Raw genomic sequence first — 111,633 nt, 5'->3', positions numbered from 1 at the left:
CGTAGTCCGGGAACGGGTAGCTGAGCAGCATCTGCAGCGAGTTCGGGATGTCGTCACCGGCCTTGGCCAGCTCCCGCAGGGTGGGGCGCAGCGCGCGCAGGTCGGCGAGCAGGTCGTCGCGGCCGCGGTTCACCGTGCTCACCGCCACCCCGGAGAGGCGGTCGAGGGCCTTGAGCATCGACACCAGGTCGGTGCGCTGCTCTTCGAGGACCTTCAGGCCGGGGCCGAGCTGGTCGAGGGCGACGGTGATGTGGTCGGTCTGGCCGGCCAGCGAGGTGGACAGCCGGCCGAGGGCGTCGATGGCGCGCACGATGGTGGCGCGCTGGGCGTCGAGGCGGCCGGTGAGCTCGGCGAGGCGGCCCAGCAGCGAGCGCAGCTGGGGTTCGTTGCCGCCGGTCGCGGCGTTCACCTCGCGGATGACGTCCCGGAGCTGGGCCAGGCCGCCGCCGTTGAGCAGCAGCGACAGCGCGCCGAGCACCTCCTCCACCTCGGGGTGGCGGCGGGTCTCGGCCAGCGGGATGCGGTCGCCCTCGCGGAGGGATCCCACCGGTGCGGCGCCGGGCGGGACGCCGAGCGCGACGAACTTCTCCCCGAGCAGGCTGGCGGTGCGCAGCTCGGCGCGGGCGTTGCCGGGGATGCGGGCGTCGCCGTTGATCACCAGGTCGACCAGCGCGACCGAGCCGTCCGGGGACAGCGTGATCCCCTCCACCCGTCCGACCGGCACGTCGTTCAGCCGGACGCTGGACTGCGGCACCAGGTCGAGCACGTCGGCGAACTCGGCGGTGACCCGGATCGGGCGCCCGCCGATGTCCGCGCCACCGGGCAGCGGCGCGCCGTAGAGCCCGGACCCGCCGCACCCGGACACGCCGAGCACCACCACCAGCAGTAGAACGATCAATCTAGTCATCGGTTGCCGCCCGGGAGCGGTACCTTGCCCTGCTGGACGTCGCCGAGCACCTGGGCGGGAGACGGCAGCGGCGCCACCTTGTCCAGCTGCTGGGCCACGGACACGCAGGCGTTGCCCAGGTCGGGCGGCAGGCCGGTGGGCGTCTCGCGCTGCAGGATCGTGCACAGCAGCACCACCGGTGACAGCGCCAGCTCGGTGAACACCCCCCGGACCTGCACGGTCCCGGACGCGGCGTCGTAGGCGTTGAGGTAGTTCGAGGTGCCCAGCGGGGCCACGTCGATCACCTCGGCCAGCGCCTCCTTCTCCTTGACCAGCGCGTCGGTGATGCCCACCAGCTTGTGCACGTTGGACGACACCAGCTCCCGGTTCTCGCCCAGGAACGAGTCGACCTCCTCCAGCGCGTCGGCCAGCGAGGAGAGCGTCCTGCCGATCTGCTCGCGCTCCCCGCCCAGGTGCCCCGTCACGTCGGCGATCTTGCTCTGGAAGTCCCTGACCTCGGCGTCGCTCTGGGCCAGCATCGCGGTGAACTGGTTCAGGTTGTCCACCGTGGAGAACAGGTCGCCGCGCGAGTCGGACAGCGTGCGGGCCAGCTCGCCGAGCTTGGTCATGGTGGTGTTCAGGTCCTGGCCGTTGCCGCGCAGGTTGGCCGCCGCGGTGTCCAGCGCGGCGGACAGCGCGCCCGTCTTGTTCGCCCCGTCCGGCCCCAGCGACGTGCTGAGCTTGTCGATTCCGCGCAGCAGCTCGTCGATCTCCACCGGCGTCGCGGTCCGCTCCCGCGGGATCACCGCGCCGGAGGCCATCGCGGGGCCGTCCACGTACGCCGGAGTGAGCTGCACGTACCTGTCGCTGACCAGGCTGGGCGCGACCACCACCGCCGACGCGTTCGGCGGCACCGGGAACTCGTGCTCCACCGTGAGGTCCACCCGCACCACCGGACCCTCGGGCGTGACCCCGTCCACCCGACCCACCTTGACGCCCAGCACCCGCACGTCCGAGCCCTGGTAGAGGCCCACGGCCTTGTCGAAGAACGCGGTGATCCTGGTGTCCTCCGGCGCCCGGAACACCCACCACAGCGCCGCGACCACCCCGACCACGAGCACGCACCCGGCCGCGATGACCCCGGTCCTGACCCGGGGGCTCACCTGTCGCCCCCGAACAGCAGCGGGATGTCCCCGCCGGGCTTCTTGGCGGGCTCCGGCGGCCCGCAGCTGCCCGGGTTGATCCGCAGCGCCCCCGCCGTGATCGTCGGGGTGACCAGCCCGCACAGGTAGCCGTCGAACCAGCGGCCGTTGCCGACCACGTTGGTGAACGTCCTGATGTACGGCGCCATCGCGGCCACCCCCTTGGCCAGCGCCTCCTGGTTGCGGTGCAGCAGCGCGGTCACCTCGTCCAGCTCCTTCAACGCGGGATGCATCTGGTCCCTGTTGTCCCGGACCAGCCCGCGCAGCTGGTCGGCCAGGTACTCCGTCCCCCGCAGCAGCGCGGTGATCGCGTCGCGGCGCCGCTGCAGCTCGTCGAGCAGCGCCGAGCCGTCGTTGATCAGCTTGCGCACCTGCTCGTTGCGGGTGGCCAGCACGCCGCTGACGTTGCTCGCGCCGGACAGCAGCGAGCGCAGCGCCTGGTCCCGGGAGGCGATCGTCTGCGACAGCCGAGACAGGCCGTCCAGCGTCTTGCCGAACTGTCCTGGCGTGTTGGCGAAGGTCCCGGACAGCACCCGGAAGCTCTGCGCGAGCTGGGCGGTGTCGACCTGCTCCACGGTGTGGGTGAGGTCGCCCAGCGCGTCCGGGATCTGGTACGGGGTGGTGGTGCGGGCGACGGGTATCGGCACGTCGGGGTCCTGCTCGCGGGCTCCGGCCGGCTGCACCGCCAGGAACTTCTCGCCGAGCAGCGTCTTGATCTCGATGGAGGCGCGGCTCTGGTCGCCGACGCGGACGCCGGCCACCCGGAAGTCGACCACCACCTGGCCGCGCTCCAGGCCCACGTCGGTGACCTCGCCGACCTTGACCCCGGCCACCCGCACCTCGTTGCCGGCGCTCAGGCCGGCGGACTCGGCGAACCGGGCGGTGTACCCGGTGCCCCCGCCGATCAGCGGCAGGTCCTCGGCGTGGAACGCGGCGGTGGCCACCAGCGCGATCACCAGCAGGGCCACCGCGCCGACGGCCGCCCGGTTGCGTTCCTTGAGTGGCTTCACGGCCCGCACCTCGGTGGCATCGTGGTGCCCGGCGGCGGCAGCACCGGCAGCTTGACCCCGAGCGAGTCCACCGACACCGTGCCGTTGACCTGGCAGAGGTAGAAGTTGAACCAGCTTCCGTAGCTGACCGTCCGGGTCAGGGCGTCCAGCTTGGGCGCCAGGCCCTGGATGACCCGCTCGATCTCCGGGGAGTTGTGGTTGAGGTTGCCGGACAGCCGGCCCAGCTCGGCGATGTCCGACTTCAGCGGCGGCCGGGCCGAGTCGAGCAGGCTCCCGGTGGTCTGGGTCAGCGTTCCTATCGATTTGATCGCTCGACCGATCGGCTCCCGCTGCTCGGACAGGCCGCTGACCAGCCGCTGCAGGGTGTCGATCAGTTCGGACAGCTGAGGCGAGCGGTCGGCGACCGTACCGATCACCGTGTTCAGGTTGTCGATCACCTGGCCGACCACCTGGTCGCGGTCGGCCAGGGTGTTGGTCAGCGACGCGGTGGAGCCGAGCAGCTCCTCGATGGTGGTGCCCTCGCCCTGGAACACCTGGATGATCTCGTAGGAGAGCTTGTTCACGTCCGCCGGGGACAGCGCCTGGAACAGCGGCTGGAAGCCGTTGAACAGCTCGGTGAGGTTCAGCGCGGGGTGGGTGCGCTCCACCGGGATGACTCCGTCCGGACGCAGCGTCCCCGGCGGCCCCCCGGGCGGCGCGTCCAGCGACAGGTAGCGCTGGCCGATCAGGTTGCGGTACTTGATGGTGGCGGTCACCCCGGCGGGCAGCGTGCGGGTCTTGTCCACGTCGAAGCTCACCGCCGCGTACCTGTCGTCGCGCACCCGCAGCTCGTCGACCTGACCGATCTTGACCCCGCGCATCCGCACGTCGTCGCCGGGCTGCAGGCCCGAGCCGTCGGTGAAGATCGCTGTGTAGCCGGTCGTCGAGCCCAGGTTGGCGTTCGCGATGGTCGCCGCCAGCACGCCGGTGAGCAGCACCGTCACCACGGTGAAGACCGCCAGCTTGACCGAGGGTGCGAGCACGTTCCTCATCGCGGCCCCGGTGGTGTCGGGTTCGGGTCGGGCGTCGGCTCGCCCATCAACGGCAGCGGGATGGGGCCGTTGGGTGGGGTGCCGCCCTCGGTCCAGCGGGTCGAGCCGCCGCTGGTCGACGGGACGGGGTCGATCAGGCCGAGCAGGCCCGGGTCGGGCATGTCGGTCGGCGGCGGGGGGTGGCGGGTGCCGTCCTTGAGCGGCCCGCCCGGCGGGTACTGCGGGAACGGCACGACCTGCTTGTAGCAGCGCGGGCCCCGGGTGTCCTGGAAGCGCGGGGTGTCCACGCCGGGCACGTACTTGCCCCGGCTGGCCGAGATCTCGATGGTGATGCGCTGCTGTTCAGGGTGCGCCGAGCCCTTGCCGAAGGTCCGGTCCCCGCGCGGGATGCCCTCCACGACCTGGCGGAACAGGCAGGGGAACTCCGGGGCGTACTTGGCGAGCACCTGCAGCGCGGGGCGCGAGCTGGCGGCCAGGTCGACCAGGTTCTCCTGGTTGTGCGCCAGGAAGTCGGTCAGGTCGTTCGACGCGTCGGTCACCCCGAGGAACAGCTTCTCCAGCCGGTCGCGCTCGTCGACCAGGGTGCGGCTGGTGGTGGTCAGGTCGTCCAGGCCGCCGAACAGGTGCGGGGCGGCCTCGGCGTAGGTGTCGGCGACCGGGGTGAGCCGGTCCAGGTCGGTGACCAGGTCCGGGACGGCCGGGTTGAACCGTTTCAGGTAGGCGTCCAGTGCGACCAGGGTGTGGCCGAGCGGCTGGCCCTGGCCGCGCAGCGCCTGGGACATCGCGTTGAGCGTGGTGGCCAGTTGCGCGGGCTGCACCGCCTGCAGGGTCGGCAGCAGGTTGTCCAGCACCTGGTCGACCTCGATCGCGGACCGGGTTCGCTCCTGGCCGATGACGTCGCCGGCGGCGATCGCGCGGGTCGGGGTGTCGGGGATGGTCAGGTCCACGAACCGCTCGCCGAACAGGGTCTTGGGCAGCAGTTGCGCGGACACGTTGGCGGGCACCTCGGCGACCGCGTCCGGGTCGAGCGCCAGGTCGAGGGTGGCGCCGGTGGCGGACGGGGCGATCGCGCGCACCTCGCCGACCCGCACCCCGCGCACCTTGACGTCCGCGCCCTCGCGCAGCTGGGTGCCGACCCGGTCGGTCTGCAGCGTGACGTCCACGGTGGACGTGAACGCCTTGCGGTAGATCGCCACGGTGAACCCCACGAACAGCACGGCGACCAGCACGAACGCCAGGCCGAGCAGCATGTAGCGCGGGCGGTCCGAACGCGGGTACCCGATCATCCGGAGATCCGTACGGTCGTGGTGGAGCCCCAGATGGCCAGGCTGAGGAAGAAGTCGGTGAACGACACCAGCACGATCGATGTGCGCACCGCGCGGCCCACCGCCACCCCGACCCCGGCCGGCCCGCCGGTCGCGGTGTAGCCGTAGTAGCAGTGCGCCAGGATCACCACCAGCGCGAACACGATCACCTTGAGGAACGACCAGAGCACGTCGCCGGGGGGCAGGAACAGGTGGAAGTAGTGGTCGTAGGTGCCGCCGGACTGGCCGTAGAACCACACGGTGACCTGCCGGGACGCCAGGTAGGCCGCGAGCAGCCCGACCACGTACAGCGGGATCACCGCGACGAACCCGGCGATCACCCGGGTGGTCACCAGGTAGGGCAGGCTGCGCACCGCCATCACCTCGAGCGCGTCCACCTCCTCGGAGATCCGCATCGCGCCGAGCTGGGCGGTGAACCCGCAGCCCACGGTGGCCGACAGGGCCAGGCCGGCGGACAGCGGGGCGACCTCGCGGGTGTTGAAGTACGCCGAGATGAACCCGGTCAGCGCCGCCGTACCCAGCTGTTCGAGCGCGGAGTAGCCCTGCAGGCCGACCACCGCGCCGGTGAACATGGTCATGCCGATCATCACGCCGAGGGTGCCGCCGATGACCGCCAGGCCCCCGGTGCCGAAGCACACCTCGGAGAGCAGCCGCAGCGTCTCGCGCGGGTAGCGGCGGATGGCCAGCGGGCTCCAGGCCAGCGCGCGGCCGTAGAAGGCGAGCTGCCAGCCCACGTCGGCCAGTCCGTTGGCCCGGCGGTCCACGGCGCGGGCGGCGATGGCGCTCAGCGACGTCCGCGAGGGTGGGACGATCGGTGGTGGGGGTGGCGTCGGGTGCGTCGTCATTTACAACGCTTTCGGGGGGACGACCTGCAGGTAGATGCCGGTCAGGATGAGGTTGATCAGGAACAGCAGCAGGAAGGTGATGACCACGGCCTGGTTCACCGCGTCGCCGACCCCTTTCGGGCCTGCTGACGGGTTCAGGCCCCGGTAGGCGGCGACCACGCCGGCCACGAAGCCGTAGAGCAGCGCCTTGAACTCGCTGATCCACAGGTCCGGGAGCTGGGCGAGCGCGTTGAAGCTGGCCAGGTAGGCGCCCGGGGTGCCGCCCTGCATGACCACGTTGAAGAAGTAGCCGCCGAGCACCCCGACCACGCTGACCAGCCCGTTGAGCAGCACCGAGACGAACATCGCGGCCAGCACCCTGGGCACGATCAGCCGCTGCACCGGGTCGACGCCGAGCACCTCCATGGCGGCGATCTCCTCGCGGATGGTGCGCGCGCCGATGTCCGCGCACATCGCCGACCCGCCGGCGCCGGCCACCAGCAGCGCGGTGATCAGCGGGCTGGCCTGCTGCACGATGGCCAGCGCGCTGGCCGCGCCGGTGAACGACTGGGCGCCGATCTGCTCGGTCAGCGAGCCGAGCTGCAGCGCGATGACCGCGCCGAACGGGATGGCCACCAGCGCGGTGGGCAGGATCGTCACGCTGGCGAAGAACCAGGCCTGCTGCAGCGCCTCCCGGACCTGGAACGGGCGGCGCGGGATTGCCCTGGCCACCAGCCAGGCCAGCAGGGTGAGGTTGCCGACCTGGCGCAGTGCCCGGGTGCCGGGGAATGTGGCGGTACCTGTGCTCATGGCAACCTCCACACCCACAAGGCGATATATCTTCGCAACGACGTGTCCCCCGCCTAGGTGACGTTCAGCGCGTGGGTCGCGGTGGCGCCGCCGTCGGCCACGAACTCCGCGCCGGTGCAGTACGAGCTTTCGTCGCTGGCCAGGAAGACGACCAGGTCGGCGATCTCGTCGGCCCGGCCTGCGCGGCGCAGCGCGACCCGCCGCGCGATGCGGTTCAGGTCCAGCTCGACGCCGCCGGCGGCCTCCTTGATCATGTCGGTGTCGATCATGCCGGGGTGCACCGAGTTGACCCGGATGCCGTACTGGCCCAGCTCGACGGCGGCCACCTTGGTCATGCCGCGGATGGCGAACTTGCTGGCGGTGTAGGCGGTGAGCAGGGGGGCGGCGGCCAGGCCCTCCACGGACGAGAGGTTCACGATCGAGCCGCCGCCGGCGGTGCGCATCAACGGCACCGCGGCGCGCATGCCCAGGAAGGTGCCGACCTGGTTGATGTTGATCACGCGCTGGTAGTCGGCCAGTTTCGTGTCCGCGAGCGGGCTGAAGTGCAGCACGCCGGCGTTGTTGACCAGGACGTCCAGCCTGTCCATCCCGGCGACGGCCGCCGCCCAGTCGTCTTCGGAGCTGACGTCCAGGTGTTGGTAGCGGGCGGCGTCACCGAGCTCGGCGGCGAGCGCCTTGCCCTCCTCGTCGAGCACGTCGGCGAGCACCACCCGGGCGCCCTCCGCCACGAACCGCCGGGCGGCCGCCGCGCCCTGGCCCCGGGCAGCGCCGGTGACCAGCGCCGTCTTGTGTTCCAGGCGCGCGGTCACATCAGCTCCTCGGTCACCGGCATGAGCACGCTCTTCAGCTCGGTGTACGACTCGAACGCGGCCTGCCCGCCCTCGCGGCCGAGCCCGGACTGGCCGAACCCGCCGAACGGCAGGTGCGGCTCGACCTGGAAGCCGTTGATGCCGACCGTGCCCGCCCGCAGCCGCCGGGCCAGCCGGAACGCCCGGCGCGCGTCCGTGGTGTAGAGCCCGGCGCCGAGCCCGTACTCGGTGTCGTTCGCCAGCGCGACGGCCTCGTCCTCGTCGTCGAACGGGATCACCGCGAGCACCGGCCCGAAGATCTCCTCGCGGGCGATCGTCATCCGGTTGTCGACGTCCGCGAAGATCGTCGGGGTCACGAAGTTCCCGCTGGCCAGCTCGCCGTCGCGGCGCTCGCCGCCGGTGACCAGCCGGGCGCCCTCCTTCTCCCCGGACGCGATGTAGCCGAGCACGCGGTCCAGCTGCCGCTCGGTGATCAGCGGGCTGGCCAGCACGGACGGGTCGAACGGGTCACCGTAGGTGATCATGTTGGCCATCAGCTGGGCGGCGTCCAGGAACTGGTCGTAGACGTCCCGGTGCACCAGCGCGCGGGTGTGCGCGACGCAGGCCTGGCCGGACAGGCCCATGGTGACCATGCCCATCGCGGTCATCCCGGCCATGCCCACGTCCGGGGCGTCCGGGAAGACCAGGGCGGGGCTCTTGCCGCCCAGTTCGAGGGAGACCCGCTTCATGGTCCCGGCGGAGGCCTCCACCACGCGGCGCCCGACGGCCCGGCTGCCGGTGAAGCTCACCTTGTCCACCAGCGGGTGGGTGATCAGCGCCTCGCCGGTCGGGTCGCCGGGGCCGAGCACGAGCTGCAGCACACCGGGCGGCAGGCCGGCCTCCAGGAGCAGGCGGACCATCCGGATCACGGTGAAGGTGGCGTGCTCGGAGGGTTTGACGACGACCGTGCAGCCGGCCGCGAGCGCGGGGGCCACCTTCTGGGCGAACAGCAGGAACGGGGCGTTCCACGGCAGGATCGCGGCGACCACGCCGACCGGCTCGCGGAACGTCATGGCCAGGTGGTCGCCGCCCTGGTACGGCGGCAGCGTCTGGCCGCCGAGCTTGTCCACCCAGCCGGCGTGGTGGTCGAACGCGTCGGCCGCCACGTCCACCGAGGTGGCGTACACCGAGGCGAACGACAGCGGCACCCCGTTGTCCAGCGCCTGCAGCGCGCGCAGCTCGTCGGCGTGCGCGCGCAGCGTGTCCGCGCAGCGGCGCAGGATCCGGATCCGCTCGCCGGCGCGGATGCGCGGCCAGGTGCCGTCGTCGAACACCCGGCGCGCGGCCCGGACCGCGGCGTCCACGTCGTCCGGGCCGGCGATCGCGAACGCGCCGACCTCCTCGCCGGTGGCCGGGTGGCGGTGCCGCCATTGCGCGCCGTCCTGGCCTTCGCGCCACTGGCCGTCGACCAGCAGCAGGCCCTCGGGCAGCTCGATCGTGTCCAAGTGCGGCTTGATCGTGGTCGTCACAGGTCCAGTACCTCCGCGCTCGCGAACATCCGCTCCGGGTCCCGGCCGGCGAAGTAGCCGCCCAGGCTGGCGTCCAGGTCGGCCGCCGTCCACTCGCCGCCGGGGGCGTCGAACCGTTGCTCCACCGTCGGCGGGGCGAGCAGCGCGACCTTGCCGCCGTGCACCACGAACACCTGGCCGTTGATCGCGGCGGCGGCCGGGGACGCGAGGTAGGCGACGACAGGAGCGACGTGGCCGGTGCTCAACGGGTCCGGGCCGTCCTGCGGGGCCTCGCCGAACACCCCAGCTGTCATCGCGGTGCGCGCCCTCGGGCAGATCGCGTTCGCGGTGACGCCATAACGCTTGAGAGCGCGCGCCGCCGAGACGGTCAGCGCGACGATGCCCGCCTTGGCCGCGGCGTAGTTCGGCTGGCCGGGCGGGCCGAGCAGGAACGCCTCCGACGACGTGTTCACGATCCGCCCGTACACCGGGCCGCCCTCTTGTTTGGACTGCTCGCGCCAGTGCGCGGCGGCGTTGCGGCTGAGCAGGAAATGCCCGCGCAGGTGGACCCTGACCACCTGGTCCCACTCCTGGTCGGACATGCCGAAGAGCATCCGGTCGCGGACCAGGCCGGCGTTGTTGACCACCACGTGCAGCCCGCCGAACCGCTCCAGCGCGGTGCCGACCAGCGCGTCGGCGGTGTCGCGCTCGGCGATGTCGCCGGCCACCAGCACGGCCTTCCCGCCGCCGGCCTCGATTTCCTCCACGACCGCACCCGCGTCCGGGGTCAGGTCGTTGACCACTACGTCCGCGCCCTCGGCGGCCAGCGCGAGGGCCTCCGCCCGACCCAGCCCGGCGCCGGCGCCGGTCACCACCGCCACCCGGCCGCTCAGGCCCCCGCTGCCGCCCGTCGCCGCGTCCGCCATCCGCCCGAGCCCCTTCGCTCCGCCGTCCGGGTCACCGCCCGATGCCGTGCGGATGCTAGAACGGGTTCTCATTTGAGTCAATCCGGAACGCCCGCACACCGGGCTGGACCCGGGATTATGGACACCCTAGACTCGGTGGAACGCGTTACAGTTCGAGCGACCGAACGGAGAGCCGCGTGCACCTCGCGTTCACCCCCGAGCAGGACGCCCTGCGCAAGGAGCTGCGCTCCTACTTCGCCGAGCTCATGACCCCCGAGCGGCGCGCCGACCTCACCTCGGAAGACGGGGAGTACGGGGGCGGCGAAGCGTACCGCGAGGTCGTCGGGCAGATGGGCGCGGACGGCTGGCTCACCCTCGGCTGGCCGGTCGAGCACGGCGGCCAGGGCCGGTCCATGATCGACCAGATGATCTTCGCGGACGAGGCGGCGGCGGCCGGCGCGCCGGTGCCGTTCCTGACCATCAACACGGTCGGCCCGACGATCATGCGGTTCGGCACGCCGGAGCAGCGGGAGTTCTTCCTGCCCCGGATCGCGCGCGGCGAGCTGCACTTCTCCATCGGCTACTCCGAGCCCGAGGCGGGCACCGACCTCGCGGCCCTGCGCACCCGCGCTGTCCGGGACGGCGACGAGTTCGTCATCAACGGCCAGAAGATGTGGACCAGCCTGATCCGCCACGCCGACTACGTCTGGCTGGCCGCGCGCACCGACCCGTCCGCGCCACCGCACCGGGGCATCTCCATCCTGGTCGTGCCGACGTCGTCGGACGGGTTCTCGTTCACGCCGGTGCGCACCGTGGCCGGGGTGACGACCAGCGCGACCTACTACTCCGACGTGCGGGTGCCGGCGTCCGCGCTGGTCGGCGAGGAGAACCGGGGCTGGTCGCTGATCACCAACCAGCTCAACCACGAGCGGGTGGCGCTGACCTCGGCGGCGCCGCTGTTCACCGCGCTGCGCGAGGTGTGGGACTGGGCGGCGGCGACCGGGGCACTGGAGCGGGAGTGGGTGCGGGTGCACCTGGCGCGGGTGCACGCCAAGGCGGAGTTCCTCAAGCTGATGAACTGGCGGATCGCGGCGTCCGAGGGCCAGTCGCCCCGGCCGGCGGACGCCTCGGCAACCAAGGTCTACGGCACCGAGCTGGCCACCGAGGCGTACCGGCTGCTCATGGAGGTGCTCGGGCCGTCGGCGTGCGTCCGGGGCGGCTCGCCAGGCGACGTGCTGCGCGGGCGGATCGAACGGATGCACCGCGCGGCGCTGATCCTGACCTTCGGCGGCGGCACCAACGAGGTGCAGCGCGACATCATCGCGGCCGCCGCGCTCGGACTGCCCGTTTCTCGACGTTAAGGGGCTCTTTCGTGGACTTCTCCCCCACCGAGGCGCAGGCCGACCTCGCCGCGCTCACCCGCCAGATCCTCACCGACCGGGTCACGCCGGAGCGGCTGCGGGAGCTGGAGGACGGGCCTGACCGGTTCGACCGCGAGCTGTGGGCGGCGCTCGCGGAGGCGGGCGTGCTGTCCGCGGCGCTGCCGGCGTGCGCGGGCGGCAGCGACTTCGGGCTGTTGGAGCAGTGCGCGGTGCTGGTCGAGGTCGGACGGGCGGTGGCGCCGGTGCCGTACCTGGCGTCGATCGTGCTCGGGGCGTCCACGGTCGCCCGGTTCGGCTCGCCTTCTGTGGTGGAACGCTGGGCGGCGCCGGCGGCGGCCGGGCGGCTGGTGCTCACCGCGGCGCTGGACGCGTCGGTTGATGCGGCGCCGGGAGCGGACGGCGGGTGGACGCTGGACGGGACTGCCACGGCGGTGCCGGCCGGGCCGGTCGCGGACCTGGTGCTGGTGCCGGCGTCCACGCCGGACGGGCCGGCCGTGTTCCTGCTCGACGGCGGGTACGCCATGCAACGCCAGCGGATGGTCGACTCGGACGGCGCGGGGCTGCTGTCGCTGTCCTCCGTCGCGCTCGACGGGGACCGGCTGCTCGGCGGCGCCGAAGTGGTCGACTGGCTGCGGGCGCGCGGCACCGTCGGGGTGTGCGCCGCTCAACTGGGCGTCGCCGAGCGCGCGCTCGAACTGACCGCCGCCTACGCCCGCTCGCGGGAGCAGTTCGGCCGCCCGATCGGCGCGTTCCAGGCCGTCGCCCAACGCCTCGCCGACGCCTACGTCGACGTAGAGGCCATCCGCCTCACCCTCTGGCAGGCGGCCTGGCGGCTGTCCACCGGCCAGCCCGCCGACGCCGAGGTGGCCACCGCCAAGTTCTGGGCCGCCGACGCCGGACACCGCGTCGCGCACACCGCCGTCCACATCCACGGCGGCGTCGGCATCGACCTCGACCACCCGCTGCACCGCTACTTCGTGGCCGCCAAGCGCAACGAGTTCGCCCTGGGCGCCGCCACCGAACAACTCCTCACCCTCGCCACCGCCGTTTCCGCTGCTCAGAACCCGTGAGTGGTTAGCGGTGCCATAGCACCGCTAACCACTCACGGGTGGTGACCTGGGCTTTCCCGGAAACCGCAACGAACGTTGCCAACTCCGTCCAGGCTGCGGATGCTCGACGGCGGAGGTGATCTCGCATGGACGAGTTCGACGTGGTGGTCGTGGGTGGTGGCGCGGCGGGGCTGAACGCGGCGCTGGTGCTGGCCAGGGCGAGGCGGCGGGTGGCGGTGGTGGACGGCGGCGAGCCGCGCAACGCGCCGGCCGAGCGGATGCACGGCTTCGTGTCCCGGGACGGGATGGACCCGGCGAGGCTGCTGGAGGTCGGGCGGGCCGAGGTGGTGGGGTACGGCGGCGAGCTGATCGACGGGCGGGTCACGCGGATCGACACGGGATTTACCGTGCACCTGGCCGGCGGGCGCGCGCTCGGGGCGCGGAGGATCCTGGTCGCGACCGGGCTGCGGGACGAGCTGCCGGACATCCCCGGCCTGCGCGAGCGGTGGGGGCGCGACGTGCTGCACTGCCCGTACTGCCACGGCCACGAGGTCCGCGACCGGCCGATCGGGGTCATCGGCGGGCTCGCCGCGGACGTGGCGCTGCACCTGGCGTTGATCTTGCCGCAGTGGTCGCCGGACGTGGTGTTCTTCCCCAACGGCATCGAGCTGACGGCGGACGAGCGGGAGCGGCTGACCGCGCGCGGGGTGCGCATCGCGGCCGGGCGGGTGTCGCGGCTGGTCGTGCACGACGACGCGCTGCGCGGGGTGGAGCTGGCCGACGGCGTGGTGGTGCCGCGCGCGGCGGTGTTCGTCGGGCCGCTGTTCGTGCCGCACGACGAGCTGCTGACCGGCCTGGGCGCCGAGGTCGACGACAACGGCTGGGTCCGCACCGACGGCACCGGCCGCACCACGGTGCCGGGCGTGTGGGCGGCGGGCAACGTGGCGAACCCGCGCGCGCAGGTGGTCACGGCGGCCGGTGAGGGGTCGGCCGCCGCGATCGCGCTGAACACCGACCTGACGAACGACGAGGTCGAGCGGGCGGTGCGCGACCAGCGCGCGGCCGGCGGCCCGTTCGCCGCCTCGGTGCACGGCTGAGCGCCGCCCCCGCTACCCCAGCGGCGGCGTCCTCGGTGGCGAGGTGCGGCGGTTCCCGGTGGCCTCGAAGGCGGCGGCCAGCGTGAGCAGCGCCGTGTCGTCGTACGCCCGGCCGGCGAAGGTGACGCCCACCGGCATCCCGATGTCGGCCATCGTCCCCATCGACACCGTGACGGTCGGGATGCCGAGGTGGCGGGGCACCAGGTTCCCGTTCGCGACCCACACGCCGTTGCGCCAGCCGAGGTCCGCCGACGCCGGGTTGACGTCCATGTCGGCGGGACCGACGTCGGCGACGGCGGGGAACACGACGGCGTCCAGGCCGAGGCGGTCCATCCACTCCTCCAGGTCGACGCGGCGGGTCTCCTCCAGCCCGCGCAGCCCCTCGGCCAGGTGCGGGATGTCGGTGAAACGCTCGACGCCGTGCGCACGGACGTGCGCCGGATACCCGGCGATGTCGTAACCGAAGCCGTCGTAGCGGTCGGGCAGCGCACCGGGCGGCGGCGGGAAGATCCGCGAACCGTCGACGTCGGCAAGCCGACCCAAGAAAGGGTCCGCGTTCGCGCGCAGGAAGTCGTCCCACGCCCACGCCGACAGGTCGAGGGTCTCGCGGCGCAGGTACTCCGGGCTCACCAGCCCCCGGGTCGCGACCGTCGGCGCCCCCGGCCGGTCGCCCTCGTAGTTCGTCACCGCCGGGAAGTCGACGGGCACGACCTCGGCCCCGGCCGCCGACAGGCCGCGCCGCGCCGCCTCCCACAGGTCCATCACCGACCCCCGCGTCCGGATCCGCCGCCCGGTGGACCCGCCGACGCCGGGCCGCGCGGCGGTGCCGGCGTCCGGGTCGGCGTTGACGTACATCCTCGGCACACCGAACCGCCTGCCGGCCAGCACGGCGCGAGGGTCCCCGGAAGCGAGCGCCGGGTAGGACGGCGGTCGCACCTCGCCCGCGCCGGGCACGGCCACCCACGGCTGGGAACGCCAGAAGTCGCCACGGGTCTCCGGGTCGTCGGCGACCACGACGTCGAGCACCTCGAGCAGGTCGGCCATGGTCCGCGCGTGCGGAACCACCACGTCCATGGTCGGCACCAGCGGCCAGTTGCCGCGCACCGAGATCACCCCTCGGGAGGGCGTGTACGCGCACAGCGCGTTGTTCGACGCCGGCGCCCGGCCGCTCGACCAGGTCTCCTCGCCAAGCCCGAACGCCGCGAAGCTCGCCGCCGTCGCGGTGCCCGAGCCGTTCGACGAGCCCGACGCGAACGCCGCCGTCAGGAAGTCGGCGCGGTACGGGCTCTCCGCGCGCCCGTAGACGCCGCGCTGCATGCCGCCGCACGCCATCGGCGGCATGTTCGTCAACCCCAGGCAGACGGCCCCGCCCGCGCGCAGCCGCCCCACCGCGAACGCGTCGTCCCGCGCGCGCAGGTGTTCGAACGCCGGCGACCCGGCCGCCGCGGTGAGCCCGCGCACCAGGTAGCTGTCCTTGGCGGTGTACGGGATGCCCTCCAGCGGGCCGAGCGGCTCGCCCCGGGCGCGGCGCGCGTCCGACGCCGCCGCCTCGGCCAGCGCATCCGGGTTGCGCACCACCACCGAGTTGAGCCGGATGCCACCCGCGTCGTAGGCGTCCAGGCGCGCCAGGTACGCCCCGACCAGCCCGACCGAGGTCACCGCGCCGGACTCCAGCGCCGCGCGCAGCCCCGCGATGGACGCCTCGACGACGTCGAACGCCGCCGTCATGCCCGCCCACCCACGGACACCGGCCGAAGGTCCGCGAACAGCCGGTCCACCCGTTCCCGCTCCCCCTTCGGCGCCGGCCGCACCAGCGTGACCACCAGGTACGCGATGACGTTCACGATCAACCCGCCGACGCCCGAGGTCAGCCCGCCCAGCCACGGGATCGACGTCGGATAGCCGACCTCCAGCACCGCCGCGACCAGGATGCCCAGCACCATCCCGGTGGTCGCCGCGGCGGCCGTCCCCCGTCGCCAGAAGATGCCGAGCAGCAGCGTCGGCGCGAGCTGACACACCGCCTGGTACGACACCAACGCGAGGGTGATCAGCCCGGACGTCCGGTTCGCCGTCCCGACCGCCCCCACCGCGGACACCACGGTCACCGCGGCAACGGCCACCTTCGCGCCCCTGGCGGACTCGATGCGCGGCCGCCCAGCGCCGATCACGTCGTTGACCACCTGCGTCCCCACCGCCTGCAGGTTCGCGCCGACGTTGCCCATCGTCGCGGCCACCACGCAGACGCCCGCGAGCGCGACCAGCCCGACCCCGCCGAGCCCGGTCATGACGAACCAGACAGTGTCCGGCGCGGCCCCCACCCCCGGCACACCGGACGCCAGCAGCGCCATCGTGGCCAGCGCGGCGGAGAACAGGAACATGATCGGCGCCGCCTGCAGGGCGGAGCGCTGCACCGCCCTCGGACTGCGCACGCTGAACAGCCGCACGAAGATGTCCGGCCAGCACCAGCCGCCCATCACGCCGGTCAGCACCAGCGCGAACACGTACAGCGGCCCGAGCGCGCTGCCCGGCCCCGGCAGCGTCAACAGCGCCGGCGCGACCTGTCCGAGCCCGTGCCCGTTCCGGACCAGCCAGATGATCAGGCCGACCAGGATCAGGAACCCGACGCCGTAGGCGTAGACCCCCTGCACCATGTCGCTGACCACCAGCCCCCGGGTGCCCAGCCGCACCGTCCAGACCTGCCGCGCGGCGATGAACAGCACCCCGATGACCAGGGCGACATAGGGGTCGACCAGCCCGAACGAGAGCGTCGAGAACACCAGCGCGAGCGACTGCATGCCCAGCACGATCCACGGGATGGACGCGGCGGCCCCGATGACCGCGGCGACCACCCGCACCGCCCGCGAGTCGTAGCGCAGCCCGAGCAGGTCGGCCTGGGTGCGCAGGTCGTGGGCGCGACCCCACCGGCTCACCGGGTTGGCCAGGAAGAACATCAGCACGATCGCGAGCATCGAGTACGACAGCGAGTAGAAGCCGATCACGCCGGCGCTGGCGGACAGGCCGGCGAACGCGACGAACACGGTGCCCGCGATCCAGGTGTTCAGCAGCGACATGGTGCCGAACCACGGGCTGAACGAGCGCCCGCCGGTGGCGTAGTCGCTGAGGCTCGCGTCCGCGCGCCCCGCCCTGGTCATCACGACCACCACCGCGGCGGTGAACAGCAGGATCGCGCCGTAACCGACGACCATGCCCGTCATGCCCGTCATGCCTGCTCCTCGCCGCCGTCACGGTCACGCAGCGCCCACAGGACGAACAGCGAGAGCGTGACCAGCAGGTTCGCGATCACGAAGTACCAGAACGCGCCCGCCCCGCTGACGATCCAGTGCACCGGGGGCGCGAGGAGCAACAGGGCGTCGACGGCGAGCACGAGCCGGCGCGCGGTCGTTGATGAGGACATGGGCGAAAGCCACCTTCGGACGTCGTCGGCCGGTGATGCGGGCGTGCCTTAACGTTTAGGCACGGCTAGTGTCGCTGTCAAGAGGTCGAGGACGTGGGGCATGGCGGGATCGCGGGTCACGATCGTGGACATCGCCCGGGAGGTCGGGCTGTCCGCGGTCACCGTGTCGTGCGCGCTGAACGGCACCGGGCGGGTCTCGGCCGGCACCGCCGCCCGGATCAAGCAGGCCGCCGAGCGGCTCGGGTACGTCACCAACCGCGCCGCCCGCAGCCTGCGCGGCAGCCGCATCGGCGCGTTCGGGCTCTACATCCCGCCGGCCGTGCGCAACATCGCCTTCTACATGGACTTCGCGTTCGGGGTCTCCGACGGCGCCGCGCTGGCCGGCAACGACCTCACGCTGTTCGCCCGCACCTCCACCGGCGCCCGGTCGTTCCAGGTCGACGGCGCCATCGCCATCGACCCTCGGCCCGACGACCCCGTGGTCGGCGCGCTGCTCGCCTCGGGCACGCCGACCATCAGCGTCGGACGCTACGAAGGCCGGAACGCCGAGGCCATCCGGGGCACGCTGGTCGCCCGCCACGCCGAGCTCCAGACCGAGATCCTCGACCACCTGTACCGGCGCGGCCGCCGCCGCCCGGCGCTGATCGCGGTGGACGACGCGACCTCCTCGTGGGCCACCGACTCCCGACAGACCTTCACCCGCTGGTGCACCGCGCACGGCATCGAACCGTTCGTGCGCGCCGTCGACCTGGACGCCGCCCCCCGCCAGGTCGTCGCCGCCGTCACCGCCGCCCTCGACACCGGTGGCACCGACGCGCTGGTCTGCGCCGCGCAGGGCCTGGCCGCGCAGGGCCAGATCATCGTCGAGGGGCGCGGGCTCACCATCGGCAGGGACCTCGACCTGGCCTCCTTCGCCGGCGCCGTGGGCGTCGAGATCGACAACCCGCTGGTCAGCGCGATCGACCTGGCGCCGCTGGCCTACGGGTTCGCCGCCGCCGAACTGCTCGACGACGTGCTCGCCTCCCCCGCCCGCGCCCACGAACACCGCTGGTTCGACGGCACCCGGGTCCACCTCGCGACCTGAACGGGCGACGTCACACGCGAATCGGCTCGCCGGCCCGCCCGGTCCGTGCAACTCTGGACCCGACCAGAGGCGAACGATCGCGGGAGGCACCATGGCGGAAACACCTGAGGCCAAAGAGCCGCGCGACGACACCGACGCCGCTCAACCCGCCGACACCCCGGACGCCGCCGCCCCCGACGCCGACACCACCGACGACCTGCGCAGCCGGTTCCGCGAGGCGCTCGAACGCAAGCGCGGCGAGGCCAAGGCCCGCTCCGCCCGAGGCCACGGCGCCGGCAACCCCAAGGTCGGCGAGACCCACCGCCGCGCCGGCGGCAAACGCACCTTCCGCCGCAAGAGCGGCTGACCAACCCGTGAGTGGTTAGCGGTGTCATAGCACCGCTAACCACTCACGGGTTCTGATCAGCGCAAACGGTCGAGCCGGGTGAGCGTGTCGTCCAGCTCGGTGAGGAGTGCGGACATCAGCTCGGCCACCGGCCGGACCTGGTTCATCCGGCCCACGATCTGGCCGACGGGCATGGCCACGGCGGCCGGGTCGTCGGCGCGGGCCATCCGCTGGTGCGCCTCGCTGACCAGGATGTTCTGCAGCGGCATCGGCAGCGGGTCCGGGGCGCCCGGCGCGGCCCAGGCCTGCGTCCAGCGGGTCTTGAGCAGCCGCGCGGGCTTGCCGGTGTAGATGCGGGAGCGGACGGTGTCCGAGGAGGTGGCGGCCAGCAGCGCGCGCTGGGTGGCGCTGTCCGGCATGCCCAGGGAGTACTCCGAGGCGGTCAGCCAGGCCGAGCCCATCCACACCCCGGTCGCGCCCAGGGCCAGCGCGGCGGCGACCTGCCGGCCGGTGCCGATCCCGCCGGCGGCGAGCACCGGCGCCCGGTCGCCGACCGCGTCCACGACCTCGGGCAGCAGCACCATCGTCGCGATCTCGCCGGTGTGCCCGCCGGCCTCGTAGCCCTGCGCGACCACCACGTCCACCCCGGCGTCCACGTGCCGGCGGGCGTGCTCGGCGGTGCCGGCCAGCGCGGCCACCGGGACGCCGGCGTCGTGGGCACGGGCGAGAACGTCCGGCGGCGGCGACCCCAGCGCGTTGGCGATCAGCGCGATCGGGTGCTTGAGCGCGATGTCCACGTGCGAGCGGGCCACCGAGTGCAGCCAGCCGAGCACGCCGTTCCCGGCGCGCTCTTCCGAGGGCAGCGGTGGCACGCCCAGCTCGGTCAGGGTGCGCTCGACGAACTCCCGGTGCTCGGGCGGGACCATCGCGGCCAGGTCCACCGACGTGCCCTCGGTCGGGATCTTGGCCGGCATCACCACGTCGACGCCGTACGGGCGGCCGCCGGTGTTCTCGTCCATCCAGTGCAGCGCGCGGTCCAGCTCGGCCGGGTCGTTGAACCGCACGCAGCCCAGCACGCCCAGCCCGCCGGCGCGGCTGATCGCGGCGGCCACGTGCTCGGACGGGGTGAACCCGACGATCGGGTGCTCGATCCCGAACTTCTCGCACAGCGCGGTGCGCATCAGGCGTCCCGCTCCAGCGGAGAGTTCGACGCGGCGTGGTCGCGCGCCCACTGGTAGTCCGGCTTGCCGTTGGGCGAGCGGCCGACCTCGTCCACCAGCCACACGCTGCGCGGCACCTTGTACCCGGCCAGCTGGGTGCGCGCGTGCGCGTCCAGCGCGGCGGCGTCGGGCGTCGCGCCGGGCCTTGGCTGCACCAGTGCGCCGACCCGCTGCCCCAGCCGTTCGTCCGGCACCCCGATCACCAGGGCGTCGAACACGTCCGGGTGCGACTTGAGCGCGCCCTCGACCTCCTCGGGGAAGACCTTCTCCCCGCCGGTGTTCACGCACAGGTTGCCCCGGCCGAGCAGCGTGATCGACCCGTCCGGCTCCATCCGCGCGAAGTCGCCGGGCACCACGTACCGCTTGCCGTCGACCTCGCGGAACAGCGCCGCCGTCTTCTCCTCGTCCTTGTAGTACCCGTACGGGATGTACCCGCTGCGCCCGAGCAGCCCGACCCCGCCGGAGCGCGGCGGCACCGCGTGGCCGTCGTCGTCGATCACGATCACGTCCGGCCCCGGGTTGATCCTCGGGCCACCGGAGTGCTCGGCGTCCTTGGCGACCAGCTGGATGCCGGTGAAGCCCGACTCGGAGGAGCCGACCGCATCGGTGAGCACCGTGTTCGGCAGCGCGGCCAGGAACCGCTCCCGCACCGCCGGGGAGAACAGCGCGCCGTGGCTGGAGATCGCCACCACCGAGGAGGCGTCGTAGCCGCCGTCGTCGAACGCCTCGATCAGCGGCCGCGCCATCGCGTCGCCGACCAGCGTGATCACGTTGACCCGGTTGCGCTCCACCGCGCGCCACGCCGTGACCGGGTCGAAGCCCGGCATCAGCACCGCCGTGCCACAGCCGAACAGCGCCGGCAGCACCGACCACTGCGCCGCGCCGTGGATCAGCGGCGACAGGCACATCCGGACCAGCCCGAAGCCCTTGCCGGCCTGCGACTGCGCAAACTCGTCGGCCAGCGGCTCGCCGCTCATGAAGTCCACACCGCCGCCCAGCGCGCGCCACACGTCCTCGTGGCGCCACAGCACGCCCTTGGGCATGCCGGTGGTGCCGCCGGTGTAGAGCACGTACGTGTCGTCACCGCTGCGCGCCTCGAAGTCCCGCTCCGGGGAGCCGCCGGCCACCGCCGCGTCGTAGCCCACCCCGTGCCCCTCGGGCACCGCCACATCGCTGCCGTCCTCCACCACCAGCACGTGCCGCAGCCCCGGCACCTCCGGCAGCACCGGCGCCACCCGGTCGGTGTAGCGACGGTCGTGCACCAGCGCGACCAGGTCGGCGTTGTCGAACAAATACCGCAACTCGTTCTCGACGTAGCGGTAGTTCACGTTGATGGCCACCGCGCGCAGCTTGTACGCCGCGATCATGGCCTGGACCGCCTCGATCGAGTTCTGGCACTGGACGCCGATGTGGTCGCCCGGCCCGACGCCGTGTTCGGCCAGGTGATGGGCCAGCCGGTTGGTCTGTTCCTCCAGTTGCGCGTAGGTCACCGAACGCTCGCCGCAGACCAGCGCGGTGCGATCAGGGACGAGGTCGACGGCGTGCTCGATCAGATCCGCGATGTTCCGGGCCATGGGCACCAAACTAGAACATGTTATCGTTCCGGACAACAGGTCGGCCGGCGGCGGGAGCGTGACTCATGGATGTGGACGACGAGGCCCCGCACTGCCTGGTCGAGCAGCGCGGCGCCGTGCTGGTCGTGACGATGAACCGGCCTCGCGCACGCAATGCCCTGTCCGGCCCGATGATGGCGATCATGAAGGAGGCCTGGGACCGGGTGGACGCCGACCCGGAGATCCGGGCCTGCGTGCTCACCGGGGCAGGCGGGGCGTTCTGCGCGGGCGCCGACCTCAAGGCGATGACCGCCCTGCACCCCGGCGACGCCTTCGCCGGCGGCGGCTGGGACCTGTCGGTGATCGAGCCGCTGCTCAAGGGCCGGCGGCTGACCAAGCCGCTGATCGCCGCCGTGGAGGGCCCGGCCATCGCCGGCGGCACCGAGATCCTGCAGGCCACCGACATCCGGGTGGCCGGGCGCGGGGCGCGGTTCGGGGTGTCCGAGGCGCGGTGGGGGCTGTTCCCGTTGGGCGGCTCGGCGGTGCGGCTGCCGCGCCAGATCCCGTACACCCAGGCCGCCGACCTGCTGCTCACCGGCCGGCACCTGTCCGCCGAGGAGGCGCTGTCCGTTGGCCTGATCGGGCACGTGGTGCCGGACGGCCAGGCGCTGGCCAAGGCCCTGGAACTGGCCGAACAGGTCGCGGCGAACGGACCGCTCGCGGTCCAGGCCATCCTGCGGACCATCCGCGAGACCGAGGGCATGGCGGAGAACGACGCCTTCGTCGAGGAGGCCAAGCTCGGCATGGCGGTGTTCGCCAGCGCGGACGCCAAGGAGGGTCCGCGCGCGTTCGCCGAGAAGCGAACCCCGCAGTTCCACGGCCGCTGACACCCCGTGAGTGGCTAGGGCCGCTATGACGACCCTAGCCACTCACGGGTACGGCGGCGGCCGCCTCACGGCTGACGAAATCCGCGACTCACCCTGACAAAATCCCCGACTCGCGGGCTGGTACGGGCTCGCGCTAGTACGTGCTGGTGGGGAGCTTGCGGTGGTCCCAGGTGACGGTCTTGGTGGGGTGGACGAGGATGGCGACGCGTTTGGCTCCGGAGCGGCGTAGGCCTTCTCTCGCGGTGTCGTCGAGGGGGCCGGCGAAGCGTTCGGCCACGGCGGCGCCGATGTGGAGGGTCTGGTCGGGGTCTTCGACGATCTCGGCGGTGCCTTCGATGCTCACGCCGCGCAGTTCGGGGTAGGTCTCGCCGGCTTCGACGAGGCAGGACAGGCGGGGGTCACGGCGGAGGTTGAGGACCTTCTGCGAGGTGCGGTAGGTCCAGAACGCGGGCTTGCCGTCCAGCATGGCGAACCACATGGGGACGACGTGGGGGTGGCCGCCGGCGCCGTGGCTGGCCACGATCAGGGTTCGCTCCTCGGCGAGGAACGCGGCGATCTCCTCGTCGGACATCCTGATCTGGTCCCTGCGGTTCATTCCTGGCTCCGTTCGCCGTCACGACGGGGAGTTTCTCGCGGCGTAACGGTCCAGGGCGCTGTCGATGGCGTTTTCCACGATGCCGGCCATGCTGGTGAGATACGTCGCGCTGAGATGGTTGTCATCCTTGTAGACGAGGATATTACCGATGACCGCCGGGCACATCTCCGGGTCGCAGTAGTAGTCGCTGAAATCGAGGAACAATACGTTCGGCGGCACGTCGGAGAGTTCCCGATAGGGCGCCGTCGGGGCCAGCAGGTCGGCCCGGGGCGTGCCGCATTCGGCGACGTCCACCCGGCCGGCCTCGACACAGCCGGCCGGCGAGCGGGCGTAGCGGGGATTGTCGCGGACGGCCAGTACCGGGATCGACTCGGTTTCGAGCTTCTGCCATTGCGCGACGAAGCCGGCGGGCGTGTGCTCGGTCAGGCCGGCGCGGACGTCGCGGGTGGCCATGGTGAACACGAAGTCGGGCGGGTCGGCCAGGATCTCCTCGGTCGCGGCGGCGTTCCAGTCCAGGCACTGCCGGTCGTCGGGGAGGATCTCGGAGTCGGCCGAGTACGGGCAGCCGGGCCGGGACATCATGATGATCTCCCAGTGGCGCCGCTGCGCGATCGGGCGCAGGGCCGCGAGGAACTGGGTCGGGTGCGAGTCGCCGACCAGCACGACCTTGCGGGTGGGCGGGCCGGGGCTGGCCAGCCGGCAGATCTCCAGGTCACCGCCGCGCGGGGAGTCCTCGCAGCGCAGGCCCTCGACGCTGGCCCAGTCGTCGGGCAGCGACACGAACGGCGGGGCCAGCGGCGGGTCCTGCGCGCCCCAGTACTCGAAGTCCGCCCTCATGGCGAGCGCCCCCGGGTGGTCGGGGTCGTCGAACGTCAGCGCGTACGACTGCGCCTTGCGCGCGCTGACGCCCTGCCACACCCCGCACGCCATCAGCACCGGCAGCAGCGCGGCGACCGCGAGCCTGGGGGTGCGGCGTTCGGCGCCACCGGAGGTGCGGGCGGCCCCTGCCACTGCCACGACCGGGCGTTCGACCAGGTGGTGCGTGCCGGCGGCGAGCAGCAGCGACAGCGCGATCACGGCGGCCCCGCCGAGCGGCCCCGGCTCCTCGCGCTCCTGGCTGACCAGGAACAACACCAGGATCGGCCAGTGCCACAGGTACAGCCCGAAGCTCAGGTCACCGAGCCGGCGCAGCGGCCGCGACGCCAGGATCCGGTCCACCCCGATCCGGCTGTCGCTCGCCCCGGCGGCCAGCACGGCGACCGCGGACAGCGTCGGCCACAGCGCCACGTACCCGGGGAACTGGGTGCCGACGGTGAGCACCAGCCCGCAGCTCACCAGCCCGGCCACCCCGGCCCAGCCCAGCCCGATCCGGACCGCGCGCGGCAGCGGCACCGCGTCGATGACCAGCGCCAACAGCCCGCCGAGCGCGAACTCCCATGCCCTTGCGAGGGTGTCGAAGTAGGCCAGCGGCTGGTTCACCGAGGTCAGCCAGACCGAGTACGCCAGCGAACCGACCAGCACGACCGCGCTCACCGCGCCGAACCCGGCGCGCGGCGACACCCGCAGCCGCCGCCCCAGCCACACCACCGCGACCCCGACCAGCGGCCAGAGCAGGAAGAACTGGCCCTGCACGGACAGCGACCAGAAGTGCTGCACCACGCTGGCCGCGCCGTGCTGGGCGAAGTAGTCGGCCGAGTCCGCCGCGAGCTGCCAGTTCTCCACGAACAGCACCGAGGCGATGACCTCGCGGATGGTGCCGAACCAGCGGTTCTCCGGCAGCAGCACCACGCCCACCGCGATGATCGCGAGCAGCACGGTGACCGAGGCCGGCAGCAGCCGCCCGACCATCCGCGCGTACACCGCGCGCAGCGCGACCGCGCCCCGCTCCCCGGCCCTGACCAGCTGGCCGGTGAGCAGGAACCCGGAGATCACGAAGAACACGTCGACGCCGCCGGACACCCGGCCCAGCCAGACGTGGTAGACGACCACCAGCAGCGCCGCCAGCGCGCGCAGGCCTTGCAGCTCGGGTCGATACGCTCGGGCCACCGCCCCTCCTCTGTAGATCGAACCCGGGCTCTAGGCGCTGGTGAGCACCCCGTAGGCGGATCCGGCCATTCCGGCGGCGCTCAGGGCGATCAGCCCGAACACGCCGAGCAGCGGTTCGTCGCGCACGCTCATCGCGACGAGCAGGCCGATACCGAGGGCGGCAATCAACAGGACGAGAACAGCAAGAATGAACAAGGCATGCCCCTTGGTCGAAATGCGCGCGCCGAAAACGCCGAACGCGCGAACGAGTTACCTCAGCTTTGTGTCAGAGGGCATATGCCGACGCGCCCGGAATCGTTGTCGATCCGGGATGCGAGAACCGTCGGCTCAGGCCGGCTGGGGCGGGGCTCGACCAAGGCGCGGATGGGACAGGTCGACCGGGCGCACGGCGATGTCCGGCGTGCGGTCCGACCGGGCGCGCAACAGCGGTTCGTACGACAGGTCCGCGACCACGCCGTCGGCCGGCGCCGGTTCGAGGTCCGGGTGGCCGGTCGTCAGGTCCTGGAGACGGACCTTGCCGGGCGCGGCGGGCGTGGACGGCGCGGCGATCGTGGACGCCAGCGGGTCGCTCGCCGACCAGTCGGTGGACGCGAAGTCGATGCCGGACTGGGTGTCCGCGCGCAGCGCCCCGCCGGCCAGCAACAGCGACAACAGCAGCAGCGGCACCTGCCACCACAACCGCTGCCGCACCGCTCGCTCCCGTCCCTCGCCGGTGGCCGTACCTTACGCAGCCGCCCGACTACACGGTGCGCTCGGCCCAGTAAGGCTCGCGCAGCCGCCGCTTGTACAGCTTGCCGTTCGGGTCGCGCGGCAGCTCGGCCACATAGTCCACGGTACGTGGCAGCTTGAACCTGGCCAGCCGGGTGCCGGCGAAGGCCAGTAGCTCCTCGGTCAGCGCGTCGTCCGGCGTCACGCCGTCGGCGGGCTGCACCACCGCCTTGATCTCCTCTCCCCAGTCCGGGTGCGGGATGCCGAACACGGCCACGTCGGCGACCTTGGGATGACCGGCCAGCTCGCCCTCGATCTCGGCCGGGTAGACGTTCACCCCGCCGGTGATGATCATGTCGCTCTTGCGGTCGTGCAGGAACAGGTAGCCGTCCTCGTCCAGGTGCCCGACGTCGCCCAGGGTGAACAGGTCGCCGACCCGCGCCGCCTTCGTCTTCTCCCGGTCGCGGTGGTACTCGAAGGAGGACGTCCCCATCCGTAAATAGACCAGCCCAGGCTCGCCGGGCGGCAGCTCGCGCCCGTCCTCGTCGAGCACCGCGACCACCGACCCCGGCCAGGCCCGCCCCACCGACCCCGGCTTGCGCAGCCACTCCTCGGCGGTGATCGTGGTACCGCCGCCCTCGGTGGCCGCGTAGTACTCCGTGACCACCGGCCCCCACCAGTCCAGCATCCGCCGCTTGACCTCCATCGGGCACGGCGCCGCCCCGTGGATCATCACCCGCAGCGAGGACAGGTCATGGCGCGTGCGCTCCGCCTCCGGCAGCGCCAGCAGCCGGGAGAACTGGGTGGGCACCATGTGGCTGTGGGTCACCCGGTACCGCTCGATCAGCCGCAGCATCTCCGCCGGCGTCCAGCGGTCCATCAGCACGGCCGGGTGCCCGAGCTGGATGGAGATCGTGACGAAGTTCAGCACGGCGGTGTGGTAGAGCGGCGAGCCGCACAGGTGCACGTGCCCGTCGTGCGGCTCCAGCCCGAAGATGCCGAAGAACCACAGCGCGGTGCCCGGCACGTCGTCCGGGTCCGCGCCGGTGAGCGGGCGCCGCACGCCCTTGGGCCGGCCGGTGGTGCCCGAGGTGTAGAGCATCGGGCCGCCCATGGTCCGCTCCTCCGGCCGCCCCGGCGGTTCGTCGGCACCCAGCTCGGCCAGCGGCCGGAACCCGGGCACCTCGCCGACCGCGAACCGGGCCTCGGGCGGCAGGCCGGCCTCCTCGGCGGCGGCCGCCGCGACCGGGGCGAACCGCTCGTGCGCCACGAACGCCTTGGCGCCGCTGTCGGAGAGGATGTAGGCCACCTCCGGCCCGACCAGGTGCCAGTTCACCGCGACGATGTACAGGCCGGTCTGCAGCGCGGCGAAGTGCGCGGCGAGCATGTCCGCGCCGTTGGGCAGCAGCAGCACGATGGCGTCGCCCGCCCGCAGCCCGAGCGCGCGCAGCCCGCGCCCGTACCGGTCCGCGTCGGCGGCCAGTTGGCGGTAGGTCACCTCCCGGCCGTCCGGCGCGACCACCGCCAGCCGGTGCGGTTCGGACGCGGCGATGTTCCACAGGCCCAGGGCTGTCACGGGTGCCAAACTAGAACTTGTTTCACACGCTGGCAAGGGTGTCGGCGAGGGCTCGCGCCTGGCCGGTGTCGCGGCAGGACACGATCAACATGTCCACCCCTGCCTCGGCCCAGCGGGCCACCTCGGCGCGCACGGTGGCCGGCGGGCCGATGATCGCGGTGTCGGCAACCAGCTCGTCGGGCACGGCGGCGACGGCGTCGTCACGGCGCCCTGCGCGGAACAGCTCACCGATCTCGGCCACCTCGGCGGCGTAGCCCATCCGGCGGAACACGTCGGCGTGGAAGTTCATCCCCGGCGCTCCCATCCCGCCCAGGTAGAGCGCCATGGAACGTTTCAACGCGGCGATCTCGGCGGCCGGGTCCTCGGTGACCACCACCTGGCAGCTCGCGGCCACCGTGAAGTCCCCGCGTCGACGGCGGGCACCGGACCGGGCGAAGCCCTCGTCGAGCCACTCCCGGTAGGTGGGCGCGAGCTTGGGCGAGTAGTAGATGGCCAGCCAGCCGTCGGCGATCTCGGCGGCCAGCGCAACGTTGCGCGGACCCTCGGCGCCCAGCCAGATCGGCAGGTCAGCGCGCAGTGGATGGGTGATCGGGCGCAGCGGCTTGCCCAGCCCGAGCGCCCCGTCGCCGGCGTAGGGCAGCGGGTAGTGCGGCCCGTCGTTGCGCACCGGGGCCTCCCGCGCGAGCACCTGGCGCACGATCGAGACGTACTCCCTGGTGCGGGCCAGTGGCTTGCCGAACGGCGCGCCGTACCAGCCCTCCACGACCTGCGGCCCGGACACCCCGAGCCCGAGCACCGCCCGCCCGCCGGACAGGTGGTCCAGGGTCAGCGCGTGCATCGCGCACGACGTGGGGCTGCGCGCGGACAACTGGGCCACCGATGTCCCCAGCAGCACCCGCTCCGTCCGCGACCCCCACCAGGCCAGCGGGGTGAACGCGTCCGAGCCCCACGACTCGGCGGCGAACACCGCGTCGAACCCGGCCCGCTCGGCCGCCAGCACCAGATCCTCGGCACCGTCCGGCGGACCGGCGCCCCAGTACCCCAGCTGCAGTCCCAGTCGCATCCCCGTACTCCCTCCGACGCCGTCGCCGATGGGCTCATCTTGCCAGCCGAATCGAGAACCTGTTCTACTTAGCGCCATGGTCACCCGTGAGGAGCCGCTGATCGCCCCGCTGGAGGTGGGGTTCGACTACACGCGCTCGGTCGGCCCGGTCCTCGGCCGGTTCCTGACCGCCCTGCGCGAGCGACGCCTCGAAGGCGTCCGGGGCAGCGACGGCCGGGTGCACGTCCCGCCCGTCGAATACGACCCAACGGACGGCAAGCCCCTGACCGACCCCGTCGAAGTGACCGCCGAAGGCACCGTCCAGTCCTGGTCCTGGATGCCCACGCCGCTCGAAGGCCAGCCCCTGGACCACCCGTTCGCCTGGGCCTTGATCAAACTCGACGGCGCCGACACCGCGCTCCTGCACGCCGTAGACACCGGCACCCCGTCCGCGATCCACACCGGCCTCCGAGTCCGCCCCCGCTGGCGCGACAACCCCGTAGGCGCGGTCACCGATATCGCCTGCTTCGAACCCGTGAGTGGTAAGCGTTGCTATGACAACGCTTACCACTCACGGGTGGTGACCTCGGACAACGACGTTTCAATGGTCGTAACTCCGGTCCATTTGCATTACGAGCATTCGGCGTCGTTGGAGGAGAGCCGGTACCTGCGCGGGCTGGCGGAGGGGCGGCTGTTGGGGCAGCGGTGCCCGGTGTGCCGGAAGGTGTACATCCCGCCGCGCGGGGCGTGCCCGGTGGACGGGGTGCCGACCGAGGAGGACGTCGAGCTGGCGGACACCGGGACGGTGACCACGTTCTGCATCGTCAACGTGCCGTTCCTGGGGCAGCGGATCACGCCGCCGTATGTGGCCGCGTACGTGCTGTTGGACGGCGCGGACATCCCGCTGCAGCACCTGGTGCTGGGGTGCGCCGCCGAGGAGGTGCGGATGGGGATGCGGGTGCGCGCGGAGTGGAAGCCGCGAGCGGAGTGGGGCACGAGCCTGCGCAACATCGACCACTTCCGTCCGAGCGGTGAGCCGGACGCGGAGTTCGAGACGTACGCGGAGCACCTGTGATGAGCGACGTCGCGGTGGTCGGGTTCGCGCAGTCGCCGCAGGTGGGACGGACCACCGGCACCACCAACGGGGTGGAGATGCTGGTCCCGGTGTTCCAGGAGCTGTACGCGGCCACCGGGCTGGACCGGCACGAGATCGGGTTCTGGTGCTCGGGCTCGTCGGACTACCTGGCCGGGCGGGCGTTCTCGTTCGTCTCCGCCGTGGACGCCATCGGGGCGGTGCCGCCGATCGCGGAGTCGCACGTGGAGGCGGACGCGGCGTGGGCGCTGTACGAGGCCTGGGTGAAGATCCGCACCGGCGAGGTGGACACCGCGCTGGTGTACGGCTTCGGCAAGTCCTCGGCCGGCGAGCTGCGCCGGGTGCTCGCGCTGCAGCTCGACCCGTACCTGGTGGCGCCGCTGTGGCCGGACGCGGTGAGCCTGGCCGCGCTGCAGGCCAGGGTCGGGCTGGACGCAGGGCTGTGGAGCGAGAAGGAGATGGCCGAGGTGGCCGCCCGCAGCCGCGCCGACGCCGCGAAGAACCCGAACGCCCAGCTCCGCGAACCGCTGGACGTCAACGGGCTGCTGGACGAGCCGTACCTGGCGGACCCGCTGCGCGCGCACGACTGCGCCCCGATCACCGACGGGGCGGCGGCCGTCGTGCTCGCCTCGTCAGACCGGGCCGGCGAGCTGTGCGAGCGGCCGGCCTGGATCACGGGCATCGAGCACCGCGTGGACTCCCCCGCGTTCGGCGCCCGCGACCTGAGCAGGGCGCCGTCGGCGGGCGCCTCGGCGGCGGCCGCCGGCATCGACGGCGTCCAGGTCGCGGAACTGCACGCCCCGTTCACCTCGCAGGAGCTGCTGCTGCGCCGCGAGCTGGGGCTGGCCGAGAGCGTGCGGATCAACCCGTCCGGCGGCCCGCTGTGCGGCAACCCGATGTTCGCCACCGGCCTGGTCAGGATCGGCGAGGCGGCCGCCCGGGTGATGGACGGCTCGGCGGGCCGGGTGCTCGCGCACGCCACCAACGGCCCGCTGCTGCAACAGAACATGGTCTGCGTCATGGAGGGCCGCTGATGTCCGGGCCGAACCTGGCCGCCGTGCTCGGCACCGGCCAGACCAAGCACACCTCGAAGCGCACCGACGTCTCCATGGCCGGCCTGTGCCGCGAGGCGGTGGACGCCGCCCTGGCCGACGCGGGCCTGGACCGGGGCGAGGTCGACGCGGTGGTGCTGGGCAAGGCGCCGGACCTGTTCGAGGGCGTGATGATGCCCGAGCTGGTGCTGGCCGACGCGATCGGCGCCACCGGGAAGCCACTGCTGCGAGTGCACACCGCGGGCTCGGTCGGGGGGTCCACGGCGGTGGTCGCGGCGAGCCTGGTGCAGGCCGGCATACACCGGCGGGTGCTGGCGGTGGCGTTCGAGAAGCAGTCGGAGTCGAACGCGATGTGGGCGCTGTCCATCATGCCGCCGTTCTCCATGCCGGTGGGCGCGGGCGCCGGCGGCTACTTCGCCCCGCACGTGCGCTCCTACATCCGCCGCTCCGGCGCGCCCGAGCACATCGGGGCGATGGTCGCGGTCAAGGACCGCCGCAACGGCGCCCGCAACCCGCACGCGCACCTGCACCAGCCGGACATCACGCTGGACTCCGTCCGCGCCTCGAAGATGCTGTGGGACCCGATCCGCTACGACGAGACCTGCCCGTCCTCGGACGGGGCGTGCGCGGTGGTCATCGGCGACGAGTCCTCGGCGGCCGCCGTCAACACCCCCGCCTGGATCCACGCCACCGTGATGCGCACCGAGCCGACCATGTTCGCCGGCCGCGACCAGGTCAACCCGCACGCCGGCCGGGACGCCGCCGTCGCGCTGTGGGACCGGGCCGGGATCACCGACCCGCTGGCCCAGGTCGACGTGGCCGAGATCTACGTGCCGTTCTCCTGGTTCGAGCCGATGTGGCTGGAGAACCTCGGCTTCGCCGCCGAGGGCGAAGGCTGGCGGCTCACCGAGGCCGGCGAGACAGCGATGGACGGCCGGCTGCCGGTCAACCCGTCCGGCGGCGTGCTGTCCTCGAACCCGATCGGCGCGTCCGGGCTGCTGCGGTTCACCGAGGCCGCCCGGCAGGTGATGGGCCGCGCCGGTGACCACCAGGTGCACGGCGCCCGCACCGCGCTCGGCCACGCCTACGGCGGCGGGTCGCAGTTCTTCGCCATGTGGGTGGTCGGATCCGACAAACCGGGAGCACGCTCATGAAGTTCTCCATCTCGATCGCGATGAGCCCGCTGGACCAGATCGTCGGGCTGGCCCGCACCGCCGAGGAGTGCGGCTTCCACTCCGTCGCGCTGCCGGACTCGATCTTCTACTCGGAGAAGGTGTCCGCCCGCTACCCCTACACCCCGGACGGCTCGCGGATGTGGAACGCCGACACCCCGTGGGTGGACCCGATCGCGGCCAGCGCGGCGATGGGCGCGGCCACCGAGCGGATCCGGTTCTGCACCCAGGTGCTCAAGCTCGGCTCGCGCTACCCGCTGCCGCTGGCCCGCCAGGTCGGGTCGGTGGCCGTGCTGACCGGCAACCGGTTCACCCTCGGCGTGGGGCTGGGCTGGACGCCCGAGGAGTTCGAGTGGTGCGGCGTGCCGTTCGAGCACCGGGGCCGGCGCGCCGACGAGGCCATCGAGGTGCTGCGGCGGGTGCTCGGCGGCGGGATGGTCGAGCACCACGGCGAGTTCTACGACTTCGAGCCGCTCCAGATGAGCCCGGCGCCCACCGAGCGGGTGCCGATCTTCGTCGGCGGGCACACCGAGGCCGGGCTGCGCCGCGCGGCCCGCCACGACGGCTGGACCTCGGCGATGATGCGCTTCGACGAGCTGCGCGAAGTGATCGGGAAGCTGGCCGCGCTGCGCGCCGAGAACGGCAGCGCGGGCGAGCCGTTCGAGATCCAGGCGGTGTGCGTGGACAGGTTCGGGCTGGACGGCTACCGGCAGCAGGCCGAGATCGGGGTCACCGACGCGATAGTCGTGCCCTGGGTGTTCGACGGCATCGGCTTCGACGGCGAGCTGAGCGCCAAGCAGGACAGCATGAAACGGTTCGCGGACGAGATCATGGGCAGGATGTAATGGGCGTGGAATGGTCGGCCCCGGACGGAGATCACCCCGCGCGGGCGGCGTCGCGGCGGTCGATGGACGCGGTGTCCCGGGGCGCGAAGGACGAATGGCTGGCCCTGTTCGCGCCGGACGCGGTGGTGGAGGACCCGGTCGGCCCGTCGATCTTCGACCCGGACGGCAAGGGACACCACGGCCACCACGGGATCTCCGCGTTCTGGGACACCACCATCGCCAACGCGCGGCGGATCACGTTCAGCGTGCGCGACTCGTTCGCCGCCGGTGACGAGGTGGCCAACGTCGGGACGATCACCTCGTTCCTGCCGGACGGTTCGCGGGTGGACACCGAGGGCGTGTTCGTCTACCGGGTCGGGCCGGACGGGCTGATCCGCTCGATGCGGGCGTTCTGGGAGTTCGACCGGGCGATGGCCACCCTGCGGCCGTCCTGACCAGCCCGGCCTGAACCGTTCGGCCGCCACGCCCGTGTGGATGGCATGGCAACACACTTCGGGGGTGCCCGCTCTCCGGAACCCGCCACGGCCGGCGGCCTCGGCCTTCGCCGACGGCGTGCGCCGATCGTCTGGCGGGCGCTGAGCGCGCTCGCCCTGCTCGGGATGGCCTGGATCCACCTCCACTACGTCGTCTTCGTCGGGGCGGGCGGCCTGCTGGAAATCCTGTTCCTGCTCAACGCGGCCGGTGGGCTGGTGCTGGCGATCGCGATGCTCGCCACCCGGCGGGGGTTGCTGCGCCTGTCGACGGTGCTAAGCCTGTTGATGATGGTGGGGACCTTGCTCGCGCTGGTTCTTGCGCTGAACGACATGCTGTTCGGGATCCAGGAGCAGCTCAGTGGCGACCTGGTGGTGACGGCGCTGGTCGAGGAGTCGATCGGCACCGTCGTGCTGCTGGTGACTACCGCGCAGGTGTTCCGGAAGCCGCGCCTGGCCTGACGACGCGCGGCACGGCGGCGGCGGGGTCGAAGCCGGAGAACGCGAGCCCGATGACGAACCCGGCGACCTCTTCGAGCTGGCGGGCGCGGTCGAGCCCGCCGAGCACGGCCGGCACCGCGCCGACGTCGCGCACCAGCCGGCTCACCGCGTCCAGCGCGGCCGGTTCGTCGCCGCACAACGCGACTGTCACCTCGCGGTCCGCCTGCTCGGTCCAGTGGTCGGGCGTGAGCAGGTGGAAGGCCTTCACCACGTGCGCGCCGGGGGCGAGTGCGGCGATCCGGCCCGCCGCCGACTCGCCCGGGCCGATCAGCAGGGTGCCGACGGCGTGCTGGACGGCGTTGGTGGGGTCGATCAGCGTCGTGCCGGCGAGGGCGCCGTCCGGGCCTCCGACCTCGCGCAGCACGTCCTCGACGGCCGCCCAGGGAACCGCGAGCAGCACCGCGTCCCGATCCCGGACGGCCTCGCCCGGCGCGAGCGCGGCACCGCCGATCCGCCCTGCCAGGGCTCGGGCCTTCGCCGGTGAGCGTCCCGCGACGACCACCTCGTGCCCCGCCGCCACCCAGCGCGCGCCCAGCGCCGCCGCCACCGCCCCGGTGCCCAGGATCCCGATCCGCATGTCCGTCCTCCCGTCGCTTCTGTTCGGGACCGACGGTAGTCGCGCCGTTACGCACCGATCGGTGCATGACGGGGCGGGGACAATGGTCGGCATGGAGGATCACGGGCTGCTGGCGGACTGCCGGGTACGGATGGCGACCGACCTGTTCGCCCACACCTGGGATCCGGTGGTGCTGTTCGCCCTGCGCCCCGGCCGGCTGCGCCGCCGCGAGCTGCGGGCCGCGATCGGAGGCGTCAGCGACAAGCCGTTGACCGAGGCGCTGCGCCGGCTGCTCGCGCACGGCCTGATCGAGCGGCGCTCCTACCCGGCCGCCCCGCCCCGGGTCGAGTACGAGCTGACCGAGCTCGGCCGCAGCCTCGTCGACGGGCCGCTGGCCGCGCTGGGCCGCTGGACCGTCGAACACGGCAACAAGCTCCGCTGTTGATCACCAGAAGACGCGCTCGGCGTTGCCCGCGCGGATCATGTCCAGCTCGCCGGCGGTGAACCCGGCGCCGGCCAGCCGGTCCAGGCTCTCCTCCGGGTCGAAGTACGGGAAGTCGCTGCCGAACAGCACCCGCTCCACCCCGAACGCCCGCACCGTCGCCACCAGCCGGTCCGCCGGCAACAGCCCCGCGCCGAGCACGAACGACAGGTCCGTGCACAGCCCCGGACGGCGCTCGCCGAGCGTGAGCAGGTCGTCGTAGAACGGCTGGCACAGGTGGGCGAGCACGAGCGTCAGCCCGGGGAAACGGTCGAGCACGGGCACGAAGTGGGACGGCGCGCAGTACTCGGTCGCCGACTCGTAGAACGACCCCGCGCTCGACCCGCCGTGCGAGATCACCGGCACGCCCGCGTCCCGCGCCACCCGGTACACCTCCAGGTATCCCGGGTGATCGGGCATCACGTGGCTCAGCGCCGGGTGGATCTTGACCGCGCGCACCTCGGGCCGTCCCACCAGGTCGGCGAGGTCGGCGGCCATGGCCGCGTTGTCGACCGTCGGGTCGGCGGTCACCACCGCCCCGATCCCCGGCTCCGACACCTCGCGGATCCAGGCGTTCTGCGCCCTGACCTGGCCGAGCAGCCTGTCCTCCAGCTCCCCCGCCCGCCGTCGCCGCTCGTCGCCAGCCAGCTCGGCGGGCCACCGCCCCATCTCCGCCCGCCGGGCCAGCTCGGCGAACGCCGTCGTGATCGCCAGCACCCGCCCGATCCGGCCCCGCTCGCGAAGAGCCCGCACCTCCCCGACCACCCCCGCGTGCCCGGACAGCCGCTCGCCGCCCTGCGCGCGCAGCCCGGCGGCCTCGTCCGGGAACAGGTGCAGGTGGGCGTCGGTCGCACCGTCCGTCACGACGCGTGCACCTCGACCTTGCGGCCGTCCGGGTCGGTGCGCACGTGGCGCCCGGGGGCGAGCGGCGGGCGCACCGTCGCGCCGTCCACCGCGAAGCCCAGCCGCAGCGCCCCGGTCAGGCGCTCACCGCGCGCGGGATACAGCTCGACCACCATGCCGTCTGGCAGCACGGCCGCGTAGTGCTCGGGGCCGGAGGCGTGCCGCTCGCGAGCGAAGGACAGCCCGAGGTTCGCGTAGAACTCCCGGCATTCCTCCAGGGACTCGGTGTAAATCACCACAAGGGTGGTGCGCATCGGAGGTGACGATATGCGACCGCCGGGGAATCCGCGAGCGAGCCCGGACGTTGCCGGGGCGGGACACGACACGGGAGGTTCACCGATGGCGATGGGTACGGCGGAGCGCGAGGAGTTCCTGGCGGCGCTGCACGTGGGGGTGATCAGCATCGCGCGGGCGGACGGGCCGCCGCTGGCGGTGCCGGTCTGGTACAGCTACCAGCCGGGCGGGGACGTGCTCGTCCAGACCGGGCCGGGCTCGCTCAAGTACCGCCTGCTGGAGCGCGCGCGGGAGTTCAGCCTGGTCGTGCAGGACGAGACGCCGCCGTACAAGTACGTCAGCGTGGAGGGCCCGGTGGTCGACATCGCGCTCGACACGTCACAGGCCGAACGGGAGGCGATGGCGTACCGCTACTTCGAGCGCGCCGACGCGGACGCCTACCTCGCGCAGATCAAGGACGAGCCGGTCGCGCAGCTGCGGATGCGTCCCGCGCGCTGGTACTCGGTGGACTTCACCGGGGTGCCCGGCGGCTCCTGATCACGCATCGAACGCGGATCATGGCACCAACTCGACATGATGTGACGTCGGCGCGCATTGCCGCCACCTCAGGCGCCCGGTTTGCTCGGGCGCATGTCGAGAATCAGCTACCGCGGTCGCGACGGCTGCCCCCTGCATGCCGCCGTTGTCGGCGACGGCGACGGCCCACCACTCGTCCTGATGCATGCCGGCGGACCCGACCACGAGAGCCTGCTGCCTCTCGCCGCCCACCTCGCCGACCGGCACACCGTCGTGCTCCCGGACCTGCGCGGCTACGGCCGATCCGTCTGCCCCGATCCGACCCTCCACACCTGGGCCCGGTACACCGATGACGTCGTGCGGTTGCTGGGCCATCTCGGCGTGCCGGGCGCCGCGATCGGCGGCACCGGTCTCGGCGCGACGATCACCCTTCGGGTGGCGGCGGCACACCCCGGCCTCGTGCGCGCCGCCGTCCTGATCGCGCTCGAGGACATCGAGGACGACACGGCGAAGGAAGCCGAGATCCGTTTCATGGACGACTTCGCCGCCCGCGTGGCCGCCGAGGGCATCAACGCGGGCTGGGAGCCCATCCTGGCGGACTTCCCGCCCGTCGTCGGCGCGATGGTGCGCGACGCCATACCCCGCTCCGACCCGGCCAGCATCGTCGCCGCCGCGGCTATCGGCCGTGACCGATCCTTCCGCGAGGTTGCCGAACTGGCCGCGATCACGGCGCCGACACTGGTGTTCCCCGGCGACGACGCGCGTCACCCCACCGCGCTGGCCGAACAGGTCGCCCGGACGCTGCCCCACGGCCGCTTGGCGCCGACGACGACATGGGCCGACCTACACACCGCCGACGACCTCGCGCGCGTCGTCGCCCCGGCGATCCGGGAGTTCCTCGACAAGATCACCTAAACTCCCCCACCGGCATCCGGCCGACGGTCAACATCACGGCCGCGCGAGGTACTCCGGGAACGCGCCCGCGTAGTAGTCCAGCGCCGCCAGCACCTCGTCGGCGCCGCCGCCAGGGAGCGCGGCCACCGCCTCGGTGACGCCCAGCGACCGCAGGTACTCCAGCTTGCCCGGGGTGGGCTGGATGCCGAACGGCACCGCCTGGGCGCTCGCCGGGTCGCGGCCCGCGTCGGCGAACGCCTCCCGCAGCGCCGGCAGCGCCTCCTTGAACCCGGACGCCCCGATCGGCATCCAGCCGTCGGCGATCTCCGCGATGTGGCCGAACAGCTTCGGCCCCGCCGGCCCGCCGATCAGGGCGCGCGGCCGGGGCTGCTGCACCGGCTTGGGCCACGACCAGGACGGCGGGATCTCCACGTGCTTGCCGTGGAACTCGCCGACCTCGTTGCTCCACAGCTCGGTCATGGCCAGCATCACCTCGCGCAACCGCCCGCGCCGCCGCGCCGGGTCGACCCCGTGGTCGGCGATCTCGTCGCGGTTCCAGCCGTACCCGACGCCGAGCACCAGCCGCCCGTCCGAGAGCAGGTCGAGCGTGGCCAGCTCCTTGGCCAGAATGATCGGGTCGTGCTGCGCGACCACCCCGACGCCGGTACCCAGGAGTATCCGGTCCGTCACCGACGCGCACGCCGCCAGCGCGATGTACGGATCCAGCGTGCGCCGGTACGACGGGTCGAAGTCACGCCCCTGCACCGGGTGCGGCGTGTGCCGGGCCACCGGGATGTGCGTGTGCTCCGGGAAGTACACGGAGTGAAACCCGCGCGCCTCCGCCTCCCTGGCCAGCCGCACCGGGTTGATCACCTCGTCGGTGAGGAAGATCGTCACCCCGAGCTTCATGACGACTCGTGCAGGATGACGCCGCGGATGTTGCGGCCGGCGTGCATGTCGGCGTAGGCCTGGTTGACCTCGTCCAGCCGGTACGTCGTGGTGATCAGCTCGTCGAGCTTGAGCCGGCCGGAGCGGTAGAGGCCGGCCAGCCGGGTGATCTCGTACGGCGGCGTGCCCATGCCGAAGATGACGCCCTGGATGCGCTTCTGCATCATCGACAGCAGCCACAGGTTGATCGGCAGGCCCTCCGCCTTGACGTCGCCGATGCCGGTCACCACCACTGTGCCGAACTTGCCGATCGCGTTCACGGCGGCGGCCACGTGCTCGCCTGTCGTGACGCCCACCGTGACGATCGCCGAGTGCGCGCCCTGGCCACCGGTGACCGAGCGGGCGAAGTCGGCGGCCTCGTCGATGCCGGCGAACGCGTGCGTGGCCCCGAACTTCAGGGCCGACGAACGCTTGAACTCCACCGGGTCGACGGCGATCACGTGCGCGGCGCCGCGCGCGGACGCGGACTGCACGGCGTTCATGCCCACGCCCCCGGTGCCCATCACGATCACCGTGTCGCCGGCCTTGACCTCGGCGGCGTACTCGGCCGAGCCCCACCCGGTGGGCACCCCGCAGCTCAGCAGCGCGGCCACCGGGAACGGGATGTCCTTGTCGATCGCGGTCAGCGAGTACTCCGAGACCACGGCGTGCTGGGCGAACGTGCCGACCATGGTCATCTGGCCGGCGTCCGCGCCGTTGTGGTGCGCGCGGTACGTGCCGTCCGCCATCGAGCCGGCCAGCGCGTACATGCCCAGGTCGCACAGGTTCCCGCGACCGGACGCGCACGGCCCGCACCGCCCGCAGGACGGCACGAACTGGGCCACCACGTGGTCGCCGACGGCCAGCGTCCGCACCCCCGGCCCGACCGCCTCGACCACCCCGGCGCCCTCGTGCCCGCCGATCAGCGGCAGCTTGCCCACCGGCATGTCGCCGGTCGCGGCGTGGTCGTCGGAGTGGCACAGCCCGGCGGCGTGGAACCGCACCCGCACCTCGTGCTCCGCCGGCTCGTCCAGCTCGACGTCGATGACCTGCCACTTGCCGGGCTGCTCCAGCAGCGCCGCCGCTCGCGTCCGCATCAACGCACCCCCGCCTGGTAAGTCACCGGAAACTCCTTGATCCCGTTCAGCCAGCCCGAACGCAGCCTCCGGGCCTCGCCGGCGCGCTTGATGTCCGGCATGTGCTCGGCGATCGCGTTGAAGATCAGGTCGATCTCCAGCCGGGCCAGGTTCGCGCCCAGGCAGAAGTGCGCGCCGCTGCCGCCGAAGCCCAGGTGCGGGTTCGGGTCGCGGGTGACGTCGAACCGCTCCGGCGCGTCGAACACCGTCTCGTCGAAGTTCGCCGACGCGTAGAACAGCCCGACCCGCTGGCCGGCCTTGATCTGCTGGCCGCCCAGCTCGGCGTCCACCTTGGCGGTGCGCTGGAACGCGGTCACCGGGGTGGCCCAGCGGACGATCTCGTCGGCGGCGGTGGCCGGGCGCTCCGCCTTGTACAGCTCCCACTGCTCCGGGTTGTCCAGCAGCGCCATCATGCCGTGGGTGATCGCGTTGCGGGTGGTCTCGTTGCCGGCCACGGCGAGCAGCAGCACGAAGAAGCCGAACTCGTCGGCGGACAGCCCCCGGCCGTCCACGTCGGCCTGCACGAGCTTGGTCACGATGTCGTCCATCGGGCAGCCCTTGCGCTCCTCGGCCATGCCCATCGAGTAGCCGAGCAGCTCCGCGGCGGCCGCCTCCGGCTCGATCTCGTACTCCGGGTCGTCGTAGGCGATCATCTGGTTCGACCAGTCGAAGATCTTGCGGCGGTCGTCCTGCGGGATGCCGAGCAGCTCGGCGATGGCCTGCAGCGGCAGCTCGCAGGCCACGTCGGTGACGAAGTCGCCGCTGCCCTCGGCGAGCGCGCCGTGCACGATCCGCTGGGCGCGCTCGGCCAGCGCGTCGCGCAGCCCGGAGATCGCCTTCGGGGTGAACCCCCTGGACACGATCCGGCGCAGCGTGGAGTGCTGCGGCGGGTCCATGTTGATCAGGATGAAGCGCTGCAGCTCGATCTTGTCCCGGGTGATGTCCTCGTTGAACCGGATGATCGCGGTGTTCTCCCACGTCGAGTAGGTGTCGCTGTCCCGCGACACCTCCTTGACCTCGGCGTGGCGGCTCACCACCCAGTAGCCCTCGTCGTCGAACCCCGAGGAGCCCTTGCGCTGCGGGTTCCACCAGACCGGTGCGGTGCGCCGCAACTCGGCGAACTCGGCCAGCGGCACCCGCCGCGCGTACAGGTCGGGATCGGTGAAGTCGAAGCCCTCAGGGATCTTGCCGACCACCACGGCCACCTCCGTCCACACGCCAACGTGTAACACGTTCTACCCGCAGTCAAGCACACTCGGCTGGCAAGGTGAAGGGTCTGCTTGTCGTCAAATAAGAACGTGTTCTAGTCTCGATCCAGGTTCTGCGACGAGGAGGAAACCATGGGCGAGCCGGTCATCGTCGGCGCCGTGCGGACACCGATCGGGCGACGGCGCGGGGCGCTGTCCGGCCTGCATCCCGCCGAGCTCCTCGGCGCCGCCCTGCGCGGCGTGACCGAGCGCGCCGGTGTCGATCCCGCGCTGGTCGAGCAGGTGATCGGCGGCTGCGTGACGCAGGCCGGCGAGCAGTCCAACAACGTCACCCGGACCGCCTGGCTGCACGCCGGGCTGCCGTACGAGGTGGGCGCGACCACCGTGGACTCGCAGTGCGGGTCCGCCCAGCAGGCCACCCACCTGGTCGCCGGACTGATCAGCGCGGGCGCGATCGACGTCGGCATCGCGTGCGGGGTGGAGGCGATGAGCCGGGTGCCGCTGCGCGCGAACGTGGGCGAGCACGCCGGGATGCCCAGGCCGGACTCCTGGGACATCGACCTGCCCAACCAGTTCGTCGCGGCCGAGCGGATCGCGACCCGGCGTGGGTTCACCCGCGAGGACCTGGACGGTTTCGGGCTGCGCTCGCAGGCCAGGGCGGCGCAGGCCTGGGCGCAGGGGCACTTCGACCGCGAGGTGGTGCCGGTCGGAACCCCCAACGGCGCCGTGTCCCGCGACGAGGGGCTGCGGGCGACCAGCCTGGACGCGCTGGCCGGGCTCAAGCCCGTGCTGGAGGCCGGCCTGCACACGGCGGGCACCTCCTCGCAGATCTCCGACGGGGCGGCCGCCGTGCTGCTCATGGACGCCGACCGGGCCCGCGAGCTGGGCCTGCGGCCACGGGCGCGCATCGTCGCACAGTGCCTGGTCGGGGCCGAGCCGTACTACCACCTGGACGGCCCGGTGCAGTCGACCTCACGGGTGCTGGAGCGCGCCGGGATGAAGGTCGGCGACATCGACCTGTTCGAGGTCAACGAGGCGTTCGCCAGCGTCGTGCTGTCCTGGGCGTCCGTCCACCAGCCCGACCCGGACAAGGTGAACGTCAACGGCGGCGCGATAGCCCTCGGCCACCCCGTCGGCTGCACGGGCGCCCGGCTGGTCACCACCGCGCTGCACGAGCTGGAACGCCGCGACGCCGGGACCGCCCTGGTCAGCATGTGCGCCGGCGGCGCGCTGTCCACCGGGACGATCCTGGAACGGCTCTGACTTACGGGCTGTAGATGTAGACGGTGAGCCCGTTCGGCTCCGTGACGCAGAAGCTGAGGTGGCCCCAGCTCTGCCGGGAGAGCTCTTTCTGGATCGGGAGTCCGTTGTCGACCGCCCGGCGGTACTCGCGCTCGACGTCGGCCACCTCGACCACCATGAACGCCCCCTGCGGCGGGCGCGGGTCGAACAGGGGTTCCGCGTCCTCGCGCGAGGGCCGAGGGAGGACCTCGATGAGCCCGGACGCGGCGGCGAACAGCGTTCCCCGATCGTGACCACCTCGGTCCCACGATCCCGCGATCGGCAGCGCCAGGCCGTCGCGGTAGAAGGCGACGGTCGCGTCGTAGTCGGTCGTGAAGTAGCTGAAGCGGAACTTCCGGTCTTCCATGGCCGTCCAGTGGACAACCTCAATGCGACTCGAGGTCAAGGACGCCCGACACACAGCAGCACCAGCGTGGTCGAACCACGCTGGTGCTGCTGTCCGACTCGGAACGCGGCCGCTACTTCCCGGGCTTGAGGATGTCGGTGACGGCCGAGGTGCTCAGATTGTTGGTCGGGAGACCGGGGAGCATGCCCCCCGCGTGAGCGGCGCCAACGCTGAACAACATGCTGGTGCCGACGACGAGCGCGCCACCGAGGACGGCCGCGAGCGTGCGGCGCAGGACAGACATGGCGGAGTACCTCCAGGTTGTAATACGAGTCTGCGCCGTATCTGTTATAGGTGATTCGTGTGTGACGCAATCAGCGTCGGCGTGTCGCCACCCAACCGGGAGGCAATGTCACCCGATGCGTTATAACACAGGGCTACTCGGGCTTCCGGGCGCCCACGCTGAAGTCGTGGCCCCAGAGGCTGACCGCCGTGCTCTCCCTGGCGATCCAGCTGTGGTCGTCCACCTGCCGTCCCTCGGTGCCGAACTCGACGTCGAACCCGCCCGGCGTCTTCATGTAGAAGGACAGCATCAGGTCGTTGACGTGCCGGCCCAGGGTCGCCGACATCGGCACCTTGCGGCGTATCGCCCGGTCCAGGCACAGGCCCACGTCGTCGGTGTTCTCCACCTCGACCATGAGGTGGACGATCCCGCTGGGCGTGGGCATGGGCAGGAACGCCAGGCTGTGGTGGCGGGGGTTGCAGCCGAAGAACCGCAGCCACGCCGGCGGGCCGTCGGCCGGGCGCCCGACCAGCTGGGGCGGCAGCCGCATCGAGTCCCGCAGCCGGAAGCCGAGCACGTCCCGGTAGAACCGCAGCGCCGCCTCGTCGTCCTGGCAGGACAGCACCACGTGCCCGAGTCCCTGCTCGCCGGTGACGAACCGGTGCCCGTACGGGCTGACCACCCGCCGGTGCTCCAGCGCGGCGCCGTGGAAGACCTCCAGCGTGTTGCCGGACGGATCGTCGAAGCTGATCATCCCGTCCACCCGCCGGTCGGCCAGCTCGGCGGGGCTCCCCTCCTTGAACGCCACCCCGGCCCGCTCCAGCGCCTGGCGCACCTCGTCCAGCTCCGCCGCGTTCGCAGTCTCCCAGCCGGACGCCGACAATGCGTCCCGCTCCCCCGGCACGATCACCAACCGCGCCGGGAAGTCGTCCATCCGCAGGTACAGCGCGCCCTCGACGGCGCCGCGCCCCTCCACCATGCCGAGCACCTTGAGCCCGTACTCCCGCCAGGCCGCGACGTCGGTGGCCTCGATCCGCAGGTAACCGAGCGAACGGATCATGTGTCCTCCCCCAAAAAGTCCAGCACCAGCCGGTTGAACTCGTCGAAACGTTCCAACTGCGCCCAGTGCCCGCAGCCGCCGAACACGTGCAGCTGGGCGCGGCGGATCAGCTTGAGCGCGGCCAGCGCGCCGTCCAGCGGGTTGACCCGGTCCTCGCGGCCCCACACCAGCAGCACCCGCTGGCGCAGCCGGTGCGCCTCCCGCCAGAGCATCCCGTCCTCGGGCGCGGTGGCGAACGCGCGACCCATCGCGGCCATCGCCTTCAGCGCGCGCGGGTCGGCGGCGGCGGCGAACCGCTCCTCCACCAGCGCGTCGGTGACCAGCGCCGGGTCGTGCACCAGGGTGCGCAGGAAGCCGGCCAGCTTCTCCCTGCTCGGGCCGGGCGGCGCGGCGAACTCGTAGAGCCGCTTGATGCCCTCGGTCGGGTCCGGCGAGAACACGTTCAGGCTCAGCCCGCCCGGCGCCATCAGCACCAGCCGGCCGGCGCGGTCGGGATGGCGCAGCGCGAACCGCACGGCCGTGCCGCCGCCCAGCGAGTTGCCGACCAGGTGCACCCGCTCCAGCCCGAGCACGTCGAGCAGCCCGGCCAGCGCGTCGGCGCTCTGGGTGAAGTAGTGCTCGCCCTCGACCGGCCCGCCCGAGCCGCCGAAGCCCGGCTGGTCCACCGCAAGGGTGTGGAACGAGCCGGCGAACACCGGCAGGTTGCGCCCGAAGTTGCTCCACGCGGAGGCGCCGGGGCCGCCGCCGTGCAGCAGCACCACCGCCGTGTCGTGTTCTTCCCCGGCCTGGTGAAGGTGCAGCTGGCGGTCGGATGCGAGCCTGACCAGCCGCCCGTCGGCGATCGTCGACGTCATCGTCACACCATCGCGTCCTGGACCGGGTGCCCGAGCTCGGCGGCGCCGAACATGGACAACGCCCGCTCCGGGTCGTTGATCGCGTGCACCCGCCCGGCGTGCGCGTCGCGCCAGAACCGCTGGATCGGGGTGCCGGTGCGCAGCGCGCGGCCGCCGGAGTTCTCGAACAGGCTGTCCACCGCGGCGATCGCCCGGCCGGTGCCCCGGACCTGGTCGCGGCGGATCCCCAGCCGCAGCGGCATCGGGATCGGTTCGCCGGCGGTGGCCAGGCGCATCAGCTCGGACATGTTGTGCTCCAACTGCCGCCAGGCCGCGTCGATCTCGGCGGCCGCGTCCGCGATGCGGACCTGGGCGAACGGGTCCTCGGCGGCCTTCGAGCCGTAGGACACCCGTACCCGTTTGCGCATGTACTCCAGGTGCGCCTGGTACGCCCCGGTGGCCATGCCGATCACCGGCGTGGTGATCGTGTAGGAGAAGATCGACGCGAACGGGATCCGGTACAGCGGCGCGGGGTTGACCTCCTGGCCTGGGCAGCGGCAGCGCGCGGTGTCGGCGAAGCTCAGCGAGCGGTACGCCGGCACGAACACGTCGTCGACCACGATGTCGTTGCTGCCGGTGCCGCGCAGGCCGACGGTGTCCCACACGTCGTCGATGGTGTAGTCGCTGATCGGCAGCAGGAACGTCTTGAAGTCGACCCGGTTGCCCTCGTCGTCGGTCACCACGCCGCCGAGCAGCACCCAGCTCGCGTGGTCGCAGCCGGAGGAGAAGCTCCACCGCCCGGTCAGCCGGTAGCCGCCGTCCACCCGGACCGCCCTGCCGGTCGGGGCGTACGAGGAGGACATCCGGGTGTGCGGGTCCGAGCCCCACACGTCGTCCTGGGCCTGGGCCGGGAACAGCGCGAGCTGCCACGGGTGCACCCCGATCACCGACGCCACCCAGCCGGTGGAGCCGCACGCGGAGGCGATCATCCGGATGGCCGTGTAGAACTCCACCGGGTCGGCCTGGATGCCGCCGAACCGGGCCGGCTGCAGCATCCGGAACAGCCCGGCGTCCTGCAGCGCCTTGATCGACTCTTCGGGCAGCCGGCGGGCGTCCTCCGCCTTCTGCGCCCGGTCCCGGAACGCCGGCAGCAGCTCCCGCACCGCCTCGATGACCTTCTCGCCCATGGCCGCTCCCGTCTGTGCTGTCGCCTCACTCGCCGGCGAGGCTGAACAGCGCTCGGCACCGGGTCCTTCATCTCGGCGCCGGTCGCGCTGTGTTACCGGCGGACCGAGACTAGAACACGTTCTCGTTTGTGTCGAGCCGGGCGGAGGCGAGGCCGGCGCGGCGGCCGGCGAAGACGCAGTCGGCCAGGGACAGGCCGCTCACGTAGGAGCGCGAGCAGAGGCCTACGGCGGTGCGGCCGGCGGCGTGGAGCCCGGGGATCGGGCCGCCACCGTCGGCGCGCAGCACGGCGCCGGTGTCCTCGGCGACGGCCAGGCCGCCGAGGGTGAGCATCGGGCACGGGTACCAGGTGCTCGGCCGGATCGAGATGTCCAGCAGGGAGAAGGGCGGTTCTTCCAGCGGCCTGACGAACTCGGAAGGCTTGCCCGCCGGGTCGGGGCGGCCGTCGCGGGCGGCGGCGTTGTGCGCCTCGACGGTGGCGCGCAGGCCTTCGGGGTCCACGCCGGCGCGGGCGGCGACCTCGTCCAGGGTGTTCGCGCTGGTCCGCCGCGACGAGCCGAGCAGGTAGCGCGCCTGCGCCCACTGGAACCACACGGTCTGCGCGCGCAGCTGGCGGCGCGCGTCGCGGACCAGCGCGGCGTCCGCCAGCAGCCAGCCGCGTCCGCCGCACTCGGTCACCAGGGCGTGGCCCAGCGCGGCGCCGTACCGGGACTCGTCGCACACCCGCCGCCCTTGGGTGTCTACGAGCAACGCGCCCAGGAACGCGCTCGGCGGGGTGATGAACCGCCACGCCGAGACCGTCCCCAGCTCGGCGGTGGCCGCGCCGGCCTGGACGCCGAGCGCGATGCCGGCGCCGTCGTCGCCCGGCGTGCCGAGCGTCAGCCCGCCCCGGTAGGCGGGCGCGTGCTCGTGCACCATCTCCCGGTTCGCGATGAAACCGCCCGCCGCCAGCACCACCCCGCGCCGGGCCCGCACCCTGACCGGCCGCCCGTACCTCCGCTCCAGCGCCTCGGCGCGGGCATGCAGCGCGCGACGCAGCGGCGGCAGGTAGAGCCCGGGCTTGGCCGCGAACCGGGACAGCACCCGGTGGGCGAACGCCGGCGCACCGGTCAGCCGCCGGCAGTCCACCCCGACCACCCGGCCGCCGTCGTCCGTGACCAGCCCGACCGCGTGCGCCTGGGTGAGCACCCGAACGCCGCGCTCACGCACCGCCCGCGCCAGATACCGGAACAGCACGCCGCCGGAGGTCCCCCGCCCGCGCACCCGGTGCCCGCGCGCGGCCGGCGGCGCGGCGTCGCGGAACCCGCCGGCCGCCTCGCTGCCGGAGTAGTACAGGTAGTGCCGGTTGCTCGGGTACGAGGTCTTGTACGGGCACAGGCTGGCCTCGAACGGCACCCCGAGCCCGCCCAGCCAGCGCACCATGTCCGCACTGGTGTCACAGAACCGGCGCAGCGTCTCCGCCGAGACCACGTCGCCGACCTCGCGCCGCAGGTACTCATACATGCCCTCCGGCGAGTCGCTGACGCCCGCCTCCCGCTGCACGTCGGTGCCGCCCCCGGCGTAGACGACGCCGCCGGACAGCGCCGTCGACCCGCCGCCGCCGAACCTGTCCAGCACAATGACCTGGGCGCCCGCGCCGGCCGCCTCGATCGCCGCGCAGGCGCCCGCCGCGCCGAACCCGACCACCACCACGTCGGCCTCCACCACAGAACCTCCCAGAAACTGGAACGTGTTCTAGTATGTGTCTTGTGGAGCCACTCCGTGCACCGTAGCGTGGCCCTCGGCATTTCTATAACATGTTCCAGTCTGAGCGTGAGCCGGAGGCGGGATGACCGGGTTCGACGTCGTGGTGGTCGGCAGCGGCGCGGCGGGGATGACCGCGGCGTTGACGGCGGCGCACCGAGGGCTCGCCGTCCTGGTGGTGGAGAAGGCCGCCAGGTTCGGCGGCTCGACGGCGCGCTCGGGCGGCGGCATCTGGGTGCCGAACAACGAGGTGCTGCGCGCCGCCGGGGTGCCCGACACGCCCGAGCGGGCCGCCGACTACCTCGCCCACCTGCTCGGTGACGAGGTGCCCGAGGCTCGGCGGCGGGCATTGCTGGAGCACGGGCCGGCGATGCTGGAGCTGGTACGGGCGGTCACGCCGCTTCGGTTCGCCTGGGTGCCCGGATACGCGGACTACTACCCGGAGGCGCCGGGCGGAATGCCGCGGGGGCGCAGCATCGAGCCGAAGCCGCTGGATGCCGGGGTGCTCGGCGCCGAGCTGGCCCGGCTGAACCCGCCGTACCTGGCCAGCCCGGGCCGCCTCGCCATCACCGCGGCGGACTACAAGTGGCTGAACCTGATCGCCCGCCACCCGCGCGGACCGCTGCGCGCCGGTCGGGTGTTCGGGCGGAGCCTGCTCGACGCGCTGCGCCGCCGGCGGACGCTGACCATGGGCCAGGCCCTGGCGGCCGGGCTGCGCGCCGGGCTGGCGGCGGCCGGCGTGCCGGTGTGGCTGGACACCCCGCTGGTCGAGCTGGAGCGCGACGGCGAGCGGGTCACCGGCGTGCGGGTGCGGCGTTCCGGCGGCCAGGAGGAGGTCGTTGAAGCCCGGCTCGGGGTGGTCGTCGCCTCCGGCGGGTTCGAGCACAACGCGGCCATGCGCACGAAGTACCAGCGCGCGCCGATCGGCACCGAGTGGACCACCGGGGCGGCGGAGAACACCGGCGACGGCATCGAGGCCGGCCAGCGAGCGGGCGCGGACCTGGACCTGATGGACGACGCCTGGTGGGGGCCGTCCATCCCGCTCGGCCGGGGTCCGTACTTCTGCCTTGCCGAGCGCGCGCTGCCCGGCTCGATCCTGGTCAACGCGGCCGGCGAGCGGTTCGTCAACGAGGCGGTGCCGTACGTCGACGCGGTGCACGCGATGTACGACGGGCACGCGAGCGGCGTCGACCACATCCCGGCCTGGCTGATCGTGGACCAGCGCTACCGCAACCGCTACCCGTTCGCCGGCCTGCGCCCGCGCCAGCCGTTCCCGAAGCGCTGGTACCGGGCGGGGGCCGTGTTCTCCGCTGGTTCGCTGGACGAGCTGGCCGCCGCGATCGGCCTGCCGCCCGACGGCCTGGGCGCCACGGTCACCGAGTTCAACGGCTACGCCCGCACGGGCACCGACGAGCGGTTCGCCCGAGGCGCCAGCGCCTACGACAGGTACTACGGCGACCCGCGCCAACGCCCGAACCCCTGCCTCGCCCCGCTGGACCTCGCACCGTTCCACGCCGTCCGCATAGTCCCCGGCGACCTAGGCACCAAGGGCGGCCTGCGCGTCGACGAGCGCTCCCGGGTCCTCCGCGCCGACGGCTCACCGATCCCCGGCCTCTACGCCGCCGGCAACGCCAGCGCCTCGGTCATGGCCCGCACCTACGCCGGCGCCGGCGCCACCATCGGCCCGGCCATGACCGGCGGCTACCTGGCCGCCCTGGACCTCGCCGAGGCGGCCGCCGCCCAACAAACGCCCAGCTCAGAAGCCGTGAGTGGACAGGGTCGCTATAGCGACCCTAGCCACTCACGGGTGGTGACCAGGGGAAACGAACTATGAGCATCGACGATGTACGGACTATTGATGTGGGTGCGCCGCCTACGCGGTTCGCCAGGGGGTGGCACTGCCTCGGGCTGGCGGAGGCGTTCCGGGACGGGAAGCCGCACGCGGTCGAGGCGTTCGGGACGAAGTTGGTGGTGTTCGCGGACAGCGCGGGCGAGTTGCACGTGCTGGACGGGTACTGCCGGCACATGGGCGGCGACCTGACCCAGGGCAGCGTCAAGGGCGACGCGGTGGCCTGCCCGTTCCACGACTGGCGGTGGGGCGGGAACGGGCGGTGCGTGGGGATTCCGTACGCGCGGCGGGTGCCGCCGAGGGCGCGGACCCGGTCCTGGCTGACCCACGAGGAGAACAAGCAGCTGTTCGTCTGGCACGACCCGCAGAACCGCCCGCCGCCGCCGGAGATCACCATCCCGCGCGTCGAGGGCGCGTTCTCCGACGAGTGGAGCGACTGGACCTGGGACTCGGTCCGCATCGAAGGCTCGAACTGCCGGGAGATCATCGACAATGTCGTCGACATGGCGCACTTTTTCTATGTGCACTTCGCGTTCCCTACCTACTTCAAGAACGTCTTCGAGGGGCACATCGCCACCCAGTACCTCAACACCCGGGGGCGCCCCGACGTCGGGTCAGGCTCGGCTTATTCGGAGAGCGACAACGCGCTGCGGTCGGAGGCGTCCTATTACGGACCCTCCTACATGATCGACTACCTGTGGCACGACTTCCGCGGGTTCAAGATCGAGACGGTGCTGATCAACACGCACTATCCGGTCACCGCGAACTCGTTCGTGCTGCAGTGGGGCGTGATCGTGCGCAAGCCGCCGGGGCTGTCGCACGAGCAGGGCAACCAGCTCGCGGAGAAGTTCGCCAAGGGCACCGGCGTCGGCTTCCTGCAGGACGTGGAGATCTGGAAGAACAAGACCCGGATCGACAACCCGCTGCTGTGCGAGGAGGACGGGCCGGTCTACCAGCTGCGGCGCTGGTACGAGCAGTTCTACGTGGACGTCGAGGACGTCACCGAGGACATGACGCAGCGCTTCGAGTTCGAGGTGGACACCACCCGCGCGGTGCAGGCGTGGGAGCGGGAGGTCCAGGAGAACCTGGCGCGCCGCGCGGACGCCACGCAGGCCGCCGAGCACGAGCCCAGCGGCAGCGTGCCATGACCGGGCCGGCGCTGGGTCCGGACGAGCTGGCCGCCGCCACCGCCGCCGACCGCCGCGCCCAGCTCGAGGGCGGCCTGTCCGATGTGGACTGCCGTGGTTGCGGCGGCCGGGTGGGGGTGAAGAAGAACAGCCTCGCGCACACCAGCATCCAGTGGACCGCCGACGCCGCGCGCCGATGCCCGCTCTACACCGCGCGGGACGGCTGCCCCGAGCTGCGGCGCAGCATCGAGCTGGCGGTGGCCGAGGACAGGCTGGCGGTGGCCTCCGCCGAGCCCGCGCCCAGGCTGGTGCCCGGTGGCTGACTTCCACCGGCTCGCCGTCGCGGAGGTGGTGCAGGAGACGGCGGACGCGGTGTCGCTGGTGCTCCGGGTCCCGTCCGAGCTGGCCGAACGCTACGCCTACCGGCCGGGTCAGTTCCTGACCGTGCGGGTGCCCGGGCCGGACGGCACGTCGCTGGCCCGCTGCTACTCCCTGTCCAGCTCGCCGCACGACGGCGGGGACCTGATGGTGACGGTCAAGCGGGTCGCCGAGGGCCGGGGCTCGAACTGGATCTGCGACCACCTCTCCCCCGGCATGGAGCTGGACGCGCTGCCCCCCGAAGGGACGTTCACGCCGCGCACGCTGGACGCGGACCTGCTGCTGGTCGCCGCCGGCAGCGGCATCACCCCGGTCATGTCGATCATCCGCGCGGTGCTGGCGCGCGGCCGGGGGCACCTGGTGCTGCTCTACGCCAACCGGGACGAGCGGTCGGTGATCTTCGCGGAGGAGCTGCGCGGGCTGGCCGAGGCGCACCCGGACCGGCTGGTGGTCGCGCACTGGCTGGAGAGCGTGCAGGGGCTGCCCACCCGCGCCCACCTCGCCGGCCTGGCCGGGCCGTTCACCGGACCAGACGGGCGGGAGGTGTTCCTGTGCGGCCCCACGCCGTTCATGGACGCCGCCACGCACGCGCTGCGCGACCTGGGCGTGCCGCGCAAGCGGCTGCACATCGAGCGGTTCGTGTCCCTGACCGAGGACCCGTTCGAGTCGGCCGGCCCGCAACCCGACACGGCGGGGCCGGACAGCACCGTCGAGGTCGAGCTGGACGGGCAGCGGCACCGGTTCCGCTGGCCGGCCGGCACCAAGCTGCTCGACCTGCTGCGCGAGCGGGGCCTGGACGCGCCGTTCTCCTGCCGGGAGGGGGCGTGCAGCGCGTGCGCCTGCCGGGTCGTCGGCGGCGAGGTGAAGATGCTGCGCAACGAGGTACTCGACCAGACCGACCTGGACGAGGGCTACGTCCTTGCCTGCCAGTCGCTGCCGGTGACCGAGGAGGTCACGGTCAGCTACGACGAGTAGCGGGCAGGAAGAACGCCAGCGGCACCCCGATCAGGCTGGCGATGCCGGCGATCAGGAAGACGTCGCCGTACGCCTCGGAGAGCACCTCGACCTTCAGCTTCTCCAGCAGCGGGGCGAGCGCGGACGGTCCCTTCCGCGCCATCGCCACCACCCGAGGGTCCGACGAGGTCATCAGCGCGGATCGGTCCGCCATGAGCTGCGCCTGGTAGGCGGTCGCGATGGCGGTCAGCACCGCCAGCCCCAGGGCGGCGCTGCCGCGCTGCACGAGCTGGTTGAACGCGCTCCCGGCGCCGGCCAGCCGGGCGGGCAGCGCCGACACCCCGGCCGTGGTGATCGGCATCATGGCCAGCCCCGGGCCGACCGCGCGCAGCATCAGCGCCTGGATGAACTCCCAGCGCGGCATGTCCGGGTTGATCCGGACCAGCATGAGCACGCCCACCCCGGCCAGGCCCATGCCCGCCGCCCCGATCCACCGCGCGCCGAGCCTGTCGTACACCCGCCCGGCGATCGGCATCAGCACGATCATCACCAACGCCTGCGGCAGCAGCGTGAAGCCGGTGTTCAGGGCGGTCAGCCCCTGCGCCTCCTGCAGGAACACCGGCACGTAGAACGACACCGCGAACAGCCCGATGGCCTGCAGCGCGATCAGGACCAGCGAGTTCACGAACGGCCAGTTGGCGAACACCCGCACATCCAGCAGCGGGTCGTCCACCTCCAGCTCGACCACCACGAACAGCGCCAGCAGGATCACGCCGGCGGTGAGCAGCATCAGCACCCGGTAGCCGGTCCAGCCCCAGTCCTGGCCCTCGGAGGCGGCCAGCAGCAGCGCGAACAGCCCGCCCGCGACGCACCCGAAGCCGATCACGTCGAACCGCCGCCCCGGCGCGCCCGGGATGCGCGGCAGGACGACCGAGGCGGCGAGCACGCCGAGCAGCCCGACCGGGACGTTGAGGTAGAAGATCAGCCGCCAGTCGACGTTCTGCACCAGGTAGCCGCCCAGCGTGGGCCCGATCGCCGGGGCCACCACCATGCCCAGGCCGTACATGCCCATCGCGCTGCCGATCTTCGCGCGCGGCACTATCCGGTAGAGGAACGTCATGCAGGTCACCGGGAGCATCCCGCCGGGGATGGCCTGCAGCACCCGGAAGACGATCATCGTGCCCAGGTTGTCGGCCAGTCCGCAGAGCACGGACGCCGCGACGAACCCGATCAGCGAGACGATGTAGAGCCGTTTCAGGCCGAGCCGGTCGCCCAGCCACGCGCTGGCCGGCACGACCACGCCGAGGCACAGGTTGTACGCGGTGACGACCCACTCGATGTCGCTGGTGGCGGCCCCGAGGTCGTTGGCCATGTTCGGCAGCGCGACGTTCACGCTGGTGGTGTTCAGCACCGACATGAACATGCCGATCACGACGACCGCCAGCGGCAGGCCCCACCTCGCGTCCGGGGCGGGCGTGGCGACCGCCGGGAGCGCGCGGGCGGGACGTCGCGTCGTCGCGCGCGTCATCGCTGTCACCTAACGTTTGTTTGCCGAGTTAGCATACAAATGTTCGGCAATGTGCGCAGCGGCCCGGACGGAGAGTTCTTGCGTCGGGGAGAATGACGTCATGGCCGGTCCCGTCACCCGCACCCGCAACCGCTGGGGTGAGGGCGAACGGCTTCGCCTGGAGATCCTGGAGGCCGCCAGCGGGCTGCTGTCCGAGCTAGGGGACGAGGAGGGGCTGACCATCCGGGGCGTGGCCAGGGCCACCGGCATCGCCCCGGCCAGCATCTACCCGCACTTCTCCGACCGCGACGCGCTGATGGCCGGTTTGTTGGAGCACGAGCGCGACCGGCTGTCCGCGCTGCTGGCCGGGGCCGCGACCACGGCCGATCAGGACGACCCGCTGGGGCAGGTCCGCGCCCAGCTGCGCGCCTACTGCGACTTCGCGGTGGCCCACCCTGGCCACTACCGGATCCTGTTCCGCCGGCGGCCGGACGGGGCTTCGGACGACTCGGCGGCCAACCCGCTGGAGGACATCCTGGCCAGGTTCGTGGAGACCTTCGAGCGCTGCGAGCGCGCGGGCTACAAGCTCCGGCTGCCCGCCCGGCGCGCCGGCGTGATGGTGTTCGTGGCCGCGCACGGACGGGTTGCGCTGTTCCACGGCAACCCGACCGAGCGCAGCGCCAGCCTGCTACCCGGGTTCATCGACGAGCTGGTCTCGCTGGTGTTCGAGTGACGGCACGGCTCACGGCCAGCCGGCGCCGGGCACCTCGACGGGCACGGCGAGCACCTGGCCGCTGCCCGGTGACACCGGCGACGGCCCCATGCCGAGGAACTCGGCCGCCACGATGAACAGCGTCCTGGCGTCCGGCCCGCCGAGCGCGCACGCGAACCCGCCCCGGTCCAGCTCGACGGTCCGCAGCACGGCGCCGCCCTCGGCCACCCGCACGCACCGGCGGTTGGGCACGTCGGCGTACCAGACGGCACCCTCGGCGTCGAGGCAGATGCCGTCCGGGGTGCCCTCGCCCAGCTCGGCCCAGACCCGGCGGCCGGACAGCCCACCGTCCGCACCGATGTCGAACGCCACCAGGCGATGCCGGTAGGAGTCCGCGACGATCAGCGTGGAGTTGTCGCCGGTCACCGCCATGCCGTTGGGGAAAAGGATGTCGTCCGCCACCTCGCGCACCGAACCGTCCGGCGTGACCAGCGCGACGAACCCGGGCTTGGGGTCCTCGCCGGTCGCCAGGTCGAACCCGATCCGGTTGACGTAGACGTTCCCCCGTCCGTCGGCGACGACGTCGTTCCACCCCTGCCGACCGAGGTCCGCATGGGTGACCAACGACCCGTCCGGCTCCCGCCGCAGCAGCCGCCCCTCCGACGACGAGACGAGCACCATCCGCCCGTCCGGGAGCCACGCCGTGCACAGCGGCAGCGACGCCACCCGCGCGACCACCTCGGCGCCCCCGGCCAGGTCGACGGCGACGACCTCGCCGGCGGACCAGTCGGAGAAGTACAACCGGTCACCGTGCCACCTCGGCGACTCCACCAGACCCCGCCCGGACAGCAACGCCCGTACCTCGCTCATCGCACACTCCCTCACGCCGACGCCAGCCTGTCACCCTCCATACGAACGGCACCGGCCGGATCGACACGGGCTACATCGACAAGCTACGAGGAGAGGATCAGGCCGCTGGTGGGGACGCCGGTGCCGGCGGTCACGATCACGTGCTCGACGCCGGTGAGCTGGTTGACGGACGTGCCGCGCAGTTGGCGGACGGCCTCGGCGATGCCGTTCATGCCGTGGATGTACGCCTCGCCGAGCTGGCCGCCGTGCGGGTTCACCGGCAACGTGCCGTCCAGCTCGATGCCGCCGTCGGCCACCAGGTGCCGGGCCTCGCCGCGCGGGCAGAACCCGAGTTCCTCGAGCTGGACCAGCACGAACGGGGTGAAGTGGTCGTAGAGGACGGCCAGGCGCACGTCGGCGGGGCGCAGGCCGGCCTGGCGCCAGAGCTGGTCGGCCACCAGGCCCATCTCGGGCAGGGCGGCGAGGTCGTCGCGGTAGTAGCTGGTCATGGTGAACTGGTCGCGGGCGCTGCCCTGGGCGGCGGCCGCGATCACGGCCGGTCGGTTCGGCAGGTCCTTGGCGCGGTCGGCGGTGGTCACCACGAGCGCGACCGCGCCGTCGCTCTCCTGGCAGCAGTCCAGCAGGTGCAGCGGCTCGACGATCCAGCGCGAGGCCTGGTGCTGCTCCAGGGTGATCGGGCGGCCGTGGAACCAGGCGTTCGGGTTCGTCGCGGCGTGCCGGCGCATGGCCACCGCGACCCGGCCGAAGTCCTCGCTGCTCGCGCCGTACTCGTGCATGTAGCGGCGGGCGAACATGGCCACCATCGCGGCCGGCGTGCTCAGCCCCACCGGCAGCGTCCAGGCGTTGTCGATCGCGCTCGATGTGGTGCCGCCGCCGGTGAACGCCTGCGCCTGGCCGAACCGCGAGCCGGAGCGCTCGTTGAACGCCCGGTAGCAGACGACCACGTCCGCGACCCCGGTGGCCACCGCCATGGCGGCGTGCTGGACGGTGGCGCAGGCCGCGCCGCCGCCGTACGGGATGCGGCCGAAGTAGCGCAGCTCGGGCACGCCCAGTTCGCGCGCCACCGCGACCTCCGCGTTCGCGTCCATCGAGAACGTGACCATGCCGTCCACGTCCGCGGGACTCAGGCCGGCGTCGGCGAGCGCGGCGCGGGCCGCCTCGGCGGCCAGTTGCAGCTCGCTGCGGCCGGAGTCCTTGGAGAACTCGGTGGCGCCGATGCCCGCGATCGCGGCCGCCCCGGACAGTGTGCTCACGGCAGCACCACCCGCACCCGGCCGGTCACGTGATCGCCCAGCCCGCACCTGCCGACCACGTCCACCACCACCTCGCCGTCGTCGACCGAGGCCACCCGGCCGCCGAGCACCAGCGTGTCGCCGGCGTAGCACGGCACGCCCAGCCGCACCTTCACCGCCTTGACCAGGGCGTGCGGCCCCGCCCAGTCGGTGACGCAGCGCTGCACCAGCCCGGTGGTGGTGAGGATGTTCAGGAAGATGTCCTTCGAGCCCCTGGCCACGGCGGCGTCGCGGTCGTGGTGCACGTCCTGGAAGTCGCGGGTGGCCAGCGCGGTGGAGATCACGAACGTGGGCGTGACGTCCAGCCGCAGCTCGGGGAGCTCGTCGCCGACGGCCGGGTTCATCGCGGCCGCCATGCCGGCAGGGTCAGTTCGTCGTCCACCCGGTCGAACGCCACCTCGACGGGCAGGCCGACGCGCACCCCTGACGGGTCGACGTCGCGCAGCTCGCCCAGCATCCGTACCCCTTCCTCCAGTTCCACCAGCGCCACCACGAACGGCGGGGTCCGGCCGGGCACCGGCGGGTGGTGGTGCACGACGTAGCTGTAGACCTCGCCTCGGCCGGTGGCTACCACGTGCTCCGGGCGGGTGGCGCCGCAGGCCGGGCACATCGGTCCGGGCGGGTGGCGCAGCGCGCCGCACTCGCCGCAGCGCTGGATGCGCAGCTCGCCGGCGGCGGTGCCGGCCCAGAAGTACTCGGTGTCCCGGCTCACCGCCGGGCGGGGGACGTCCCGTTTCGGCTGTATCGGGGCCGGCTCGGGGGGCCGGAACTTGAGCACCCGGAACAGCATCTCGGCCACCGGCTCGTCGCCCTCGTCTCCGGAGTACCAGGTGCTGTGCGTGGTGACGAACCAGCCCTCGCCCAGCGCGGTGCGCTTCGGGCCGACCACGTCGCCGAGCCGGCTGCGCACCGCCAGCCGCTCCCCCGGGCGCAGGTAGCGCTGGTAGGTCTGCTCGCAGTCGGTGGCCACGATCGAGGTGTAGCCGGCGTCGTCCAGCACGGTGATCATGGCGCCGAGCGGGTCGTCGGCCGCGCGCACGCCCTGCAGCCCGTACATCGTCCAGGCCTGCACCATCGCCGGCGGCGCCACCTCCGGGTAGCGCGGGTTGGAGTCGCCGAGCGCCTCCGTCCAGTTGTTGATCATGGGGACGTTGACCGGGTCGCGCGCCACCCGGGGCTCGCCCTCGCCGCGGTCCCGGATCCGCTGTGCCTCGGATCGGATCGCCTCGGCGGTCATGTCGACGCTCGCCTCGGCGGTCATCGCGGCACCCTCGGCAGGCCCAGCCCGGCGGAGGCGATGAACTCGCGCTGGATCTCGTTGACCCCGCCGCCGAAGGTGAGCACCAGGTTGCGTTTGGCCTGCACGTCCAGCCAGCGTGCCAGTTCGGCGGTGGCCGGGTCGGACCGGTCGCCGTGCCGGCCGACGATCTCCTCCAGCTCCCGCCCGATCCACTGCACGGCCTCGGAGCCGAACACCTTGGTCGCGGAGGCGTCCGCCACGTCCACCGCACCGGTCGCCGAGGCCACCTGCCAGTTGAGCAGCTCGTTGATCCGTTCCGCCGCGCCACTGCGGGCCAGCGCGCGCCGGACGTCGGGGAGTTCGAGCAGCGGCGTCCCGTCCGGCGTGGCTCGGTCCGCCGCCCAGTGGCGCAGCCGGTCGCGGAGTACGGCGACCCGGCCGGACGGGCCGAGCATGACCCGCTCGTGGTTGAGCTGGGTGGTGATCAGCCGCCAGCCCCGGTTCTCCTCGCCGACCAGCATGGACGCCGGCACCCGCACGTCGGAGTAGTAGGTGGCGTTGACGTGGTGCGCGCCGTCGCAGGTGATGATCGGCGTCCAGGAGTAGCCGGGGTCGGAGGTGTCCACGATCAGGATCGAGATGCCCCGGTGCGGCGGCGCCGCGGCGTCGGTGCGGACGGCCAGCCAGATGAAGTCGGCGTCGTGCGCGCCGGTCGTGAAGATCTTCTGGCCGTTGACGACATAGCCCCCACCCGCCTCCCCTTCCCCCTTCATGCGTTGCGCCCGGGTGCGCAGGGCGGCGAGGTCGGTGCCGGCCTCGGGCTCGGTGTAGCCGATGGCGAAGTGCACCTCGCCGGCCAGGATGGCGGGCAGGAACCGCTCGCGCTGCTCGGGCGTGCCGTACTCCTGCAGCGTGGGGCCGACGGTCTGCAGCGTGACCGAGGGCAGCGGCACGTCCGCCCGCGCCGCCTCGTTGACGAAGATCAGCTGCTCGACCTCGCCGAACCCGCGCCCGCCGTGCTCCACGGGCCAGCCCACGCCGAGCCAGCCGTCCCGGCCCATCCGCCTGATCACCTCGCGGTAGACCGGGCCGTGGCGCTCGGTGAGCATCACCGCGCGCTCCTCGTCGGACAGCAGCCCGGCGAAGTAGCCGCGCAGCTCGTCGCGCAGTGCGCGCTGCTCGGCGGTCAGTTCGAGGTGCACGCCATCGCCTCCAGCCGGTGCTCGACGCCGCCGACGAACCGGGCCAGGTCCTTGGTCCAGGAGTAGTGCCTGTGCAGCGGGTAGTCCTGGTCCACGCCGATCCCGCCGTGCAGGTGGTGGCAGGTGTGCAGGGCGGGCGGGGCGTGCTCGGCCAGCCAGTACGCGGCGATCCGGACATCGGCGGGGTCCAGCCGCCAGCAGGCCGCCAGGGTGGCCAGGTGGACGGTGCGCGAGGCCAGGTAGACGTCCGCGACCTGCTGCGCGACGGCCTGGAAGGTGGCCAGCGGGCGGCCGAACTGCTCGCGGGTGCGCAGGTGCTCGGCGGTCAGTTCGAGCGCGCCGGCCAGCACGCCGTCGCCCACCGCGCACGCCCCGGCCAGGGCCAGCCGGTGCAGGTCGTGGAGTACCCGACCGGTCGTGTCGTCGCCGAGCAGCTCGCCCGGTGCTCCGTCCAGCCGCAGCGTGTACTCCGGCCGGCCCGCGCCCGCCGAGCCCGGCGTCGGGGTGAGCGACACCCCGGCCGCCGCCGGGTCGACCAGCAGCACGCCGGTGCCCCCGTCCGCCAGCGAGGCCGGCACCAGGACGCGGTGCGCCTGCCCCGCCTCGCGGACGCCGGTGAGCGTGCCGGACAGTGCCCAGCCGGTGCCGTCGGGGCGGGCGGTGGTGCGGGGTGCGGACGGGAGGGGCGCGGACGGTTCGTGCAGCGCGGCGGTCAGCACCGCGCCGTCACCGACCGGGCCGAGCAGCTCGCGGCGCTGTGCCTCGGTGCCGTTGCGGGCGACCGGCAGCACGCCGAACGCCACCGTCTCCAGCGCCGGCACGTCTTTCACGCACCGCCCGACCTCGGTGAGCACCAGCGCGCACTCCAGCACCCCGAGGCCGGCGCCGCCCAGGTCCCCGGGCACCGCGAGGGTGAGCAGCCCGGCCCTGGCCAGCGCCTTCCAGGTGGTGTCCGGGTCGTGCTCGCGGCGCAGCACCTCACGGGCGAGGTCGACGACCTCCCGCTGCGCCTCGTCGAGGTTGAAGTCCACTCCCGCTCCTCGCCCGCTGAACCCACTGAACCCGTCGCCGAACTGAAACGTGTTCTAGTATGTGGCGGAGCCGGAGAGCCCGCAAGCCGACCCCCCGTCAGCCGTCAGCGGTCCGGCAGCGGCTCGCCGGGGCAGCCCTGGAGGATCCGGGCGATGGCGTCGCGTTCGGGCGGGGTGACCCACAGGCGGTATCTGGCCTTGACGCCGACCTGTCGCGCGACGTACTTGCAGCGGTAGCCCTTGTTCGGCGGCAGCCAACTGGCGGCGTCGGAGTCGCGTTTCTGGTTGTTCGAGGGTCCGTCGACGGCGAGCAGGTTGAACGGATCATTGGCCAGCCGGGTCCGTTCTTCACGGGTGAGCTGTTGCGCCCCGGTTTGCCAACTGTCGCCCAGGGCCACGACGTGATCGATCTGAATGTCGTCGCTCGTCTCCTGCCCGCGCTTGAACGTGATGTTACGTCCGGTGTAAGGGTCGGCCAATTGTCCGGAGATCACCACGCAATTGTGGGTGCCCGCCTTGAACGTCTCACCCGTCAGGTCCCTGGCGAGCACGTCGTTGCGCGTGTCGCAGCCGTTGTGGTCGATGTCGGCCCAGGCGGGTCCGTACTGCTCACGGCTGTAGCCGGTCATCGGGGCGCGCCCCTTGACCGGCAGCGCCGCCAGCGCGGCGGCGGCATCGCCGGGGTTCGCGGCGGCCGTTGCGGTGCACGCCGAGACAAAACTGATCGATATAACGGTAACTGTGAGTATGCGGACAAAAAGGCGCACGGCGGCTCATCTCCCGGCTGGTCGGCCGAGCGAGAATGTCGATCAGGAATGTGCGGACGGTGCCTTGAGATTACGGTCCCGAATGAGCCGTCGCAATTCGGAGGACCCGGAATTCCGTGCCTCACCGGGGCAGGCCGAGCACGCGCTCGCCGGCGAGGGTGCGCAGGACCTGGGTGGTGCCGCCGGCGATGGACAGGCAGCGGGTGAGCAGGAACTCGTGCACCAGCGCCTCGGCGTCGCCGTCGAGCGCCGCGCCGTCCGGGCCGGCGAGGTCCAGCGCGGCCTCCGCCACGTCCTGGCGGTGCCGTACGCCGAGCAGCTTGCGTACGGACGACTCGGGCCCGGGGTCCTGGCCGTCCAGCCGGCGCAGGGTCGCGCGCAGGTCCAGCAGCGACATCGCCAGGCCGTCCGCGACCAGTTCGCCGAGGCGCTCGTCGGGGGCGTCGGCGTTGGGCGCGTTGGCGGCGGACTCGACCAGCCGCTCCACCGCGTCGCCGAGGGATGACCCGCCGCTCATCGCCACCCGCTCGTTGGCCAGCGTGGTCCGGGCCAACGCCCAGCCGCCGCCGACCGGGCCGACCACCTGCTCGTCCGGCACCCGCACGCCGTCCAGGAAGACCTCGTTGAACACCGCGTCCCCGGTGATCTCCCGCAGCGGCCGCACCTCGATGCCGGGGCCGCGCATGTCCACCAGGAAGTACGTGATGCCGTGTCGTTTCGGGGCGTCCGGATCGGTGCGGGCCAGGCAGATCGCCCAGTCCGCCTCGCCGGCCAGCGAGGTCCACACCTTCTGCCCGGTCAGGCTCCACCCCCCGTCCACGCGGTCCGCCCGGGTCCGCAGGGCCGCCAGGTCGGAGCCCGCCTCGGGCTCACTGAAGAGCTGGCACCAGGTGATCTCCCCGCGCAGCGTCGGGCCGGCGAACCGCTCGACCTGCTCCGCGGTGCCGTGCGCGAGCAGGGTCGGCACCGCCCAGCCGCCGATCACCAGGTCGGGGCGGCGCACCCCGGCCCGGCGCAGCTCCTCGTCGATCAACAGCTGACGGGCCGGTGAGGCGTCGAGGCCGTGGGGCGCCGGCCAGTGCGGTGCGAGCAGGCCGGTGTCGGCCAGCCGGGCGCGGCGCCGTTCGGGCGGTGCCGAGGCCACCTGGTCGACCAGGGCGCGCACGGCGGGGCGCTCGGACTCCGCCTCGGGGCCGAGCGGGACGGTGAGCGTGCGCCGCGCCCCGTCCGCCGCCAGCCCCGCGACCCGCCCGCGCCAGCCCGCGACCGGCCCCAGCAGCTGGCGCAGCGCGAGCGCCCGCCGCAGGTAGAGGTGCGCGTCGTGGTCCCAGGTGAAGCCGATCCCGCCGAGCACCTGCACGGCGTCCTTGGCGGTGTCCACGGCGGCGTCCAGTGCGATCGCGGCGGCCACCGACGCGGCCAGCGGCAGCTCCGCCGGCGCCTCGCCGACCGCGCGCGCCGCGTCCCAGGCCACCACGCCGGCCCGTTCGACGCGGCACAGCATCTCCACGCAGAGGTGCTTGACGGCCTGGAACGAGCCGATCGGGCGGCCGAACTGCTCGCGGACCTTGGCGTACTCGGTGGCGATGGCCAGGCACCTGTCCGCGACGCCGGCGGCCTCGGCGGCGGCCAGCGCGGCCGCGAGGTCCCCGACGGCTACCGACGGTGCCAGCGTCCGGCCGGCCGGAACCCGCACGTCGCGCAGGGTGACCCTGGCCAGCGAACGGGACAGGTCCACCGAGGGACGCGCGTCGATCGTCACGCCGGGGTGGTCGGCGTCGAGCACGAACCAGAGCTGGCCCGCGCCGTTGTCCGCGCCGTAGTTCGCGCCGCCGAGCAGCAGCAGCGGCGCGCCGCCCGGACCGGCGCCGAGCACGGCGGGCACCTCGCCGTCCACCCGGAGCCCGAGCCCGCCGGGCCCGTCGCCGATCGCCAGCGGTGCCGGCGCCAGCGCGGCGGCCACCGGGGTCGACCCGTCGGCGATCCCGGGCAGCAGCTCCTTCGCCACCGCCGCGTCCGGCCGGCCGGACAGCGCCAGGCCGGCGAGCACGGTGGTCAGCACCGGTCCGGGCACCAGCTCGGCGGCACACCGCCGCACAGCGACCGCCGCGTCCCCCGCCGTCCCGCCCGCACCCCCGACGTCCACCGGCAGCGCCGCCCCGAACACCCCGACGCCCGCCACCGCCGCCCAGCAGTCCCGGGCCCCGTCTCCGTTCTGGTCACCCTCGGCGCCCCGCACCGCCGCGATCGGCCGCGCCCCGGCGACCGCCGCACCCACCGCCGCGCACAACGCCCGCTGTTCGTCCGTCATCGGGATAGCCACGCCGGCAACTATAGAACGTGTTCCAGTTACTTCTCGGTAGCCTTCCGCTCCCCCGAACCCGACCGACCCAAACGCCGTAGTCGATCACCGCCGCACCACCTCACCACGAGGTTCACCCAACTCCCCCACAACCCCGATGACCAACTTCACAGCGTGCCCCCCGCGAGCAAAGTGAAACGAGTTCCTATCCTTGACGGTGCTAGCTTGAGCGCAACTCGAGGCGAGACATCAACAAGGGGCACGGCGAGATGACGGCAGAGCCACGACCGACAACGCTCGGCACCGGCGGACTGAGTGCGTTGACCGAGGCCGAGCTCGGTTCGCCCGCGCAGCGGGACCGGCGCAAGCGCATCCTCGACGCGACCCTCGCGCTGGCCTCCAAGGGCGGCTTCGAGGCCGTGCAGATGCGCGCCGTCGCCGAGCGTGCCGACGTCGCGCTGGGCACCCTCTACCGGTACTTCCCCTCCAAGATCCACCTCCTGGTCTCCGGCCTGATCAGGGAGTTCGGCCGCGCGCTCGAACGCCTGGAGCGGGGGCCGATCCCCGGCAACACCCCGGCCGAGCGGGTGCTCTACGTGCTGGGCCGCAACACCCGCTCGCTGCAGCGCGAGCCCCGCCTCACCGAGGCCATGACCAGGGCGTTCATGTTCGCCGACACCTCGGTGGCCTCCGAGGTCGTGGAGGTCGGCAGGCTGACCGAGCGGATGCTCACCAAGGCGATGGGCGTCGACGAGCCGACCGACGAGGACAAGGCGATCGCGCGCGTCGTCGGCGACGTGTGGCTGTCCAACCTCGTCGCCTGGGTGACCCGCCGCGCCTCCGCCGAGGACGTGACCAACCGCCTCGAACTGACCGTCCGCCTCCTCCTCGGCCACCGCGAGCACAACCCGTGAGTGGATAGGGCCGCTATGGCAGCCCTATCCACTCACGGGTGCCTGCCTGCGCGGACTTGTCGCGGATCTCCGGAGGGGTCCCGGCGCGGGCAGGCACCCAGCGCGGGCCGTCCGGGCCGAAGGCGTAGCGCGGTTCGGGCACGAGGTACAGGCAGGCCAGGTAGCTCATGGCGGCGACGAGCAGGCTCACCGGCAGGCTGATGTCGATGCCGCCGGCCACCTCGTGCAGCGGCCCGACCACCAGCGGCGGGTAGTTCGCGAACTGCAGGCCGACCACGGCGGAGAGGATCCACGCGGCCATGGCCCGGTAGTTCACCCCGTTCCGGAACCAGTAGCGCCCGCCCACCCGGCCCTGGTTGAACACCTGCACGTCGTCGGGGAAGTACACACCGCGCCGCACCAGGTAGCCGATGCTCATGATCACCATCCACGGCGTGGTGCAGATGACGATCGCGCCGATGAACGCGTTCACGCTCGCGGTCAGGTCCAGCACCAGCCGGCCGGCCAGGATGAACGCGAACGCGAGGACCCCGATCAGCAGCGACGCCGCGACCCGACTGAGCCGGGGGAACACCGAGGAGAAGTCCAGCCCGGTGCCGTACAGCGAGGTGACCCCGGTGGACAGCCCGCCGAGGAACGCCACGACCATGAGCAGCGGCGCGTACCAGGCCGGCGCGATCTGGATCAGCGCGAACATGTAGTCGCCCTTGCCCACCGTCAGCGTCGCGGTCAGCACGCCGAACAGGAACGGCACCAGCGTGGCCAGCTGGGCCAGCCAGGTCGCGGCCAGCAGCCGGAACCTGCTGGTCGAGGCCGGGATGTAGCGCGACCAGTCGCCCAGGAACGCCCCGAACGAGATCGGGTTGCCCATCACGATCAGCGCGGAGAGCACGAACGTCGGCCAGAACGAGCCCAGTGCGTAGGCGGTGTCGCTCGGGCCGGGGCTCATCCCGGCGAAGGCGGCGACCGCGAGCAGGATCAGCGCCGTGTTGGCGATGACCACCACCTTGTTGACCACCAGCATGAACTGGTAGCCGTAGATCACCACCACGATCACCAGCGCGCCCAGCACCGCGTACACCGCCGCCCGCAGCGGGCTGGAGTCCGCCGCCCCGAACTGCCGCACCAGCCCGCCGACCAGCGCGTCCCCGCTGACCCACACCGAGATCGAGTAGAACGCGATCGCCGTCAGCAGCGACAGGAACGAGCCCACGATCCGGCCCCTGACCCCCAGGTGCGCGCCGGACGACACCGCGTTGTTGGTGCCGGTGCGCGGCGCGAACAGCCCCATCGGCGCCAGGATCAGCGCGCCGACCAGCACGCCGAGCACCGTGGCCGCGATCGCCTCGGGCAGCGAGAGGCCGAGCATGATCGGGGTGGTCCCGAGGATCACTGTGGCGAACGTGTTGGCCCCGCCGAACTGGATGCGGAACAGGTCGATCGGGCGCGAGGTCCGGTCGGCGTCCGGGATGGTGTTGATCCCGTGCCGCTCGACCCGGGTGATACGGGCGGTCACGGCTGGCGTCCCGGTACGGCTGTCTCGAAGTAGGCCGCCCGCACCTTCGCCGGCACGCACATGCACCAGGCGTCCACCACCAGCTCGTGCATCTCCGGGGCGTCCAGCTCGTGCAGCCAGGCGTCCACCCAGTTGTAGCGCTGGTCGGAAACGCGCGGCAGGCGGAACCTGTCGGGTTCGGCGGCGACGAGCGTGGCGCGCCGCTCCTTCGGGTAGGCGAACCCCATGGTCCGCTCGTCCCGGGAGAACGCCACGTAGATCAGCCTTCCGACACCGAACTTGACCCGGTCGCGGACCAGCCGCTCGGTCGTCCGGGGCAGGGTCAGCGCCAGCGCGCGCACCTCGTCGACGGTCACTCCCCTCGGCATGCCGAGTGATTACCACAGCCGGCACCGCGTGTCGACGGGACGGTTGTCAGGGTGCGCTAACCTCCTTACCTACGAAGTAGTTACGTAGTTCAACGCTCATCTACTTGCGTCCGCACGTACCTGGAGGTAGTTCGTCATGACCCGTCCGCTTCCCGCCTCGACCGGTGACGTCGCCGTGCTCGTCGCCCGCATCGTGCTGGGCCTGGTCCTGATCGCGCACGGCCTGCAGAAGCTGGTGTCCTACGGGTTCGCCGGCACCAGCGCCAGCTTCGAGAAGATGGGGGTGCCGCTGGCTCCGGTGTCCGCCGCGTACGCGACGCTGGCCGAGCTGGGCGGCGGCATCCTGCTGGTGCTCGGCGCGGCGACCACGCTGGCCTCGGCGCTGATCGTGCTCGACATGCTGGGCGCGTTCGTGCTTGTGCATGCCAGCAAGGGGGTGTTCGTCGACAAGGGCGGTTTCGAGCTGGTCGCCGTGATCGCGGCCGGTGCCCTGCTGCTCGCCGCGTTCGGCCCCGGGCGGTTCAGCGTCGACCACGCGCTGGCCGGTCGCAAGGCCAAGGCGTCGGCCTGAGCCGCCGTCAGGTGATCTTGTCGGCGATCGCCCGACGCCAGGAGCGAAGGAAGTTCGGGTAGTCGTCGGCGAACCGGCGCAGCTCGTCCCTGGCCGCCTCGGTCAGGGCGGTGAGGTCGTAGGCGACGGTCACCTCGGCGTGGTCGTCGCCGGCCGGCTCCAGGGTGACGGTGACGGTGCCGGCGTGCACGCCGTGGGCAACGCGGGCGTAGGACATCCGCCGGCCGGGTTGGCGGTCGAGGACGACCCAGGTGACGGCCCGGCCGTCGGAGGCCGTCTCGAACACGGTGCCGGGCTCGGTGTCGGCGTCGGTGTCGGAGTCCGGGAACCGCGGGTCCCATCCGTCCACCCAGTCCCGCTCGCCGGCCGGGGTGAACAGCCGGAACGCCCGCTCGGGCGGAAGCGCGACCTGGAACGAGCCGACCAGCCGGTACCGCGCGGGAGCCGCCACGGACGGTTACGTTAACAGCCCCGCGGCCGCCCGCAGTCGTTCGGCCAGCGCGGCGCAGCGCTCGGCCAGCTCGGGCGGCTCCAGCGGGGTGAACGGCAGGTCCAGCAGCGCGGTGTGCAGGACGATTGCGTCCAGCGAGTCCGCGCCGGTGACCAGCACGCAGCGCCGGTCGTCGAGCGCCTCGACCGCGGCGGCGGTGGGCGGCACCAGCCCGGCGACGACCTCGGCGGGCGCCTCGATCAGCAGCCGCGCGTGCCAGCGGTACGGGCGCAGCGACAGCGCGTCGGTGACGAACCGCGCGGCGTCGGGCGGGTCTTCGGGGTGGCCTCGGGCGCCGGTCGGCGTCGGCTCGCGCATGCGGTCGACCCGGAAGCTGCGCCAGCCGTCGCGGTCCACGTCGCGCGCGACCAGGTACCAGCGCCGGCCGGTGTGCACCACGCGGTGCGGCTCCACGTGGCGGCGGGTCTGCGCACCGGTCCGGTCGACGTAGCCGAACCGCAGCCGCTCCCCGTCCCGGCAGGCCAGCGCGAGCACCGCCAGCACCGCCGGCGCCACCGTGGGACCGTCGGCGGCCAGCGGCACGATCGCCGAGCGCAGCGCCGTGACCCGCCGTTGCAGGTGGGTGGGCATGACCTGCTCGATGGCCGCGAGCGCGCGCAGCGCCGACTCCTCCATCCCGGCCACCGCGCCCGTGGCGGCCGCCCGTACCCCCAGCGCCACGGCCACCGCGCTGTCGTCGTCGAGCTGCAGCGGCGGCAGCCTCGCGCCGGCGCCGAGCGCGTAGCCGCCGGTCGGGCCGGGCACGGCGTGCACGGGGTAGCCCAGCTCGCGCAGCCGCTCGACGTCCCTGCGCACCGTGCGGTCCGTGACGCCCAGCCGCTCGGCCAGCTCCTCGCCGCGCCAGGAACGGCGCGTCGTCAGCAACGACAGCAGCCGCAGCACCCGCGAGGCGGTATCCATCTGGGCATTGTGACTGATTCAGGAACGATCCTGTCCGCGTCTGCCGATACGGTCGCGGCCATGCTCGATTGGAACGAACAGCTCGTCGAACAGCTGGACTGGCACTGGCGCTCCCAGCTGCGCCCCCGGATGGACACACTGACCGACCGGGAGTACCTCTGGGAGCCCGCCCCCGGCGCCTGGAGCGTCCGCCCGCGCGGCACCACGGTGTTCTCGCCTCACACGCCGGCGGGGCTGGATGAGCGCTCTGCTGATGGTTGCTTCCCGAGCGGTGCGGGTCGCGCTGCGCCGATGGTCGGCGGCAGCGGCGAGTTCACCATCGACTTCGCCTTCCCCGAGCCGGACCCACCGCCGGTGACCACCATCGCCTGGCGCATGTGCCACCTGATCGTCGGGGTGTTCGGCATGCGTGTCGCCGGCCACTTCGGCGGCCCGGCGATGGACTACGACACCTACGACTACCCCGGCGACGCGGCCGGCGCGCTGTCCCAGCTCGACCAGGCGTACGCCGCGTGGGCGGCCGGCGTGCGCGGCCTCGGCGCCGACGGCCTGAGCCGGCCGTGCGGTCCCGCCGAGGGCCCGTGGGCCGACCATCCGATGGCCACCCTGGTCCTGCACATCAACCGCGAGGTGATCCACCACGGCGCCGAGATCGCCCTGCTCCGAGACCTGTACCGGCACCACAACCCGTAAAGGAACGCCATGACCGTGCACAAGATCCAGGTCGTCATCGACTGCGCGAACCCGGCCAAGCTGGCCGAGTTCTGGGCCGAGGCGCTCGGCTACATCGTCCAGCCGCCCCCGGAGGGGTTCGCCTCGTGGGAGGCGTTCGCCGAGCGCATCGGCATCCCCGAGGACCAGTGGGACCGGCTCTCCGCGGTGGTCGACCCGAACGGCGTGGAACCCCGCATCCTGTTCCAGAAGGTGCCCGAGCCCAAGACCGTGAAGAACCGCGTGCACGTCGACATCGACGTCGTGGCCGGATCCCCGCCCGGCAGCCCCGAACGCCGGGCGCAAGCGCACCGCCGCGCCGAGGAGCTCGCCGCCCGGGGCGCCCGCCAGCTGCGCGAGGTGGACGAGCCGACCGGGTGGTGCCTGGTCATGGCGGACCCGGAGGGCAACGAGTTCTGCCTGCACTGACGGCGGACCGACGAGGTTGAGGGGGCCGAAACTTCACCCAGTGTTCGCGAACGAGGAACAAAACCCGTCGGCGTTGGGCATACCGTCACCGACATGATCGAATACAGGCCCGAACGCCTGATCGACCTGGAGCTTCTGACCTCGCCGTTCGTCTACGCGGTACACGCCGTGCGCCCCGAGGACATCTGGTCGACCGAGGTCGTGTGGACCATGACCTGCGACGCCGAGGAGTACGCCGGGAAGCTGAGCAACGATCCCGGCGTGCTCGCCGGCGCGGTCACCCGGTTCACGCTGGACAGGCCCGGCGAACGGCACCCGGTCGCGCTGTACGTGTCCGGTGCCCGGCAGGAGCTGGCCCACGTCAGCGACGACCGGCGGATCTACGCCAACGGGTGGGCGAAGCATCCCAGCCTGCGGCGGCGCCTGCGCAGGTCGTGACTCAGCGCCGCGACATCGTCGTCTCCTCCCAGACCGGTTCGTCGGCCTCGGCGACCGTGCCGTCCGCCCCCAGGATCAGGAACCTGTCGAACCCCCTGGTGAACCAGCGGTCGTGGGTGACGGCGACGACGGTGCCCTCGAACCGGTCGAGCGCGGCCTCCAACGCCTCGGCGGACTCCAGGTCCAGGTTGTCGGTGGGCTCGTCGAGCAGCAGCAGGGTGGCGCCGGACAGCTCCAGCAGCAGGATGTGGAACCGGGCGCGCTGGCCTCCGGAGAGGAGGTCGGCGTTGCGCTCGGCCGCGCGCGCCAGCCCGTAGCGGCTCAGCGCGCGGGTGGCCTCGTCGCGCGGCAGGCCACGGCGGCGGCCGTCGCCCCGGTGCAGGATCTCCAGAAGGGTGCCGCTCTCGAGGTGCCCGGGTATGGAGAACGACGACTGCCGGAACCAGCCCGGCCGGACCCTGGCGCCCAGGCGGGCCGTTCCGGTGTGCGCCACCGGCTCCGGCCGCTCGTCGCCGACCGGTGCCTGGTCCGGCTCCGGGTCGGTTCCGCCGGCGGCCAGCAGCCGGATCAGGTGTGACTTGCCGGATCCGTTGGAGCCCAGCACCGCCACCCGGTCGCCCAGCCAGATCTCCGTGGAGAACGGCTCCACCAGCCCGGTCAGGCCCAGGTCGGTGCACACCACGGCGCGCTTGCCGGTGCGGCCGCCGGCCAGCCGGACCGACAGCCGCTGCGGCCGGGGCGGCAGCTCCGGCGGCCCGGCCTCCTCGTACTTGCGCAGCCGGGTCTGGGCGGCGTGGTAGCGCGAGGCCATGCCGTCGTTGTTGGTGGCCTTGACCTTGAGCGCGGCGACCAGGTCGGTCAGCTGCTGGCGCTTCTCGTCCCAGCGGCGGCGCAGCTCCTCCAGCCGCTCGATGCGCTCCTCGCGGGCCCGCGGGTAGCTTGCGAACCCGCCGCCGTGCACCCACAGCCCGGCCCCGTCCGGCCCGGACTCCAGGGTGGCGATGCGGGTGGCGGTGTTCGCGATCAGCTCGCGGTCGTGGCTGACCATCAGCACGGTCTTGCCGGACTCGGTGAGCCTGGTCTCCAGCCAGCGCTTGGCCGGCACGTCCAGCGCGTTGTCCGGCTCGTCGAGCAGCAGCACCCGCGCCGGCCCGCGCAGCAGCGCCTCCAGCAGGATCCGCTTGCGCTCGCCGCCGGACAGCGTGTGGACCCCGCGCCAGCGGGCGCGGTCCCAGCCGATGCCGAGCGCGGCCTGGCAGCAGGTGTCGAACAGCACCTCGGCGTCGTAGCCGCCGGCGTCGCCGTAGTCGGCCAGCGCCTGCGCGTAGCGCATCTGCACGTCCGGGGTGTCGCGCTCCATCAGTTCCAGCTCGGCCGCGTCCACGGCGGCGGCCGCGCGGCGCACCGCCGGTGCGGCCACGGCCAGCAGCAGCTCCCGCACGTCCGTGGCGCCCGCGCCGACGTCCTGCGCCATCACGCCCAGCCCGCCGGACCTGGTGATCGTCCCGCCGTGCGGTGTGAGCTCACCGGTCACGATCCGTAGCAGGGTGGTCTTGCCGACGCCATTCGGGCCGATCAGCGCGGTCCGGGTGCCTTCGCCGACCCGTAGCGACACCTCGTGCAGGAGCGGCGTCCCGTCGGGCAGCGCGTAGCTGACACCGGAGAGATCGACGTGGCCCATGTGACCGGAGTATGGGTGGGCGCCTCGGCGGCGGACAATCGGGTTTAGCGCGAGGGCGAGGTCGGCGGTGGTCAGGTGTGCCGCGGACCACCTACAGTCACCACATGGTGACGCGAGGCCGGGGCTCACCGAACGCGCTCCAGGTCCTGCTCGACGGCACCCCCGCCCGCGTCCTGTCCCCCGGCGCCGCGCCCTGCCTGTTCGGCCGGGGCAGCGAGTGCGACCTGCGGATCGGCCACCGCGGGCCCGGCGGCGCGGACCGCAACCTGTCCCGCACCGCCGGCTCGATCCGCTGGGACGGTGGCTGGACGGTGCGCAACGAGAGCGGTTCGCGCCCGTTCGACATCATCGTCCGGGGTGTGGTGGTGCCGCTGCCGCCCCGGGTCACCGCCGAGCCGTCCGTGTGGGCGGTCAGCCCGCCGGGTCTGGACGTGCACATCGTGACGCCGACCAGTGAGCACATGATCGGGTTGGTGTTGCCCGATCCCCGGGGTGTTGTGGAGCCGCCCGGGGCGAGTGATCCCGACGGGCCGAGCACGTATCCGCTGTCCGAGCCGAACGAGCACGAGCGGTTGTTGCTGACAGCGAAGTTTCTGAGCCGCGCGCGTCCTGGGGATGCGATCGGTAACGGTGAGGCCGCCGAGTTGGTGAATCGGGTGCGGGCGAACCGGCAGGTGACGGACAGGGCCGTGGAGGATGTGGTCCGGCGGTGGCGTGACCGTCTGGAGGGGTTGGGCGTAACCGGGATCAACGGCCGGGAGAACGTCAACCACCTGGGGCGGCAGTTGCTGGCGTACGGGTTCATCCGGCAGGAGGATCGGTCGCTGTTGAGTTCGTACTGATGCTCTAGCTCGACCAGGGCGCGGGACGCAGGGTGATCACCGTCCAGACGCCGAGGCGGATTCGGTCGCCGGGGGCGAGCGGGATCAGCTGGTTGCGGGGTATCCGTTCCGGGTCGTCGTTGAGGTATGTGCCGTTCGCCGAGCCGGAGTCGACGAGTACCCACGAGCCGTCGGGTTGGCCGAGCAGCCGGGCGTGCTCGCGGGAGACGCCGGGGTCGGCGGGCGGGGCGGACAGGTCGATGTCCGGGTCGGTGCGGTGGCGGCGGCTGCGGCGGCCGATCCTGATCACCTCGCCTGTGAGCTCGATGCGGCGCTCGGCGGTGACGGGCAGCTCGAAGCCTCGCTCCGCGCCCCGGGTGGACTCGAAGAACTCGCGGTCGGTGGTGATCACGGCCAGCCAGGTCGAGGGCTGGGGCGGGGCGGTGGCGGCGGGCGGCGGGGCGGCTGCGGGTTCGTACGGGTAGCCGCAGGCCTCGCAGAACCGGCCGCCTTGGGACGGTTCGCCGCATCGGCCGCATTCGCCGGGCGGATCGGGCGGATCCTGGGGATCGGGCGGGGCGGGGCCGATGGCGAGGCCGCAGCCGGCGCAGTAGCCGGGTTGGTCGACATCGTGCGGGAGGGCGCACTCGGTCACGGCAGGCTCCGCTCGCTGTCCGGTTGGCCGCGCACGGTGTCGGGGCCGTCGTCGGGCCAGTCGTCGGCGCGGTGTTGCGGGAGCTGGCGGTCGGTCTCCATCTCGATCTCGAGCTCGCGTTCGGGGGTCATGCGGTCCAGGCGGAAGGTGCCGGTCTCGGGGTCGAGGAGCTCGTCGATGTGCTCGGCCATGGTGGCGTCGCCGACCTCGGCGGCCCAGCGGCGGGCGTCGGCGAGGAAGTGTGAGGCCTGGTCGCTGTCGCCTTCGCGGTAGGCCTCCATGGCCTTGCGGACGGCTCCTTCGACGGCGCCTCGGCCGGTGGCATGGGCCACCTGGGGGTTGAGCAGGGTGCTCTTGGCGATGTCGTCGGTCCAGATCGCGCTGACCATGGCCTCGGGGTGGGTCTGGCGGGAGCCGTCGGGGCGGGTGCGCAGGAACTGCTGCGGTAGTGGTCGGGGGTCGCCGTCGGGCGGTAGGGCCACGAAGCTGAGGCGGCCGGCCAGGCGTTCCTGGCCCAGTTCGCCGGGTGGGACCTCGATGCTGATGTGGAAGTCGCGCTGCTCGGTGCCCCAGGAGCCGGTTGGGTAGTGGCCCACCTGGTCGGTGACCTCGGCGCGGCGTTCGGTCAGGTCGACGGGGTTGGGGGCGGTCTGTTTGACCAGGCGGACCCGCGCTCCGGTCGGGGTCCACAGGCGCAGTGCGACCTCGGCGACGCGCTTGTCCATCGACGCGGACATCATCGCCCGGAAGTCGTCGGCCAAGCCGTCGGGGCTGGCCACCACGTCGACCGAGCCGAGCAGCGCCTTGGCGATCCGGCGCAGCTCGACCGCCGACCAGTCCGCGCCGACGCCACGGCAGTCGCAGGTGAAACCGTTCTCGCAGGCCGCGATCGCCTCGTCGAGCAGCTCGGCGGTCTCGTGCTCGTTGTGGCCGTCGGTGAGCAGGATCGCGTGCCGGATCGCGCTCGGGCGCTGGCCGAGCAGCCGGTTGGCCAGGCGCAGCCACTGCCCGATCCGGGTGCCGCCGCCGACGGTCATCGCACGCAGCGCCCGCTTGGCCTCGGAACGGGTGTCCGGGTCGGCCCGGGCCAGCACCGGCTCGTCCGGCCACAGCATCCGGGCCTCCTCCGAGCCGGCGACCACCGCGAACCAGACCCCGTCGCGCAGCTCGTCGATCGCCACCCCGGCCGCCTCCGTCGCCTTGATCGCCTTCTCGGCGGGGTGCCGCATGGAGCCGGACCTGTCGATCATGATCACTTCGGCGGCGTCGGCGGGCAGCGCGGCGGCCGCCTCGCCGGCCGCGTCCACGGTGATCAGCGCCTGCACCTCGCGCTCGCCACCGGCCAGGTACAGGTTCTGGTGCACCACGCCGCGAATCTCCGGGCCGTCGGTCATCGGGTACCTCCTCGTGGTGGGTCGTGAGTGGCAATGGGCGCCATAGCACCCCTAGCCACTCACGGGTAGGAGTACGGCGGTCACGTTGTCGCGGCCGCCGGCGATGAGGGCGGCCCGCACCAGGGTGCGGGCGGCGGCCAGGGGGTCGGTCTGGGCGGACGGGGCGAGGGCGGCGGCCAGTCGCTCGGGGTCGGGCAGGTAGTTCCAGAGGCCGTCGGTGCAGACGAGGACCAGGCCCGGGCCGTTGGGGCGGATGGCGGTGAGGCGGGGTGTGCCCGGGGCGTCGGCGCCCAGCCAGGCGGTCAGGGCGTGCGCCCTGCGGTCGGCGGCGGCGGCGTCCGGGCTCATGCTGCCGTGGGCGAGCGTGACCGCCAGCCACGAGTCGTCCTCGGTGAGCCGCGCGCCCGGCCGCCCGGAGATGATCGGCAGCCAGTACGCCCTGCTGTCGCCGATCCAGCCGACGGTCACCTCCCCGGGGGTGTGCACGGCGGAGACGAAGGTGCAGGCCGGCGCGCCGGGCATGCCGGGGCGGGCGGCGAGCTCGGCCACCGCCGCGCCGGCCGCCGCGACCGCCTCCCTGGTCGCCGCCGAAGGGGTCGAGCGGCGGCGCAGGGCCGCCGAGAGCGCGGTCATGCCGGCCCGCGCCGCCTCGGCGGAGGCAAGGTCGGGACGCGGGCCGCTGGACACGCCGTCGCAGACCACGGCGAGCACCGCGTCCACGCCGTCCCGCGCCGCGGTGAGCCGGGCCAGCTCGAAGGCGTCCTCGTTGTGCTGGTGGCGCAGGCCCCGGTTGCTCACGGCGGCGGCCGCCCCGGGCAGGGCCAGCTCCAGGTGGTCCCTCACGTCGGGGCGCCGCGAGCCGCAGGCCTCGCAGAACCTGTCGGCCGGCGCGAGCTGCTCGCCACAGCACTCACAGGCCGCCGCGGCGCGGCTCATCGGCGCGCCGTCGCTTCCAGGAACCGGCGCATGGTGGCCACCGCGGTCTCCGGCGGGATCTTGCCGGTGTAGCCGGCGAACACCTGCTGCTTGAGCTCCTCGCTGATCGTCGCCCAGTCCGGGGTCGCGGGGCGGGGCCGTCCGATCGGCAGCAGCCGGGTGGCGAGCAGGGACATCAGCGGGTCCGAGGCCAGGTCGTCGTGCGCGGCCCGCAGCGCCGGCACCAGCGAGTAGCGCCCGGCCAGGCCGCGCTGCACGTCCCGGTCCATGGTGGCGAAGCGGACGAACTCGCGGGCGGCGTCGGCGTGCGCGGAGTACCTGTTGATCGCCAGGTTGTGCCCGCCCAGCCCGGCCACCGAGCCGGTGCCGTCGAAGGTCGGGAGCGGGGCGATGCCCACCTTGCCGGCGACCTGGCTGGTCGGGTCGTTGTTCATCGGGCGGTAGGCGTACGGCCAGGACCGCATGAACACCGCCTGGCCGGACTGGAAGGTCTGCCTGGCGTCCTCCAGCTTGGTGGAGTCGAAGCCGGGCGCGTAGAAGCCGGTGCGGTAGCCGTCCCGCATGAAGGTGAGGGCCTTGACCGCCGGCCCCTGGTCGAAGCGGATGTCGGAGCCGTCCACCGCCAGCTCGCCGCCGGCCGCCCAGAGGTACTCCAGGTACTGCACCACCAGGCCCTCGCCGGGCGCGCCGTCGGAGACGAACGGGGCGATGCCGCGCTCGGCGGCCACCCTGTTGCCCACCTCGACCAGCTCGGGCCAGCTCCGGGGCGGCCCGGCGACCAGGTCGGTGCGGTAGTAGAGCAGGCCGGCGTCGGTGGTGAACGGCGCCGCCCAGAGCGTGCCGTCCCACTCCCCGGTGGCCAGCGGTCCCGGTAACGACAGCCGTTCGAGGTCGGGGCGCATGCCGTCCAGGCCGACCAGCCAGCCCTTCTCGGCGAACTCCGCGGTCCACGGCACGTCCAGCTCGAACACGTCGAGGTCACCGATCCCGGCGTTGAGCTCCAGCGCGAGCAGTGACCGCTGGTTGTCCGCGTCCTGCGGCAGCGCCAGGATCCGCACCTTCGGCCCCTCGGGGTGCGCCCGGTTCCAGGCGTCGCGCACGACAGTGGCCGGGCCCTCGGCGGTCACCTTCCCGACCGCCCAGACCAGCTCGGCGGGCCGATCGGCGCGCGCGCCCCCGGCGCACCCGGCCAGCATCAGCAGCGCGAGGAGAAGCGCGAACGCGCGGCGTGGCGTCACCACAGGCTCCAGTTCCGTTCGGCGTTGGCTCGGTCCACCCAGCGCACCCGCTGCTCGGGTGCGACCGAGGCGAGCTGGCGGTAGCTCCACTCCAGGCCGTCGCGCAGGCCGCGCTCGTCGAGCCCGAAGCCGAGCAGCCGCGAGGGCACCGTGCCGGCGGCGGCCGGCCACGGGCGCCCGGCCGCCAGCCAGTCCAGCGCGGCGCCCAGCGCGGTCGCGTAGCCGCGGTAGCGGCGCGACTCGTCCAGGTCGAGGTCGCCGTCCTGGTCGCGCAGCCGCTCGGCGCAGGCGAAGAAGGCGGGGGCCAGCGCACCGCCCGGGTCGTCGCCGGGGTGGGCCTGCGCGACCGAGCAGAGCAGCGCGGCGGCGGCGTAGCGCGAGGCGTTGGGCACCTGGGCCAGCGCCGCGACCGCCGCGTCCCGCTCGCCGAGCGCGATCCGGCAGCGGGCCAGCCCGAACGCGGCGCTCACGTAGGACCGGTCGGTGCCCCAGACCGTCTGGTAGCGCCGCGCCGCCCGCTCCGGGCGGTCCAGCAGCTCGGCGCACAGCCCGAGCGCGAGCTTGGGCGCCGCCTCCCCCGGCACCGCGCGCAGCACCTCGTCGAACTCCGAGGCCGCCCGCTCGGTCTCGCCGGCGACCAGCGCGGCCAGCCCGGCGAACCAGCGCACCCGCACCTCGTCCGGCTCCTCGTCGGCCAGCGTGTCCAGCTCGGCGCGCAGCGTGTCGTGCTCGGCCCGCTCGCCGCCCGCGACCAGCTCCACCCGGGCCCGCACCGCCCGCAGCCGGGTCTCCAGGGTGTGCGCCGGCAGGCCGTCCAGGGCCTGCAGCACCTCCCTCGGGCTGCCGGTGCCGGTGATCGCGGCCAGCCGGCGCGCCTGCGGGTCGGCGGGGTCGATCTGCGGGTCGGGCAGCGCCAGCGCGGCGGCCACCGGGTCGGGGCGGCGGGTGACGTGCTCGGGGTCGGCGCCGACCACCCGCAGCTCGGGGCCGAACACGTCGGACAGCCCCGGCTGCGGCTCGCCCAGCTCCACGGCCCGCACCTCGCGCAGCACGGCCTCCAGCTGGTCGGCCATGTCGGCGGCGGAGTAGAACCGGCGCTCCGGGTCGGGGTGGGTGGCCCGCAGCAGGAACAGGTGGTACGACTCGTGGCGGGCCAGCAGCGGCTCCTCGTCCGGGCTCGGCAGGCCCTTCTTGGCGTCCGCGAAGTGCGGCAGCCGGAAGCTCAGCGCGGCCATCGTCCTGCCCACCGCGTACAGGTCGGTCTGCGCCGAGGGCGGGCTGCCGAACGGGTCGCGGTAGCCGTCCTTTCCCCACGCGCCGCCGGACGGGTCGTCGGCCACCGAGACGCCGCCGAGGTCGATCAGCCAGACCCGGCCGTCGTCGGAGCGCATCAGGTTGTCCGGGGAGAAGTCGTTGTAGAGCAGGCCGCGGGTGTGGAGGTGGTCCAGCGCGTCCAACGCCTGCAGGGTGTACTCGCAGATCTCGGTGATCGGCAGGTAGCCGCCCCGGTCGCGGCGCTCGCGGTGCAGTTGCAGCAGTGAGCGCCCGCCGATGTAGTCCATCACGATGTAGTCGATGGGCACCGTCTCGTTGCCGGGGCCGGGCAGTTGGTACGGGTGCATCACGGCGTCGTGGACCGCGACGATGTTCGGGTGCTGGGCCTGGCCGAGCGCGCGCAGCTCGTCCAGCGGGACCTGGCTGTGCGCCGCGTCGTCCGGGTTGACCAGGCCCTTGAGCACCACGTACCGGCCGACCTTGCGGTCGGTGGCCAGGTAGACCCAGCCCAGGCCGCCGCGCCCGATCGGCCCCTCCACCACGTAGCGGTCGGCGACCTCGGTGTTCGGCTCCAGCGGTGGGCGGAACGAGAACCGCCAGCCGCAGTCCCGGCAGAAGCCCTCCACCCGGCCGGGGCGCTCCCCCGACGCCCGGCCGACCGGACGGCGGCATCGCGGGTTGCGGCAGAACCGCTTGCGCTCCGGCAGGGCCGCGTCGGACAACAGCGCCGCGCGCGGGTCGGTGCGGCCGGGGTCGGGCAGGGTGCGGGCCCGCTTGCCCCGGCCGATGGACGAGCTGCGCCGGCCGGAGCCGGGCGACGAGCCGCGACGGCCCGAGCCGGCCGAGGACCGGCCGCCGGAGGATCCCGACGGCACGGATCCGCTGGATGCGGGGGCCGGGCGGGTGGAGTCCGGTGCGGGCGGGGGTGTGGGTGCGGCGTAGCTCATGCCGCAGCGTTCGCAGTACCCGGCGGCGTCGATCGGGCCGCCGCACGGCTGGCCGCCCGGCCCAGGTTCGGCGCAGGTGGTCACGCCCGGTCACCCCCGTGCGGTTGGGCGGGTCCGGTGCGGTTGACCAGGTGCAGGTACTCGTCGACGTGGCGGGCCGCGACGGCCAGGTCGCACGGCGCGGTCCAGAGCAGGTCGTACGCGGCGCGGTAGGCGCGCTCCAGGGGCAGGTCCTCGGTGCGCCCGTCGGTGTCCGCCTTCACCCGGTACAGCTCCAGCCGGGCGCGCAGCTCGCGCCGGATACGCAGCGGCTCGCGCAGGGTGTCCAGCGCGGCGGAGGCGAGCGCGGGCGCCCGCTCGGCCCGCTCGTGCAGGCCGGCCAGCGTCTCGGACAGCTCGCGCCAGCGCCCGACCGCGCGCAGCTGCCTGGCCTCGGCGATCCCGGCGCGCAGCGCGGCGGCCAGGCTCGGGTCCGGCTCCGGCGGCGGCGGTCCGGCGATCTTGAGCGCCACCTCGGCACGGCAGATGACCGCCTGGCGCTCCAGCTCCTCCAGCTCGGACAGCGCCGCCTCCACCCGGTCCAGCCGGTCGGTGCTGGCCCGGCGCAGCTCGTCCAGCTCGGCCAGCGCGGCCTGCGCCCGCCGGCAGTCCGCGACCAGCTCGTCCACGCCGGCGCGGTCCACCGCCCCGGCCGGGGAGGCCCCCCGAGGGTCCGGGCGGGCCGGCGTCCACCGGGACAGCGGATCGGACAGCCCGATCGCGCGCAGCTCGTCCAGCCGGGCACCCAGCGCGACCAGCGAGGTGCCGGCGACGTCGTCGGAGTCGGCGAGGCCCACCTCGGCGGCGGTGGCAGCGGCGCTGGTCAGCAGCTCCTCGCACTGGTCGATGCACGGCCCGAACACCGCCCACACCTGGTCCGCCGCGTCCAGCACCGCGCGCACGTCCCGCTCCAGCACCCGGAACTCCGCGACCAGGTCCGGCACGCTCACCGACCGCTCGCTGTCCGGCAGCCGCACCGCCGTGGACTCGGTGAGCAGCCGCTCCAGCGCCGCCAGGTCACGCCCGGACGGACGGGCCCGCCGGCCCCTGGTGTGCCGCGCGGTGGCCACCACCTCGCCGTGCGCCCGGTGAAACGCCCACATCCGGGCCAGGTCCTCCCTGGCCACCGCCCAGCGCCGCTCGGTCTGGCCATGCAGCACGCCGGCGTCGAGCAGCTTGCGCCCGGTGTGGTCGTGCAGCCGCATCAGCCGCTCGAACATCGCCTGGTGCTCGGCGGCCAGCCGGTCGATGGCGGCGTCGGCGGCCACCTCGTCGTGCAGCGACATGGCGATCAGTCCCGGTAGCTCGGGGTCGGCGGCGCCGGCGGCGGCCCGAGCACCGCCAGCCAGCGGTTGTAGCTGGCCGTCCAGGAGCCGTCCGCGATCCAGCGCGCCAGCACCCCGTTGACGAACCGCACCAGGTCCTGGTTGGCCTTGCTGACGGCGATCCCGTACGGCTCGTCGGTGAACCGGGGGCCGACGATCTGGGCCCGGGGGTCCTGCGCCGCCATCCCGGCGAGCAGCGTGTCGTCGGTGGACACCGCGTCCACCTCGCCGCGCTGCAGCGCGACCAGGCAGTCCACCGCGTTCGGCACCCCGACCGGGACGGGCCGCTCCGGCGAGGCGAGCACCCGCTGCAGCGAGGTGGACCCGCGCGCGGCGCACACCCGCTTGCCGCGCAGGTCGGCCAGGGTGGCGACCGGGCTGCCCTGGTTCACCAGGATCCGCTGGCCGGTCTCGTAGTAGACGGCGCTGAACTCCACCTGGGCCTTGCGGTCGCAGGTGATGGTCAGCGTGTTCACCACCAGGTCGACCGCGCCGGACTCCACCATCCGGATCCGGTCCGCCACGTTGACCGGCCGGAACTCGACGCGCTCCGGGTCGCCGAAGATCGCCTTGGCGACGGCGCGGGCGAGGTCGGCCTCGAACCCCTCCACCCGCCGCGTGCGAGGATCCTGGTAGCCGAACAGGAAGGTGTTCTGGTCCGCGCCGGCGATCAGGAACCCGCGCCGCGCGATCGCCTCCATGCTCGAACCCGCCGGCATCTGGCCTGGCGGCGGCAGGCCGGCCGGGCGCAGGCTGGCCCTCGGGTCGCACGCCGGCGCCGCCATCGGCACGGCCATCCGCGCCTGGTGAGCCACCGGGGCGATGTCCGCCGTGGTGGCCGCAGTGGTGGCCGCCGTGGGGGCCGCCGTGCTCGGGGCCGGGAGCACGGCCAGCACCGCCGTGACCAACCAGACGGCCACGGACGCGGACGTGCACGGGCGGCGGCGGTTCATCGGTACTCCTCCCCTCGTGTCCCGATGCCGAGCACGGCACCGACGACGGCCAGCAGCGCGAGCGCCCCGGTGCCGGCCACCAGCCCGGTGCGCCACGCCTTCGCGGCGGTGATGGCCTCGGTGAACGCCGCGCGCTGCTCGTGCTCGGACGCGTCCAGCGCGGCGGTCAGCCGGTCGAACGCGGCGGCCGAGCCGTCCGGTTGCGCGGACTCGGCCAGCCGCACCGCGTCCCCGTACCGACCGGCCACCGCCGCCGCGTGCACCCGGTCGTGCGCGGCCAGGTAGTCGTGCGCGCCCCGCACCGCCGCCAGCACCGCGTCCCTGCCGCCCCGGTCGGGCACCAGCGCGGCGGCGGCACCCAGTGCACCACCTGCCCCGTCGTCGCGGGACAGCCGCTGCATCCGGTCCACGAAGTCCTGCTCGGTGCGGCCCCCGTCGCGCTGCACCAGTGCCAGGTTCTCCGAGGCCCTGGCCTGCAGCGCGGCGACCTGCGCCGGCCCCAGCCCGTCGTTGAGGGCTTCGCCGTGCGCGTGGGCCAGCCGCAGGCTCGCGCCCGCGCCGATGCCGGCCGCCACCCACCAGAGCAGCCCGACCAGCACCGAGGCGGTGGCCACCACCAGGCCCCTGTTGAGCACCCGGTGGAACCGCCGCGCCAGCCACACCTGTCCCAGCCCCAGCCCGGCCAGGGCCAGCAGCGCCGCCAGCAGCGCCCCGACCGGGAACGACGCCGCCCGCCGGTGTGCGTCGTCGAGCAGCTGGGCCTGGCGCGCCCGCACCGACTCGGCGGCGGGCAGCATCGAGGTCTGCATCAGGTCCGACGCGCGGCGCAGGTAGGCGGCGCCGACCGGCAGCCCGCGCCGGTTGTTCGCCCTGGCCTGCTCGACCAGACCGGTGTACGTCGGCAACTGCTCGCCGAGGGCGGCGATCCGGTCGGCGGTGGCGGCGTCGGTGGACTGGGTCGCGGCGTGCGCGATCCCGTCGGCGGCCGCCGACACGTCCGAGGCGTAGCGCGCCTGCACCGCGGCCGGTTCGACGCCGCCGGCAAGGAACCCGCTGGTCACCGTGGCGTCGGCGGAGGCGAGCGAGCGGTACACCGCCGTCGCGTCCATGCTCAGCGGCTGCAGCCGGGTGGCGATCTCGTCGGTCGCGCCGACCCGGTCCTGGGCGGCCAGCACGCCTGCCACCCCGAGCAGCACGAGCAGCGCGGCCAGCACCGCCTGCAGGGCGCGCAGCAGCGTCGGCGTGCCGTACCGACCCCCCGCGCTCGTCACCCACTCGCGCACCACAACGGCCTTGGCGGCTCGCTGGTTGCGCGCCGAGGGTGACGTCGTAGCGCTCCGTATCGAGGTGACCACGGTCATACCCAACCGTGCGCGCCGCGCGGATTCCAGAGGGCAGCCCTCACCCGTGACATCCCCGCGACGGACGTGCGACGAACGGACGCAGCCGAGCCAAGCGTTGTTCGGTATCCTGCCCGGACCGCCGAGCGAGGGAGGGGCGCCGGCCGTGGCGCGACCGAGGGTCCCGCTGATCTCCAAGCACAGGGCGCTCGAGGTGGCGTTGGAGATCATCGAGGCCGAGGGCATCGAGGGCTTGAGCATCCGGAACCTGGCCGACCGGCTGAAGGTGACCGGGGCCTCGCTCTACCACCACTTCGAGAACAAGGACGCCATCGTCGTCGGGGCGGCGCGGCTGGCGCTGGAGGTCGCGCCCGAGCCGAAGCGCGACGGCGAGCCGTGGCGTGCCTGGCTGGTGCGCGACGCGCGCCGGCACCGCCGGGCCTACCGCGACCACCCCGACCTGGCGGCGGTGCTGCTGCGGCACCTGCCGGCGGACCTGGGCGTCGCGCGCGCGGAGGCGATGGCGGCGCGGCTGGAGGCCGACGGCGTCCCGGCAGGGGCCATCGTGCCGCTGCTGGAGGCCCTGGAGAGGTACGCGATCGGCAGCGCGCTGCACGAGAGCCGGGAGGGCGTCGTACCCATCGACCGGCCGTTCCTGGCCAAGGCTTCGGCACACCGCAGCGTCACCGCCGACGAGGTCTTCGACCTGGTCTGCCACCAGATCATCGACGCGGTGCTGGGCACCGCCGGGGGCGACTAGCCGAGGTAGCGGCGGTACCAGTCGAGCAGCTCGGCGTAGGCGCGCTGGGCGGCGCCGGCGTTGTAGCGAGCGCCGGTGTCGTTGAAGAAGGCGTGGTCGGCGCCGTCGAACGTGCGGACCCGGTAGGTCAGGCCGGCGGCTTTGAGCGCGGACTCGGCCCGGTCCCTGGTGGCGTTCACCCTGGCGTCGAGGCCGGCGTAGACGGCGAGCACGGCGGCCTTGGCCCGGTGGAAGTCCGGCCGCTCCGGCGCGGGTCCGTAGAACGGCACGGCGGCGGCCAGCCTGGCCTCGCCGGCCTGCAGGAGCTGCCAGGTCAGGCCGCCGCCGAAGCAGAACCCGACGGCGCCCACCTTGCCGCCGGGCACCCGCCGGCCGAGCTCGTCGATGCCCGCGCGCAGGTTTGCCACCAGCGCGTCCACCGGGGCGTCGGCCAGCGCCGTGGGCGCCTGGGCGGGGTCGGTCAGCGCGGCGGTGCCGCCCTTCGCGGACAGCAGGTCCACGCAGAGCGCGCCGTAGCCGGAGTTCGCCAGCCGGCCGACCAGGTCGAAGAAGTGGTCGGTGAGGCCCCGGTTCTCGTGCAGCACCAACACCGCCGCCTTCGGCGCACCGCTCGTGGGAGCGGCCCACGCCGCGATCAGCTCACCGGCCGGGCCGGCGAACCGGACCTCCTCGCCGCGCCTGGTCCCCGGGGCGACGCCCGGCGGGGCAGCGCTCGACGGCGGCTCGGGCGGGGCGGGCGCGGCCGGGGCGGCCGGCGGGGACGGCGCCGTGGGGGCGCAGGCGGCCAGCAGCGCGCTCGCCGCGCCGGCGCCCAGGCCGAGCAGGCCGAGCCGGCGCAGCGCCTCCCGCCTGGTGAGCAGTCCGTCGGAGAAGTCCTCCGCCACCTCGCCGACCAGGTACTCCCGCAGCGCCACGACGGGCAGAATAGCCGCGCCAGCCCCGGCGGGCCAGGCTCCGACCTGGGGCTATTCCGCGTCGACTTCTCTGCCGACTTCTCTGCCGACTTCTCTGCCGACTTCTCTGCCGACTTCTCTGCCGACTTCTCTGCCGACTTCCCCGCCGACTTCCGAAGGGCGGCGCGCCGAGAGCCGCCGCGAGCCGGCCGCCCGCCTGCGCATCGCCGCCTTGGCCAGCTCGTCGTCCATGCCGACCCAGACCCGCCCGTCCTCCTCCTTCACCGGGAACACGGTGATCGGCCGGGTGGCCGGCGGGCACAGCGGCTCCCCCGTCCGGTAGTCGAACACGCTGCCGTGGCACGAGCAGAGCAGGCCGTCCTCCGTCGCCTTTCCGCTGGACAGCAGGCAGTCCAGGTGGCTGCAGTAGTTCGAGGTGGCGTACACGACGCCCTCGGACCGGGACACCGCGATCTCGACCTCGCCGATGAACAGCCGGCGCACCACGCCCTCCGGGACCTGCCCGGACCGGGCCACGTTGTGGAACTCCACGGTGTTCTCCTCACACGGCTCAGGCATCTACGGTCTCGAGCAGGTCGAACAGGTCGGTGTCCTCGTCGGCGAGCGCGGCCTCGGAGACGGGCACCGCGCGGGTGATCAGCTCGCGCGCGGCGGGCACGTCACCGCCCCGGTCCACCGCGAACGCGGCGTGCACCCGCCCGTCGGCCAGGTAGAAGGCGGTGAAGTCGCGCTCCGCCACGCTGCCCCTGACCACCACCTCGGCGTCCGGCCGCGGCTTTCCGACGAACTGCAGCGCGAGCTCGTACTGGTCGGACCAGAACCACGGCGGGTCCTGGTCGGCGGCGGGTTGGCCGAGCACGGCGCGCGCCACGGCGGCGCCCTGGCGGTTGGCGTTGTCCACGTGCTCGCCCCGGTGGCGGCGCCCGGTGCGCGGGTCCAGCCGGCTGGCGATGTCGCCGGCGGCGAAGATGCCCTCCACCGAGGTGCGGCACTCGGCGTCCACCGCCACCCCGCCGTGCACCGGGTCGAGCGCGAGCCCGGCGGCGCGGGCCAGCTCGTCCCGGGGCTCGGCGCCCACCGCGACCACCAGCAGGTCGGCCTCCACCTCGCCGGCGTCGGTGCTCACCGTGACCCCGCCCGGGTGCTCGGTGACCGCGCCGACCCGCCGCCCGCACCGCAGGTCCACGCCGTTCTCCCGGTGCAGCCCGGCGTACGCCTCGGCCATCCGCGCGCCGAGCTGACCGAGCATCGGCAGCTCCGCCACCTCCAGGCAGGTCACCTCGACGCCGAGCTCGCGGGCGGACGCCGCCACCTCGGACCCGATCAGCCCGGCGCCGATGACGGCCAGCCGACCGGCGCCGGGTAGCAGCGCGCGCAGCCGGTCGGCGTCGTCGAGGCTCCGCAGGTGCACGACCCGGCCACCACCGCCTCCGACCCCCGCCAGCCGCCGCGCCCGGGCGCCCGTCGCGAGCAGCATCAGGTCAGCGCCGTACCAGCCCCCGCCGGCCAGCTCGACCCGCCGGCCCAGGGTGTCGATCGACGTCACCCGGTCGCCGAGGCGCAGCTCCACGTCGTTCTCGGCGCACCATCCCGGGTCGAGGATGCTCAGGTCGTCGAGGTCGGCGTCGCCGCGCAGGTACTCCTTGGACAGCGGCGGGCGCTGGTACGGCGGGTGCGGCTCGTCCGCGAGCATCACCACCCGCCCGTCGTAACCGCGCCGGCGCAGCGTGCGGACGGCGGCGACGGCGGCCTGGCCGGCGCCCACTGTGAGCAAGACCGGACGGGGCACGGTGGGCTCCTTACGGGTTGACGGGGACGGTCACGAGCGCGGGCCGGGGTTGACGTGCACCACCCCGTCGATCACCCGCACCTCGTGCACCGGCTGGCAGTCGTCGCGGCCCTCCGCGCGACCGGTCTCCGGATCGAACATCCACTGGTGGCCGGGGCAGACGACCTTGCCCCGCCACAGCGAGCCCTTCGCCAGCGAGCGGCCCTTGTGCACGCAGGTGTCGTCCAGCGCGAACACCCGCTCGCCGACCAGGAACAGCGCGAGCGCCCTGCCGCCGACCTCGACCCTGGCGCGCTTTCGGCGCCGCAGCTGGTCGAGGGGAACGGCGGCGACCCATCCGGGCGCGTCGACCTCGGGAGTCATGGGCATGCCCTTCGCTCGGGACGGTTCGCTCGGGACGACTCGGGATGGCTCGTGGTGGGCGGACCGCGAGGGCCCGCCCACCGTTGCCCGGCGCTCGCGTCAGGCGGCGACGTAGTTGTCGTACAGCGCCCGGGTGTACGAGTAGCGCATCTCCGCGCCCCACCGGACCTGCCGCAGGCACTGCTGCTGCAGCTCGGGGGTGTCGGCGTGGTCGAGCACGATCTGGTACCCGCGCTCCCCGTGCACCTCGTCGGACGTGATGTGCAGGTCGAAGAACTCGATCTCGTCCTCGCTGAACCCGTACACCTCGCGCAGCGGCACGATCTGCTTCTTGTAGATGCTCGGCACCTGCGACTCCAACCCGACCACCAACGCCGCGGTGGCCACCACGAAGTGCTCCCGCATGGCGACCGCGTAGCACCAGGACTGCAACCCCCTGGTCACCGCGTTCATGTTGTTCGGGTCCTCGATGCGCTCACGGGTGGTGCCGCACGCCTCGCCGAACCGGATCAGCAGGTCCGTGTGCCGAATATCGGCCAGCTCCTCCTCGTACATGTTCTGCAACGTGAAGTCCTTGGCCCCGGTAAAACGATCCGGGGTGTTGCCGTAGATGTAGCCGAGGTAATCAGCGAACGGACCCACATAGTGGTAGTGGTTCTCGGCCCACCGGGCAAAATGCTCCCGGGTCAGCTTTCCCTCGGCCCACGCCATACTGAACGAGGCATTCTTCGCCTCCCTACCCTTGATCGCGTCCTCGAGCGCCTTGCGAAAATCGTCCCTGGACAACAGCGCGGTGCTGGCCGGGGCGTCGGCCGTCAAGGTCATCGAACCTCTCCTCACTCCGTCTGGTGCTCCGCCGAACACTTCGAAACTAAGCCGCCACCCCGGTCCCCAACTTCGTCCATCCCGCCCACTTACGAGCGCAATGTTGCGACACCCTGCACACGCCGACATGGGGGCGCCGCGCAGCTTGTTGGGGTGCCGCACATGGTGCGGGGCGTGCGGCGGCCCAGGTGGGTATGCGGCGGATGGTCCAGACGGCACGCACGATCACGAGCTAGAGCACCAGCGCGGCGAGCAGGGTCGACACCGCGAGGCCGGCGACAACCGGTACGAACGACTTCCGCGCCAGGTCGATGACCGGAACCCGGGTCACCCCCGCGACCACGAGCAGCGACGACCAGGCCACCAGCACCCCGCCGCCGGCCCAGACCGAGCCCATCTGCCCCACCGACGCCAGCGTCACCGGGTCGACCCCGGTGGCCGACCCGAGCGCGCCGGCCAGCGACCCGGTCATCGGCAACCCCGAGAAGCCCGAACCCTCCAGCCCCGAGGCCATCCCCACCACCAGCACGCCGAAGCACATCACCACCGGATTGCCAGGGATGAGGTGCCCCGCGGCGCCGACCAGCTCCACCAGCAGGCCCGGAACCCGCCGGCCGTCCTCGAAGCCGAGGATCTTGCCGGCGAACTCCGCGTTGCCCAGGAAGAAGAAGCCGGCGATCGGCAGCACCACGCCCATCGCCCGGAACGCGAACACCAGCCCGTCGACCAGGTGCTCGCCGGTGGTCTGCAGCGCCTTCGCCGGCCCGTCCATGGCGACCACCGCCACCACGACCAGCAGCGCGGCCACCCCGCCGACCAGCCCCGCCGCGCTGCCACCCTCCAGCGGCGGGACCAGCGAACCGACCTTGCCCAACACCATGTAGCCGATCATGAGCAGGAACGCCAGCGGCACCCCGACGGCGAAGACCCTGGCCAGCCGCGCGGTCCTGGCGTCGTCCGCACGCTCCGGGCCGCCGTCCTCCGAGGGAACCCTCGGGCCGCCGGGCCGAGCTGGACGGGCCGGTCCTCGCTCCGGCCCGGTCAGCTCACCGCCGCCCGCGTCACCTCCCGCGCTCCCGCCGCCGACCGCACCGCCGACCCCGCCGCCGACCCCGCCGCCGACCCCGCCGCCGACCCCGCCGCCGACCGAGGCACCGACCGGAACCCGATCCGCCGCCACCGACGGCGCCCGCTCGCCGTGACGATGGAGCCACAGCCGTATCGAGGCCAGGTTCGCCGCGAGCGTGCCGGCCCGTGACGAGCGCCGCGCCGCCCGAGGGGCCGCCACCACGCCGGCCTCCCACTCCTCCAGGTTCGCCGCGCTGGCCGCCCGCATCTGGCGGCGCAACACCACGGCGGTGACCGCCACCGCCACCACGCCGGTCACCAACGACAGGACAAGCGTCCGGTCCGCCACCGCCGCGGTCGACACCCCCGCCGCCTTGGCCGACAACCCCGGCGCGACCTGCATCACGTAGTCGCTGGACAGCGCCATGCCCTGGCCGGCGATCGCGATGGCCATCGCCGCGCCCATCGCGGGCAGGCCGGCCCTGATCGCCGCCGGCACCAGGATCGCGCCGATCAACGGCACCGCCGGGGTCGGCCAGAAGAACAGGCTGACCCCGTACGTCACCGCCACGAGCACCGCGTACGCCGACCAGCCACCCCGCATGACCCGCTGGAACGGGGTGACCATCCGCTGGTCGGCCCCCATCGCCCGCAGCGCGCCGAGCAGCGCGGTGACCAACGCGATGATCAGGAAGATGTTGAACAGCTCCGCCGCCGCCGTCAGGCTGGCGTTGAAGATCGCCTGGATGCCGGTGACCGCGCTGCCGGTCATCACCCACGCCGTGATCGCCGTGACCAGCAACGCCGGCACCACGACGTTCTTCCTGGCGACCGTGACTCCGATCATGAGCAGGACACCGGCCAAGTAGACCCAGTGCGCGGCAGTCAGTCCCACCGCCGCCTCCTTCCAGCCGCCGAGACGGCGGCGTCCGATGTGTCGGCCGCCACAGTCCCCCGAACGGGTGGCCCGGAGCTAGGACAACCCTGCACATCAACAGGGCCCCGGATTGTGCACCGTGCAATGTCGACACGCCGCACATGCGCGGGCGGTCAGGCGGGGGCGGTCAGGCTGGGGTGGTGGGGGCGATCTCGCGGTCGAAGGCGGCCAGGGCGGCGGCGCCGACGGCCTTGTCCTGCTCGCCGTTGCCGCCGCTCACGCCGACCGCGCCGATCACCTGGTCGCGGAACACGATCGGGAAGCCGCCGACGAACAGGGCGAACTTCCCGGTGTGCATGTGCTGGATGCCGAATGCCTCGTTGCCGGGCAGGGCGGGGCCGTTGGGCGGTTCGTTGAACAGGTGGGTGGCGCGCTGGTGGCCGGCGGCGGTGAAGGCCTTGGCGATGGCGATGTCCACGCCGGTCAGCCGGGCGCCGGTCATCCGGTGCAGCGCGACGGGGTGCGCGCCGTCGTCGGCGATGCAGATGGTCTGTGCCACGCCGATCCGGGTGGCCTCCTCCTCGGCGGCGCGCAGCAGCACCAGGGCGTCCTCCAGGGTCAGGCGGTAGATCGTCCGCATCGGCTCACGCTCCATAGTTGAGGTAGACGGTCTTGGTGTCGGTGACGAAGTCCAGGGCCTGGCGGCCGCCCTCGGGGAAGGCGCCGCCGCTGGACGCCTTCCAGCCGCCGAACGGCGGGGCCACGCCGTTGCCCGTGGTCCTGTCGTTGATCTTGACCAGGCCGCACCGGGCGCGGTGCGCGAACCGGTGCGCGGCGGCGAGGTCGCGGGTGTGCACGGCGGTCACCAGGCCGTGGCTGGAGGAGTTGACGATCCCGAGCGCCCGCTCGGTCGAGTCGACGGGCAGCACCGACAGGTACGGCCCGAACACCTCCCCCTCGACCAGCTCATGCCCGGCCGGGACGTCCGCGAACAACGCCGGCGTGACCCATCGGCCGGACGGGTCCCGGTCCGGGTCCGACGACGCCTCGGCGACGACCCGGGCGCCGGCCGCGACCGCCGAGTCCCGCAGCGCCGTCAACCGCTCGAACTGCGCGGACGTGGCCACCGGGCCGGTGGTGACGCCGTCGCGGTCACCGTGCCCGACCCGCAGCGCCCGCACCCGCTCCGCGAGCAGGTCCACGAACGGCGCGGCCACCGAACGGTCCACCAGCACCCGGTCGGTGGACGTACACGCCTGCCCGGTGAGGTCGAACGCGCCCGCCGCGACCCTGGTGGCCGCCGCGTCCAAGTCGGCGTCCGCGCACACCACCGCCGCGTTGCGCCCGCCCAGCTCCAGCTGCAGCCGTCCGCGCGCCGCCCGCCGGATCGCCGCGCCGGCCGCGTCCGACCCGGTGAAGCTCACCCCGCCCACCTCGCCGGCCGCGACCAGCGCCGTCATCGCGGCCGGGTCCTGTCCCTGCACCAGCGGCATCACCCCGGACGGCAGCCCGGCCTCGGCGGCGGCGTCCGCGAGCCAGGCGCCGACGCCGGCGGTGACCGGCGAGGGCTTGAACACCACCGCGTTGCCGGCGGCCAGCGCCGGGGCGATCTTGCGCGCGGCCAGCGACAGCGGGAAGTTCCACGGCGTGATCGCGGCGATCACCCCGAGCGGCCCGCGCAGCGTGTAGCCGAAGGTGGCGCCGGTCTCGTCCGGGTAGGTGGCGCCCTCCACCAGGTAGGCCAGCTGCGCGGCCAGCCGGAACTGTTCGGCGGACTTGCCGGCCTCTCCCCCGGCCGCCGCGAGCGGCTTGCCCTCCTCGCGGGTGATCAGGGCGGCGACCTCGTCGGCCCGGCGCTCGATCAGCTCGGCGATCCGGGTCAGCACCTCGGCGCGGCGCCGGGGTGGCGCGGCCGCCCAGTCCGGGGCGGCCGAGGCGGCGGCGGACACGGCGGCCAGCGCGTCGGCCTCGGTGGCCGGGGTGTAGCCGTGCACCACGGTGCCCGGCGACGCCGGGTCGACGGTGACTGCGGAGTGCACGAAGAACCTCCGGTTGATTGTGGACTTTTACCTCTTCCGGCGATTGTTGTGCCGCGTCACCATGTCTGGCACTGGACAAAGTGCACCGCCGACCGAGCGAGTTGATAGGCACATGGCACACCCATACCAGCAGTCCACAGTGGACGAGATCGACGTCGGCGCGCTGCTCGCCGAGCCGTTGCTGCGCAACACGCTGGTCGCCGGCCTCGCCGGGGTGCACCGGACGGTGCGGTGGTGCCTGCCCCTGTCCGAGCTGGACGAGCTGAAACGGGACGCCGAGGAGCCGCCGGACCAGGGAGTCGTGGTACACGCCCACGCCGCCCGGCTGCGCGGCCCCGCCGGCGCGGAGACGATCACGGCGGTGGCCGGGCGCGGCGTGGTGGCGGTCCTCGTCCAGACCGAGCCCGCCGACGTGGCCACCCCCGGCGAGCTGCCGTTCGCGTTCCCGGAGGCCAGGCGCGCGGCCGACCGTGCCGGGCTGCCGCTGGCGCTGCTGCCGCCCACGGCGGGCTACCGGGCGGTCAGCCAGCTGGTGGCCACCAAGGTGCTCGCCCAGGCCACACACGTGCTGCAGTACAGCGACCGGGTGCACCGCTCGCTGGGCGAGATCCTGGCCAGGGGCGCGGGCATCTCGCCGCTGGCCTACGGGATGGCCCGGATGAGCGTCGCCCCGGTCATGGTGCTCGACCTGGACGGCGCCGTGCTCGCCTACGAGGCCACCTCCTCGGTCCCGAAGCCGGACGCCGGCGCCGCCGCCGAACCCCTGGCCCGCCACCTGGAACGGCTCTGCGCCGCCCCGCCCGCCCGCGCCGAGGTGACGATCCTGGAGCCGTTCTCCGACACCGACGCTGCCGGTGCGAGCTACACCCCGATCGTCGCCCCGGTGATGTACGGCGGGGAGACCAGCGGGCTGGCCGCCGTGCTCGAACCCGACGGCGGCGACGCGCACGACCGGGCGCAACGCCGGATCGTGGCGGCCGAGGGCGCCGTGCTGATCGGCTCGGAGATGCTGCGGATCAGGTCCATGACCGAGGCCGAGGAGCGCATCCGGGGCGACTTCGTGGTCGGTCTGGTGCACGGGCGGTTCCAGGACGGGCAGCAGTTGCTGGCCAGGGCGCGCCACCACGGCTTCAACCCGGACGGGCGGCACACGGTGTGCGTGGCCGCGATCGACCCGCCGCTCGGCGACGACCAGGCGGCGGTGCGCCGGCTCGGCGCGGTGGCGCGGGCGGCGGAGAACATCGACGCGGCGGCCGACCGGCACACCCTGGCCACCCAGATCGGCGGCCACCTCGTCGTGGTCCGCCAGATCGATCGCGATGGGTCCGACGCGCTCAGCGAGCAGGAGCTGGCGCGCCGGTTCGCCGGCACGCTCCGCCAGCTCGTCGCCGACCGGCTGCGCGCGGACGTGCGGGTCACCTTCGGGCGGGTGCACACCGGCGCGAGCGGGGTGTCCACCAGCTACCGGGAGGCCCGCACCGCGCTGGGCCTGGCCCGCAGGGTGGACGTCCCGCCGCTGGCCGGCTACGACGAGCTGCGTATCTTCGTGGCGCTGCGCGACCTGGCCGACAGCGAGAACGGCCGGGCCTTCGCCCGCGAGATCCTCACCCCGCTGCGCAAGGCCGACGGCCACGGCCGAGGCCTGGAGAGCGTGGCGCTGGCCTACGTCGGCGAGTCGGCCAACCTCAACGCCGCCGCCCGCCGCCTCGGCCTGCACCGCAACACCACGCTGTACAAGCTGGAGCGGGTCTCCCGCGCGCTGGGCATGGACATCCGCTCGGCGGACACCCAGTTCATGGTCTGGCTGGCCCACCACATCGACAGCCTGGTCCAGGTCACCGACGCCCTGGACGCCGAGCTGGCGCCCCCACCGTGAGCTAGCGACTCAGCGCCGCCTCCTCCCCCAGCCGCGCGAGCTTCGCCGGGTTGCGCACCGCGTAGATCCGGGTGACCAGCCCGTCCTCGACGACCAGGCTCACCACCGTGTCCAGCGCCCCGTCCAGCTCGAACCGCATCGCCGGCGCGCCGTTGAGCCACATCGGCATCGCCGCGAACCGATCGCCCAGCTTGACGACGCCGCCCAGCAGCGGGGCCACCCGCTCGGCGCCCTCGACCGGACGGCGCACCGCCGCGACCACGCCGCCACCGTCGGCCACCAGCACCACATCGGGTGCGAGCACGTCCAACAGCCCGCGCATGTCACCGCCGCGCACCGCCGCCATGAACCGCGCCACCACGGCCTCCTGCTCGGCCCTGCTCACCCGTGCTCGCGGCCGCCGCGCGGCCACGTGCTCCCTGGCGCGGTGGGCGAGCTGGCGCACCGCCGAGGGCGTCTTGCCGATCGCCCGTGCGATCTCGTCGTACGGCGTCTCGAACACCTCGCGCAGCACGAACACCGCCCGCTCGGTCGGCCCCAGGGTCTCCAGCACGGTCAGCATGGCGAACGAGACGCTCTCCGCCAGCTCGACGTCCTCGGCCACGTCCGGGCCGGTCAGCAGCGGCTCGGGCAGCCACTCGCCGACGTACTCCTCGCGCCGGCGGGCCAGCGTGCGCAACCGGTTGAGCGACTGCCGGGTGACGATCCGCACCAGGTACGCCCTCGGATCGCGCACCCGCTCCCTGCCCGGGGCGTCCGCCCACCGCAGCCAGGTCTCCTGCACGACGTCCTCGGCGTCCGCGGCGGAGCCGAGCATCTCGTAGGCGACCGTGAACAGCAGGCCGCGGTGGGCGACGAACGGGTCGTCGGTCATGCCCGCGACGCTACGTCGCCGGGCCGGGCCAGCGGCGCCAGGCCGCACGACGCCGAGAACCCCGCGGCCTCGATGCCGAGCGCCACGTTCCCGCGCGCCGCCTGGTTGGCCTGCCCGACCCACGCGGTGAGCTCGACCAGCGCCGGCGCCCCCAGTTGATCCAGCAGCCGGGCGGACAGCGCGTCGGTGACCGTCGGCGGCGTCTGCGACATCGCCTCGGCGTACTCCAGCACGTCGCGTTCCAGCGGCGTGAAGGCGTCCGACTCCCGCCACCGGGGCACCTCGCGGGCCTTGGCCAGGTCGAGCCCGTCGTTGTGCGCCTGGAAGTACCCCAGGTCCAGGCAGAACGAGCAGCCGATCAGCGACGCCACCGCCATGTGGGCGTACGACTTCAGGTTCTCGTCGCACCTGTTCCACTTCTTGGCCTTCCGGCCGGCGTCCAGGCCGGCCTTGAGCACCGGCCGGTTGTGCCACAGCACCCCGAGGGCATCGGGCACCCGGCCGAGCATCTTCTTGGTGGCCATCTTCACGATCGCGCCGTAGATGCCGGTGATCTCGGCCTGGGGAACCCTGGTGTTGCCGGTCATGTCTCCTCCTCGTCGTCCTGACTCGGCATGAAGACACCGTCCGCCCCCGATCCGTGACAGGGGCGCTCGCCTACCTCCTGAAGCCCGCCCGGAAGCCGTAGTACCAGCGGTCCACGTTCCGCCACTGACCGAGCTGACACGGCGTCACGTCGTCGGACCAATGTTTCGCCTTGTCGCTCTCGCACAGCTGCCTGGACGGGAACGGACCCGCGCATTTGAACTGATAAGGAATTCCGAGCCGGCGACACCCCTGACCGTCGGGTTCGTCCTGGGCGGCGGCCGTCGGGGCGGCCGTCATGGCGACCGTGATGGCGGCAGCCACCGCGACGACCAGCAATCCTCCGGCCGTACGCGAAACGTAACGGCTCATGGCATCGCTCCCGGCGCCGCGCCCTCACCCGTTCTTGATCTTGATCATAACGGCGCCGCGACGGGAGCGACAACACACCATTCCCGAAGTGTTATAAAGGCGGCTCACATCAGGGTGAGATACCTGTCGATCTCCCACTGCGACACGGCCGCGTGGTATTCGTCGAACTCGGACTGTTTGACGCGCACGTAGTAGTCCAGGAAGTCCGCGCCGCCGCCGACCGTCCCGAACGCCGCGCGCAGCACCGGGTCGACCGCCAGCTCCTCCAGCGCGCGGTCCAGGGTGCGGGGCAGTTGGCCGATCCCCCGGGCGGTGACCCGCTCGGACGGCAACGCGAACAGGTTGTCCTCCACCGGCTCCCCCGGGTCGAGCCCCCTGTCGATGCCGTCCAGGCCGGCGGCGAGCAGCGCGGCGGCGGCCAGGTACGGGTTCGCCGAGCCGTCCACCCCCCGGTGCTCGACCCGCCCGCCCTCGGGCACCCGGAGCATCAGGCTGCGGTTGTTGCCGCCGTAGGCCACGTACGCCGGCGCCCAGGTTGCCCCGGAGCTGGGCGCGCCGGCGCCGATGCGCTTGTAGGAGTTGACGGTCGGACAGATCACCCCGGCGGTGGCGCGGCCGTGCTCGACCAGCCCGCCGATGTAGTGGTACGCCAGCTTGGACAGGCCCAGCCCGTCGGCGTCGTCGCCGAACAGCGGCTCCCCGCCGGTGGTCCACAGGCTCTGGTGCAGGTGCTGGCCGTTGCCGGTGACCGAGCCGAACGGCTTGGGCATGAACGTCGCGGTCATGCCGGCCTCGTGGGCCAGCATGTGCACCATGTAGCGGAAGAACACCGTCCGGTCCGCCGTGGTCACCGCGTCGGAGTAGGCGAAGTTGCACTCGAACTGGCCGTTGCCGTCCTCGTGGTCGTTGGCGTAGTTCTCCCAGCCCAGCTCGTTCATGTGGGTGGACAGCGTGGACAGGAAGTCCCACATCCGGGTCAGGCCCTTGGCCTCGTAACAGGGCTTGGCGGAGCTGTCCAGCGCGTCGGCGACCTCCAGCCCGCCGTCCGGGGTGCGCCGCAGCAGCGAGTACTCGGCCTCGACGCCCGTCTTGAGCACCCAGCCGCGCTCGGCCGCCAGCGTGGACAGCAGCCGCTTGAGGATCACCCGGGGCGCGTACGGCCACGGCTGGCCGTCCACGTACGGGTCGCAGTGCAGGACGGCCACGCCGTCCTTCCACGGCAACCGGGTGTAGGACGCCGGGTCGGGCACCGCGCACAGGTCGGGGTCGGCGGGGCTCTGGCCCAGGTCGCCGGCGGCGAACCCGGCGAACCCGGCGCCGCCGTCCATCAGCAGGTCGAAGCTGGATATCGGCACGGCCTTCGCGCAGGGCTTGCCGTGCAGGTCCACGAACATGGCCAGGAAGAACCTGATCCCGTCCTCCTCGGCACGCGCCTTCAGCTCCTCGCGCTCCATGTCAACCCCCTTGTCGACGTGTGTCTAGCGCCCCGGTATCCAGTCCGTGCCGGCCAGCGGGACTCCGGCCATCGCGGCCGCCTCCATGGTGAGCGCGGCCAGGTCCTCCGGCTCCAGGTTGTGCACGTCGGACTTGCCGCAGGCGCGGGCCAGCGTGGTCAGCTCCATGGTCACCGAGCGTAGGTAGTTGACCACGCGCCGGGTGCCCTCGTCCACGTCCAACCGGGCCTCCAGGGCCGGGTCCTGGGTGGCGATCCCGACCGGGCAGCGGCCGGTGTGCATGTGGTGGCAGTAGCCCGGCTCGGTGCCCAGCGCGTGGTAGTCGGCGGTGACGTCGTGCTCCACCCCGCCGGCGGTGTACGTCCGGGAGTTGCAGCCCAGCGCGATCAGCGGTGCCACCCCGAGCGACACCGCGTCCGCGCCCAGCGCCAGCGCCTTGGCCACGTCCGCGCCGGTGCGGATGCCGCCGGAGACCACGAGCTGTACCTCGTCCTCCACGCCCAGCTCGCGCAGCGCCTCGGCGGCCAGCCGCACGGCGGGCAGCGTCGGGATGCCGGCGTGCTCGATGAACACGTCCTGGGTGGCGCCGGTGCCGCCCTGCATGCCGTCCACCACGACGACGTCCGCACCCGCCGCGACCGCCAGCTTCACGTCGTTGGTGACCCGGGTCGCGCCCAGCTTGACGTAGATCGGCTTCTCCCACGAGGTGGCCTCGCGCAGCTCCTCGATCTTGATGCGCAGGTCGTCGGGGCCGACCCAGTCCGGGTGCCGGGACGCCGAGCGCTGGTCGATGCCGGGCGGCAGGGTGCGCATGCCCGCGACCCGCTCGCTCACCTTCTGGCCGAGCAGCATCCCGCCGCCGCCGGGCTTGGCGCCCTGGCCGATCACGATCTCGATCGCGTCCGCGCGCTTGAGGTCGACCGGGTTGAAGCCGTAGCGCGACGGCAGGCACTGGTAGACCAGCAGGTGGGAGGCATCGCGCTCCTCGTCGGTCATGCCGCCGTCGCCGGTCGTGGTGGAGGTGCCGACGGCGGTGGCGGCGCGGCCGAGCGCGGTCTTCGCGGCGGCGGACAGCGCGCCGAAGCTCATCCCGGCGATGGTGACCGGGATGTCCAGCTCGATCGGGACGCCGGCCCGCCGCGAGCCCAGCACGGTGCGCGTCTCGCAGCGCTCGCGGTAGCCCTCCAGCGGGTAGCGGGACACCGAGGCGGTGAGGAACACCAGGTCGTCGAACGTCGGCAGCCGGCGCTTGGCGCCCCAGCCCCGGATCTCGTAGTGGCCCTCCTCGGCCATCCGCTGGATCTGCGCGATGGACTCGGGCGGGAAGGTGTGGCTGGCGCGGCGGGCGTCCATCGGAAGCTCGGACATCAGTACCTCTGGTCGGAGAGCGCGTCGAAGTTGTACAGCTCGCGGGCGGAGGCCACCCTGGTGACGTTCTCCGGGTCGACGTGGTCGAAGCCCGCGCGGTCGGCCAGCCTCTTGACGGTGAGCACGTCGTCGTCGGTGAGGTCCTCGACGCGGGCGTCCGAGCCCAGCGACGCGATCGAGCCGGCCACGTAGATCACCGTCTCGTACAGCGAGTCGCCGAGCGCGTGGCCGGCGTCCCCGCCGACCAGCAGCACGCCGGCCTGGGCCATGAACCCGCTCATGTGCCCGACGTCCCCGCCGACCAGCACGGTCCCGCCCTTGAGCGAGATCGCGGCCCGGGACGAGGCGTCGCCCTCCACGATCACCGTGCCGCCGTGCGCCGAGGCGCCCGCGCACTCCGAGGCGTTGCCGCGCACCCGCACGGTGCCGCCCATCAGGTTCTCCCCCACCGACCAGCCGACGAACCCGTCGACCAGCACGTCCGGCCCGCCGGACAGCCCACCGCACAGCCCGCCGATGAAGTACCCGGCGTTGCCCTCGATCTCCACCGTGATCCGGTTGGCCAGCCCGACCGCGAGGTTGTGCCGGCCCCACGGCGCGGTGACCCTGGCGTGCCCGCCGTCCGGCAGCGCGGCCAGCGCGGCGTTGATCTCCCTGGTGGTCAGCGCGGCGCAGTCCAGCGTTATCGGGTCCACGTGTAGACCTCTTCGGGCACCGGCTCGAACACGCGCGCCGCGCCGATGCCGGGCAGCCCGGCGAGCGCGTGGTACTCCGAGGCCATGGCCACGTACCCGTCCGTCTCGGCGATCACGGCGGGCTTGCAGGCGAACGAGTCGCGCATCACCGCGAACTGCGAACCGGTGGTGACCAGCAGCGTGAAGAACCCGTCCAGCTCCTTGCGCACCATCCGCAGCGCATCGGCCAGGTCCGCGCCGGCCGCCACCTGCTGGCCGATGAACCGGGCGGCGACCTCGGTGTCGTTGTCGGTGGTGCACTCGATGCCCTCGCGCGCCAGCCGGCGGCGGACCGTGGCGTGGTTGGAGAACGAGCCGTTGTGCACCACCGCCATGTCCGGGCGCGGTGCGAACGGGTGGGAGTGCTCGGTGGTCACCGCCGACTCGGTGGCCATCCGGGTGTGCCCGATGCCCTGGAACCCGCCGCGCCCGCCGATGCCGTGCTCCCTGCAGATGTCCGCGGGCGCCCCCACGTCCTTGACCACGTCCATGCCGCCGTCGCCGTCGTAGAGCGCGATGCCCGCGCTGTCCGGCCCCCGGCTGGCCATGCTCTCCAGCATCGGCACCAGCAGCGCGCCCAACCGCGGGTACAGCTCGCGGTCCTTCAGGTGCAGCCCGACGATCCCGCACATGCGCGGCCCCCTTGAGGTCCGAACTTAGAACCTTTGACATGCGACCACCGACGCGTGGCGCCTGTCAAGACCGCCGGTCCGTACAAGGGCGTATAACCTGGCGTTATGGTCCGCGCGGTCACCTCGCAGACGTTGACCCAGGCGGTCGCGGAGCACCTTCGTACCCTGATCCACCACGGCGAGGTCGCTCCGGGCGACCGGCTCCCGGCCGAGCGCGAGCTGGCCGAGCAGCTCGGCGTGGCCCGGATCAGCCTGCGCGAGGCGATCAAGATCCTGCAGCGGGACGGCTACGTCCAGGTCCGCAGGGGCGCGCAGGGCGGGACGTACGTGACCGAGCTGCACGAGCCGCTGGAGCGCTGGCGGACCCGGATGCGGACCCAGGCCGGCGAGTTCGACGACATCATCGACTTCCGCATCGCGCTGGAGACCGACGCGGCCCGGCTCGCCGCGCTGCGCCGCGACCGCTCCGACCTGGCCCGGCTGCGCACGGCGATCAACAGGCTCGGCCAGGTGGACGGCCGCGCCGCGTTCCGGCTGACCGACGCGCAGTTCCACGGCGCGCTGGCACGGGCGGCGCGCAACCTGCGGCTGGAGACGGCCATCGAGTCGGCCAGGGGCGAGCTGTTCAGCCCGCACGACCTGCTGCCGTTCGTGGACCCCGTCGAGGAGTCCAAGCGCGACCACCAGGAAATCTACCGCGCGGTCCGGGACGGCGACGCGGACGCCGCCGCCACCGCCATGCGCGAGCACATCGAGCGCACCCGCCACCAGCTCCGCGAGATCGTCTTCGGCCCACCGCCGTAAGCCCGTGACCCTTGACACACCTCGGGGGCGGGTGGTCCGATGAGGCTTGGTCCGAGGTTCGGACCTAGGACCACGAGCGATGGCGCTCTCCGTCCCCGGTCAGCGGAGCGCGCCGCCGAGGGATCGGAGGCGCTCACATGTCACCCACCGTCGAGTCGCGCATCGAGTCCCTGGCCCGCCGCGACCAGCTGCTCGCCGTGTGCTTCACCGTGTTCATGTGGGTGGTGCTGGTGTTCGCGCTGGTGGTGGCCACCGCGGTCGCCCCGACGCCGGGCATCACGATCGCCCTGGTGATCTCCATGCTGTTGCTCGGGGGCTTCAACACCGCCTCGATCCTGGCCATGGTGCGCCGGCACGCCGCGACCAGGGACCTGGTCTACCGCCCGGACATCGACAACCTCGACAAGCTGCGCCAGCAGCGCGCCGCGCGGAGGCAGCGCCCATGACCAGGAGCGTGAAGCAGCCACCCACCCAGTCCAAGCGCGGCCAGCTCGTGGACGCGGCCACCATCCTGGCGCTGATCTTCGTCACCCTGTTCGCCACCACGTTCCTGGTCAGCGAGTCCGATACGGCGGCGGCATCGTCCGGGCCCGAAGCCGGGCAGCAACGCCAGCTCGCCGACCTGCCGATCACCCCCGCCGAGCGCGCGCAGTACCAGAAGCTGATCGACTCCGGCACCGTCGACCTGCCGGCCGTCACCGCCGCCGTCGACGCCAACCGCCCGGAGCCGGACAAGTACAGCTTCAGCCTGGCCGCCCTGCTCGGCACCGCCGCGCTGCTCGCGGCCTACCTCGCGTTCGTCTACCGGGCCTCGTTCCGGGAGTACCGCGAGGTGATCGAGGAGAAGTTCGGCCCGAAGGAGGCGCCGTGACCGTCGCACGCGGGCTGGAGCTGGTCGCGTGGCTGCTCAGCGCGGTCATCGCCGGCTGGCTGGTGCTGGACATGGTCCGGGTCTCCCGGCGCCACGACGAGCAGACGCTGATCAACGCGGCCGAACCCGGCGACGAGCCCGCGCCCGGGGGTGACCCGCGATGAGCACCACCCCCGACGAACGCCCCGGCCCCGGCGGCCTGGTGGACGAGCACGAGCGGCCGGCCCTGCGCAAGGTCCTCTCCCCCATGCACATCTGGGCGCTCGGCGTCGGGATCGTGCTGGTCGGCGAGTTCATGGGCTGGAACTTCGCGGTGCAGAAGGGCGGCATGTACGGCGCGCTCATCGCCGCCTGGGTGGTGGGCCTGCTCTACACCTGCATCGTGATGATCAACTCCGAGATCACCTCCGCGATCCCGGCCGCCGGTGGGCAGTACGCGCAGGCCAAGCACACCGTCGGCCCGCTGATGGCGTTCAACGTGGGCCTCTACCTGACCCTGGCCTACACCATGCTCGAGGCCGCCAACGCCAACGTCCTCAGCTACCTGCTCACCACCCTGTCCAACCTGATGGGCAGCACCGAGGAGCTCTCCCCCTACCCGTTCGCGACGCTGGCCATCCTCGCCCTGGCCTGGCTGAACTACCGGGGGGTCTTCGCCACCCTCTCGGTCAACTTCGTGATCACCGGGTTCGCCTTCGTCACCATCCTGCTGCTGTTCGTCGGCGCGCAGGCCTGGGACCCGTCCGCGCAGCTCTCGCTGCCGGGCCTGATCGGCGGCCTGGACAACGGGCTGCCCTATGGCTGGCTGGGCGTGATCGCCGCGTTCCAGTTCGGCATGTGGTTCTACCTGGGCATCGAGGGCACCGCGCAGGCCGCCGAGGAGTGCCGGTCGGCGCCGCGCTCGATCCCGATCGGGAGCATGGCCGGGATGATGACGCTGATCATCGCGGCCACCCTGACCTGGTACGTGTGCGCCGGGCTGGTGCCCTGGCAGTACCTGGGCACGGCGATCACCCCGCTGTTCGACGCGGCCAGGGTGACCGGCAGCGGCCTGCTGGTGGTCCTGCTGCTGCTCGGCACCCTGTGCGCCACGCTGGCCTCGGCCAACGGCTGCATCAACGACGCCTCCCGGGCCTGGTTCTCCATGGGCCGCGACCGCTACCTGCCGGAATGGTTCGGCGCGGTGCACCCGCGCTACCACACGCCGTTCCGCGCGATCGTCTTCCTGGTCCCGGTGGCCATCGCGTTCGCGCTGCTGCCGGTGCTGCTGAACAAGCCGACGCTGCTGGCGACGGTGATCACGTTCTCCATCCTGTCCGGGCTGCTGATGTACAGCTTCATGGGTCCGAACTTCATCCGGTTCCGCAAGCTGTGGCCGATGGGCTCGATCACCCGCAGCTACGTGCTGCCGCTGCATCCGGCGCCGGCGATCGCGCTGATCCTGCTGTCCGCGACGGTGTTCTTCGCGACGTTCCTGGGCTACGGGACGGCGTTGCTGTCGGTGCTCGCGTTCTACTTCCTGGCCTCGGTCTGGTTCGTGCTCCGGAGATACAAGTACGTGCGGCGCGGGGCGCAGTTCACCGCCGACCTGCCCAGGCCGAAGGGATACTGATGCGGCGGCGGCGCCTGTTCGACGACGTGCTCGGCGTGGTCGAACACGCCCGGATCGAGGCCGGCGCCGGCTACTACCCGGTGCTGACCGGCTGGTTCCGAGGGTATCCGGTGCGGCTGGAGGCGGTGGTGGACACGCTCGCGCTGCGCCGGCTGCCGGAGCTGTGGTTGCTGGTCACCCAGGGGCGGCGGCTGGACGTCGGCGCTCCGCTCGACGTGCTGGCCCGCCCGACCGGCACCGAGTTCTTCTCGCCGAACGGCGGCTACCCGCACGAGCTGCCCCGGCCGGAGGCCATTCGGACGCACGTGCGCATCGCCACCCCCGACCCGTCGCGGGCGCCGGTGTCGGTCCTGGACGGGCTGGGGCCGCTGCTGGACGATCCGAGGACGAAGGAGGTCCTGGTCAGCGCGGGCGGCATCCGGCTGGTGCACCGGCTGGCCGAGGGCGCCCAGGGACCGTACCGGTCGCTGCGGCGGGCGGACTTCGGCGACGTGCGGGTCGGCGCGGACCGGCTGCGGTCGCTGCTCGACGCGGTGGCCGGCATCGGCGACACGCTGGCCCTCGAACACGCAGGGCACGCGAGGCGGCCGTGAGGATCCCGCGCCCGGTGCTGGTGCTCGCGGTCGCGGTGGCGCTGCCCGGGATGGGGCAGGTGCTCAACCGGACGCCCGTGCGCGGGCTGATGTTCGCGTTCTACATCCTGTTGCTGGGCACGATCTCCTACCACCTCACCGGCCCCGACCACTCGTTCCTCGGCCGCTATGCCGGCGGGATCTTCGTGTACGCGATCAGCGTTCTGGACGCCTACCGCTTCGCGGCCGTGCGGGCGCACTCCGCGCGGATCGGCGGAAACCGGCCTATGGTCGAGTGACCGAGCCACCAGGGGGTGCCACCATGGTCAACCGCGCGTTCGTCATCGGGGTCGGAATGACCAAGTTCGAAAAGCCGGAGACGAAGGACTGGGACTTTCCGGACATGGCCAAGGAGTCGGTGACCAAGGCGCTGGCCGATGCCGGGATCGACTACGAGACGGTCGAGCAGGCCTACGCCGGCTCCGCCTACGGCTCGTTCGGCCAGCGCGCGCTCTACGACGTCGGCATGTCCGGCGTGCCGATCACCACCGTGATCAACGCCTGCGCCACCGGCTCGTCGGCGCTGTTCCTGGCCAGGCAGGCGATCAGGGCCGGCTGCGACGTCACGCTCGCGGTGGGCTACGAGAAAATGCGCAAGGGCTCGCTGGGCGCGGGCGGCCAGAAAGGCGCCGGGATGCTCGACTACCACCTGCGCTCAATGGTCGCCGGCCGAGGCTGGGAGAACGAGAAGGCGCCGATGCCGCAGATGTTCGGCAATGCCGGACGGGAACACATGGAACGATACGGGTCGAAGCCCGAACATTACGCCTGGATCGGTTGGAAGAACCACAAGCATTCGGTGAACAACCCGTACTCCCAGTTCCGCGACGAGTACTCCCTGGACGACGTGAAGAACGCGCCGATGATCTACGACCCGCTGACCAAGCTGCAGTGCTCGCCCACCTCGGACGGCTCCGGTGCGGCGGTGCTGGCCAGCGAGCGGTACGTCGACGAGCACGAGCTGTGGGACCGGGCCGTCGAGATCGCCGGGCACCACATCGCCACCGACCGGGCTGGGTCGTTCGACGGCAACTCCTCGATCAACGTGGTCGGCGCGCAGGTGGCGAGGGCGGCGGCACAGCGAGCCATGGCCGAGGCCGAGGTGGGCATCGAGGACGTCGACGTCATCGAGCTGCACGACTGCTTCTCCGCGAACGAGCTGATCACCTACGAGGCGCTGGGGCTGGCCGGCGAGGGCGAAGGGCACAAGCTCGTCGAGGCCGAGGAGACCACCTACGGCGGCCGCTGGGTGGTCAACCCGTCCGGCGGGCTGATCTCCAAGGGGCATCCGATCGGCGCCACCGGGCTGGCCCAGTGCGCCGAGCTGACCTGGCAGCTGCGCGGCACGGCGGGCGCCCGGCAGGTCGAGGGCGCGCGGGTCGGCCTGCAGCACAACCTCGGGCTGGGCAGCGCCGGCGCGGTGGCGGTGTACAAGAAAGTCGCCTGAGCGCCACATTCTCACCGTGGAAGCGTGAGCCGGCACACCATTTTCGAACCGAAACCAATCCGGCGATACCGTGACGTCGGGTCGAAACGCGTCTGCTAGTGTGCGATTTCGGTGATCGAGAAGAATTGCTGAGAAAACTGAGAACACGCACCGCCGCGCCATTCTCAGCATTTCTCAGTTAACGCGCGCTCGACCGCTCCCCCCAATGTCGAGTTCAAAGGTTCGTGCATGTACTTCGGCGGTCCGCCCGCCCCGGCCCGGACGCTGGCCGAGCTGTTCGCCGACACCGTGCGCGCCCACCCGGACGCTCCGGCGCTGGACGACGGGCACGAGGTGCTCAGCTACCGGGAGTGCGCGCGCCGCGCCGAGGCGCTGCGCGACCGGCTGTGGCGGGCCGGCGTCGGCGCCGGGCACCGGGTCGGGGTGCGGATACCGTCCGGCCGCGCCGAGCTGTACCTGGCCATCCTTGCCGTGCTGGCCGCCGGCGCCGCCTACGTTCCGGTGGACGCCGACGACCCGGACGAGCGCGCCGAGGTGGTCTGGCGGGAGGCGGCGGTGGCCGGCGTCCTCGGCCCGGGCGCCCGGTTCGAACCGCGATCCCAGGCCCGGTCCGTACCACCGCCCGCCGCCCGAGGTCCGGCGCCAACCGACGACGCCTGGGTGATCTTCACCTCCGGTTCCACCGGGACGCCGAAGGGCGTGGCCATCACGCACCGGTCGGCCGCCGCCTTCGTCGACGCCGAGGCCGAGCTGTTCCTCACCCGCCGGCCGCTGCGCCCCGGCGACCGGGTGCTGGCCGGGCTGTCCGTGGCGTTCGACGCCTCCTGCGAGGAGATGTGGCTGGCCTGGCGCCACGGCGCCTGTCTGGTGCCGGCGCCGCGCGCGCTGGTCCGGGCCGGCACCGAGCTGGGGCCGTGGCTGGTGGATCGGCAGATCACGGTGGTGTCCACGGTGCCGACGCTGGCCGCGCTGTGGCCGGTCGAGGCGCTGGAACGGGTGCGGCTGCTGATCCTGGGCGGCGAGGCGTGCCCGCCGGAGCTGTCCCGGCGGCTGGCCGCGCCGCACCGCGAGGTGTGGAACACCTACGGCCCCACCGAGGCCACGGTGGTGGCCTGCGCGGCGCCGCTGGACGGCTCCGAGCCGGTCCGCATCGGGCTGCCGCTGCGCGGCTGGCAGCTCGCCGTGCTCGACCCGTCGGGACGTCCGGTGCCGGCCGGCGCGGTCGGCGAACTGGTCATCGGCGGGGTGGGCGTCGGCCGCTACCTGGACCCGGCCAAGGACCGGCAGAAGTTCGTGCCGGTGCCCGCGCTGGGCTGGACGCGCGCGTACCGCAGTGGCGACCTGGTCCGTGCCGACCCGGAGGGCCTGGTGTTCCGCGGCCGCGCCGACGACCAGGTCAAGCTCGGCGGCCGGCGCATCGAGCTGGGCGAGATCGACACCGCGCTGCTGACCCTGCCCGGGGTGGCCGCCGCGGCCGCCGCCGTCCGCACCACAGCCGCCGGTGGTGAGCTGCTCGTCGGCTACCTGGTCGCCGATCAAGGCAACGCCCTCGACCTGGCGAAAGCCCGCGCCACGCTGGCCGGCTCGCTACCGGCGGCGCTGGTCCCGCACCTGGTGACGGTGGACGAGCTGCCGGTACGAACATCCGGCAAGGTGGACCGCGCGGCGCTGCCGTGGCCGCCGCCCCGTGCCGCCGAGCTCAGTGCCGCCGAGCCCGGGGACGGGGCCAACAGCGGCGCCACCGGCGGCGCGACCGGCGGCGCGACCGAGGCCGGCGGCACGGCCGGCTGGCTGGCCGGGATCTGGCACGGGCTGCTCGCCGCCCCGGTGGAGCTGGACTCGGACTTCTTCGAGCTGGGCGGCACCAGCCTGGCCACCGCGCGGCTGGTGGCGACCTTGCGCGAGCGCTACCCGGAGGCCTCCGTCCAGGACGTCTTCCAGCACCCCCGGCTGGTCGACCTGGCCGCCCGCCTCGACGAGCTGGACGGCGACCGGGCCGGGCGGCGGCCGGTGCACCCCACCCCGAGGCGGACCGGCCTGGCCCAGCTGCTGGTGCTGCTCGCGCTGTACGCCCTGACCGGCGCCCGCTGGCTGGTGGTCCTCGCCGGCCTGGGCAACGCCTGGGCGCTGCTCGGCGGCGGCGCCGCGTTCACCCCGCCGGTGCCCTGGTGGTGGGTGGCCGCCGGCTGGGCGTTGCTGATCAGCCCGCCGGGCCGGCTGCTGCTCACCGTGCTCGGCGTCCGGCTGGCCCGGCGCGGGCTGCGGCCGGGCACCTACACCCGGGGCGGCTGGGTGCACCTGCGGCTGTGGACCGCCGAGCGGCTGGCCGCCGCGCTCGGCATCGGCTCGCTGGCCGGCACCGCGCTGGCGCCCTGGTACGCGCGCCTACTCGGCTGCCGGGTCGGGGCGAACGTGGACCTGCGGACGACCCCGCCGGTGACCGGCCTGGCCGCGCTCGGCGACGGGTGCGCCGTGGAGCCAGAGGTGGACCTGGCCGGCTGGTGGCTGGACGGGGACATGCTGCACGTGGGCGCCGTCGAGGTGGGCGCGGGCGCCCGGATCGGCGGCCGGGCCACCCTGATGCCCGGCGCGTCGGTCGGCGCCGCCGCCGAGGTGGACCCGGGGACCTGCGTGTACGACCGGGTGCCCGCCGGCGAGCGCTGGGGCGGCGTGCCGGCGCGGCGACTCGGAGACGCCGGCGAGGACTGGCCTCGGCCGAAGCCTGAACGCTCGCGCGGCTGGTCGCTCTGGTACGCGGTGACGCTGGCGCTGATCGCGGCGCTGCCGTTGGCGGCGGCGCTTCCGTCGGTGGCGCTGCTGCTGGCCAGCGGGGCCTACCAGCGCGACCTCGGCCAGACGATCCTGCTGGTCGGGCTGTCCGGGCCGCTGGCCGCGCTGAGCTACGCGCTGCTGGTCGCCGTGCTGGTGCGGCTGGCCGGCCTGGCCCTGCGTACCGGGACGCATCACGTGGACAGCCTCGCCGGCTGGGCGGCCTGGCTGGTCGACCGGCTGGTCACCTCGTCGCGGGTGGTGCTGTTCCCGCTGTATGCCAGCCTGGCCACGCCGTGGTGGTTCCGGCTGCTCGGCGCCCGGGTGGGCCGGCACGCGGAGATCTCCACCACGACCGGGCTGCCCGGGATGATGAAGGTCGGCGACGGGGGCTTCCTCGCCGACGACACCCTGATCGCCCCTTACGAGGTGCGCGGCGGCTGGCTGCGGGTCGGCGAGTCCGAGGTGGGCCGCCGCGCGTTCGCCGGCAACTCCAGCATCGTCGGCCCCGACCTGGCCGTCCCGGACGGTTCGCTGATCGCGGTGCTCTCCAGCGCGCCCGAGCGGGCCGCTCCGGACAGCTCCTGGGTGGGCCGCCCACCATTCGAGCTGCCCCGCACCGCCGACGCCGGCGACCCGGCGCGCACCTTCGCCCCGCCGGCCCGGCTGGTGCTGGCCAGGGCGGGCGTGGAGTCGCTGCGGCTGCTGCCGTGGGCGGTGTCGGCCATGATGGCGGCGCTGGTGGTCCGCGCGCTGGTGCGGGTCCAGGCGTTGTTCGGGTGGGCGCTGGCCGTGCTGGCCGCCGGGCCGGTGCTGGTGGCGGCCGGGGCGGTGGCACTGGCCCTGACCACCGCCGTCAAGTGGCTGCTGGTCGGGCGGTTCCGGGTGGGCGAGCACCCGCTGTGGAGCTCGTTCGTCTGGCGCAACGAGCTGTTCGACGTGTTCTACGAGCAGCTCGCGATGCCCTGGCTGGGCCGCTCGCTGATCGGCACCCCGCTGCTCAACGCCTGGCTGCGCACCCTCGGCGCCCGGATCGGCGCCGGGGTGTGGTGCGACAGCCACTGGCTGCCGGAGACCGACCTGGTGCACCTGGACGCCGGCGCCACCGTCAACCGGGGCTGCGTGCTGCAGACCCACCTGTTCCACGACCGGCTGATGCGCATCGCCGAGGTCCACCTCGGGGTGGGCGCCACGCTCGGCCCGCACGCCATCGTGCTGCCCGGTGCCACGATCGGCGCCGGCACCGCGATCGGCGGCGGCTCGCTGGTGATGCGCGGCGAGCGGGTCCCCGCCCAGTCCCGCTGGCTGGGCAACCCGATCTCGGCGTGGCCGGCGGACCTGGCCCCGTACCCGGAGTCGCCGCGCGGCCGTGGCCGCCACCTCGCGGTCCCGGCCCGGGGCCGCCCGCACATCGGCCCGATCCCCGCGATCGCCGCGGCCGTGGCCACCCTCGCCGCCGCCGGCCTGGCCGCCACCAGCCTGCTCACCGACGCCAACGCCGACACCGCACCGCCGCCCGCGCCCGACCCGTTCGCGATCGGCCTGCGCCCGGCCTCGACACCGACCCTGGCCCCGAAGCCACCGGCGCACCCCAGGACGTCCACCGCCGCCCGCCCGACACACACCCGCCGAGGACGCTGAAACAAGAACCGGCCCGGTACCGGGGAGAGTCGGTACCGGGCCGGCGGGTGTCCGTCGCCGAAGGACGATCAGACGTGGTGCACGTCGACGTTGTGGCTGTCGTCGTAGCTGGAGCTGTTGTGCGAGCCCACGTCGTCGTGGCTGTCACTACGGGAGTGGTCCTCGTAGTTGCTGTAGCTGCTGTCGTCGTTGTGGCTCTGGTCGGCGGTCTGGTCGGCGTAGCCGTGGTCGCCCGCGGCGTTCACGGAGGTGTCGCCGGAGCCGGAGTTGTGCACCGAGGTGGTGGTGTCGTTGTCCTCGGAGTGCCCGTAGGCGTTCCCGCCAAGCGAGACGGCGCCGCCGTCGCTGACGTTGGTGTGGTCGAAGCTGGCGTTGGTGGCGTCGCCGGAGCCGAAGGCGGTGGTGTTGCCGTGGCCGCTGACGACCTCGTTGCCGTCGCCGACCACGTTGTGGTCGCCGGTGGTGATGTTGCTGTCGCGGATGTCGCCGCCGGCCGCCACCGCACCGTCGCCCGAGGCCACCACCGGGTCGTTGTCGATGACCTGGTTGAAGTCGCCACCGTGGGTGTCGATGTTCTGGTGGACCGAGTTGTCGATGTTGGTCGAGTGGTCCTCGACGGTGGTGTAGTTGTTCGTGACGTAGCTCTTCAGGTACGTCGCGCCGTCGTCGCTGTGGTCGTAGTGGTGCGGCGGCGGGTAGTGCACGCCGTGGTCGTGGTGCGACGAGTAGTCGTTGTCCGCGATCAGGGACAGCGCGTCGTGCACGTCGGCGGCGGACAGGTTGTCGAAGCCGTGGTCCCGGGCGTAGTCCTCGGGGTTGTTCGCGAAGTCGGCCCTGGCCTCCGGGTCCTTCAGCAAGTCCAGGATCCAGTCGAGCAGCGAAGTCGCCATGGTGAGCTAGCTCCTTGGTTGGGGGGCTCTGGAACGACGAGGCCTAGCTCGGGGGAGCGCCTTCGTCGACGGAAGCGACAGTAGGGCCTGGCAGGTGGGCGGCCATCGGGGAACCCCCCGGGTTCGGGGTAACCGCCATTCAGGTGAACCCCGAACGCCCGCGTTAGGGGCATAGGGGACTCAGCCGGTGACCAGCACCGCGGCGCCGGTGATCCGGTCGGCGGCCAGGTCGGCCAGTGCCCGGTCCGCGCCGGCCAGCGGGCGCGGGTCGACGGTCGGGCGGACCCGCAGCGCGGCGGCCAGCCGGAGGAACTCCTCGCCGTCGGCCCTGGTGTTGGCCGTGACGCTGAGCAGCCGCCGCTCCCGGAACAGCTCGGCCTGGTAGTCCAGCCCCGGCACGTCGCTCAGGTGGATGCCGGCGACCGCGAGCGTCCCGCCCGCGTCCAGCGCCCGCATCGCCACCGGCACCAGCGCCCCCGCCGGCGCGAACAGCACGGCGGAGTCCAGCGGCTCCGGCGGTCCGTCCGCCGCCGGGCCGGCCGACGCCGCGCCCAGCTCCAGGGCGAGCGCCCGCGCCGCCGCCGACCGGGTCAGCACGTGCACCCGCGCGCCCTGCCCGATCGCCACCTGGGCCACCACGTGCGCGGACGCCCCGAACCCGTAGATGCCCAGCCGCCCGCCGGGAGGCAGCTCGGCCCGCTTGAGCGCGCGGTAGCCCACGATGCCCGCGCACAGCAGCGGCGCCAGGGCCACCGCGTCGGCGTCGGCGGGCAGCCGGTAGGCGTACGCCTCGGGCACCACCGCCAGCTCGGCGTATCCGCCGTCGGCGTCCCACCCGGTGAACGCCGCGTCCGGGCACAGGTTCTCCCGCCCGGTCCGGCAGAACCGGCACCGCCCACAGGTCCCCCGCAGCCAGGCGATCCCGACCCGGTCACCGGGCGCGAACCGGCCGGCGCCGTCGCCCAACGCGTCCACGACGCCGACCACCTCGTGCCCGGGCACGGTGCGCGGCCGGCGCGGCGCCAGCTCGCCGAGCGCCAGGTGCAGGTCGGTCCGGCAGACCCCGCACGCCTCCACCCGGACCCGGACCTCCCCCGGGCCGGGCTCGGGCTCCGGCAGCGACGCCTCGACCAACGGCCCGCCCGCCATCGGTCCGGGCCGGTCCACCACCCACGCGCGCATGCCGATCACCCTGGCACGGCGCGGTTGCTCAGCCCAGCACGTCCGCGATCGACACGTGCGGCAGCCCGTGCGCGGCGGCCACCGCCTCCGAGGTGAGGCTGCCGGCGTGCGTGCTCAGGCCCTCGGCCAGCGCCGCGTCGCCCCGCAGCGCGTCGCGCCAGCCCCGGTCGGCGATCCGCAGCAGGTACGGCAGCGTGGCGTTGGTCAGCGCGTGCGTGGAGGTGTGCGGGACCGCACCGGGCATGTTCGCCACGCAGTAGAACACCGTGTCGTGCACCCGGAAGGTCGGGTCCGCGTGGGTGGTCGGGCGGGAGTCGGCGAAGCAGCCGCCCTGGTCGATCGCGATGTCGACCAGCACCGCGCCGGACTTCATCCGCGCCACCAGCTCGTTGGACACCAACCGGGGCGCCCTGGCCCCCGGCACCAGCACCGCGCCGATCACCAGGTCGGCCTCGGTCACCAGCCGCTCCAGCTCGTACGCCGTGGAGTACACGGTGCGGATCCGCCCCTGGTAGCGGTCGTCGATCTCGCGCAGCTTGTCCACGTCCAGGTCCAGCACCGTCACCCTGGCGTGCATCCCGACGGCGATGGCCGCCGCGTTCTGCCCGGACACCCCGCCGCCGATGATCACCACGTGGGCGCCCGGAGCGCCCGGCACGCCGCCCATCAGCACGCCGCGCCCGCCCGCGCTGCGCATCAGGTGGTAGGCCCCGACCTGGGGCGCGAGCCGGCCGGCGACCTCGCTCATCGGCGCCAGCAGCGGCAGCCGCCCGTCCTCGGTGCGCACCGTCTCGTAGGCGATCGAGGTGGTGCCCGAGTCCAGCAGCGCCTTCGTGCACGGCTCGGACGCGGCCAGGTGCAGGTAGGTGAACAGCGTCAGGTCCTCGCGCAGGAAGCCGTACTCGGGGGCGATCGGCTCCTTCACCTTGAGCAGCAGGTCCGCGCTGGCCCACACCGACGCCGCGTCGCCCAGGATCTGCGCGCCGGCCGCCTTGTAGTCCTCGTCCGGGATCGACGAGCCGACGCCCGCGCCCTGCTCCACGATCACCTCGTGACCGCGCGCGACCAGCTCGTGGACCCCGGCCGGAGTGATCGCCACCCGGAACTCGTTGTCCTTGATCTCTCGGGGAACCGCGACCCGCATGGCATCTCCCTGGGTTGAGCTCTGTTACGGTCAATAATGAAGAAACCGCCAGCTCAACGAAAGAGAACCGCAGAAGATTCTCTAGACTGGCGCCATGCCCGAAGAAAAGGCTTCGATCTCTCGCTCAGCGACGCCCCCGCCGCAGGATCCGCGGCCGCCGCTGGACCGGGTCGACAGGGACCTGCTGCGCCACCTGGAGCGCGACGCGCGGATCACCAACAACGCCCTCGCCGAGCTGGTCGGCATCGCCCCGTCGACCTGCCTCGGCCGGGTCCGGGCGCTACGCGCGCGAGGCGTGATCAGGGGCTACCACGCCGACATCGACCCAGCCTCCACCGGCCACCCGCTGCAGGCCATGATCTCGGTCCGGCTGCAGAGCGACGCCCGCAGCCGCCTCGAGGAGTTCGTCAACCGCGTCGGCGACCTCCCCGAGGTCCGCGACGTCTACTTCCTAGCCGGCGTCGACGACTACCTCCTCCACGTCGCGACAGCCGATACCGCCTCCCTGCGCGACTTCGTGGTAGCCCTCAACGGCCACACCGACGTCGCCGGCACCCAGACCAGCCTCATCTTCGACCACATCCGCGTCCCCCAGACCTACTAACCCCCGCCCGCCAACCCCCGCCCGCGCCTAGACCACCCGCCCGCGCGCCTGCCTGCCCCTCGCCCGCGAGTCGGGGCTCTCAGCACACCGAGTCGGGCGTTTCGACACACCCCTCGTGTGCTCAAACCCGCGACTCGGTGTGCCAGGACGCCCGACTCGCGGGCGGTTCACGGCGGGCGGTTCACGGCGGGCGCCTAGACATTCGCCTCCATACTGCATACAGTCGACCAGATGGACCTGTACGAGTACCAGGCGAAAGAGTTGTTTGGCCGGCATGGGGTTCCGGTGTTGCCGGGGCGGACGGTGGATTCGGCGGCCGGGGCTGGT

The 111,633-nt window shown here is 73.0% G+C and carries 112 protein-coding genes (1 of these 112 only partly in view); 39 read left to right on the top strand and 73 right to left on the bottom strand.

Annotated elements, in window-relative coordinates; translation table 11 throughout:
* The 10 genes in view from N912_RS48585 to N912_RS0100515 are tightly spaced (at most 53 nt apart) and all read right to left on the bottom strand, a layout consistent with a single transcriptional unit that may run on beyond the window.
* On the bottom strand, nt 1–907 hold the 5' portion of the coding sequence (locus N912_RS48585) for an MCE family protein (protein ID WP_037062575.1). The gene continues 260 nt to the left of window position 1, outside the view; only the first 907 of its 1,167 coding nucleotides appear in the window; its start codon is at nt 905–907; its stop codon lies beyond the left edge, outside the window.
* Entirely contained in the window at nt 904–2,049 is a 1,146-nt protein-coding gene (locus tag N912_RS0100555) for an MCE family protein (RefSeq protein WP_028920887.1), read from the bottom strand. Before N912_RS0100555 ends, N912_RS48585 begins: the two co-directional genes overlap by 4 nt.
* Nucleotides 2,046–3,098, bottom strand: coding sequence for an MCE family protein (locus N912_RS0100550; protein ID WP_028920886.1), 1,053 nt, complete (start codon nt 3,096–3,098; stop codon nt 2,046–2,048). Before N912_RS0100550 ends, N912_RS0100555 begins: the two co-directional genes overlap by 4 nt.
* Complete coding sequence (locus tag N912_RS0100545; RefSeq protein ID WP_028920885.1) at nt 3,095–4,129, bottom strand: MCE family protein; 1,035 nt, start codon at nt 4,127–4,129, stop codon at nt 3,095–3,097. The genes N912_RS0100550 and N912_RS0100545 overlap by 4 nt, the downstream gene beginning before the upstream one ends.
* Nucleotides 4,126–5,415, bottom strand: a complete 1,290-nt coding sequence (locus N912_RS48580) for an MCE family protein (protein ID WP_051579409.1) — start codon at nt 5,413–5,415, stop codon at nt 4,126–4,128. Before N912_RS48580 ends, N912_RS0100545 begins: the two co-directional genes overlap by 4 nt.
* Complete coding sequence (locus N912_RS0100535; protein WP_084210499.1) at nt 5,412–6,299, bottom strand: MlaE family ABC transporter permease; 888 nt, start codon at nt 6,297–6,299, stop codon at nt 5,412–5,414. Before N912_RS0100535 ends, N912_RS48580 begins: the two co-directional genes overlap by 4 nt.
* A complete protein-coding gene (locus N912_RS0100530) occupies nt 6,300–7,088 on the bottom strand; it encodes an MlaE family ABC transporter permease (protein WP_028920883.1) in 789 nt (262 codons plus the stop codon).
* Between the two features lie 53 nt (nt 7,089–7,141).
* A complete protein-coding gene (locus tag N912_RS0100525; protein ID WP_028920882.1) occupies nt 7,142–7,897 on the bottom strand; it encodes a glucose 1-dehydrogenase in 756 nt (251 codons plus the stop codon).
* The gene (locus tag N912_RS0100520) at nt 7,894–9,405 is read right to left on the bottom strand and encodes an aldehyde dehydrogenase family protein (protein ID WP_028920881.1); all 1,512 of its coding nucleotides are present in this window, start codon (nt 9,403–9,405) and stop codon (nt 7,894–7,896) included. The genes N912_RS0100525 and N912_RS0100520 overlap by 4 nt, the downstream gene beginning before the upstream one ends.
* A complete protein-coding gene (locus N912_RS0100515; RefSeq protein ID WP_028920880.1) occupies nt 9,402–10,310 on the bottom strand; it encodes a 3-oxoacyl-ACP reductase in 909 nt (302 codons plus the stop codon). The genes N912_RS0100520 and N912_RS0100515 overlap by 4 nt, the downstream gene beginning before the upstream one ends.
* 176 nt (nt 10,311–10,486) lie before the next feature.
* On the opposite strand from N912_RS0100515, the gene N912_RS0100510 reads away from it, so the two are divergent.
* From N912_RS0100510 to N912_RS48575, 3 genes are all read left to right on the top strand, one after another.
* Entirely contained in the window at nt 10,487–11,650 is a 1,164-nt protein-coding gene (locus N912_RS0100510) for an acyl-CoA dehydrogenase family protein (RefSeq protein WP_028920879.1), read from the top strand.
* Nucleotides 11,651–11,661: 11 nt separating this feature from the next.
* Complete coding sequence (locus N912_RS0100505; RefSeq protein WP_028920878.1) at nt 11,662–12,741, top strand: acyl-CoA dehydrogenase family protein; 1,080 nt, start codon at nt 11,662–11,664, stop codon at nt 12,739–12,741.
* 125 nt (nt 12,742–12,866) lie between these two features.
* Nucleotides 12,867–13,817, top strand: a complete 951-nt coding sequence (locus N912_RS48575; protein ID WP_037062573.1) for an NAD(P)/FAD-dependent oxidoreductase — start codon at nt 12,867–12,869, stop codon at nt 13,815–13,817.
* 12 nt (nt 13,818–13,829) lie between these two features.
* On the opposite strand, the gene N912_RS0100495 is transcribed toward N912_RS48575, so the two are convergent.
* Genes N912_RS0100495 through N912_RS63175 form a run of 3 tightly spaced genes read right to left on the bottom strand, consistent with a single transcriptional unit; the run spans nt 13,830 to nt 17,232 of the window.
* Nucleotides 13,830–15,545, bottom strand: coding sequence for an amidase (locus N912_RS0100495; protein ID WP_028920877.1), 1,716 nt, complete (start codon nt 15,543–15,545; stop codon nt 13,830–13,832).
* The gene (locus N912_RS0100490) at nt 15,542–17,041 is read right to left on the bottom strand and encodes a sodium:solute symporter family protein (RefSeq protein ID WP_245645141.1); all 1,500 of its coding nucleotides are present in this window, start codon (nt 17,039–17,041) and stop codon (nt 15,542–15,544) included. The genes N912_RS0100495 and N912_RS0100490 overlap by 4 nt, the downstream gene beginning before the upstream one ends.
* Nucleotides 17,038–17,232, bottom strand: a complete 195-nt coding sequence (locus tag N912_RS63175; RefSeq protein WP_156993082.1) for a hypothetical protein — start codon at nt 17,230–17,232, stop codon at nt 17,038–17,040. The genes N912_RS0100490 and N912_RS63175 overlap by 4 nt, the downstream gene beginning before the upstream one ends.
* Before the next feature lie 100 nt (nt 17,233–17,332).
* Here N912_RS63175 and N912_RS48570 point away from each other — a divergent pair, with 100 nt between their 5' ends.
* Nucleotides 17,333–18,316, top strand: coding sequence for a LacI family DNA-binding transcriptional regulator (locus tag N912_RS48570; RefSeq protein ID WP_037062571.1), 984 nt, complete (start codon nt 17,333–17,335; stop codon nt 18,314–18,316).
* A 91-nt stretch (nt 18,317–18,407) separates the two neighbouring features.
* Complete coding sequence (locus tag N912_RS0100475) at nt 18,408–18,662, top strand: DUF5302 domain-containing protein (RefSeq protein ID WP_028920875.1); 255 nt, start codon at nt 18,408–18,410, stop codon at nt 18,660–18,662.
* A gap of 56 nt (nt 18,663–18,718) precedes the next feature.
* Here the strand turns inward: N912_RS0100475 and N912_RS0100470 are convergent, their stop codons facing one another.
* Together N912_RS0100470 and N912_RS0100465 are read right to left on the bottom strand one after the other, a co-directional pair.
* A complete protein-coding gene (locus N912_RS0100470) occupies nt 18,719–19,822 on the bottom strand; it encodes an NAD(P)H-dependent flavin oxidoreductase (RefSeq protein ID WP_028920874.1) in 1,104 nt (367 codons plus the stop codon).
* On the bottom strand, nt 19,822–21,435 hold the full coding sequence (locus tag N912_RS0100465) for an acyl-CoA synthetase (RefSeq protein ID WP_028920873.1): 1,614 nt from the start codon (nt 21,433–21,435) through the stop codon (nt 19,822–19,824). The genes N912_RS0100470 and N912_RS0100465 overlap by 1 nt, the downstream gene beginning before the upstream one ends.
* Nucleotides 21,436–21,500: 65 nt before the next feature.
* Here N912_RS0100465 and N912_RS0100460 point away from each other — a divergent pair, with 65 nt between their 5' ends.
* A complete protein-coding gene (locus N912_RS0100460; RefSeq protein WP_028920872.1) occupies nt 21,501–22,301 on the top strand; it encodes a crotonase/enoyl-CoA hydratase family protein in 801 nt (266 codons plus the stop codon).
* A 133-nt stretch (nt 22,302–22,434) separates the two neighbouring features.
* Here the strand turns inward: N912_RS0100460 and N912_RS0100455 are convergent, their stop codons facing one another.
* From N912_RS0100455 to N912_RS0100430, 6 genes are all read right to left on the bottom strand, one after another.
* Nucleotides 22,435–22,896, bottom strand: a complete 462-nt coding sequence (locus N912_RS0100455; protein ID WP_028920871.1) for a pyridoxamine 5'-phosphate oxidase family protein — start codon at nt 22,894–22,896, stop codon at nt 22,435–22,437.
* Nucleotides 22,897–22,914: 18 nt separating this feature from the next.
* Nucleotides 22,915–24,942 carry an acyltransferase family protein gene (locus tag N912_RS0100450; protein ID WP_051579408.1) on the bottom strand — a complete coding sequence of 676 codons (2,028 nt, stop codon included), beginning with the start codon at nt 24,940–24,942 and terminating at the stop codon, nt 22,915–22,917.
* A gap of 30 nt (nt 24,943–24,972) precedes the next feature.
* The gene (locus N912_RS63170; RefSeq protein ID WP_156993079.1) at nt 24,973–25,137 is read right to left on the bottom strand and encodes a hypothetical protein; all 165 of its coding nucleotides are present in this window, start codon (nt 25,135–25,137) and stop codon (nt 24,973–24,975) included.
* A gap of 132 nt (nt 25,138–25,269) precedes the next feature.
* Nucleotides 25,270–25,632: a hypothetical protein gene (locus N912_RS0100440; RefSeq protein ID WP_028920869.1), complete on the bottom strand. Its 363-nt coding sequence runs from the start codon at nt 25,630–25,632 to the stop codon at nt 25,270–25,272.
* 49 nt (nt 25,633–25,681) lie between these two features.
* Nucleotides 25,682–27,226: an acyl-CoA synthetase gene (locus N912_RS0100435; RefSeq protein ID WP_028920868.1), complete on the bottom strand. Its 1,545-nt coding sequence runs from the start codon at nt 27,224–27,226 to the stop codon at nt 25,682–25,684.
* A gap of 22 nt (nt 27,227–27,248) precedes the next feature.
* Nucleotides 27,249–28,289 (bottom strand): LLM class F420-dependent oxidoreductase, encoded by a 1,041-nt coding sequence (locus tag N912_RS0100430; RefSeq protein WP_028920867.1) that lies wholly within the window; start codon nt 28,287–28,289, stop codon nt 27,249–27,251.
* A 76-nt stretch (nt 28,290–28,365) separates the two neighbouring features.
* Between N912_RS0100430 and N912_RS0100425 the strand changes: the two genes are divergently transcribed.
* The 6 genes from N912_RS0100425 to N912_RS0100400 are packed head-to-tail and all read left to right on the top strand — an operon-like array spanning nt 28,366 to nt 33,362.
* On the top strand, nt 28,366–29,343 hold the full coding sequence (locus N912_RS0100425) for a Zn-ribbon domain-containing OB-fold protein (RefSeq protein ID WP_028920866.1): 978 nt from the start codon (nt 28,366–28,368) through the stop codon (nt 29,341–29,343).
* Nucleotides 29,343–30,395, top strand: a complete 1,053-nt coding sequence (locus tag N912_RS0100420) for a thiolase domain-containing protein (RefSeq protein ID WP_028920865.1) — start codon at nt 29,343–29,345, stop codon at nt 30,393–30,395. The genes N912_RS0100425 and N912_RS0100420 overlap by 1 nt, the downstream gene beginning before the upstream one ends.
* Nucleotides 30,395–31,567, top strand: a complete 1,173-nt coding sequence (locus tag N912_RS0100415; RefSeq protein ID WP_037062568.1) for a thiolase domain-containing protein — start codon at nt 30,395–30,397, stop codon at nt 31,565–31,567. The genes N912_RS0100420 and N912_RS0100415 overlap by 1 nt, the downstream gene beginning before the upstream one ends.
* On the top strand, nt 31,564–32,430 hold the full coding sequence (locus tag N912_RS0100410) for a TIGR03619 family F420-dependent LLM class oxidoreductase (protein ID WP_028920863.1): 867 nt from the start codon (nt 31,564–31,566) through the stop codon (nt 32,428–32,430). The genes N912_RS0100415 and N912_RS0100410 overlap by 4 nt, the downstream gene beginning before the upstream one ends.
* The gene (locus N912_RS0100405) at nt 32,430–32,864 is read left to right on the top strand and encodes a nuclear transport factor 2 family protein (protein WP_028920862.1); all 435 of its coding nucleotides are present in this window, start codon (nt 32,430–32,432) and stop codon (nt 32,862–32,864) included. The genes N912_RS0100410 and N912_RS0100405 overlap by 1 nt, the downstream gene beginning before the upstream one ends.
* A 45-nt stretch (nt 32,865–32,909) precedes the next feature.
* A complete protein-coding gene (locus N912_RS0100400; RefSeq protein ID WP_211261100.1) occupies nt 32,910–33,362 on the top strand; it encodes a hypothetical protein in 453 nt (150 codons plus the stop codon).
* Here the strand turns inward: N912_RS0100400 and N912_RS0100395 are convergent.
* Nucleotides 33,325–33,978 (bottom strand): NADPH-dependent F420 reductase, encoded by a 654-nt coding sequence (locus N912_RS0100395; RefSeq protein WP_028920860.1) that lies wholly within the window; start codon nt 33,976–33,978, stop codon nt 33,325–33,327. The genes N912_RS0100400 and N912_RS0100395 overlap by 38 nt on opposite strands.
* Before the next feature lie 91 nt (nt 33,979–34,069).
* Here N912_RS0100395 and N912_RS48565 point away from each other — a divergent pair, with 91 nt between their 5' ends.
* Nucleotides 34,070–34,402, top strand: a complete 333-nt coding sequence (locus N912_RS48565) for a winged helix-turn-helix transcriptional regulator (RefSeq protein WP_245645140.1) — start codon at nt 34,070–34,072, stop codon at nt 34,400–34,402.
* On the opposite strand, the gene N912_RS0100385 is transcribed toward N912_RS48565, so the two are convergent.
* Nucleotides 34,403–35,302 carry an amidohydrolase family protein gene (locus tag N912_RS0100385; RefSeq protein ID WP_028920859.1) on the bottom strand — a complete coding sequence of 300 codons (900 nt, stop codon included), beginning with the start codon at nt 35,300–35,302 and terminating at the stop codon, nt 34,403–34,405.
* A complete protein-coding gene (locus N912_RS0100380) occupies nt 35,299–35,595 on the bottom strand; it encodes a VOC family protein (RefSeq protein ID WP_037062561.1) in 297 nt (98 codons plus the stop codon). Before N912_RS0100380 ends, N912_RS0100385 begins: the two co-directional genes overlap by 4 nt.
* 85 nt (nt 35,596–35,680) lie before the next feature.
* On the opposite strand from N912_RS0100380, the gene N912_RS0100375 reads away from it, so the two are divergent.
* Both N912_RS0100375 and N912_RS0100370 read left to right on the top strand, forming a co-directional pair.
* On the top strand, nt 35,681–36,112 hold the full coding sequence (locus tag N912_RS0100375) for a pyridoxamine 5'-phosphate oxidase family protein (protein ID WP_211261099.1): 432 nt from the start codon (nt 35,681–35,683) through the stop codon (nt 36,110–36,112).
* Nucleotides 36,113–36,205: 93 nt separating this feature from the next.
* A complete protein-coding gene (locus N912_RS0100370) occupies nt 36,206–37,006 on the top strand; it encodes an alpha/beta fold hydrolase (protein WP_028920856.1) in 801 nt (266 codons plus the stop codon).
* 33 nt (nt 37,007–37,039) lie between these two features.
* On the opposite strand, the gene N912_RS0100365 is transcribed toward N912_RS0100370, so the two are convergent.
* From N912_RS0100365 to N912_RS0100355, 3 genes are read right to left on the bottom strand one after another with little or no spacing between them, the layout of a single operon-like run.
* Entirely contained in the window at nt 37,040–37,894 is an 855-nt protein-coding gene (locus tag N912_RS0100365) for an LLM class F420-dependent oxidoreductase (RefSeq protein WP_028920855.1), read from the bottom strand.
* A complete protein-coding gene (locus N912_RS0100360) occupies nt 37,891–39,009 on the bottom strand; it encodes an NDMA-dependent alcohol dehydrogenase (protein WP_028920854.1) in 1,119 nt (372 codons plus the stop codon). Before N912_RS0100360 ends, N912_RS0100365 begins: the two co-directional genes overlap by 4 nt.
* Entirely contained in the window at nt 39,009–40,247 is a 1,239-nt protein-coding gene (locus N912_RS0100355; RefSeq protein ID WP_028920853.1) for a cytochrome P450, read from the bottom strand. The genes N912_RS0100360 and N912_RS0100355 overlap by 1 nt, the downstream gene beginning before the upstream one ends.
* Nucleotides 40,248–40,388: 141 nt before the next feature.
* Between N912_RS0100355 and N912_RS0100350 the strand changes: the two genes are divergently transcribed.
* Nucleotides 40,389–41,519, top strand: a complete 1,131-nt coding sequence (locus tag N912_RS0100350; RefSeq protein WP_028920852.1) for a steroid 3-ketoacyl-CoA thiolase — start codon at nt 40,389–40,391, stop codon at nt 41,517–41,519.
* Between the two features lies 1 nt (nt 41,520).
* Here the strand turns inward: N912_RS0100350 and N912_RS0100345 are convergent, their stop codons facing one another.
* The 6 genes from N912_RS0100345 to N912_RS0100320 all read right to left on the bottom strand — a co-directional run bounded on the left by N912_RS0100345 (nt 41,521) and on the right by N912_RS0100320 (nt 46,948).
* On the bottom strand, nt 41,521–41,904 hold the full coding sequence (locus tag N912_RS0100345; RefSeq protein ID WP_028920851.1) for a VOC family protein: 384 nt from the start codon (nt 41,902–41,904) through the stop codon (nt 41,521–41,523).
* A 112-nt stretch (nt 41,905–42,016) separates the two neighbouring features.
* The gene (locus tag N912_RS63165) at nt 42,017–42,187 is read right to left on the bottom strand and encodes a hypothetical protein (protein ID WP_156993076.1); all 171 of its coding nucleotides are present in this window, start codon (nt 42,185–42,187) and stop codon (nt 42,017–42,019) included.
* Between the two features lie 133 nt (nt 42,188–42,320).
* Nucleotides 42,321–43,226 (bottom strand): iron-dependent extradiol dioxygenase HsaC, encoded by a 906-nt coding sequence (hsaC, locus tag N912_RS0100335; RefSeq protein ID WP_028920850.1) that lies wholly within the window; start codon nt 43,224–43,226, stop codon nt 42,321–42,323.
* Complete coding sequence (hsaD, locus tag N912_RS0100330; protein WP_037062558.1) at nt 43,223–44,080, bottom strand: 4,5:9,10-diseco-3-hydroxy-5,9,17-trioxoandrosta-1(10),2-diene-4-oate hydrolase; 858 nt, start codon at nt 44,078–44,080, stop codon at nt 43,223–43,225. The genes hsaC and hsaD overlap by 4 nt, the downstream gene beginning before the upstream one ends.
* Before the next feature lie 2 nt (nt 44,081–44,082).
* Complete coding sequence (hsaA, locus tag N912_RS0100325) at nt 44,083–45,246, bottom strand: 3-hydroxy-9,10-secoandrosta-1,3,5(10)-triene-9,17-dione monooxygenase oxygenase subunit (protein WP_028920848.1); 1,164 nt, start codon at nt 45,244–45,246, stop codon at nt 44,083–44,085.
* A gap of 109 nt (nt 45,247–45,355) precedes the next feature.
* On the bottom strand, nt 45,356–46,948 hold the full coding sequence (locus N912_RS0100320; RefSeq protein ID WP_245645139.1) for an FAD-binding protein: 1,593 nt from the start codon (nt 46,946–46,948) through the stop codon (nt 45,356–45,358).
* A gap of 124 nt (nt 46,949–47,072) precedes the next feature.
* On the opposite strand from N912_RS0100320, the gene kstD reads away from it, so the two are divergent.
* The 4 genes from kstD to N912_RS0100300 are packed head-to-tail and all read left to right on the top strand — an operon-like array spanning nt 47,073 to nt 51,316.
* Nucleotides 47,073–48,821 (top strand): 3-oxosteroid 1-dehydrogenase, encoded by a 1,749-nt coding sequence (gene kstD / locus N912_RS48560; RefSeq protein ID WP_064745120.1) that lies wholly within the window; start codon nt 47,073–47,075, stop codon nt 48,819–48,821.
* Nucleotides 48,818–49,984, top strand: coding sequence for a 3-ketosteroid-9-alpha-monooxygenase, oxygenase component (locus N912_RS0100310; RefSeq protein WP_028920846.1), 1,167 nt, complete (start codon nt 48,818–48,820; stop codon nt 49,982–49,984). The genes kstD and N912_RS0100310 overlap by 4 nt, the downstream gene beginning before the upstream one ends.
* Nucleotides 49,981–50,286, top strand: a complete 306-nt coding sequence (locus N912_RS48555; protein WP_051579407.1) for a hypothetical protein — start codon at nt 49,981–49,983, stop codon at nt 50,284–50,286. Before N912_RS0100310 ends, N912_RS48555 begins: the two co-directional genes overlap by 4 nt.
* Complete coding sequence (locus N912_RS0100300; RefSeq protein ID WP_028920845.1) at nt 50,279–51,316, top strand: ferredoxin--NADP reductase; 1,038 nt, start codon at nt 50,279–50,281, stop codon at nt 51,314–51,316. Before N912_RS48555 ends, N912_RS0100300 begins: the two co-directional genes overlap by 8 nt.
* Here N912_RS0100300 and N912_RS48550 read toward each other — a convergent pair.
* Nucleotides 51,300–52,823: a DHA2 family efflux MFS transporter permease subunit gene (locus tag N912_RS48550; protein ID WP_051579406.1), complete on the bottom strand. Its 1,524-nt coding sequence runs from the start codon at nt 52,821–52,823 to the stop codon at nt 51,300–51,302. The two genes, N912_RS0100300 and N912_RS48550, sit on opposite strands and share 17 nt — an antisense overlap.
* Nucleotides 52,824–52,923: 100 nt before the next feature.
* Between N912_RS48550 and N912_RS0100290 the strand changes: the two genes are divergently transcribed.
* Nucleotides 52,924–53,535 (top strand): TetR/AcrR family transcriptional regulator, encoded by a 612-nt coding sequence (locus N912_RS0100290; RefSeq protein ID WP_028920844.1) that lies wholly within the window; start codon nt 52,924–52,926, stop codon nt 53,533–53,535.
* A 9-nt stretch (nt 53,536–53,544) separates the two neighbouring features.
* Here the strand turns inward: N912_RS0100290 and N912_RS0100285 are convergent, their stop codons facing one another.
* From N912_RS0100285 to N912_RS0100250, 8 genes are all read right to left on the bottom strand, one after another.
* Complete coding sequence (locus N912_RS0100285) at nt 53,545–54,384, bottom strand: SMP-30/gluconolactonase/LRE family protein (protein WP_037062556.1); 840 nt, start codon at nt 54,382–54,384, stop codon at nt 53,545–53,547.
* Between the two features lie 83 nt (nt 54,385–54,467).
* Nucleotides 54,468–55,637 (bottom strand): lipid-transfer protein, encoded by a 1,170-nt coding sequence (locus N912_RS0100280; RefSeq protein WP_028920842.1) that lies wholly within the window; start codon nt 55,635–55,637, stop codon nt 54,468–54,470.
* Nucleotides 55,634–56,020, bottom strand: a complete 387-nt coding sequence (locus N912_RS0100275; RefSeq protein WP_028920841.1) for a MaoC/PaaZ C-terminal domain-containing protein — start codon at nt 56,018–56,020, stop codon at nt 55,634–55,636. The genes N912_RS0100280 and N912_RS0100275 overlap by 4 nt, the downstream gene beginning before the upstream one ends.
* Nucleotides 56,017–56,937 carry a bifunctional MaoC family dehydratase N-terminal/OB-fold nucleic acid binding domain-containing protein gene (locus N912_RS0100270; protein ID WP_425415258.1) on the bottom strand — a complete coding sequence of 307 codons (921 nt, stop codon included), beginning with the start codon at nt 56,935–56,937 and terminating at the stop codon, nt 56,017–56,019. Before N912_RS0100270 ends, N912_RS0100275 begins: the two co-directional genes overlap by 4 nt.
* On the bottom strand, nt 56,934–58,118 hold the full coding sequence (locus N912_RS0100265; RefSeq protein ID WP_028920839.1) for an acyl-CoA dehydrogenase family protein: 1,185 nt from the start codon (nt 58,116–58,118) through the stop codon (nt 56,934–56,936). Before N912_RS0100265 ends, N912_RS0100270 begins: the two co-directional genes overlap by 4 nt.
* Entirely contained in the window at nt 58,103–59,149 is a 1,047-nt protein-coding gene (locus N912_RS0100260) for an acyl-CoA dehydrogenase family protein (RefSeq protein WP_028920838.1), read from the bottom strand. Before N912_RS0100260 ends, N912_RS0100265 begins: the two co-directional genes overlap by 16 nt.
* 104 nt (nt 59,150–59,253) lie before the next feature.
* Nucleotides 59,254–59,916: an HNH endonuclease family protein gene (locus tag N912_RS48545; protein ID WP_084210497.1), complete on the bottom strand. Its 663-nt coding sequence runs from the start codon at nt 59,914–59,916 to the stop codon at nt 59,254–59,256.
* Between the two features lie 121 nt (nt 59,917–60,037).
* A complete protein-coding gene (locus N912_RS0100250) occupies nt 60,038–62,239 on the bottom strand; it encodes an acyl-CoA dehydrogenase family protein (protein WP_028920837.1) in 2,202 nt (733 codons plus the stop codon).
* A 248-nt stretch (nt 62,240–62,487) separates the two neighbouring features.
* On the opposite strand from N912_RS0100250, the gene kstR reads away from it, so the two are divergent.
* Nucleotides 62,488–63,132 carry a cholesterol catabolism transcriptional regulator KstR gene (kstR, locus tag N912_RS0100245; RefSeq protein WP_028920836.1) on the top strand — a complete coding sequence of 215 codons (645 nt, stop codon included), beginning with the start codon at nt 62,488–62,490 and terminating at the stop codon, nt 63,130–63,132.
* A gap of 13 nt (nt 63,133–63,145) precedes the next feature.
* Here the strand turns inward: kstR and N912_RS48540 are convergent, their stop codons facing one another.
* Nucleotides 63,146–64,648 (bottom strand): purine-cytosine permease family protein, encoded by a 1,503-nt coding sequence (locus N912_RS48540; protein WP_064745119.1) that lies wholly within the window; start codon nt 64,646–64,648, stop codon nt 63,146–63,148.
* A complete protein-coding gene (locus tag N912_RS0100235; protein WP_028920835.1) occupies nt 64,645–65,016 on the bottom strand; it encodes an MmcQ/YjbR family DNA-binding protein in 372 nt (123 codons plus the stop codon). Before N912_RS0100235 ends, N912_RS48540 begins: the two co-directional genes overlap by 4 nt.
* A 136-nt stretch (nt 65,017–65,152) precedes the next feature.
* Here N912_RS0100235 and N912_RS0100230 point away from each other — a divergent pair, with 136 nt between their 5' ends.
* The gene (locus N912_RS0100230; protein ID WP_028920834.1) at nt 65,153–65,587 is read left to right on the top strand and encodes a DoxX family protein; all 435 of its coding nucleotides are present in this window, start codon (nt 65,153–65,155) and stop codon (nt 65,585–65,587) included.
* Nucleotides 65,588–65,594: 7 nt separating this feature from the next.
* Here the strand turns inward: N912_RS0100230 and N912_RS0100225 are convergent, their stop codons facing one another.
* Nucleotides 65,595–66,038, bottom strand: coding sequence for an SRPBCC family protein (locus N912_RS0100225; RefSeq protein WP_028920833.1), 444 nt, complete (start codon nt 66,036–66,038; stop codon nt 65,595–65,597).
* A 6-nt stretch (nt 66,039–66,044) separates the two neighbouring features.
* Nucleotides 66,045–66,998, bottom strand: a complete 954-nt coding sequence (locus N912_RS0100220; RefSeq protein ID WP_037062555.1) for a helix-turn-helix transcriptional regulator — start codon at nt 66,996–66,998, stop codon at nt 66,045–66,047.
* Between the two features lie 60 nt (nt 66,999–67,058).
* Here N912_RS0100220 and N912_RS0100215 point away from each other — a divergent pair, with 60 nt between their 5' ends.
* From N912_RS0100215 to N912_RS0100205, 3 genes are all read left to right on the top strand, one after another.
* Nucleotides 67,059–67,691 carry a DinB family protein gene (locus tag N912_RS0100215; protein WP_028920831.1) on the top strand — a complete coding sequence of 211 codons (633 nt, stop codon included), beginning with the start codon at nt 67,059–67,061 and terminating at the stop codon, nt 67,689–67,691.
* Nucleotides 67,692–67,700: 9 nt separating this feature from the next.
* A complete protein-coding gene (locus tag N912_RS0100210) occupies nt 67,701–68,138 on the top strand; it encodes a VOC family protein (protein ID WP_028920830.1) in 438 nt (145 codons plus the stop codon).
* 93 nt (nt 68,139–68,231) lie between these two features.
* Entirely contained in the window at nt 68,232–68,576 is a 345-nt protein-coding gene (locus N912_RS0100205; RefSeq protein ID WP_028920829.1) for a hypothetical protein, read from the top strand.
* A gap of 1 nt (nt 68,577) precedes the next feature.
* Here the strand turns inward: N912_RS0100205 and N912_RS0100200 are convergent, their stop codons facing one another.
* Nucleotides 68,578–70,257, bottom strand: a complete 1,680-nt coding sequence (locus N912_RS0100200) for an ABC-F family ATP-binding cassette domain-containing protein (RefSeq protein WP_028920828.1) — start codon at nt 70,255–70,257, stop codon at nt 68,578–68,580.
* Between the two features lie 104 nt (nt 70,258–70,361).
* On the opposite strand from N912_RS0100200, the gene N912_RS0100195 reads away from it, so the two are divergent.
* Nucleotides 70,362–71,099 carry a hypothetical protein gene (locus N912_RS0100195; protein WP_028920827.1) on the top strand — a complete coding sequence of 246 codons (738 nt, stop codon included), beginning with the start codon at nt 70,362–70,364 and terminating at the stop codon, nt 71,097–71,099.
* 4 nt (nt 71,100–71,103) lie between these two features.
* Here the strand turns inward: N912_RS0100195 and N912_RS0100190 are convergent, their stop codons facing one another.
* The 8 genes from N912_RS0100190 to N912_RS0100160 are packed head-to-tail and all read right to left on the bottom strand — an operon-like array spanning nt 71,104 to nt 81,111.
* On the bottom strand, nt 71,104–71,733 hold the full coding sequence (locus N912_RS0100190; protein ID WP_028920826.1) for an FHA domain-containing protein: 630 nt from the start codon (nt 71,731–71,733) through the stop codon (nt 71,104–71,106).
* Nucleotides 71,730–73,127 carry a vWA domain-containing protein gene (locus tag N912_RS48535; protein WP_051579405.1) on the bottom strand — a complete coding sequence of 466 codons (1,398 nt, stop codon included), beginning with the start codon at nt 73,125–73,127 and terminating at the stop codon, nt 71,730–71,732. The genes N912_RS0100190 and N912_RS48535 overlap by 4 nt, the downstream gene beginning before the upstream one ends.
* 51 nt (nt 73,128–73,178) lie before the next feature.
* Nucleotides 73,179–74,063 (bottom strand): PP2C family protein-serine/threonine phosphatase, encoded by an 885-nt coding sequence (locus N912_RS48530; protein ID WP_051579404.1) that lies wholly within the window; start codon nt 74,061–74,063, stop codon nt 73,179–73,181.
* Nucleotides 74,060–75,301, bottom strand: a complete 1,242-nt coding sequence (locus tag N912_RS48525; protein ID WP_156993073.1) for an ABC transporter substrate-binding protein — start codon at nt 75,299–75,301, stop codon at nt 74,060–74,062. Before N912_RS48525 ends, N912_RS48530 begins: the two co-directional genes overlap by 4 nt.
* Complete coding sequence (locus N912_RS48520; protein ID WP_051579402.1) at nt 75,298–77,607, bottom strand: serine/threonine-protein kinase; 2,310 nt, start codon at nt 77,605–77,607, stop codon at nt 75,298–75,300. The genes N912_RS48525 and N912_RS48520 overlap by 4 nt, the downstream gene beginning before the upstream one ends.
* Nucleotides 77,604–78,848, bottom strand: a complete 1,245-nt coding sequence (locus N912_RS0100170) for a hypothetical protein (RefSeq protein WP_028920825.1) — start codon at nt 78,846–78,848, stop codon at nt 77,604–77,606. Before N912_RS0100170 ends, N912_RS48520 begins: the two co-directional genes overlap by 4 nt.
* A 5-nt stretch (nt 78,849–78,853) precedes the next feature.
* Nucleotides 78,854–79,840, bottom strand: coding sequence for a glutamate ABC transporter substrate-binding protein (locus N912_RS0100165; protein WP_037062553.1), 987 nt, complete (start codon nt 79,838–79,840; stop codon nt 78,854–78,856).
* On the bottom strand, nt 79,837–81,111 hold the full coding sequence (locus tag N912_RS0100160; RefSeq protein ID WP_064745183.1) for a hypothetical protein: 1,275 nt from the start codon (nt 81,109–81,111) through the stop codon (nt 79,837–79,839). The genes N912_RS0100165 and N912_RS0100160 overlap by 4 nt, the downstream gene beginning before the upstream one ends.
* Nucleotides 81,112–81,346: 235 nt before the next feature.
* On the opposite strand from N912_RS0100160, the gene N912_RS48515 reads away from it, so the two are divergent.
* On the top strand, nt 81,347–81,940 hold the full coding sequence (locus tag N912_RS48515) for a TetR family transcriptional regulator (protein ID WP_051579400.1): 594 nt from the start codon (nt 81,347–81,349) through the stop codon (nt 81,938–81,940).
* Here N912_RS48515 and N912_RS0100150 read toward each other — a convergent pair.
* The 8 genes from N912_RS0100150 to N912_RS0100115 form a co-directional block, all read right to left on the bottom strand.
* Complete coding sequence (locus N912_RS0100150) at nt 81,937–82,854, bottom strand: dienelactone hydrolase family protein (protein ID WP_037062551.1); 918 nt, start codon at nt 82,852–82,854, stop codon at nt 81,937–81,939. The genes N912_RS48515 and N912_RS0100150 overlap by 4 nt on opposite strands.
* A 51-nt stretch (nt 82,855–82,905) precedes the next feature.
* On the bottom strand, nt 82,906–83,412 hold the full coding sequence (locus N912_RS48510) for a Rieske (2Fe-2S) protein (RefSeq protein ID WP_245645138.1): 507 nt from the start codon (nt 83,410–83,412) through the stop codon (nt 82,906–82,908).
* Nucleotides 83,405–84,643 (bottom strand): NAD(P)/FAD-dependent oxidoreductase, encoded by a 1,239-nt coding sequence (locus tag N912_RS0100140; protein WP_037062550.1) that lies wholly within the window; start codon nt 84,641–84,643, stop codon nt 83,405–83,407. Before N912_RS0100140 ends, N912_RS48510 begins: the two co-directional genes overlap by 8 nt.
* Nucleotides 84,644–84,673: 30 nt before the next feature.
* A complete protein-coding gene (locus N912_RS0100135; RefSeq protein WP_028920820.1) occupies nt 84,674–85,006 on the bottom strand; it encodes a Rieske (2Fe-2S) protein in 333 nt (110 codons plus the stop codon).
* A gap of 99 nt (nt 85,007–85,105) precedes the next feature.
* Nucleotides 85,106–85,831, bottom strand: a complete 726-nt coding sequence (locus tag N912_RS0100130; RefSeq protein ID WP_028920819.1) for an iron-containing redox enzyme family protein — start codon at nt 85,829–85,831, stop codon at nt 85,106–85,108.
* A gap of 232 nt (nt 85,832–86,063) precedes the next feature.
* Nucleotides 86,064–87,794 carry a hypothetical protein gene (locus N912_RS0100125; protein ID WP_028920818.1) on the bottom strand — a complete coding sequence of 577 codons (1,731 nt, stop codon included), beginning with the start codon at nt 87,792–87,794 and terminating at the stop codon, nt 86,064–86,066.
* Between the two features lie 169 nt (nt 87,795–87,963).
* On the bottom strand, nt 87,964–88,416 hold the full coding sequence (locus N912_RS0100120) for a GlcG/HbpS family heme-binding protein (protein ID WP_028920817.1): 453 nt from the start codon (nt 88,414–88,416) through the stop codon (nt 87,964–87,966).
* Between the two features lie 4 nt (nt 88,417–88,420).
* Complete coding sequence (locus N912_RS0100115; RefSeq protein WP_028920816.1) at nt 88,421–89,815, bottom strand: aldehyde dehydrogenase family protein; 1,395 nt, start codon at nt 89,813–89,815, stop codon at nt 88,421–88,423.
* 139 nt (nt 89,816–89,954) lie between these two features.
* On the opposite strand from N912_RS0100115, the gene N912_RS0100110 reads away from it, so the two are divergent.
* Complete coding sequence (locus tag N912_RS0100110; protein WP_028920815.1) at nt 89,955–91,691, top strand: helix-turn-helix domain-containing protein; 1,737 nt, start codon at nt 89,955–89,957, stop codon at nt 91,689–91,691.
* A gap of 1 nt (nt 91,692) precedes the next feature.
* On the opposite strand, the gene N912_RS0100105 is transcribed toward N912_RS0100110, so the two are convergent.
* The 7 genes from N912_RS0100105 to N912_RS0100075 form a co-directional block, all read right to left on the bottom strand.
* On the bottom strand, nt 91,693–92,565 hold the full coding sequence (locus N912_RS0100105; RefSeq protein WP_028920814.1) for an RNA polymerase sigma-70 factor: 873 nt from the start codon (nt 92,563–92,565) through the stop codon (nt 91,693–91,695).
* Nucleotides 92,562–93,152, bottom strand: coding sequence for a carboxymuconolactone decarboxylase family protein (locus N912_RS0100100; protein WP_028920813.1), 591 nt, complete (start codon nt 93,150–93,152; stop codon nt 92,562–92,564). The genes N912_RS0100105 and N912_RS0100100 overlap by 4 nt, the downstream gene beginning before the upstream one ends.
* Nucleotides 93,153–93,222: 70 nt before the next feature.
* Nucleotides 93,223–93,522 (bottom strand): hypothetical protein, encoded by a 300-nt coding sequence (locus N912_RS0100095; RefSeq protein WP_156993067.1) that lies wholly within the window; start codon nt 93,520–93,522, stop codon nt 93,223–93,225.
* Nucleotides 93,523–93,626: 104 nt separating this feature from the next.
* Nucleotides 93,627–94,976 (bottom strand): type III glutamate--ammonia ligase, encoded by a 1,350-nt coding sequence (gene glnT / locus N912_RS0100090; protein WP_037062546.1) that lies wholly within the window; start codon nt 94,974–94,976, stop codon nt 93,627–93,629.
* 24 nt (nt 94,977–95,000) lie between these two features.
* Nucleotides 95,001–96,344: an FMN-binding glutamate synthase family protein gene (locus N912_RS0100085; RefSeq protein ID WP_028920810.1), complete on the bottom strand. Its 1,344-nt coding sequence runs from the start codon at nt 96,342–96,344 to the stop codon at nt 95,001–95,003.
* Nucleotides 96,344–97,039 carry a GltB/FmdC/FwdC-like GXGXG domain-containing protein gene (locus tag N912_RS0100080; RefSeq protein WP_028920809.1) on the bottom strand — a complete coding sequence of 232 codons (696 nt, stop codon included), beginning with the start codon at nt 97,037–97,039 and terminating at the stop codon, nt 96,344–96,346. Before N912_RS0100080 ends, N912_RS0100085 begins: the two co-directional genes overlap by 1 nt.
* Entirely contained in the window at nt 97,027–97,710 is a 684-nt protein-coding gene (locus N912_RS0100075; protein ID WP_028920808.1) for a class II glutamine amidotransferase domain-containing protein, read from the bottom strand. Before N912_RS0100075 ends, N912_RS0100080 begins: the two co-directional genes overlap by 13 nt.
* A gap of 105 nt (nt 97,711–97,815) precedes the next feature.
* Between N912_RS0100075 and N912_RS48505 the strand changes: the two genes are divergently transcribed.
* The 9 genes from N912_RS48505 to N912_RS48490 all read left to right on the top strand — a co-directional run bounded on the left by N912_RS48505 (nt 97,816) and on the right by N912_RS48490 (nt 107,486).
* Complete coding sequence (locus N912_RS48505; RefSeq protein ID WP_051579398.1) at nt 97,816–98,514, top strand: FadR/GntR family transcriptional regulator; 699 nt, start codon at nt 97,816–97,818, stop codon at nt 98,512–98,514.
* A 137-nt stretch (nt 98,515–98,651) separates the two neighbouring features.
* Nucleotides 98,652–98,960 (top strand): hypothetical protein, encoded by a 309-nt coding sequence (locus N912_RS48500; protein ID WP_037062541.1) that lies wholly within the window; start codon nt 98,652–98,654, stop codon nt 98,958–98,960.
* Nucleotides 98,957–99,385: a hypothetical protein gene (locus N912_RS59835; protein WP_156993064.1), complete on the top strand. Its 429-nt coding sequence runs from the start codon at nt 98,957–98,959 to the stop codon at nt 99,383–99,385. Before N912_RS48500 ends, N912_RS59835 begins: the two co-directional genes overlap by 4 nt.
* The gene (locus N912_RS63160) at nt 99,382–99,549 is read left to right on the top strand and encodes a hypothetical protein (RefSeq protein WP_156993061.1); all 168 of its coding nucleotides are present in this window, start codon (nt 99,382–99,384) and stop codon (nt 99,547–99,549) included. Before N912_RS59835 ends, N912_RS63160 begins: the two co-directional genes overlap by 4 nt.
* Nucleotides 99,546–100,997, top strand: a complete 1,452-nt coding sequence (locus N912_RS0100050) for an APC family permease (RefSeq protein ID WP_051579397.1) — start codon at nt 99,546–99,548, stop codon at nt 100,995–100,997. Before N912_RS63160 ends, N912_RS0100050 begins: the two co-directional genes overlap by 4 nt.
* Nucleotides 100,997–101,590 (top strand): hypothetical protein, encoded by a 594-nt coding sequence (locus N912_RS0100045; protein WP_028920805.1) that lies wholly within the window; start codon nt 100,997–100,999, stop codon nt 101,588–101,590. The genes N912_RS0100050 and N912_RS0100045 overlap by 1 nt, the downstream gene beginning before the upstream one ends.
* The gene (locus tag N912_RS0100040) at nt 101,587–101,868 is read left to right on the top strand and encodes a hypothetical protein (RefSeq protein ID WP_028920804.1); all 282 of its coding nucleotides are present in this window, start codon (nt 101,587–101,589) and stop codon (nt 101,866–101,868) included. The genes N912_RS0100045 and N912_RS0100040 overlap by 4 nt, the downstream gene beginning before the upstream one ends.
* A 23-nt stretch (nt 101,869–101,891) precedes the next feature.
* Complete coding sequence (locus tag N912_RS0100035; protein ID WP_028920803.1) at nt 101,892–103,076, top strand: thiolase C-terminal domain-containing protein; 1,185 nt, start codon at nt 101,892–101,894, stop codon at nt 103,074–103,076.
* A gap of 228 nt (nt 103,077–103,304) precedes the next feature.
* Nucleotides 103,305–107,486: a Pls/PosA family non-ribosomal peptide synthetase gene (locus tag N912_RS48490; RefSeq protein ID WP_064745117.1), complete on the top strand. Its 4,182-nt coding sequence runs from the start codon at nt 103,305–103,307 to the stop codon at nt 107,484–107,486.
* Between the two features lie 68 nt (nt 107,487–107,554).
* Here the strand turns inward: N912_RS48490 and N912_RS0100025 are convergent, their stop codons facing one another.
* The 3 genes from N912_RS0100025 to ald all read right to left on the bottom strand — a co-directional run bounded on the left by N912_RS0100025 (nt 107,555) and on the right by ald (nt 110,702).
* Nucleotides 107,555–108,376 (bottom strand): IniB N-terminal domain-containing protein, encoded by an 822-nt coding sequence (locus N912_RS0100025; RefSeq protein WP_028920802.1) that lies wholly within the window; start codon nt 108,374–108,376, stop codon nt 107,555–107,557.
* Between the two features lie 180 nt (nt 108,377–108,556).
* Nucleotides 108,557–109,558, bottom strand: a complete 1,002-nt coding sequence (locus N912_RS0100020; RefSeq protein ID WP_028920801.1) for a zinc-binding alcohol dehydrogenase family protein — start codon at nt 109,556–109,558, stop codon at nt 108,557–108,559.
* Nucleotides 109,559–109,586: 28 nt separating this feature from the next.
* Nucleotides 109,587–110,702 carry an alanine dehydrogenase gene (gene ald / locus N912_RS0100015; protein ID WP_028920800.1) on the bottom strand — a complete coding sequence of 372 codons (1,116 nt, stop codon included), beginning with the start codon at nt 110,700–110,702 and terminating at the stop codon, nt 109,587–109,589.
* Between the two features lie 94 nt (nt 110,703–110,796).
* On the opposite strand from ald, the gene N912_RS0100010 reads away from it, so the two are divergent.
* A complete protein-coding gene (locus tag N912_RS0100010) occupies nt 110,797–111,306 on the top strand; it encodes an Lrp/AsnC family transcriptional regulator (RefSeq protein WP_028920799.1) in 510 nt (169 codons plus the stop codon).
* Nucleotides 111,307–111,633 lie beyond the last annotated feature (327 nt).

Source organism: Actinospineispora acaciae DSM 45401 (assembly GCF_000620785.1).
Lineage (GTDB): Bacteria > Actinomycetota > Actinomycetes > Mycobacteriales > Pseudonocardiaceae > Pseudonocardia > Pseudonocardia acaciae.
This window is presented reverse-complemented; position numbering and strand designations above follow the sequence as displayed.

Coding starts and splice junctions, on each gene's coding strand:
- N912_RS0100545 (WP_028920885.1), bottom strand. CDS start 4,129: ATGAGGAACGTGCTCGCACCCTCGGTCAAGCTGGCGGTCTTCACCGTG.
- N912_RS48580 (WP_051579409.1), bottom strand. CDS start 5,415: ATGATCGGGTACCCGCGTTCGGACCGCCCGCGCTACATGCTGCTCGGC.
- N912_RS0100535 (WP_084210499.1), bottom strand. CDS start 6,299: ATGACGACGCACCCGACGCCACCCCCACCACCGATCGTCCCACCCTCG.
- N912_RS0100530 (WP_028920883.1), bottom strand. CDS start 7,088: ATGAGCACAGGTACCGCCACATTCCCCGGCACCCGGGCACTGCGCCAG.
- N912_RS0100515 (WP_028920880.1), bottom strand. CDS start 10,310: ATGGCGGACGCGGCGACGGGCGGCAGCGGGGGCCTGAGCGGCCGGGTG.
- N912_RS48575 (WP_037062573.1), top strand. CDS start 12,867: ATGGACGAGTTCGACGTGGTGGTCGTGGGTGGTGGCGCGGCGGGGCTG.
- N912_RS0100495 (WP_028920877.1), bottom strand. CDS start 15,545: ATGACGGCGGCGTTCGACGTCGTCGAGGCGTCCATCGCGGGGCTGCGC.
- N912_RS0100490 (WP_245645141.1), bottom strand. CDS start 17,041: ATGACGGGCATGACGGGCATGGTCGTCGGTTACGGCGCGATCCTGCTG.
- N912_RS63175 (WP_156993082.1), bottom strand. CDS start 17,232: ATGTCCTCATCAACGACCGCGCGCCGGCTCGTGCTCGCCGTCGACGCC.
- N912_RS48570 (WP_037062571.1), top strand. CDS start 17,333: ATGGCGGGATCGCGGGTCACGATCGTGGACATCGCCCGGGAGGTCGGG.
- N912_RS0100475 (WP_028920875.1), top strand. CDS start 18,408: ATGGCGGAAACACCTGAGGCCAAAGAGCCGCGCGACGACACCGACGCC.
- N912_RS0100470 (WP_028920874.1), bottom strand. CDS start 19,822: ATGCGCACCGCGCTGTGCGAGAAGTTCGGGATCGAGCACCCGATCGTC.
- N912_RS0100465 (WP_028920873.1), bottom strand. CDS start 21,435: ATGGCCCGGAACATCGCGGATCTGATCGAGCACGCCGTCGACCTCGTC.
- N912_RS0100460 (WP_028920872.1), top strand. CDS start 21,501: ATGGATGTGGACGACGAGGCCCCGCACTGCCTGGTCGAGCAGCGCGGC.
- N912_RS0100455 (WP_028920871.1), bottom strand. CDS start 22,896: ATGAACCGCAGGGACCAGATCAGGATGTCCGACGAGGAGATCGCCGCG.
- N912_RS0100430 (WP_028920867.1), bottom strand. CDS start 28,289: ATGCGACTGGGACTGCAGCTGGGGTACTGGGGCGCCGGTCCGCCGGAC.
- N912_RS0100425 (WP_028920866.1), top strand. CDS start 28,366: ATGGTCACCCGTGAGGAGCCGCTGATCGCCCCGCTGGAGGTGGGGTTC.
- N912_RS0100420 (WP_028920865.1), top strand. CDS start 29,343: ATGAGCGACGTCGCGGTGGTCGGGTTCGCGCAGTCGCCGCAGGTGGGA.
- N912_RS0100415 (WP_037062568.1), top strand. CDS start 30,395: ATGTCCGGGCCGAACCTGGCCGCCGTGCTCGGCACCGGCCAGACCAAG.
- N912_RS0100410 (WP_028920863.1), top strand. CDS start 31,564: ATGAAGTTCTCCATCTCGATCGCGATGAGCCCGCTGGACCAGATCGTC.
- N912_RS0100405 (WP_028920862.1), top strand. CDS start 32,430: ATGGGCGTGGAATGGTCGGCCCCGGACGGAGATCACCCCGCGCGGGCG.
- N912_RS0100400 (WP_211261100.1), top strand. CDS start 32,910: ATGGCAACACACTTCGGGGGTGCCCGCTCTCCGGAACCCGCCACGGCC.
- N912_RS0100395 (WP_028920860.1), bottom strand. CDS start 33,978: ATGCGGATCGGGATCCTGGGCACCGGGGCGGTGGCGGCGGCGCTGGGC.
- N912_RS48565 (WP_245645140.1), top strand. CDS start 34,070: ATGGAGGATCACGGGCTGCTGGCGGACTGCCGGGTACGGATGGCGACC.
- N912_RS0100380 (WP_037062561.1), bottom strand. CDS start 35,595: ATGCGCACCACCCTTGTGGTGATTTACACCGAGTCCCTGGAGGAATGC.
- N912_RS0100375 (WP_211261099.1), top strand. CDS start 35,681: ATGGCGATGGGTACGGCGGAGCGCGAGGAGTTCCTGGCGGCGCTGCAC.
- N912_RS0100370 (WP_028920856.1), top strand. CDS start 36,206: ATGTCGAGAATCAGCTACCGCGGTCGCGACGGCTGCCCCCTGCATGCC.
- N912_RS0100365 (WP_028920855.1), bottom strand. CDS start 37,894: ATGAAGCTCGGGGTGACGATCTTCCTCACCGACGAGGTGATCAACCCG.
- N912_RS0100360 (WP_028920854.1), bottom strand. CDS start 39,009: ATGCGGACGCGAGCGGCGGCGCTGCTGGAGCAGCCCGGCAAGTGGCAG.
- N912_RS0100350 (WP_028920852.1), top strand. CDS start 40,389: ATGGGCGAGCCGGTCATCGTCGGCGCCGTGCGGACACCGATCGGGCGA.
- N912_RS0100345 (WP_028920851.1), bottom strand. CDS start 41,904: ATGGAAGACCGGAAGTTCCGCTTCAGCTACTTCACGACCGACTACGAC.
- N912_RS63165 (WP_156993076.1), bottom strand. CDS start 42,187: ATGTCTGTCCTGCGCCGCACGCTCGCGGCCGTCCTCGGTGGCGCGCTC.
- hsaC (WP_028920850.1), bottom strand. CDS start 43,226: ATGATCCGTTCGCTCGGTTACCTGCGGATCGAGGCCACCGACGTCGCG.
- hsaD (WP_037062558.1), bottom strand. CDS start 44,080: ATGACGTCGACGATCGCCGACGGGCGGCTGGTCAGGCTCGCATCCGAC.
- hsaA (WP_028920848.1), bottom strand. CDS start 45,246: ATGGGCGAGAAGGTCATCGAGGCGGTGCGGGAGCTGCTGCCGGCGTTC.
- kstD (WP_064745120.1), top strand. CDS start 47,073: ATGACCGGGTTCGACGTCGTGGTGGTCGGCAGCGGCGCGGCGGGGATG.
- N912_RS0100310 (WP_028920846.1), top strand. CDS start 48,818: ATGAGCATCGACGATGTACGGACTATTGATGTGGGTGCGCCGCCTACG.
- N912_RS48555 (WP_051579407.1), top strand. CDS start 49,981: ATGACCGGGCCGGCGCTGGGTCCGGACGAGCTGGCCGCCGCCACCGCC.
- N912_RS48550 (WP_051579406.1), bottom strand. CDS start 52,823: ATGACGCGCGCGACGACGCGACGTCCCGCCCGCGCGCTCCCGGCGGTC.
- N912_RS0100290 (WP_028920844.1), top strand. CDS start 52,924: ATGGCCGGTCCCGTCACCCGCACCCGCAACCGCTGGGGTGAGGGCGAA.
- N912_RS0100285 (WP_037062556.1), bottom strand. CDS start 54,384: ATGAGCGAGGTACGGGCGTTGCTGTCCGGGCGGGGTCTGGTGGAGTCG.
- N912_RS0100275 (WP_028920841.1), bottom strand. CDS start 56,020: ATGAACCCGGCCGTCGGCGACGAGCTCCCCGAGCTGCGGCTGGACGTC.
- N912_RS0100270 (WP_425415258.1), bottom strand. CDS start 56,937: ATGACCGCCGAGGCGAGCGTCGACATGACCGCCGAGGCGATCCGATCC.
- kstR (WP_028920836.1), top strand. CDS start 62,488: ATGACGGCAGAGCCACGACCGACAACGCTCGGCACCGGCGGACTGAGT.
- N912_RS0100235 (WP_028920835.1), bottom strand. CDS start 65,016: ATGCCGAGGGGAGTGACCGTCGACGAGGTGCGCGCGCTGGCGCTGACC.
- N912_RS0100230 (WP_028920834.1), top strand. CDS start 65,153: ATGACCCGTCCGCTTCCCGCCTCGACCGGTGACGTCGCCGTGCTCGTC.
- N912_RS0100220 (WP_037062555.1), bottom strand. CDS start 66,998: ATGGATACCGCCTCGCGGGTGCTGCGGCTGCTGTCGTTGCTGACGACG.
- N912_RS0100215 (WP_028920831.1), top strand. CDS start 67,059: ATGCTCGATTGGAACGAACAGCTCGTCGAACAGCTGGACTGGCACTGG.
- N912_RS0100210 (WP_028920830.1), top strand. CDS start 67,701: ATGACCGTGCACAAGATCCAGGTCGTCATCGACTGCGCGAACCCGGCC.
- N912_RS0100205 (WP_028920829.1), top strand. CDS start 68,232: ATGATCGAATACAGGCCCGAACGCCTGATCGACCTGGAGCTTCTGACC.
- N912_RS0100200 (WP_028920828.1), bottom strand. CDS start 70,257: ATGGGCCACGTCGATCTCTCCGGTGTCAGCTACGCGCTGCCCGACGGG.
- N912_RS0100195 (WP_028920827.1), top strand. CDS start 70,362: ATGGTGACGCGAGGCCGGGGCTCACCGAACGCGCTCCAGGTCCTGCTC.
- N912_RS48535 (WP_051579405.1), bottom strand. CDS start 73,127: ATGACCGACGGCCCGGAGATTCGCGGCGTGGTGCACCAGAACCTGTAC.
- N912_RS48530 (WP_051579404.1), bottom strand. CDS start 74,063: ATGAGCCGCGCCGCGGCGGCCTGTGAGTGCTGTGGCGAGCAGCTCGCG.
- N912_RS0100170 (WP_028920825.1), bottom strand. CDS start 78,848: ATGTCGCTGCACGACGAGGTGGCCGCCGACGCCGCCATCGACCGGCTG.
- N912_RS0100165 (WP_037062553.1), bottom strand. CDS start 79,840: ATGAACCGCCGCCGCCCGTGCACGTCCGCGTCCGTGGCCGTCTGGTTG.
- N912_RS48510 (WP_245645138.1), bottom strand. CDS start 83,412: ATGCCTGAGCCGTGTGAGGAGAACACCGTGGAGTTCCACAACGTGGCC.
- N912_RS0100135 (WP_028920820.1), bottom strand. CDS start 85,006: ATGACTCCCGAGGTCGACGCGCCCGGATGGGTCGCCGCCGTTCCCCTC.
- N912_RS0100130 (WP_028920819.1), bottom strand. CDS start 85,831: ATGACCTTGACGGCCGACGCCCCGGCCAGCACCGCGCTGTTGTCCAGG.
- N912_RS0100120 (WP_028920817.1), bottom strand. CDS start 88,416: ATGCGGACGATCTACCGCCTGACCCTGGAGGACGCCCTGGTGCTGCTG.
- N912_RS0100105 (WP_028920814.1), bottom strand. CDS start 92,565: ATGACCGACGACCCGTTCGTCGCCCACCGCGGCCTGCTGTTCACGGTC.
- N912_RS0100100 (WP_028920813.1), bottom strand. CDS start 93,152: ATGACCGGCAACACCAGGGTTCCCCAGGCCGAGATCACCGGCATCTAC.
- N912_RS0100095 (WP_156993067.1), bottom strand. CDS start 93,522: ATGAGCCGTTACGTTTCGCGTACGGCCGGAGGATTGCTGGTCGTCGCG.
- glnT (WP_037062546.1), bottom strand. CDS start 94,976: ATGGAGCGCGAGGAGCTGAAGGCGCGTGCCGAGGAGGACGGGATCAGG.
- N912_RS0100085 (WP_028920810.1), bottom strand. CDS start 96,344: ATGTCCGAGCTTCCGATGGACGCCCGCCGCGCCAGCCACACCTTCCCG.
- N912_RS0100075 (WP_028920808.1), bottom strand. CDS start 97,710: ATGTGCGGGATCGTCGGGCTGCACCTGAAGGACCGCGAGCTGTACCCG.
- N912_RS48505 (WP_051579398.1), top strand. CDS start 97,816: ATGGTCCGCGCGGTCACCTCGCAGACGTTGACCCAGGCGGTCGCGGAG.
- N912_RS48500 (WP_037062541.1), top strand. CDS start 98,652: ATGTCACCCACCGTCGAGTCGCGCATCGAGTCCCTGGCCCGCCGCGAC.
- N912_RS59835 (WP_156993064.1), top strand. CDS start 98,957: ATGACCAGGAGCGTGAAGCAGCCACCCACCCAGTCCAAGCGCGGCCAG.
- N912_RS0100050 (WP_051579397.1), top strand. CDS start 99,546: ATGAGCACCACCCCCGACGAACGCCCCGGCCCCGGCGGCCTGGTGGAC.
- N912_RS0100045 (WP_028920805.1), top strand. CDS start 100,997: ATGCGGCGGCGGCGCCTGTTCGACGACGTGCTCGGCGTGGTCGAACAC.
- N912_RS0100035 (WP_028920803.1), top strand. CDS start 101,892: ATGGTCAACCGCGCGTTCGTCATCGGGGTCGGAATGACCAAGTTCGAA.
- N912_RS48490 (WP_064745117.1), top strand. CDS start 103,305: ATGTACTTCGGCGGTCCGCCCGCCCCGGCCCGGACGCTGGCCGAGCTG.
- N912_RS0100025 (WP_028920802.1), bottom strand. CDS start 108,376: ATGGCGACTTCGCTGCTCGACTGGATCCTGGACTTGCTGAAGGACCCG.
- N912_RS0100020 (WP_028920801.1), bottom strand. CDS start 109,558: ATGCGCGCGTGGGTGGTGGACCGGCCCGGACCGATGGCGGGCGGGCCG.
- ald (WP_028920800.1), bottom strand. CDS start 110,702: ATGCGGGTCGCGGTTCCCCGAGAGATCAAGGACAACGAGTTCCGGGTG.
- N912_RS0100010 (WP_028920799.1), top strand. CDS start 110,797: ATGCCCGAAGAAAAGGCTTCGATCTCTCGCTCAGCGACGCCCCCGCCG.